At 69.7% G+C, this 114,056-nt stretch carries 100 protein-coding genes, 1 tRNA gene and 4 pseudogenes (1 of these 105 running past the window's edge); 57 read left to right on the top strand and 48 right to left on the bottom strand.

The window, feature by feature from the left end; translation table 11 throughout:
* The first annotated feature begins 67 nt into the window (after window positions 1–67).
* Complete coding sequence (gene speB / locus LK06_RS10680) at window positions 68–1,048, top strand: agmatinase (protein WP_039649234.1); 981 nt, start codon at window positions 68–70, stop codon at window positions 1,046–1,048.
* Window positions 1,045–2,733: a thiamine pyrophosphate-binding protein gene (locus LK06_RS10675; RefSeq protein ID WP_043434321.1), complete on the top strand. Its 1,689-nt coding sequence runs from the start codon at window positions 1,045–1,047 to the stop codon at window positions 2,731–2,733. Before speB ends, LK06_RS10675 begins: the two co-directional genes overlap by 4 nt.
* A 101-nt stretch (window positions 2,734–2,834) precedes the next feature.
* Here the strand turns inward: LK06_RS10675 and LK06_RS10670 are convergent, their stop codons facing one another.
* Window positions 2,835–3,836, bottom strand: coding sequence for a helix-turn-helix domain-containing protein (locus tag LK06_RS10670; RefSeq protein ID WP_039649230.1), 1,002 nt, complete (start codon window positions 3,834–3,836; stop codon window positions 2,835–2,837).
* A gap of 205 nt (window positions 3,837–4,041) precedes the next feature.
* Between LK06_RS10670 and LK06_RS33100 the strand changes: the two genes are divergently transcribed.
* The 5 genes from LK06_RS33100 (at window position 4,042) to LK06_RS10650 (ending at window position 11,559) form a co-directional block, all read left to right on the top strand.
* Window positions 4,042–4,677 carry a hypothetical protein gene (locus tag LK06_RS33100; RefSeq protein ID WP_159025291.1) on the top strand — a complete coding sequence of 212 codons (636 nt, stop codon included), beginning with the start codon at window positions 4,042–4,044 and terminating at the stop codon, window positions 4,675–4,677.
* 460 nt (window positions 4,678–5,137) lie between these two features.
* Window positions 5,138–6,082 carry a serine hydrolase gene (locus LK06_RS10665; protein WP_043434318.1) on the top strand — a complete coding sequence of 315 codons (945 nt, stop codon included), beginning with the start codon at window positions 5,138–5,140 and terminating at the stop codon, window positions 6,080–6,082.
* Window positions 6,083–6,144: 62 nt separating this feature from the next.
* Entirely contained in the window at window positions 6,145–7,188 is a 1,044-nt protein-coding gene (locus LK06_RS10660) for an esterase-like activity of phytase family protein (protein ID WP_039649406.1), read from the top strand.
* 147 nt (window positions 7,189–7,335) lie between these two features.
* On the top strand, window positions 7,336–11,022 hold the full coding sequence (locus LK06_RS10655; RefSeq protein ID WP_425319688.1) for an ABC transporter ATP-binding protein: 3,687 nt from the start codon (window positions 7,336–7,338) through the stop codon (window positions 11,020–11,022).
* Window positions 11,023–11,166: 144 nt separating this feature from the next.
* Window positions 11,167–11,559 carry a hypothetical protein gene (locus LK06_RS10650; RefSeq protein ID WP_039649225.1) on the top strand — a complete coding sequence of 131 codons (393 nt, stop codon included), beginning with the start codon at window positions 11,167–11,169 and terminating at the stop codon, window positions 11,557–11,559.
* An 85-nt stretch (window positions 11,560–11,644) separates the two neighbouring features.
* On the opposite strand, the gene LK06_RS10645 is transcribed toward LK06_RS10650, so the two are convergent.
* From LK06_RS10645 to LK06_RS10635, 3 genes are all read right to left on the bottom strand, one after another.
* Window positions 11,645–13,465 (bottom strand): glycoside hydrolase family 3 protein, encoded by a 1,821-nt coding sequence (locus LK06_RS10645; RefSeq protein ID WP_052269744.1) that lies wholly within the window; start codon window positions 13,463–13,465, stop codon window positions 11,645–11,647.
* Window positions 13,466–13,991: 526 nt separating this feature from the next.
* Window positions 13,992–15,038 (bottom strand): LacI family DNA-binding transcriptional regulator, encoded by a 1,047-nt coding sequence (locus LK06_RS10640; RefSeq protein ID WP_039649224.1) that lies wholly within the window; start codon window positions 15,036–15,038, stop codon window positions 13,992–13,994.
* Window positions 15,039–15,634: 596 nt separating this feature from the next.
* Window positions 15,635–16,336 (bottom strand): hypothetical protein, encoded by a 702-nt coding sequence (locus LK06_RS10635; protein WP_234367394.1) that lies wholly within the window; start codon window positions 16,334–16,336, stop codon window positions 15,635–15,637.
* 279 nt (window positions 16,337–16,615) lie between these two features.
* Here LK06_RS10635 and LK06_RS10630 point away from each other — a divergent pair, with 279 nt between their 5' ends.
* Together LK06_RS10630 and LK06_RS10625 are read left to right on the top strand one after the other, a co-directional pair.
* Window positions 16,616–17,452, top strand: coding sequence for a helix-turn-helix domain-containing protein (locus LK06_RS10630; protein WP_039649222.1), 837 nt, complete (start codon window positions 16,616–16,618; stop codon window positions 17,450–17,452).
* An 8-nt stretch (window positions 17,453–17,460) separates the two neighbouring features.
* Window positions 17,461–17,658 (top strand): DUF397 domain-containing protein, encoded by a 198-nt coding sequence (locus LK06_RS10625; RefSeq protein ID WP_039649219.1) that lies wholly within the window; start codon window positions 17,461–17,463, stop codon window positions 17,656–17,658.
* A gap of 202 nt (window positions 17,659–17,860) precedes the next feature.
* Here LK06_RS10625 and LK06_RS10620 read toward each other — a convergent pair whose 3' ends face one another.
* Complete coding sequence (locus LK06_RS10620) at window positions 17,861–18,226, bottom strand: hypothetical protein (RefSeq protein WP_039649217.1); 366 nt, start codon at window positions 18,224–18,226, stop codon at window positions 17,861–17,863.
* Between the two features lie 184 nt (window positions 18,227–18,410).
* On the opposite strand from LK06_RS10620, the gene recD2 reads away from it, so the two are divergent.
* Both recD2 and LK06_RS10610 read left to right on the top strand, forming a co-directional pair.
* Window positions 18,411–20,714: an SF1B family DNA helicase RecD2 gene (recD2, locus tag LK06_RS10615; RefSeq protein WP_052269741.1), complete on the top strand. Its 2,304-nt coding sequence runs from the start codon at window positions 18,411–18,413 to the stop codon at window positions 20,712–20,714.
* Window positions 20,715–20,931: 217 nt separating this feature from the next.
* The gene (locus LK06_RS10610) at window positions 20,932–22,221 is read left to right on the top strand and encodes a citrate synthase (protein ID WP_039649214.1); all 1,290 of its coding nucleotides are present in this window, start codon (window positions 20,932–20,934) and stop codon (window positions 22,219–22,221) included.
* Between the two features lie 804 nt (window positions 22,222–23,025).
* Here LK06_RS10610 and LK06_RS10605 read toward each other — a convergent pair.
* The gene (locus LK06_RS10605) at window positions 23,026–25,329 is read right to left on the bottom strand and encodes a heavy metal translocating P-type ATPase (RefSeq protein ID WP_374208113.1); all 2,304 of its coding nucleotides are present in this window, start codon (window positions 25,327–25,329) and stop codon (window positions 23,026–23,028) included.
* Between the two features lie 91 nt (window positions 25,330–25,420).
* Complete coding sequence (locus tag LK06_RS10600) at window positions 25,421–25,660, bottom strand: heavy-metal-associated domain-containing protein (protein ID WP_039649212.1); 240 nt, start codon at window positions 25,658–25,660, stop codon at window positions 25,421–25,423.
* A gap of 423 nt (window positions 25,661–26,083) precedes the next feature.
* On the opposite strand from LK06_RS10600, the gene LK06_RS10595 reads away from it, so the two are divergent.
* Window positions 26,084–33,001 (top strand): RHS repeat-associated core domain-containing protein, encoded by a 6,918-nt coding sequence (locus tag LK06_RS10595; protein ID WP_159025290.1) that lies wholly within the window; start codon window positions 26,084–26,086, stop codon window positions 32,999–33,001.
* Window positions 33,002–33,062: 61 nt separating this feature from the next.
* On the top strand, window positions 33,063–33,557 hold the full coding sequence (locus tag LK06_RS10590) for a hypothetical protein (protein ID WP_159025289.1): 495 nt from the start codon (window positions 33,063–33,065) through the stop codon (window positions 33,555–33,557).
* A 100-nt stretch (window positions 33,558–33,657) separates the two neighbouring features.
* Here LK06_RS10590 and LK06_RS10585 read toward each other — a convergent pair.
* The 7 genes and pseudogenes from LK06_RS10585 to LK06_RS10555 form a co-directional block, all read right to left on the bottom strand.
* Window positions 33,658–34,956, bottom strand: a pseudogene (locus LK06_RS10585) (tyrosine-type recombinase/integrase).
* Window positions 34,956–35,180, bottom strand: coding sequence for a helix-turn-helix domain-containing protein (locus tag LK06_RS10580; protein WP_043434604.1), 225 nt, complete (start codon window positions 35,178–35,180; stop codon window positions 34,956–34,958). The pseudogene LK06_RS10585 and the gene LK06_RS10580 overlap by 1 nt, the downstream one beginning before the upstream one ends.
* Window positions 35,180–36,625 (bottom strand): replication initiator, encoded by a 1,446-nt coding sequence (locus tag LK06_RS10575; protein WP_043434607.1) that lies wholly within the window; start codon window positions 36,623–36,625, stop codon window positions 35,180–35,182. Before LK06_RS10575 ends, LK06_RS10580 begins: the two co-directional genes overlap by 1 nt.
* A gap of 151 nt (window positions 36,626–36,776) precedes the next feature.
* A complete protein-coding gene (locus tag LK06_RS10570; protein ID WP_086083265.1) occupies window positions 36,777–37,496 on the bottom strand; it encodes a DUF2637 domain-containing protein in 720 nt (239 codons plus the stop codon).
* A gap of 36 nt (window positions 37,497–37,532) precedes the next feature.
* A complete protein-coding gene (locus LK06_RS10565) occupies window positions 37,533–38,924 on the bottom strand; it encodes a cell division protein FtsK (RefSeq protein ID WP_043434613.1) in 1,392 nt (463 codons plus the stop codon).
* A 1-nt stretch (window position 38,925) separates the two neighbouring features.
* Entirely contained in the window at window positions 38,926–39,114 is a 189-nt protein-coding gene (locus LK06_RS10560) for a hypothetical protein (RefSeq protein WP_043434615.1), read from the bottom strand.
* Window positions 39,111–39,464: an SCO3933 family regulatory protein gene (locus LK06_RS10555; protein ID WP_043434617.1), complete on the bottom strand. Its 354-nt coding sequence runs from the start codon at window positions 39,462–39,464 to the stop codon at window positions 39,111–39,113. The genes LK06_RS10560 and LK06_RS10555 overlap by 4 nt, the downstream gene beginning before the upstream one ends.
* Window positions 39,465–39,629: 165 nt before the next feature.
* On the opposite strand from LK06_RS10555, the gene LK06_RS10550 reads away from it, so the two are divergent.
* Window positions 39,630–40,523, top strand: a complete 894-nt coding sequence (locus LK06_RS10550; RefSeq protein ID WP_052318995.1) for a winged helix-turn-helix domain-containing protein — start codon at window positions 39,630–39,632, stop codon at window positions 40,521–40,523.
* Between the two features lie 505 nt (window positions 40,524–41,028).
* Here LK06_RS10550 and LK06_RS10545 read toward each other — a convergent pair.
* Window positions 41,029–42,231: an NsdA family TPR-like regulatory protein gene (locus LK06_RS10545; protein ID WP_043434619.1), complete on the bottom strand. Its 1,203-nt coding sequence runs from the start codon at window positions 42,229–42,231 to the stop codon at window positions 41,029–41,031.
* A 110-nt stretch (window positions 42,232–42,341) separates the two neighbouring features.
* Between LK06_RS10545 and LK06_RS10540 the strand changes: the two genes are divergently transcribed.
* The 5 genes from LK06_RS10540 (at window position 42,342) to LK06_RS10525 (ending at window position 45,402) form a co-directional block, all read left to right on the top strand.
* Window positions 42,342–42,686: a hypothetical protein gene (locus tag LK06_RS10540; RefSeq protein WP_052318996.1), complete on the top strand. Its 345-nt coding sequence runs from the start codon at window positions 42,342–42,344 to the stop codon at window positions 42,684–42,686.
* Entirely contained in the window at window positions 42,676–42,966 is a 291-nt protein-coding gene (locus LK06_RS10535) for a DUF7848 domain-containing protein (protein ID WP_089516725.1), read from the top strand. The genes LK06_RS10540 and LK06_RS10535 overlap by 11 nt, the downstream gene beginning before the upstream one ends.
* A 184-nt stretch (window positions 42,967–43,150) precedes the next feature.
* The gene (locus LK06_RS33095; RefSeq protein ID WP_159025288.1) at window positions 43,151–43,513 is read left to right on the top strand and encodes a hypothetical protein; all 363 of its coding nucleotides are present in this window, start codon (window positions 43,151–43,153) and stop codon (window positions 43,511–43,513) included.
* The gene (locus tag LK06_RS10530; RefSeq protein WP_052318998.1) at window positions 43,510–44,028 is read left to right on the top strand and encodes a hypothetical protein; all 519 of its coding nucleotides are present in this window, start codon (window positions 43,510–43,512) and stop codon (window positions 44,026–44,028) included. The genes LK06_RS33095 and LK06_RS10530 overlap by 4 nt, the downstream gene beginning before the upstream one ends.
* 222 nt (window positions 44,029–44,250) lie before the next feature.
* The gene (locus LK06_RS10525; protein WP_234367286.1) at window positions 44,251–45,402 is read left to right on the top strand and encodes an ISAs1 family transposase; all 1,152 of its coding nucleotides are present in this window, start codon (window positions 44,251–44,253) and stop codon (window positions 45,400–45,402) included.
* Between the two features lie 80 nt (window positions 45,403–45,482).
* Here LK06_RS10525 and LK06_RS10520 read toward each other — a convergent pair whose 3' ends face one another.
* The 4 genes from LK06_RS10520 to LK06_RS10505 all read right to left on the bottom strand — a co-directional run bounded on the left by LK06_RS10520 (window position 45,483) and on the right by LK06_RS10505 (window position 49,040).
* The gene (locus LK06_RS10520; protein ID WP_043432362.1) at window positions 45,483–46,790 is read right to left on the bottom strand and encodes a tyrosine-type recombinase/integrase; all 1,308 of its coding nucleotides are present in this window, start codon (window positions 46,788–46,790) and stop codon (window positions 45,483–45,485) included.
* Complete coding sequence (locus tag LK06_RS10515; RefSeq protein WP_043410111.1) at window positions 46,790–46,993, bottom strand: helix-turn-helix domain-containing protein; 204 nt, start codon at window positions 46,991–46,993, stop codon at window positions 46,790–46,792. The genes LK06_RS10520 and LK06_RS10515 overlap by 1 nt, the downstream gene beginning before the upstream one ends.
* On the bottom strand, window positions 46,990–47,172 hold the full coding sequence (locus LK06_RS10510) for a hypothetical protein (RefSeq protein WP_234367393.1): 183 nt from the start codon (window positions 47,170–47,172) through the stop codon (window positions 46,990–46,992). Before LK06_RS10510 ends, LK06_RS10515 begins: the two co-directional genes overlap by 4 nt.
* Window positions 47,173–47,699: 527 nt before the next feature.
* Window positions 47,700–49,040 (bottom strand): NsdA family TPR-like regulatory protein, encoded by a 1,341-nt coding sequence (locus tag LK06_RS10505; protein ID WP_174673847.1) that lies wholly within the window; start codon window positions 49,038–49,040, stop codon window positions 47,700–47,702.
* A 149-nt stretch (window positions 49,041–49,189) separates the two neighbouring features.
* Here LK06_RS10505 and LK06_RS10500 point away from each other — a divergent pair, with 149 nt between their 5' ends.
* From LK06_RS10500 to LK06_RS10475, 7 genes and pseudogenes are all read left to right on the top strand, one after another.
* The gene (locus LK06_RS10500) at window positions 49,190–49,417 is read left to right on the top strand and encodes a hypothetical protein (protein ID WP_234367392.1); all 228 of its coding nucleotides are present in this window, start codon (window positions 49,190–49,192) and stop codon (window positions 49,415–49,417) included.
* A 473-nt stretch (window positions 49,418–49,890) separates the two neighbouring features.
* Entirely contained in the window at window positions 49,891–51,363 is a 1,473-nt protein-coding gene (locus LK06_RS10495; RefSeq protein WP_174673846.1) for an asparagine synthase-related protein, read from the top strand.
* The gene (locus LK06_RS10490; RefSeq protein ID WP_174673845.1) at window positions 51,360–52,106 is read left to right on the top strand and encodes a class I SAM-dependent methyltransferase; all 747 of its coding nucleotides are present in this window, start codon (window positions 51,360–51,362) and stop codon (window positions 52,104–52,106) included. Before LK06_RS10495 ends, LK06_RS10490 begins: the two co-directional genes overlap by 4 nt.
* A 320-nt stretch (window positions 52,107–52,426) precedes the next feature.
* Entirely contained in the window at window positions 52,427–52,675 is a 249-nt protein-coding gene (locus LK06_RS35230; RefSeq protein ID WP_411572767.1) for a Fic family protein, read from the top strand.
* Window positions 52,676–52,688: 13 nt separating this feature from the next.
* Window positions 52,689–52,931 carry a hypothetical protein gene (locus tag LK06_RS10480; RefSeq protein ID WP_071659290.1) on the top strand — a complete coding sequence of 81 codons (243 nt, stop codon included), beginning with the start codon at window positions 52,689–52,691 and terminating at the stop codon, window positions 52,929–52,931.
* 187 nt (window positions 52,932–53,118) lie between these two features.
* A pseudogene (locus tag LK06_RS35040) lies at window positions 53,119–53,346 on the top strand (transposase family protein); the annotation flags it as partial.
* 88 nt (window positions 53,347–53,434) lie between these two features.
* Window positions 53,435–54,154 (top strand): annotated as a pseudogene (locus LK06_RS10475) (ISAs1 family transposase); the annotation flags it as partial.
* A gap of 283 nt (window positions 54,155–54,437) precedes the next feature.
* Here the strand turns inward: LK06_RS10475 and LK06_RS10470 are convergent.
* Together LK06_RS10470 and LK06_RS10465 are read right to left on the bottom strand one after the other, a co-directional pair.
* Window positions 54,438–54,801: pseudogene (locus tag LK06_RS10470) on the bottom strand (helix-turn-helix domain-containing protein); the annotation flags it as partial.
* A 215-nt stretch (window positions 54,802–55,016) separates the two neighbouring features.
* The gene (locus tag LK06_RS10465) at window positions 55,017–55,217 is read right to left on the bottom strand and encodes a helix-turn-helix transcriptional regulator (RefSeq protein WP_039649733.1); all 201 of its coding nucleotides are present in this window, start codon (window positions 55,215–55,217) and stop codon (window positions 55,017–55,019) included.
* A 594-nt stretch (window positions 55,218–55,811) separates the two neighbouring features.
* Between LK06_RS10465 and iolC the strand changes: the two genes are divergently transcribed.
* The 8 genes from iolC (at window position 55,812) to LK06_RS10420 (ending at window position 67,896) form a co-directional block, all read left to right on the top strand.
* Window positions 55,812–56,762, top strand: coding sequence for a 5-dehydro-2-deoxygluconokinase (iolC, locus tag LK06_RS10460; protein WP_039649731.1), 951 nt, complete (start codon window positions 55,812–55,814; stop codon window positions 56,760–56,762).
* A gap of 59 nt (window positions 56,763–56,821) precedes the next feature.
* A complete protein-coding gene (locus LK06_RS10455; RefSeq protein WP_039649785.1) occupies window positions 56,822–57,706 on the top strand; it encodes a Cgl0159 family (beta/alpha)8-fold protein in 885 nt (294 codons plus the stop codon).
* Between the two features lie 7 nt (window positions 57,707–57,713).
* Window positions 57,714–58,538 carry a 5-deoxy-glucuronate isomerase gene (iolB, locus tag LK06_RS10450; protein ID WP_043409217.1) on the top strand — a complete coding sequence of 275 codons (825 nt, stop codon included), beginning with the start codon at window positions 57,714–57,716 and terminating at the stop codon, window positions 58,536–58,538.
* Window positions 58,535–60,421: a 3D-(3,5/4)-trihydroxycyclohexane-1,2-dione acylhydrolase (decyclizing) gene (iolD, locus tag LK06_RS10445; protein ID WP_039649727.1), complete on the top strand. Its 1,887-nt coding sequence runs from the start codon at window positions 58,535–58,537 to the stop codon at window positions 60,419–60,421. Before iolB ends, iolD begins: the two co-directional genes overlap by 4 nt.
* Window positions 60,422–60,436: 15 nt before the next feature.
* A complete protein-coding gene (gene mmsA / locus LK06_RS10440; RefSeq protein WP_039649725.1) occupies window positions 60,437–61,939 on the top strand; it encodes a CoA-acylating methylmalonate-semialdehyde dehydrogenase in 1,503 nt (500 codons plus the stop codon).
* Between the two features lie 765 nt (window positions 61,940–62,704).
* Window positions 62,705–64,096: an APC family permease gene (locus LK06_RS10430; RefSeq protein WP_039649720.1), complete on the top strand. Its 1,392-nt coding sequence runs from the start codon at window positions 62,705–62,707 to the stop codon at window positions 64,094–64,096.
* 279 nt (window positions 64,097–64,375) lie between these two features.
* Window positions 64,376–67,036 (top strand): CocE/NonD family hydrolase, encoded by a 2,661-nt coding sequence (locus LK06_RS10425; RefSeq protein ID WP_039649717.1) that lies wholly within the window; start codon window positions 64,376–64,378, stop codon window positions 67,034–67,036.
* On the top strand, window positions 67,033–67,896 hold the full coding sequence (locus LK06_RS10420; RefSeq protein ID WP_039649715.1) for an ABC transporter permease: 864 nt from the start codon (window positions 67,033–67,035) through the stop codon (window positions 67,894–67,896). Before LK06_RS10425 ends, LK06_RS10420 begins: the two co-directional genes overlap by 4 nt.
* Before the next feature lie 267 nt (window positions 67,897–68,163).
* Here the strand turns inward: LK06_RS10420 and LK06_RS10415 are convergent, their stop codons facing one another.
* Complete coding sequence (locus tag LK06_RS10415) at window positions 68,164–68,571, bottom strand: rodlin (protein ID WP_039649709.1); 408 nt, start codon at window positions 68,569–68,571, stop codon at window positions 68,164–68,166.
* A 237-nt stretch (window positions 68,572–68,808) separates the two neighbouring features.
* Window positions 68,809–69,219, bottom strand: coding sequence for a rodlin (locus LK06_RS10410; protein WP_039649707.1), 411 nt, complete (start codon window positions 69,217–69,219; stop codon window positions 68,809–68,811).
* A 260-nt stretch (window positions 69,220–69,479) separates the two neighbouring features.
* Here LK06_RS10410 and LK06_RS10405 point away from each other — a divergent pair, with 260 nt between their 5' ends.
* From LK06_RS10405 to LK06_RS10395, 3 genes are all read left to right on the top strand, one after another.
* Window positions 69,480–69,890 (top strand): rodlin, encoded by a 411-nt coding sequence (locus tag LK06_RS10405; protein WP_039649705.1) that lies wholly within the window; start codon window positions 69,480–69,482, stop codon window positions 69,888–69,890.
* Between the two features lie 293 nt (window positions 69,891–70,183).
* The gene (chpD, locus tag LK06_RS10400) at window positions 70,184–70,411 is read left to right on the top strand and encodes a chaplin ChpD (RefSeq protein WP_039649703.1); all 228 of its coding nucleotides are present in this window, start codon (window positions 70,184–70,186) and stop codon (window positions 70,409–70,411) included.
* A 120-nt stretch (window positions 70,412–70,531) separates the two neighbouring features.
* Window positions 70,532–71,440, top strand: a complete 909-nt coding sequence (locus LK06_RS10395) for a chaplin (RefSeq protein ID WP_086083263.1) — start codon at window positions 70,532–70,534, stop codon at window positions 71,438–71,440.
* Between the two features lie 52 nt (window positions 71,441–71,492).
* On the opposite strand, the gene LK06_RS10390 is transcribed toward LK06_RS10395, so the two are convergent.
* Together LK06_RS10390 and LK06_RS10385 are read right to left on the bottom strand one after the other, a co-directional pair.
* On the bottom strand, window positions 71,493–72,749 hold the full coding sequence (locus LK06_RS10390) for an FAD-dependent oxidoreductase (protein ID WP_039649699.1): 1,257 nt from the start codon (window positions 72,747–72,749) through the stop codon (window positions 71,493–71,495).
* Window positions 72,749–74,089, bottom strand: coding sequence for a carboxylate--amine ligase (locus LK06_RS10385; protein WP_043433614.1), 1,341 nt, complete (start codon window positions 74,087–74,089; stop codon window positions 72,749–72,751). The genes LK06_RS10390 and LK06_RS10385 overlap by 1 nt, the downstream gene beginning before the upstream one ends.
* Before the next feature lie 152 nt (window positions 74,090–74,241).
* On the opposite strand from LK06_RS10385, the gene LK06_RS10380 reads away from it, so the two are divergent.
* Window positions 74,242–75,531, top strand: coding sequence for a glycoside hydrolase family 26 protein (locus LK06_RS10380; RefSeq protein WP_043433613.1), 1,290 nt, complete (start codon window positions 74,242–74,244; stop codon window positions 75,529–75,531).
* Window positions 75,532–75,587: 56 nt separating this feature from the next.
* Here the strand turns inward: LK06_RS10380 and LK06_RS10375 are convergent, their stop codons facing one another.
* The 8 genes from LK06_RS10375 to LK06_RS10340 all read right to left on the bottom strand — a co-directional run bounded on the left by LK06_RS10375 (window position 75,588) and on the right by LK06_RS10340 (window position 85,467).
* Window positions 75,588–76,736, bottom strand: coding sequence for a GNAT family N-acetyltransferase (locus LK06_RS10375; protein WP_039649693.1), 1,149 nt, complete (start codon window positions 76,734–76,736; stop codon window positions 75,588–75,590).
* Complete coding sequence (locus tag LK06_RS10370) at window positions 76,733–77,389, bottom strand: YveK family protein (RefSeq protein ID WP_039649691.1); 657 nt, start codon at window positions 77,387–77,389, stop codon at window positions 76,733–76,735. The genes LK06_RS10375 and LK06_RS10370 overlap by 4 nt, the downstream gene beginning before the upstream one ends.
* On the bottom strand, window positions 77,386–78,549 hold the full coding sequence (locus LK06_RS10365) for a glycosyltransferase (RefSeq protein ID WP_039649690.1): 1,164 nt from the start codon (window positions 78,547–78,549) through the stop codon (window positions 77,386–77,388). The genes LK06_RS10370 and LK06_RS10365 overlap by 4 nt, the downstream gene beginning before the upstream one ends.
* Window positions 78,546–79,238, bottom strand: a complete 693-nt coding sequence (locus tag LK06_RS10360) for a polysaccharide deacetylase family protein (protein ID WP_043408059.1) — start codon at window positions 79,236–79,238, stop codon at window positions 78,546–78,548. The genes LK06_RS10365 and LK06_RS10360 overlap by 4 nt, the downstream gene beginning before the upstream one ends.
* Before the next feature lie 88 nt (window positions 79,239–79,326).
* Entirely contained in the window at window positions 79,327–80,952 is a 1,626-nt protein-coding gene (murJ, locus tag LK06_RS10355; protein ID WP_052269760.1) for a murein biosynthesis integral membrane protein MurJ, read from the bottom strand.
* Window positions 80,953–81,481: 529 nt separating this feature from the next.
* Window positions 81,482–82,855, bottom strand: a complete 1,374-nt coding sequence (locus tag LK06_RS10350) for an O-antigen ligase family protein (protein WP_039649686.1) — start codon at window positions 82,853–82,855, stop codon at window positions 81,482–81,484.
* A gap of 3 nt (window positions 82,856–82,858) precedes the next feature.
* Window positions 82,859–84,280: a sugar transferase gene (locus tag LK06_RS10345; protein ID WP_039649684.1), complete on the bottom strand. Its 1,422-nt coding sequence runs from the start codon at window positions 84,278–84,280 to the stop codon at window positions 82,859–82,861.
* Window positions 84,277–85,467 carry a glycosyltransferase gene (locus LK06_RS10340; protein ID WP_052318926.1) on the bottom strand — a complete coding sequence of 397 codons (1,191 nt, stop codon included), beginning with the start codon at window positions 85,465–85,467 and terminating at the stop codon, window positions 84,277–84,279. Before LK06_RS10340 ends, LK06_RS10345 begins: the two co-directional genes overlap by 4 nt.
* Window positions 85,468–85,952: 485 nt before the next feature.
* On the opposite strand from LK06_RS10340, the gene LK06_RS10330 reads away from it, so the two are divergent.
* From LK06_RS10330 to LK06_RS10295, 8 genes are all read left to right on the top strand, one after another.
* A complete protein-coding gene (locus LK06_RS10330; protein WP_039649680.1) occupies window positions 85,953–86,192 on the top strand; it encodes a chaplin in 240 nt (79 codons plus the stop codon).
* A 170-nt stretch (window positions 86,193–86,362) separates the two neighbouring features.
* Window positions 86,363–87,232, top strand: coding sequence for a hypothetical protein (locus LK06_RS10325; protein WP_052318925.1), 870 nt, complete (start codon window positions 86,363–86,365; stop codon window positions 87,230–87,232).
* A 110-nt stretch (window positions 87,233–87,342) separates the two neighbouring features.
* Window positions 87,343–87,633, top strand: coding sequence for a hypothetical protein (locus tag LK06_RS10320; protein ID WP_039649678.1), 291 nt, complete (start codon window positions 87,343–87,345; stop codon window positions 87,631–87,633).
* 170 nt (window positions 87,634–87,803) lie between these two features.
* A complete protein-coding gene (locus LK06_RS10315) occupies window positions 87,804–88,295 on the top strand; it encodes a DUF5949 family protein (protein ID WP_039649676.1) in 492 nt (163 codons plus the stop codon).
* Window positions 88,295–88,879 (top strand): vitamin K epoxide reductase family protein, encoded by a 585-nt coding sequence (locus tag LK06_RS10310; protein ID WP_039649674.1) that lies wholly within the window; start codon window positions 88,295–88,297, stop codon window positions 88,877–88,879. Before LK06_RS10315 ends, LK06_RS10310 begins: the two co-directional genes overlap by 1 nt.
* A gap of 116 nt (window positions 88,880–88,995) precedes the next feature.
* Window positions 88,996–89,514: a hypothetical protein gene (locus tag LK06_RS10305; protein ID WP_039649672.1), complete on the top strand. Its 519-nt coding sequence runs from the start codon at window positions 88,996–88,998 to the stop codon at window positions 89,512–89,514.
* A 108-nt stretch (window positions 89,515–89,622) separates the two neighbouring features.
* Window positions 89,623–90,180, top strand: coding sequence for a tyrosinase family oxidase copper chaperone (locus tag LK06_RS10300; RefSeq protein WP_078858859.1), 558 nt, complete (start codon window positions 89,623–89,625; stop codon window positions 90,178–90,180).
* A complete protein-coding gene (locus LK06_RS10295; RefSeq protein ID WP_039649670.1) occupies window positions 90,164–91,030 on the top strand; it encodes a tyrosinase family protein in 867 nt (288 codons plus the stop codon). The genes LK06_RS10300 and LK06_RS10295 overlap by 17 nt, the downstream gene beginning before the upstream one ends.
* A 129-nt stretch (window positions 91,031–91,159) precedes the next feature.
* On the opposite strand, the gene LK06_RS10290 is transcribed toward LK06_RS10295, so the two are convergent.
* The 3 genes from LK06_RS10290 to LK06_RS10280 all read right to left on the bottom strand — a co-directional run bounded on the left by LK06_RS10290 (window position 91,160) and on the right by LK06_RS10280 (window position 93,095).
* Window positions 91,160–91,492 carry a chaplin gene (locus LK06_RS10290; RefSeq protein ID WP_039649668.1) on the bottom strand — a complete coding sequence of 111 codons (333 nt, stop codon included), beginning with the start codon at window positions 91,490–91,492 and terminating at the stop codon, window positions 91,160–91,162.
* Between the two features lie 262 nt (window positions 91,493–91,754).
* Window positions 91,755–92,693, bottom strand: coding sequence for a M56 family metallopeptidase (locus LK06_RS10285; RefSeq protein ID WP_039649666.1), 939 nt, complete (start codon window positions 92,691–92,693; stop codon window positions 91,755–91,757).
* A 12-nt stretch (window positions 92,694–92,705) separates the two neighbouring features.
* On the bottom strand, window positions 92,706–93,095 hold the full coding sequence (locus LK06_RS10280) for a BlaI/MecI/CopY family transcriptional regulator (protein WP_039649664.1): 390 nt from the start codon (window positions 93,093–93,095) through the stop codon (window positions 92,706–92,708).
* Window positions 93,096–93,321: 226 nt separating this feature from the next.
* Here LK06_RS10280 and LK06_RS10275 point away from each other — a divergent pair, with 226 nt between their 5' ends.
* Complete coding sequence (locus LK06_RS10275; RefSeq protein ID WP_052269758.1) at window positions 93,322–94,578, top strand: glycosyltransferase family 4 protein; 1,257 nt, start codon at window positions 93,322–93,324, stop codon at window positions 94,576–94,578.
* A gap of 612 nt (window positions 94,579–95,190) precedes the next feature.
* Here the strand turns inward: LK06_RS10275 and infA are convergent.
* Together infA and LK06_RS10265 are read right to left on the bottom strand one after the other, a co-directional pair.
* A complete protein-coding gene (infA, locus tag LK06_RS10270; protein WP_039649662.1) occupies window positions 95,191–95,415 on the bottom strand; it encodes a translation initiation factor IF-1 in 225 nt (74 codons plus the stop codon).
* A gap of 109 nt (window positions 95,416–95,524) precedes the next feature.
* Window positions 95,525–96,340 carry a GNAT family N-acetyltransferase gene (locus LK06_RS10265; RefSeq protein WP_039649660.1) on the bottom strand — a complete coding sequence of 272 codons (816 nt, stop codon included), beginning with the start codon at window positions 96,338–96,340 and terminating at the stop codon, window positions 95,525–95,527.
* A 504-nt stretch (window positions 96,341–96,844) separates the two neighbouring features.
* Between LK06_RS10265 and LK06_RS10260 the strand changes: the two genes are divergently transcribed.
* Window positions 96,845–97,009 (top strand): helix-turn-helix domain-containing protein, encoded by a 165-nt coding sequence (locus LK06_RS10260; protein WP_245081008.1) that lies wholly within the window; start codon window positions 96,845–96,847, stop codon window positions 97,007–97,009.
* 49 nt (window positions 97,010–97,058) lie between these two features.
* On the opposite strand, the gene LK06_RS34845 is transcribed toward LK06_RS10260, so the two are convergent.
* The 4 genes from LK06_RS34845 to LK06_RS10245 form a co-directional block, all read right to left on the bottom strand.
* Window positions 97,059–97,184: a hypothetical protein gene (locus LK06_RS34845; protein WP_267886071.1), complete on the bottom strand. Its 126-nt coding sequence runs from the start codon at window positions 97,182–97,184 to the stop codon at window positions 97,059–97,061.
* Between the two features lie 25 nt (window positions 97,185–97,209).
* Entirely contained in the window at window positions 97,210–97,734 is a 525-nt protein-coding gene (locus LK06_RS10255) for a glycine-rich domain-containing protein (RefSeq protein WP_234367390.1), read from the bottom strand.
* A gap of 146 nt (window positions 97,735–97,880) precedes the next feature.
* Window positions 97,881–98,186, bottom strand: coding sequence for a hypothetical protein (locus tag LK06_RS10250; RefSeq protein WP_039649658.1), 306 nt, complete (start codon window positions 98,184–98,186; stop codon window positions 97,881–97,883).
* Window positions 98,187–98,349: 163 nt separating this feature from the next.
* The gene (locus tag LK06_RS10245; protein WP_043433610.1) at window positions 98,350–99,555 is read right to left on the bottom strand and encodes a helix-turn-helix domain-containing protein; all 1,206 of its coding nucleotides are present in this window, start codon (window positions 99,553–99,555) and stop codon (window positions 98,350–98,352) included.
* A 78-nt stretch (window positions 99,556–99,633) separates the two neighbouring features.
* Between LK06_RS10245 and LK06_RS10240 the strand changes: the two genes are divergently transcribed.
* Window positions 99,634–99,813, top strand: a complete 180-nt coding sequence (locus tag LK06_RS10240; RefSeq protein WP_039649771.1) for a hypothetical protein — start codon at window positions 99,634–99,636, stop codon at window positions 99,811–99,813.
* A gap of 359 nt (window positions 99,814–100,172) precedes the next feature.
* On the opposite strand, the gene LK06_RS33090 is transcribed toward LK06_RS10240, so the two are convergent.
* Together LK06_RS33090 and LK06_RS10230 are read right to left on the bottom strand one after the other, a co-directional pair.
* Window positions 100,173–100,319 carry a hypothetical protein gene (locus tag LK06_RS33090; RefSeq protein ID WP_159025077.1) on the bottom strand — a complete coding sequence of 49 codons (147 nt, stop codon included), beginning with the start codon at window positions 100,317–100,319 and terminating at the stop codon, window positions 100,173–100,175.
* 725 nt (window positions 100,320–101,044) lie between these two features.
* Window positions 101,045–101,117 (bottom strand) — tRNA-Arg (locus tag LK06_RS10230).
* 272 nt (window positions 101,118–101,389) lie between these two features.
* Here LK06_RS10230 and LK06_RS10225 point away from each other — a divergent pair.
* The 4 genes from LK06_RS10225 to LK06_RS10210 all read left to right on the top strand — a co-directional run bounded on the left by LK06_RS10225 (window position 101,390) and on the right by LK06_RS10210 (window position 107,988).
* Window positions 101,390–102,997, top strand: coding sequence for a dynamin family protein (locus LK06_RS10225; protein WP_039649654.1), 1,608 nt, complete (start codon window positions 101,390–101,392; stop codon window positions 102,995–102,997).
* A gap of 3 nt (window positions 102,998–103,000) precedes the next feature.
* A complete protein-coding gene (locus LK06_RS10220) occupies window positions 103,001–105,448 on the top strand; it encodes a YfjP family GTPase (RefSeq protein ID WP_167747941.1) in 2,448 nt (815 codons plus the stop codon).
* Between the two features lie 307 nt (window positions 105,449–105,755).
* Entirely contained in the window at window positions 105,756–106,232 is a 477-nt protein-coding gene (locus tag LK06_RS10215) for a single-stranded DNA-binding protein (protein ID WP_039649650.1), read from the top strand.
* A 358-nt stretch (window positions 106,233–106,590) separates the two neighbouring features.
* Window positions 106,591–107,988: a Cys-Gln thioester bond-forming surface protein gene (locus LK06_RS10210; protein WP_411572766.1), complete on the top strand. Its 1,398-nt coding sequence runs from the start codon at window positions 106,591–106,593 to the stop codon at window positions 107,986–107,988.
* 479 nt (window positions 107,989–108,467) lie between these two features.
* On the opposite strand, the gene LK06_RS34270 is transcribed toward LK06_RS10210, so the two are convergent.
* From LK06_RS34270 to LK06_RS10200, 3 genes are read right to left on the bottom strand one after another with little or no spacing between them, the layout of a single operon-like run.
* On the bottom strand, window positions 108,468–108,734 hold the full coding sequence (locus LK06_RS34270) for a hypothetical protein (RefSeq protein WP_234367389.1): 267 nt from the start codon (window positions 108,732–108,734) through the stop codon (window positions 108,468–108,470).
* Window positions 108,731–108,994, bottom strand: coding sequence for a hypothetical protein (locus tag LK06_RS34265; RefSeq protein WP_234367388.1), 264 nt, complete (start codon window positions 108,992–108,994; stop codon window positions 108,731–108,733). Before LK06_RS34265 ends, LK06_RS34270 begins: the two co-directional genes overlap by 4 nt.
* 15 nt (window positions 108,995–109,009) lie before the next feature.
* Window positions 109,010–109,276: a hypothetical protein gene (locus tag LK06_RS10200; protein ID WP_039649646.1), complete on the bottom strand. Its 267-nt coding sequence runs from the start codon at window positions 109,274–109,276 to the stop codon at window positions 109,010–109,012.
* A 423-nt stretch (window positions 109,277–109,699) separates the two neighbouring features.
* Between LK06_RS10200 and ettA the strand changes: the two genes are divergently transcribed.
* Genes ettA through LK06_RS10185 form a run of 3 tightly spaced genes read left to right on the top strand, consistent with a single transcriptional unit; the run spans window position 109,700 to window position 112,473 of the window.
* Window positions 109,700–111,364, top strand: a complete 1,665-nt coding sequence (gene ettA / locus LK06_RS10195) for an energy-dependent translational throttle protein EttA (protein ID WP_039649644.1) — start codon at window positions 109,700–109,702, stop codon at window positions 111,362–111,364.
* 6 nt (window positions 111,365–111,370) lie between these two features.
* Entirely contained in the window at window positions 111,371–111,799 is a 429-nt protein-coding gene (locus LK06_RS10190; protein WP_039649642.1) for an acyl-CoA thioesterase, read from the top strand.
* Window positions 111,796–112,473: a DUF8185 domain-containing protein gene (locus LK06_RS10185; protein ID WP_039649640.1), complete on the top strand. Its 678-nt coding sequence runs from the start codon at window positions 111,796–111,798 to the stop codon at window positions 112,471–112,473. Before LK06_RS10190 ends, LK06_RS10185 begins: the two co-directional genes overlap by 4 nt.
* A 218-nt stretch (window positions 112,474–112,691) precedes the next feature.
* Here the strand turns inward: LK06_RS10185 and LK06_RS10180 are convergent, their stop codons facing one another.
* On the bottom strand, window positions 112,692–113,096 hold the full coding sequence (locus tag LK06_RS10180) for a globin (protein ID WP_039649638.1): 405 nt from the start codon (window positions 113,094–113,096) through the stop codon (window positions 112,692–112,694).
* Window positions 113,097–113,181: 85 nt separating this feature from the next.
* Here LK06_RS10180 and LK06_RS10175 point away from each other — a divergent pair, with 85 nt between their 5' ends.
* Window positions 113,182–114,056, top strand: partial view of a methyltransferase domain-containing protein gene (locus LK06_RS10175; protein ID WP_039649636.1) — the 5' portion only. Its footprint extends 130 nt past the window's final position; only the first 875 of its 1,005 coding nucleotides appear in the window; its start codon is at window positions 113,182–113,184; its stop codon lies beyond the right edge, outside the window.

Genomic DNA, 114,056 nt, shown 5'->3' with positions numbered 1-114,056 from the left:
TCCGCCGGTAAAGTCACATGAAAAGCGACATGCGTGCGATGAAGTAGAGGAAAGAAGGCATTTCACCGTGAGTAGCAACGAGACGCCCCGCGGCCCCGTCGACTCCTCCCGCATCCCGAGGTACGCCGGCCCCGCCACGTTCGCCCGGCTGCCCCGCCTGGACGAGGTGGGCACCGCCGACGTCGCCGTGGTGGGCGTGCCGTTCGACTCCGGTGTGTCGTACCGGCCCGGTGCCCGCTTCGGTGGCAACGCCATCCGCGAGGCGTCCCGGCTGCTGCGCCCCTACAACCCCGCGCAGGACGCCTCCCCCTTCGCCCTCGCCCAGGTCGCGGACGGCGGTGACATCGCGGTGAACCCGTTCAACATCAACGAGGCCGTCGAGACCGTCGAGGCCGCAGCGGACGAGCTGCTCGGCACGGGAGCCCGCCTGATGACCCTGGGCGGCGACCACACGATCGCGCTCCCCCTGCTGCGCTCGGTCGCGAAGAAGCACGGCCCGGTGGCCCTGCTCCACTTCGATGCCCACCTCGACACCTGGGACACCTACTTCGGCGCCGAGTACACCCACGGCACCCCCTTCCGCCGGGCCGTGGAGGAGGGCATCCTCGACACCGAGGCGCTCTCCCACGTGGGTACCCGTGGCCCGCTGTACGGCAAGCAGGACCTCACCGACGACGAGAAGATGGGCTTCGGCATCGTCACCTCGGCCGACATCTACCGCCGTGGTGCCGACGAGGTCGCCGACCAGCTGCGCCAGCGGATCGGTGACCGCCCGCTCTACATCTCCATCGACATCGACTGCCTCGACCCCGCCCACGCGCCTGGCACCGGCACGCCGGAGGCGGGCGGCATGACCTCCCGCGAGCTGCTGGAGATCCTGCGCGGTCTGGCGTCCTGCAACCTGGTGTCGGCGGACGTCGTGGAGGTGGCCCCGGCGTACGACCACGCCGAGATCACCTCGGTCGCGGCCTCCCACACGGCCTACGAACTCACCACCATCATGAGTCGCCAGATCGCGGCGGCCCGGAAGGGCGCGGAAGCGAAGTGACCCACGACCACGACCAGGTCCTCCGCCCGACACCGGCGCAGATCACCGCGGCACTGACCCCTCCGTCGGGGCGCAGCGGCGGAGACCTGGTCGTGGAAACGCTGGCCGGGCTCGGCGCGACCACGGTCTTCGGCCTGCCCGGCCAGCACGCCCTCGGCATGTTCGACGCCCTGCGGCGTTCCCCGCTGCGCTACGTCGGCCTGCGGGTGGAGAACAATGCCTGCTTCGCGGCGGACGCGTACGGCCGGATCACCGGTGAGGCGGCCCCACTGCTGCTCTCGACCGGCCCGGGCGCGCTGACGTCGCTCGCGGCGCTGCAGGAGGCGGCAGCCGCCTCCGCGCCGGTCCTGGCGATCAGCAGTCAGATCCCGACGGCGGGCCTGGGCGGTGGCCGCCGCGGCTACCTCCACGAACTCCCCGACCAGGCAGCCTCCTTCCGGGGCGTGGTGAAGTCCGTCCACACCGTCCGCGCCCAGTCCCAGATCCCTTCTGCCATCGCGGCGGCATGGAGGTCGGCGCTCACCGCCCCGCACGGTCCGGTGTGGGTGGAGATCCCGCAGGACGTGCTGCTCGCTCCGGCCGCGCTGCCGGTGGTGACGGCACCGGACGTGACACCGGAGGACCTGGTCCCGCGTCCCGAACTGACGGCGGTGGCGGCCCATCTGCTGTCGCATGCCGCCCGTCCGGCGATCATCGCCGGCGGGGGAGTCATACGCGCGGATGCGTCGGGAAAGCTGAAGGCGCTGGCCGAGAGGCTGGACGCACCCGTGGTGACCACGTTCGGCGGTAAGGGCGCGTTCCCCTGGCAACACCCGCTGTCGATGCGGTCCTGGCTTGAGGACCGGCACACCACTGACTTCCTTCAGGAAGCCGACGTCCTGCTGGTGGTGGGCTCGGGCCTGGGTGAACTCTCCTCGAACTACCACACGTTCAAGCCGCGCGGCAGAGTGATCCAGATCGAGGCCGACCTCGGCAAACTGGAGTCAAACCACCCGGCCCTCGGCATCCACGGGGACGCCCGGCTCGCCCTCCAGGCCCTGCTGGAGACCGTGCAGGAGCGGACGGACCCATCGGCCCCCGAGCGGGTGCGAGAACTCCTCGCGAAGGTGACGGCACGCATCGCGGCCCAGGAACTCGCCCTGGAACAAGAAGTACTGGCGTCGGTCCGCAGGGCGCTGCCCGCGGACTCCCCGTCCTTCTGGGACATGACGATCCTCGCCTACTGGGCGTGGTCGGCCTTCGATCCCCGAGGTGCCAACACCATGCACTCCGCCCAGGGCGCCGGTGGCCTCGGCTACGGTTTCCCGGCGGCGCTGGGCGCGGCGGTGGCGGACCCGGCCCGTCCCGTGTTGGCGGTGTCGGGCGATGGCGGGGCGCTCTACTCGATCGCCGAGCTGGCCACGGCCCGGCAGTACGACCTTCCGGTCACCTGGCTGATCGTCGACGACGGTGGCTACGGCATCCTTCGCGAGTACATGACGGACGCCTACGGCCAGGCGACGGGCACCGATCTGACCCGCCCGGACTACGTGGCCCTCGCCGAGTCCTTCGGGGTGCCCGGCGTCCGTACGACTCCACAGGCCCTGGAATCCGACCTGGCCGAGGCGCTGGCCTCGCCGGGTCCGTCGGTCGTCGTACTTCCGGCGGTGCTGCGGATGTTCGCGCCGACACATCTCACGGGGTGATCCCGCCCGGTGTCGCCCCGGGCCACACACCAGGGTCCGGCTGGAGCAGCGACTTCCTGCGCACGTGGTGAGCGCATAGGGCGGGCTCGTCGGCCATGTTCTCAAAGATCAGCATGCAGGTGTGTCCGCACGGTGAATTGCCGCCGGTATGCGGTGGGGGTGAGCCCGGTTTCGCGTCGCAGAAGCGTGCGGAGGTTGGCGGCGGTGCCGAGTCCGCTGCGTTGGGCGATGGTGTCGATGCGCATTTCGCCGTGTTCGAGGAGGCGGCGTGCGAGGGCGACCCGCTCGGTGGTGAGCCAGGCCAGGGGTGTGGTGTCGAGTTCGGTGCGGAAGCGGCGGTGGAGGGTGGCGGGGCTCATGGCTGCCCGGGCTGCGAGGTCGGCGACGGTCAGCGGTGTCTGGAGTCTTTGCCGCGCCCAGGTCAGGAGTGGGGTCAGGGATGTGCTGGGTGGGGGTTCGGGGCGTTCGATGAACTGCCTTTGTCCGCCGTCACGGTGGGCGGCGAAGACCAGGCGTCGACTCACCGCGTTGGCGATTTCGGCTCCGTGGTCGTGCCGGATGATGTGCAGGCCGAGGTCGAGTGCGGCGGCGCTGCCGGCGGAGGTGTAGATGTGGCCGTCGTTGACGAACAGTACGTCGGGTTCAAGACGTATGGACGGGTAGCGGATCCGCATGGTGTCCGCGCACTGCCAGTGTGTGGTGGCACGGCGCTGGTGGAGGACGCCGGCTTCGGCCAGGGCGAAGGAGCCGCTGCAGAAGGAGACCAGGCGTGCGCCGCGGGCGTGGGCTCTTCGGATGGCGTCGAGCACGGCCGGACGGCGGGGAACATCGAAGTCGGGGCGGCTGGGGATGATCAGGGTGTCCGCGGTGTCGGCCGCTTCCATGCCGGCGACCGAGGTGAGGGCGAAGAAGGCGTCCCGCATCGGGGTGTGGGCGTCGGGTGAGCAGAGCTTGAACTCGTAGAGTTCACAGCTGAGTTCGGGGCGGGGCAGACCGAAGAGCTCGGTGGCGCAGCCGAGTTCGAAGGGGTTGGTGTTCTCGTCCACGATCACCACCACCTTGTGCAAGGTTGGGTGGTCACCGTGCGAGGATCCTTGTGTCATCTGCAAGTTCTAGCACTCGTGGTGTTCTTGAGCGGAGTTCAGCATGGTCTCTGTGCCACGGACCCGCCTTGCCGGCGGAGTCACCGGGATGACCGGCAGATCTCCGCGAGGCGTGGGCGGACGTTCCCGGGGCTGAGGCGCATGGCTGTTCTGGGTAAAGAAAGGCCGGCGCCTTCCCGTCTGCGTTCTCTTTCAAGGAGGAAATGTGTCGATACGTCGGATGGCCATTGCCTGTTCAGGTGTTCTTGCCGGCATAATGCTGGCGACTGCCTCGCCGGCCATGGCGTCGACCGGATGGACCACTTACGCGGCTGACAGCGACAAAGGGAGAACCGTTCTTGAGGTTTGTGCGGGTTCTCAGGCGGTCTGCAGTATGACCTATGACGCTCAGAGCTATCAGACCTTTTCAGGGTCGGAGCACCCTGTCGGAGACAGTGTCTACAATTACACATCGCAGACTGAGACTCACAGCCTGACCTGGTCGGACACTGTGGAGACCTCCGACACGCTTGAGGTGAGCTCGTCCGCCAAGGCCACTATCTGGGGAGCGGCGGAAGTGGGCGTGAACACCACTTACAGCCGAACCTGGGGCAAGTCGAGCACCGTCTCGGAGACCGACAGCCTGCCGGTTCCGGGGTGCAGCGTGGCTTGGCTGGCCCGTGCCGCCGAGATGGGCACGGCCACGGGGAACATTCACGTGCATTTCGCCAAACATACTCACCTGAATGGTCACCGGGATTTCATCATCACCAATGCTGTTTTCACAGCACCCACCGGAGCCGGTTCCATTATCGCCCGCTCTCGATCCATGAATGCATCTGAAAGCGCTTCTTGCTCTTGACCGGGGAATCCGAAGTCCCAGCCATTCCACACCGGGTGTTGGGCGCCGAGTGGTAAGCGGACGGTGATTGCAGAGATCACGGCCTGCTTTGGGAACCAGTTGCACTCTGAAGCGTGCGGGGAGTGCGGCCCGTTTCCCTGGGGGCGTTTCGGGGCCGTGTACTACAGCCTCAGTCCTTGATGTTGTGATCGGTTACGGCCGGGTGGGTCGCCGACGCTCCTCCCGCAAGGCGGTCAGGCGAACCGGCGCGGCGACCCGCCATCCGTCCGTCTCCGCCCCTGAGTTCACCGTTCCGGGGCGCCCCGCCCTGGGAGCGGGTGTGGGTCGTGGGTGCCGGGAAGGCCCTCGTCGCTGCGGTCCGCTGGGGTGTGGCGGTGGTATCCATCGACGTGCCTCTCTCGAACATCTTCACTGCGAACGCATGTGCAACCCCCCATCGCCTCCGTGAGTCAACCGGGTTATGAATCCCGGGACTTCCAGACGCACCGGAGTGCTCGCCGCCGCCCTCGGGGCCGCACTGCTCATGCCGGTCACGGCCGCGGCCCCGGCCGCCGCGGCCGGCGAACCCGCCGTCAACTGCACGTCCGCCAAGGCGGGCCTGGCCGGCAAACTGAAGAAGGACATCACGGCCGCTCTGGCGCACCGCAGGGGCGAGGTCGCCGTCGGGCTGTACGAGCGTACGACCCGGACCACCTGCACCCTGCGTGCCACCGGCGCCTACGATTCGGCCAGCACCGTCAAGGTCACCGTGCTCGCCACGCTGCTGTGGGACGCGAAGAAGCACAACCGGTACCTGACCGGTACCGAGGTCTCGCTCACCAAGGCCATGATCACCAGGTCGGACAACAGCGCGACCAGCAGATTGTGGAAGCAACTGGGCCTGAAGAAGATCAAGGGTTTCTTGGCAGCCGCGGGCATGACGAAGACCATGCCGGGCGCCGGCGGCTACTGGGGCCTGACCCGCGAGAACGTCACCGACGAGCAGAGACTGCTCAAGCTCATCACCGCAAGGAACCACGTGCTGAGCGACAACTCACGTGCGTACATGCTCAAGTTGATGGGCCAGGTCGTCTCCTCCCAGCGCTGGGGGACGCCCGCCGGGGCGCCGTCCTTCGTCTCCGTGCACGTCAAGAACGGCTGGTTGCGCCGTGCCACGCACGGCTGGCGCGTGCACAGCCTGGGCACCTTCGAGGGCGCCGGCCACGACTACATGATCACCGTGCTGACGCAGGACAACAGCACCATGGACTACGGCGTCACCACCATCCAGAACGTCGCCGAGGCCATCCACAAGGACCTGGTGCCGAAGGCCTCGGCCACCGCCCGCTACACCCCGACGCGCCGGCCAACCGAGGCGTTCGTCGCCGCGCCCCCGAACGGCCCGCAGGAGCCGGGGCGGGGCTGACGGGGCTCATCCTTCACCAGGCGGTCTCCCGCCGGACACCGGACCGTCCTACGGTGATCGCCATGCGTCTGAGAACCGTACTCGCCACCCTCACCGCCGGCCTGGCGGCGGCAGCCTGCCTCACCGCCGCCGGGCCCGCCGCCGCGAGACCGGCCGCCGCCGTCGGCCACCGGGCCACCCACGCCTGTTCACCGAGCGTCTCCATCGACCGCTTCTCCGATGCGCTCGACAAGACGACCTACCGCGGCACCTTCGTCGGCAACTTCTCCGCCCTCGCGGTGGACCGGGACGGCTCGCTCGCGGCCCTGGAGGACCGCTCGTCCCTGTTCACCCTGGACGCCCGGACCCTCCGACCGAAAGCGGCCGTCCACCTCGCCGACGAGGAGGGAGCCGACCTCGACTCCGAGGGGCTCGCCATCGACCGCGACGGCACCCGGCTCATCAGCTCCGAGACCGAGCCGTCCGTACGCCGCTACTCCCGCGACGGCAGGATCCTCGACCGGCTCCCGGTGCCGTCCTCACTGCTGGTCGCCCCGGCCGGCCGGGCCACCGCCAACCAGACCTTCGAGGGCCTGACCCTGCTGCCCGGCGGTCACACCCTGCTGGCCTCGATGGAGTACGCGATCTCGGGGGACAGCACCGGCATCGTCCGCTTCCAGACCTGGCGGCGTCACCGGGGCCACTTCCGGCTCGCCGCCCAGTACGCCTACCGCACCGACCCCGGCCTCGGTGTCCCCGAGGTCCAGGCCACGCCCGACGGCCGCCTGCTGGTCCTGGAACGCGGTTACACCCCGGGTGTCGGCAACACCGTCCGCCTCTACCTGGCCGACCTGCACCATGCCACGGACACCCGCGGCGTGGAGAACCTGACCGGGCAGCCGGGCGTCCGCCTGATCCGCAAGACCCTGCTCGCGGACATCGGGGCCTGCCCCTCCCTGGGCGCCACCGCCAGACAGCCGCAGCCGAATCCGCTCCTCGACAACATCGAAGGCATGACGATCACGGGCCGTGATTGCACCGGTCGCCTGAAGGTGCTGCTGGTGAGCGATGACAACCAGAACCCGGTCCAGACGACCCGGTTCTACTACCTGCGAGTACGTGCCTGACGTCCACGTCCGTCCGCGCGTGGGGGATGAAATCCGCTGCGTTGCGCGTTGGTGCCTTCCGGTAGAACAGGACGAACGGGAGGCACCTGCGTGGGACCGCAACAGGGTGGAGCCGGACCGGGGAGACCCGGATGGGCGCGAAGGCTGGTGGGGTACGCCTGGCGGTATCCCCGGGACGTCGTCCTCGCTCTCGGCTCCTCCCTCGCCGGAATGGCCGTCATGGCGGTCGTCCCGCTGATCACCAAGGTGATCATCGACGACGTGATCGGCAACCACAGTCGCGCCATGGCGCCCTGGGCGGGCACCCTGATCGGCGCGGCCCTGCTGGTCTACGCCCTCACCTACATCCGCCGCTTCTACGGTGGACGGCTCGCCCTCGACGTGCAGCACGACCTGCGCACCGAGATGTACGGCGCGATCACCCGCCTCGACGGCCGTCGCCAGGACGAGTTGTCCACCGGGCAGGTGGTAGGACGGGCCACCAGCGACCTCCAGCTGATCCAGGGCTTGCTCTTCATGCTCCCGATGACCATCGGCAACGTCCTGCTCTTCCTGATCTCTCTGGTGATCATGGCGTGGCTGTCGCTCCCGCTGACCCTGGTCGCCCTCGCCGTCGCGCCGGCGCTCGGATACATAGCCAAGCGCAGCCGCAGCAGGCTCCACCCCGCCACCTGGTTCGCGCAGGCCCAGGCCGCCGCCGTCGCGGGCGTGGTCGACGGCGCCGTCAGCGGCGTACGCGTGGTGAAGGGCTTCGGCCAGGAGGCGCAGGAGACCGGAAAACTGCGGGAGGTCGGGCGCCGGCTCTTCGCCGGACGCCTGCGCACGGTACGACTGAACAGCAAGTACACCCCCGCCCTGCAGGCCGTCCCGGCGCTCGGTCAGGTCGCGATGCTGGCCCTCGGCGGCTGGCTGGCCGTCCGCGGGCACATCACCCTGGGCACCTTCGTCGCCTTCTCCACCTACCTCGCCCAGCTCGTCGGACCGGTCCGCATGCTCGCGGTGGTCCTCACGGTCGGCCAGCAGGCCCGAGCCGGCACCGAGCGGGTGCTGGAACTGATCGACACCGAACCGACACTGAGCGGCGGCACGAAGACCCTGCCCGCCGACGCCCCCGCGACCGTCGAGTTCGACGACGTCTCCTTCGGGTACGGCAGCGGACCCGGGGTCCTGGACGGGCTCAGCTTCGAGATCAGGCCGGGTGAGACCCTCGCCGTCGTCGGTTCCTCCGGCTCCGGCAAGTCCACCCTCTCCCTGCTTCTCCCGCGCTTCTACGACGTCACCCATGGCGCCGTCCTGATCGGCGGCCATGACGTGCGCGAGCTGACCTTGGACTCGCTGCGGTCCGCTATCGGCCTGGTCCCGGAGGACTCCTTCCTCTTCTCCGACACCGTGCGCGCCAACATCGCCTACGGCCGGCCGGACGCCACCCAGGAGGAGATCGAGGCCGCCGCCCGCGCCGCCCAGGCCGACCGCTTCATCAAAGTCCTCCCGAACGGCTACGACACCAAGGTCGGAGAGCATGGCCTCACCCTCTCCGGCGGCCAGCGCCAGCGCGTCGCGCTGGCCCGGGCCCTGCTCACCGACCCGCGCCTGCTGGTCCTGGACGACGCCACCTCGGCCGTGGACGCCCGGGTGGAACACGAGATCCACGAGGCCCTGAAGCAGGTCATGGAAGGCCGCACCACCCTGCTCATCGCCCACCGCCGCTCCACCCTCAACCTCGCCGACCGGATCGCCGTCCTGGACGGCGGCCGGCTCGCCGACCTCGGCACCCACGAGGAACTGCAGCAGAGGTCGGCCCTCTACCGCCGGCTGCTCACCGACCCGGACGAGCTGGGCGGTGTCTCCCCGGGCCATGCCCGCCCGGCCGAGCCGCAGGAGGACACCTCCGTCCGTGAGGAGCTGGACGCCGAGTTCGACGCCGAGCGCGGGGTGACGCCCAGGCTGTGGACCGGCGACCGCGAGCCCAAGGACCTGGCCCTGTCCGGTACCCCGGCCACCCCGGAACTCCTCGCCCAGGTGGAGGCGCTGCCCCCGGCCGCCGACGTCCCCGGCGTCGACGAAGCCCGGGCGGTCCGCCCGGAGGACTCCTACGGCCTGCGCCGCCTGCTGCGGGGCTTCGGCCTCCCCCTCCTTCTCTGCCTGCTGCTGGTTGCCCTGGACGCGGGCGCCGGACTGCTGTTGCCGGTGCTGATCCGACACGGCATCGACCAGGGCGTCAGCAGGACGGCCGTCGGCGCCGTGTGGGCCGCGTCCTTGCTGGGCCTGCTGACCGTGCTGGCGCAGTGGGCCGCGCAGACCGGCGCAACCCTGATGACCGGCCGCACCGGTGAACGCGTCCTCTACGCTCTGCGGCTGAAGATCTTCGCGCAGCTCCAACGGCTCGGCCTCGACTACTACGAGCGCGAGCTGACCGGCCGGATCATGACCCGGATGACGACGGACGTCGATGCGCTGTCGACGTTCCTGCAGACCGGTCTGGTCACGGCGTTCGTCTCGGTCGTCACCTTCTTGGGCATCATGGTCGCCCTGCTGGTGATCGACGTACAGCTCGCCCTGGTCGTCTTCGCGACCCTGCCCCTGCTCGTCGTCGGCACCTTCTTCTTCCGCCGGGCGAGCGTGAAGGCGTACGAGCTCGCCCGTGAACGCGTGTCGTCGGTCAACGCCGACCTCCAGGAGACGGTAGCCGGGCTGCGGATCGTGCAGGCCTTCCAGCGGGAGGGCGACGGCGGGCGGCGGTTCGCCGAGCGCAGTGACGGCTACCGGCGCGCCCGCGTCCGCGGCCAGTGGCTGATATCGGTCTACTTCCCCTTCGTCCAACTGCTGTCCTCGGTCGCCGCGGCATCCGTGCTGATCGCGGGCGCGGACCGGGTGGCGGCGGCCACCCTGACGACGGGTGCGCTCGTCGCCTATCTCCTCTACATCGACCTGTTCTTCGCCCCCGTCCAGCAGCTCTCCCAGGTCTTCGACGGCTACCAGCAGGCCACGGTTTCGCTGGGACGCATCCAGGAGCTGCTGCGCGAGCCGACCTCCACGAGGTCCGCCGAGGAGCCGCTCGACGTCCCCACCCTGCGCGGTGACATCGCCTTCGAGGACGTCCGCTTCGCGTACGGCGCCGACGAGGAGGCGCTGTCCGGCATCGACCTGGTGATCCCGGCCGGGCAGACGGTCGCGTTCGTCGGCGAGACGGGGGCCGGCAAGTCGACGCTGGTGAAACTGGTGGCCCGGTTCTACGACCCCACGGCCGGCCGGGTCACGGTGGACGGCACGGACCTGCGCGCCCTGGACCTCACTAAGTACCGGCACCGGCTCGGGGTCGTGCCGCAGGAGGCGTATCTCTTCCCCGGTACGATCCGCGACGCCATCGCCTACGGCCGCCCCGGGGCCACCGACTCCCAGGTGGAGGCGGCGGCGCGGTCGGTCGGCGCGCACGAGATGATCGCCACGCTGGAGGGCGGCTATCTGCACGAGGTGGCCGAGCGCGGGCGCAACCTCTCGGCGGGCCAGCGCCAGCTGATCGCCCTCGCCCGTGCCGCGCTCGTCGATCCCGACATCCTGCTCCTCGACGAGGCCACGGCTGCCCTTGACCTGGCCACGGAGGCCCAGGTCAACCAGGCCACCGATCGTCTGTCGGGCCGCCGTACGACGCTGGTGGTGGCGCACCGGCTGACCACCGCGGCCCGCGCCGACCGGGTGGTGGTCATGGACCACGGTCGGATCGTGGAGGACGGCACCCACACGGAACTGCTGGCCCGCGGCGGCCGGTACGCCGAGTTGTGGCGGACCTTCGTGGGGCGGTCCGAGCCCGAGGAGCCGGTCGGCGTGTCCCCGTGACCCGGGTCGGCGTGCCCGGGTGACCTCGACGCCCCTCGCTGAGGACACACCGGCGCGTGCCACTGACCGCCGTGCAACCATCCGGCACATCCCACGCGTCGTACATCAGTACGGACGCGCGGCGTGGTACGGGGGAGGACGACAGTGGGCAGTGGTGCGATACGCCGACGGTTGGCGCTCGCTGCGGCCGTGCTGACCGCGTCCGGGGCGCTCGCCTTCACCGCGGCGGGGACCGCGCAGGCCGTCACGGCCCACGGTTGCGCGGGACGCGAGGTGCGGACCCTGCCGTTCCGTACTGGCACCACGTACGTCTACCGGCACGGCGGTTACCTCTGCGTGGTCACGGTCACCAGACGCCCCGGCACCACCAGCACGATGTCCGTCAGCGTGCAGGCGCGCGGCAACCGGCCGGTCGTCGACAAGGGCCGCTACAAGTACTACGCCGGTCCGGTGGTCGTGCACGCCGGTCACCGCTGCGTGCGGATCAAGGGCGCGGTGGGCCGGTATGCCGTCAGTTCGGGCTGGATCCTGTGCTGAGTCCCTGACGGGGTGACCCGCGCCCGGCTTGCGTTCCCGGGTGGCTGACCGTGTACGGCCCCCTCGTCGCCGTCGGTCGAGTGGGTTACGTCCGGCGCGTCCTGCACGTCTCGTACGTCAACCCGTAGCCGATCGGATACAGCACCTGCGTGGAATCGTCCGCCCGCCGCACCGGGACCGGCAGCCTCCCGCGCGGGGACACACGCCCGGCGATCACCCGGGCGGCGGCACGCAGAGCGGTGTCGGTCCAGCAATAGGTCGCCAGGAACCCCTGGACCGCGGGGAAGCAGGCGACGTCGTACGGGTTGCGGACGGCTACCGCCACCACCGGCCTGCCGGTGGCCAGCAACTCCTCCACCAGGGTTTGCTGCGAGCCGTCCGCCATCACGTCGTACGTGGCCACGACCACGGTGTCGGCGTCCCGCGCCGCCGCGACCGCCTCGGCGACGATCGCGTCCGAGGGAGAGCTGCCGGTCGGCAGGGCCGTGGCGGTGAAACCCAGTTCGGCGAGGGCAGTGGCCAGGACGCGGGTGGGAGGTCCGGTGGTGCCGGACGGCGAGGCGGGATCGGCCCCGGCGACCAGCACCCGGTGTCCCGCACGGGGACGGAGGGGGAGCAGGCCGCCCTCGTTGACCAACAGGGTGGTGGTCCGCTCGGCGACTCGGTCGGCGGCAGCCAGGTGGGCCTCGGTTCCCACCACGCGGTCGATGTCCGACCGGCTGGCGTAGGGGTCGTCGAAGAGCCCGAGCCGGGTCTTGAGGCGCAGGATACGCAGGATCGATTCGTCGAGGCGCGCCTCGGTCAGTTCGCCGTTCTGCACGGACTGCAGCACCGCGTGCCAGGCCACGTCGATGGAGGGCGGGTCGAGGAGTTGGTCCGCACCGGCCTTCAGGGCGAGCACCGGCACCCGGTCGTCGCCGTACTTCGTGCGGACGCCCGCCATGCGCAGCGAGTCGGTGACGACGACCCCGTCGTAGCCGAGTTCGCCGCGCAAGATGCCGGTCAGGACCGGGTGGGAGAGGGTGGCCGGGTCGCCGGACGCATCGAGGGCCGGGAACTCGATGTGCGCGGTCATGATCGAGTCGACGCCCGCCGCGATCGCGGCCCGGAACGGCACCGCGTCGAGCGCTTCCCACCGCTTCCGGGTGTGGGTGATGACCGGGAAGCCGTGGTGGCTGTCGACGGAGGTGTCCCCATGGCCGGGGAAGTGCTTGGCGGTCGCCGCGACCCGGGCCCTCTGATAGCCCGTCACCTCGGCGGCCACCAGTGCGGCCACCGCGTCCGGGTCGGCGCCGAAGGACCGCACGCCGATGACCGGGTTGGCCGGGTTGACGTTGACGTCGGCATCGGGGGAGTAGTCCTGGTTGACGCCCATCGCGCGCAGTTCAGCGCCGGAGATCCGGCCGAGGGCGTGGGCGTCGCGGCAGCCGTCGTCCACCCCTCCCCCTCCGCCCCCTTCCTGGAGCAGTACCGTGCGGCCCTGCGCGCCCGCGCCGATCGCCATGGCGCCGGGGAAGAGGGTCGCGGGTCTGCCGATCCGGCAGACCGCCCCGTGCTCCTGGTCGGCCGCGATCAGCACCGGCAGTCCGCGCGGCTGGTCCAGGGAGGCTCGTTGGATGCCGTTGGACAGGTCCGCGATCTGGTGCGGGTTGCGGGTGTTGTGCGCCCAGGTGAAGTAGATGACCCCACCGACCCGGTACCTCGCGATCAGCTCGGCGGCGGTTCGGACCCCGGCCTCCGCCAGGTTGGCATCGACGTCGGACTGGTCGGGGGCGGTGGCGGAGTGGCCGTAGACCCGCATCACGAAGAGCTGGCCGACCTTCTCCGGGAGCGTCATCCGGGAGATCAGGGCGCGCAGCCGGCTGTCGTCGGGCGCGGTGGTGCTAGCCGCCGTCGGTACCGTCAGCGCGGCGGTGAGACCCGCGGTCGCGGCGAGGACGGCTCGTCTGGAGGGCCGTGCGGTTCCTTGGGGACTCCCCGCGCTGCCTACGACTCCTGAGCTCCCCCCGTGCCCCGTGCTCTCCGCACGTCCCGTGAACTCCGTGAGGTCCTCGTTTCCCGGGGTTCCCGTGGCTCCCGCGTTGCCCGCGTCCCCTGCGACGTGTGAGTTTCCCGGGGTTCCCGTCCTGGTGTCGTGCACGCGCACTCCTTCCGGAGGAGAACCACTGAAGGAAACTCCCGAGAAGCCTCCAGCGCCCGGGAAGTCCCTTTCCGTCACGGAAACGCACAGTACCCGCGGGAAGGATCACCCCGGCGCAGCGGAGGGGGCGTGCCGGCAAAAGGCCGCTCTCCGCGCCAGCGACACTCCCCGCGTGACGTGTCCCACCGCGTCCTGCGCCGCCTCGTCCAGCAGCCGCAGGAAGCGGGTGTGACCGGCGCGTGGCGGTGCCCCCGATCCCCGTCGACGGAGCGTTGCCGCACACGCCCGCCCGTCACCCCCGTGGCACCCCCGTGGATCCCCGCACCATCAACTCCCCCCGAACCGAGGCGATCCCCCCGGGCGGCGGCTCCTCGCGCCCCATCGCGACGCGTCCGGCCCGGGCACTTGTCTCCGACAGCGGCAACCGCACCGTCGTGAGGGAGGGCACCACGTCGATGCTGAAGGGGAGGTCGTCGAACCCGGCCACCGACACGTCGTCCGGGATGCGCAGTCCCGAATCCCGCAGTGCCGCGCACGCCCCCAGCGCCACGGAATCGTTCGCGGCCACGATCGCCGTCAGGGACGGGTCGCGGCGCAGCAGTTCCAGGGTGGCCTCGTAGCCCGACCGGCGGTCGTACCGGCCGTGTACGGTCCAGTTCGGCTCCTCCTCGACACCGGCCGCCGCCAGCGCCGCGCGATGGCCCTCCAGCCGGTGTTGGGTCGTCGTGCGTTCCGCGGGGCCGGCGATGTAGCCGAGGTGGCGGTGACCGAGGCCGATCAGGTGCTCGGTCAGCGCGCGGGCGCCCTCGCGGTTGTCGAAGGTCAGGGCTATGGCCTCGGTGCCGGGTACGGGCGGGCGACCACACAGCACCACCCGGGTCCCGGCGTCCCCCAGTTTCCGCATCTTCGCCGCGACCGCCGCCGCGTGCGGCGCGTCCTTGACGGCGCCGCCGGTCAGCACCACGGCCGCCGCCCGCTGCCGCTGGAGCAGGGTCAGGTACGTCAGCTCGCGCTCGGGACAGCCGCCGGTGCTGCAGACGACCGCGAGTCGTTCGCCGCCCGCCCGCCCGCCCGGTCCCGTGATCTCGGACTGGATCGCGCTCGCCATGATCCCGAAGAACGGGTCGGCGATGTCGTTGACGAGGATGCCGACCAGGTCGGAGGTGGCGGCGGCGAGCGAGCTGGCCGGGCCGTTGAGGACGTAGTCCAGTTCGTCCACCGCCCGCAGTACGCGTTCGCGGGTCGAAGCGGCGACCGGATAGTTGCCGTTCAGTACGCGCGACACCGTCGCGGGGGAGACCTGGGCGCGGGCCGCCACGTCCGCCAGGGTCACCGTCATCTCGTCGTCCTCCGGTCACGCATCACGTCGTACGCCCTCGTAGACAGCCAGGCCCCGACCCTGGTTCCGAGAGACGTTCGAGCAGACCTTAAGGCCACCGGCCCTGGTTGTTCGCCACCTCGAACGACTCGAAGAGGACACGGTCTTGTAGCGGCCTCTGTCCGGGAGCCGGCTTCTCCTCCCGACCGCGCCGACGCGGCCGACCGGATCGCGCTTCCAGCTCGTCGACTGGACGACCTCGTTACTGGAAGGCGCCCGTCGTTACGGGAAGGCGTCCGTCAGCGGTGGCGGCCAGGTCCTGGACGGCCTCATCGGCGTCCGGAAGCGGAGGGAGTGCGCGGAGGCCGCCGGGTGCACCGGCCCTATCGAGGCCGAGCTCTTCAACGAGCGGCTGTGGGCCCGACAGCGGCGGGAGATGCCGGTGGAGATGCCGGTGGAGACGGTGGTGGAGACGGTGGTGCGATGCGTCGAGTACGCGATGTGACGGTCGGCCGGCGCCGCGCTGGTCGGACACGCGCCGCCGGCCGGGCGAACCCGGCCCGGAAGCGCTGGAGGAGGAGCCGGCAGGCGGTACGAGGTCCGCCCACGGCCGCTTCTCATTCTCCGGCGAACAGTTCCCTCGCGTCCGCGGCGTGCACAGCCCGTTGAGCCCATGCTTCGAGCTGGGCGAGGTCCGTGCAGGCCTGTACTCGTTCGCGGACCGTGTCGGTCACGGGGATGCCGCGCCATTGCAGGATGCGCAGGGTCATCTCCTGGCGATCCTCGACCCGCCCTTCCTCCCGCCCTTCTTCTCGCCCTTCTTCTCGCACTTGTTCTGCCAGGGGGTGTCGCCAGAAGTACTGGATCGCCGTCATCAGATCCCTCCACATCTGCTTCGCCTGGGGGTCGGCCAGGCAGGAGTCGACGAACTGCACGAAGACTGCGGCGCTGTCGCGGTCGATGGTCCGCAGGGCGGCTGCCAGGGATTCCAGTATGGCCGCAGCCCGCGGTCCGCGTCCGTGCGTCATCGCCGAGAGCACCGCGAGGGGGACGTCCTGTTCGGCCTGCCGCTCGTCGGTGATCACGGGTACGTTGTCCGGGCCGAGCACCAGGGGCCGTACGGTCAGCGAATGCCAGTCCCGGAACCCGAACCGGATCGGGCGGGACGCCCAGCGCGCCGTGGCACTGCTCTGGGTGATCACGATGAGCACCGGTTCGCACCGGTACTTTTCGTAGAGGTAGGAGAGGTAGTACGGCCAGCTGCCCCGCTTGCGCTCGTCCGCCTTCCCTTGGGACTCCACCACCAGCAGATAGGGCACGGCGGCACACCGTGACCGCTCGCGGGTCATTGGGGATGTAGAGGGGTGTAGTCCAGGGGGTCGTTTTCAGGCATGCGCGATCAACTCCATTGGTTGAGTGGGGATTTCGCATGCGGTGGCAGTGCCGCAGCCGTCATGGCAGGGCGGAGCGGTGCACTTCCGCTGCGTGCGCGATGCGTCACTGACGGTAGGTCTTGCCTGTAATCCCAAGCAAGCTGATCGCGTAATCTGCCCTCGAACGAGTCGTGTTGTTGGCTGTATTGATGCAAGGAGCGGCGGATGGTCCTCAGACGCGAACCAACCGCGCGCCAGTCGCGTCTGGGAGTCGAGTTGCGCAAGCTCCGCGAGGCGGCGGGACTTACCGCCGTCGAGGCGGCAGCGCTGCTCGGCGTGAACAGGGTCCAGATCAGCCAGATCGAATCAGGGTTCGCTGGTGTGAGCGAACAGCGACTGCGTCGCCTCGCATCCCACTACGCCTGCACGGACCAGGTGTTCGTCGACGCCCTCATCGCTGTGGCGACCGATCGGACTCGGGGATGGTGGGAGAGGTATCGGGATCTGCTGCCGACGTCCTTCCTGGACCTCGCCGAACTGGAACATCACGCCTTGTTCCTGAACGAGGTGGCGATCCTCTATGTGCCGGGCCTGCTTCAGACAGAGGACTACGCCCGCGCCGTCTTCTCTGCTCGTGTGCCTGAACTTGCGCAGGACGAGATGGAACTGCGCGTGCAGCATCGGCTGAGGCGTCAGTCGATCACCGTGCCGTACGAGTTGCTGGTCCACGAGGCGGCACTGCGCATCAGAGTCAGCGACCGTACAGCCTCCCGTGCCCAACTCGGCAAGGTGCTCGAAGTGTCACAGTCGGACAACATCACCGTGCGTGTCATCCCCTTCGACCTGGACGGCTTCGCCAGGGCCGCCAGTTCGATGACGTACGTGGGCGGCGCTGTTCCCAAGCTGGACACGGTGGTGCGAGACGTTCCCCATGGCTCGGCGTTCATCGATTCCGAAGCGCAACTCGGCGCCTTTCGAACGCGTTTCCGTAAAGTGGAGGCTGTGTCGCTCGATCCCGACCGGTCGCGCGACTTCATCCACAGGCTGGCGAAAGAGCTGTGAGGCACTCCATGGATATGCCCGGCAACTGGCGGAAGTCGTCCTACTCGGGGCCTGACGACGGCAACGCCTGCGTGGAGATCGCCACCACCTCCACCCGCACGGCCGTCCGCGACTCCAAGGCCCCAGCCCGAGCCACCCTCACCTTCCCCGCCGCCGTCTTCACCGCCTTCCTCGAAGCCCTGAAAGAGCCTCGGGCCAGGAGGTAGGCGGCTCGCAGGCGGCGGGAGTGTGTGGCGCCGGGACGTGGAACTGCCCCGTGGTCTCCGGATGCGCGGTCTCGGGGAACACCGTCCCTGCCCGTGCGGCCACACCGCAGGGAACGACGAGAACCGCCGGAAACCCCCCCATCGCACTGGCGATCTACCGTCCCCAGCGTCGCCTGTTCGGAGAGAGGCCTCGCCGTCCTGGTCAGGCGAGATCCGTCAAGTCCTCCGCGAACACCTGTGACAGAGGCTGCGGTCCCACATAGCGCTGGCAGTTGCACTGACCAGCCTCGTAACGCAGCGGCTTCTTGTTCTCGTCCCAGGCCACCGGCACCTCGACGCGCTCGTGGCACCGGCCCTGCTTGTCATGTTTGGCGAGATGGTGCGTGCATCCGCACACCGGCTCCGGAGACTTGTTCGCTGCTTCGACGGCCAAGCGTTCCTGTCTCGCCGCCTCCAGCAACTGCACCTTGCGCTCATGCCGATTGCGCAGTGCGGTGCGGATGTTGTCAGCTGCCCACGCGAAGCCACCCGTCCAGAAGACGATGAGAACCCACCAGAGCCAGTCCATCCGCTATCCCCTCCCCCTGTGCCACTGCGAACCAGCATAGATGGCTCATCGGAAATCGCGTTCGCGTTGACATGCAGGCCTCGGACACAGCCCCTGAGGGCCGACATACGCCCCGGCCTCACCGCAGCTGACGCGAGGGCTGGGCGGGTCGGCTCGTGTCACACCGCACCGGTACCGTCGGGTCATGGATCGACAGGCGGGGACCCAGTCCGGCGAACGCCGGCTTGCTGTGCTCGACGGTGTGCTGGAGCGGATCACCTACGCCAACGAGGAGAACGGCTACACGGTGGCCCGGGTCGACACGGGCAGAGGCGCCGGAGATCTCCTTACGGTCGTGGGCGCGCTGCTCGGTGCCCAGGTGGGGGAGTCCCTGCGCATGGAGGGCCGCTGGGGATCGCACCCCCAGTACGGCAAGCAGTTCCACGTGGAGAACTACACGACCGTCCTGCCCGCCACGGTCCAGGGCATCCGGCGCTATCTCGGCTCGGGACTGGTCAAGGGCATCGGCCCGGTCTTCGCCGACCGGATCACGCAGCACTTCGGCCTGGACACCCTGCAGATCATCGAGGAGGAGCCGAAGCGGCTCATCGAGGTTCCCGGCCTCGGTCCCAAACGCACCAAGAAGATCGCCGACGCCTGGGAGGAGCAGAAGGCGATCAAGGAGGTCATGCTCTTCCTGCAGACCGTCGAGGTGTCCACGTCGATCGCCGTGCGGATCTACAAGAAGTACGGGGACGCGTCGATCTCCGTCGTCAAGAACCACCCTTACCGGCTCGCCGCCGACGTCTGGGGCATCGGCTTCCTCACCGCCGACAAGATCGCCCAGTCCGTCGGCATCCCGCACGACAGCCCGGAGCGGGTCAAGGCCGGTCTGCAGTACGCGCTGTCCCAGTCTGCTGACCAGGGAAACTGCTACCTGCCCGAGGAACGGCTGATCGCCGACGCAGTCAAGCTGCTCCAGGTCGACACGGGGCTGGTCATCGAGTGCCTCGCCGAGCTGGCCCAGCCGGGGGAGGACGGCACCGAACCGGGCGTCGTGCGGGAGAAGGTCCCCGGACCGGGCGGCGACGACTCCGAACCCGTCACCGCCGTCTACCTCGTCCCCTTCCACCGCGCCGAGCTCTCCCTCTCCGCCCAGTTGCTGCGCCTGCTGCGTACGGACGAGGACCGGATGCCGGCCTTCCGGGACGTGGAGTGGACGCAGGCGCTCGGCTGGCTGAAGTCCCGGACCGGTGCGGACCTCGCTGCGGAGCAGGAGGCCGCCGTGAAGCTGGCGCTGACCGAGAAGGTCGCCGTACTGACCGGTGGACCCGGCTGTGGCAAGTCCTTCACCGTCCGCTCGATCGTGGAGCTGGCCCGCGCCAAGCGTGCCAAGGTGCTCCTCGCCGCGCCGACCGGCCGCGCGGCCAAGCGCCTGGCGGAGCTGACCGGTGCCGAGGCCTCCACCGTGCACCGTCTGCTGGAGCTGAAGCCCGGTGGTGACGCGGCCTACGACAAGGACCGCCCGCTGGAGGCCGACCTGGTGGTCGTGGACGAGGCCTCCATGTTGGACCTGCTGCTCGCCAACAAGCTGGTCAAGGCCGTGCCCCCGGGTGCCCACCTGCTCTTCGTCGGGGACGTGGACCAGTTGCCCAGCGTCGGCGCCGGTGAAGTCCTCCGCGACCTGCTCGCCGATGGCAGCCCCGTCCCCGCAGTCCGGCTCACCCGTGTCTTCCGGCAGGCCCAGCAGTCGGGCGTGGTCACCAACGCGCACCGGATCAACGCCGGCCGGCATCCGCTCACCGACGGTCTGAAGGACTTCTTCCTCTTCGTCGAGGACGACACGGAGGAAGCCGGCCGGCTCACCGTGGACGTGGCCGCGCGGCGGGTTCCCGGCAAGTTCGGGCTCGACCCGCGCCGGGATGTGCAGGTGCTGGCGCCGATGCACCGGGGGCCGGCCGGTGCGGGCACGCTCAACGGCCTTCTCCAGCAGGCCATCACACCCGGCCGGCCGGACCTGCCGGAGAAGCGCTTCGGCGGCCGGGTCTTCCGTGTCGGCGACAAGGTCACCCAGATCCGCAACAATTATGAGAAAGGGGAGAATGGTGTCTTCAACGGCACCGTGGGCGTCGTCACCTCGCTCGATCCGGTCGACCAGCGTCTGACGGTGCTGACGGACGAGGACGAGGAGGTTCCGTACGAGTTCGACGAACTGGACGAGCTTGCGCACGCGTACGCGGTGACCATCCATCGGTCACAGGGGAGTGAATATCCCGCCGTGGTGATCCCGGTCACCACCGGTGCGTGGATGATGCTCCAGCGGAACCTGCTCTACACGGCGGTCACCCGGGCGAAGCAGCTGGTCGTGCTCGTCGGCTCGCGCAGGGCGATCGGGCAGGCGGTGCGCACGGTGTCGGCGGGGCGGCGCTGTACGGCCCTCGACTTCAGGTTGGCGTCACCCGGGGGCAGGCTGGATGTCACTGGTCGGGCGGTTAGCGGACGGACTTGAGGCGGCATCACAAAAAATGATCGATCAAACGAGTCGTGAAGGTCACAGAACACTTCCAGATGCCATGCGGAGCGGGCAGGATGAGCAGGTTGGCGGCACTGAGTGCCGTCAATAGGCCCAATGGTCGACCCCGAGTGCACTCTCCTGAGCCAAATGGGGGATGGTAGAGACAGTCAGGGCACCTCGAAGATGAGGCACTACGTCGGTGAGGGAAGACGTGAGCGACAACTCTGTAGTACTGCGGTACGGCGACGGCGAGTACACCTACCCGGTGGTCGACAGCACTGTCGGCGACAAGGGCTTCGACATCGGGAAGCTCCGCGCCCAGACCGGTCTGGTGACTCTGGACAGCGGCTACGGCAACACGGCCGCCTATAAATCCGCCGTCACCTACCTCGATGGTGAGGCTGGCGTCCTGCGCTACCGCGGCTACCCGATCGAGCAGCTGGCCGAGCGCTCCACCTTCCTGGAGGTGGCGTACCTGCTGATCAACGGTGAGCTGCCCACCGTCGACGAGCTGACGACGTTCAAGAACGACATCACGCGGCACACCCTGCTGCACGAGGACGTCAAGAACTTCTACAAGGGCTTCCCGCGCGACGCCCACCCGATGGCCATGCTGTCCTCGGTCGTCTCGGCGCTGTCCACGTTCTACCAGGACAGCCACAACCCGTTCGACGACAGGCAGCGCAGCCTCTCCACGATCCGGCTGCTCGCCAAGCTCCCCACCATCGCCGCGTACGCGTACAAGAAGTCGATCGGCCACCCGTTCGTCTACCCGCGCAACGACCTCGGCTACGTCGAGAACTTCCTCCGCATGACCTTCTCGGTGCCGGCCGACGAGTTCGAGCCGGACCCGGTCGTGGTGGCCGCGCTGGACAAACTGCTGATCCTGCACGCCGACCACGAGCAGAACTGCTCGACCTCCACGGTCCGCCTGGTCGGCTCCTCGCAGGCCAACATGTTCGCGTCGATCTCCGCCGGCATCAGCGCCCTGTGGGGTCCTCTGCACGGCGGCGCCAACCAGTCCGTGCTGGAGATGCTGGAGGGCATCCGCGACTCCGGCTCCGGCGTCGACACCTTCATCCGCAAGGTGAAGAACAAGGAGGACGGCGTCCGGCTGATGGGCTTCGGCCACCGGGTCTACAAGAACTTCGACCCGCGTGCCCGCATCATCAAGGCCGCCGCGCACGACGTGCTGTCCGCGCTGGGCAAGGAGGACGAGCTCCTCGACATCGCCCTGAAGCTGGAGGAGCACGCGCTGTCCGACGACTACTTCGTCGAGCGCAAGCTGTACCCGAACGTCGACTTCTACACGGGCCTGATCTACCGGGCCATGGGCTTCCCGACCGAGATGTTCACGGTTCTGTTCGCCCTCGGACGCCTGCCGGGCTGGATCGCCCAGTGGACCGAGATGATCAAGGAGCCGGGCTCCCGCATCGGCCGCCCGCGCCAGATCTACACGGGTGTCGTCGAGCGCGACTTCGTGCCGGTCGAGGAGCGCTGAGCGCGCCGACGGCGCAGCGCTGAACCACATTGACGGTGGTGGAACCACCTTGACGGTGAGGGCCTGTCCGCTCGGCAGGCTCTGAGCCGTGTCTCTCCGGCTGGCGCCAGCCTCCGACGACGTGCGGTGAGCGCGTCCGGGGAACGGGTGCGGCAGCCGGATCCGCAGCCGGATCGAGCGGCACAGCCGGGATCGAGCCGCGCGAGTGGAAGCGCTCAGCTGTACAAGAACATAGGTGGAAGGCGCCCTGAGACGCCGGTCCCCCCACGGGCCGACGACCAGGGCGCCTTCCCATGTCCCGGTGCGGATTCCCCCCACGGGATCCGGCCGGGCGCTCGGAGAGGACAGCGCCTGAATCGCTGTCTGAGCGCAACGAGCAAAACTCGCCGCACTTCCCTCGTGCTCCAGTGACGCGGTGCGACCTGCCGGGACAGCGCACGCTGGGAGGGCCGCTCAAAGCTTCCCGGTGTACGTGCCCCGGCAACGCATCTCTGAGGTAGTCCCCCAAGACAACCCCAGATGCCGGTGGGCGCCCCCCAAGACGCCGAACCGACACCGCCAACTTAGACCTTCGAACCCCTTCGATGGTTACGTTCGCATCACTGTGATCTGCGTCTCTTGCATATGTCCCTTAAGTGCGCAAGAGCTCCCGATACGGCGTTCGGGATCCCAGCGTAAGGATGATGCGCGAGCCTTGTGAAGAGCTTATGTGAGGCTCTCACCGGACTCTAGGGGGGCCTCCCCCTTCGGTCCCGCCGGATCCCCGGCGGGACCGAAGGGCTCACTGGAGGGACGTGGGCCCGTTCACCGGAAACTCCGCAGGCGCAGGCTGTTGGTCACCACGAACACCGAGGAGAAGGCCATCGCGGCCCCGGCGATCATGGGGTTGAGTAGCCCCGCGGCGGCCAGTGGCAATGCGGCGACGTTGTATCCGAAGGCCCACACCAGATTGCCCTTGATGGTGGCGAGGGTGCGCCGGGCGAGCCGGATGGCGTCCGCGGCCACCCGCAGGTCCCCGCGCACCAGCGTCAGGTCGCTCGCCTCGATCGCCGCGTCCGTGCCCGTGCCCATGGCGAGGCCCAGGTCCGCGGTGGCGAGCGCGGCCGCGTCGTTGACCCCGTCGCCGACCATGGCCACGGTCCGTCCCTCGTGCTGCAGCCGCCGGACGACGTCCACCTTGTCCTCGGGAAGCACCTCGGCGATCACCTCGTCGATGCCGACGGTCTTCGCGACCGCCTCGGCGACCGTCCGGTTGTCCCCGGTGAGCAGGACAGGGGTGAGTCCGAGGGCACGCAGTTCGCGCACCGCCTCGGTGCTGGTCTCCTTGACCGCGTCGGCGACCGCGAGGACCCCGCGGACCCGGCCGTCCCAGCCGGCCACGACCGCCGTGCGGCCCTCCTGCTCGGCCCGGCGCGCCGCGCGGGCCAGCTCCTCCGGCAGATCGGTGGTGTTCTCCGCGAGTCGCCCCACGGCCACCTCACGGCCGTCCACCCGCCCACGTACGCCCCGTCCGGGCACGTTCTGGAAGTCCTCCGCCTCCGGCAGCTGCCCGGTGCGCTCCGCGGCACCCGCGGCGATCGCCTGGGCGATGGGGTGTTCGGAGGCCTGCTCCAGCGCGCCGGCGAGACGCAGCACCTCCGTGTCGTCCTCGCCGTCCGCGGCGTACACCGACTGGAGGGTCATCCGGCCGGTGGTGACGGTGCCGGTCTTGTCGAGGACGACGGTGTCCACCCGACGCGTGGACTCCAGCACCTCGGGTCCCTTGATCAGGATGCCGAGCTGCGCGCCGCGCCCGGTGCCGACCATCAGCGCGGTCGGCGTGGCGAGGCCCAGCGCGCAGGGGCAGGCGATGATCAGCACGGCGACCGCAGCCGTGAACGCGGCCACGGTGTCCCCGGTCACGCCCAGCCAGACGCCGAAGGTGCCGAGCGCGATGAGGATCACCACGGGGACGAAGACGGCGGAGACGCGGTCGGCGAGCCGCTGCACCTCCGCCTTGCCGTTCTGGGCGTCCTCCACCAGCTTCGCCATCCGGGCGAGCTGGGTGTTGGCGCCGACCCGGGTGGCCTCGACCACCAGCCGCCCGCCCGCGTTGACCGTGGCGCCGGTGACCTGGTCGCCGGGGCCGACGTCCACCGGCACGGACTCGCCGGTCAGCATGGACGCGTCCACCGCGGAGACGCCCTCCACCACGGTCCCGTCGGTGGCGATCTTCTCGCCGGGACGCACGACGAACCGGTCGCCGACCGCGAGGGAGGCCACCGGGACGCGCACCTCGCGTCCGTCCCGCAGCACGGCCACGTCCTTGGCGCCCAGCTCCATCAGGGCCTTCAGAGCCGCGCCGGCGCGCCGCTTGGACCGGGCCTCCAGGTAGCGCCCGAGCAGGATCAGTGCGACGACCCCGGCGGCGGCCTCCAGATAGATGGTGGAGGCGCCGTCGGCGCGCGAGACGGTGAAGCGGAACTCGTCGTGCAGACCGGGCACGCCGGCGTCGCCGAAGAACAGCGCCCACAGCGACCAGCCGAACGCGGCGAGCGTGCCGACCGAGACGAGGGTGTCCATGGTGGCGGCGCCGTGCCGGGCGTTGGCCCAGGCGGCCCGGTGGAAGGGTGCGCCGCCCCAGACGACGACGGGTGCGGCGAGCGTGAGCGCGAGCCACTGCCAGTTGTCGAACTGGAGCGCGGGGACCATCGAGAGCAGGACGACGGGCGCGGCGAGCAGCGCGGAGACGAGCAGGCGGTGCCGCAGAGCGCCGAGTTCCGGGTCCTGCTCGGGGGTTTCCGGGGCGGCCTCGGGCACGGGCTCCGGCGGCGGGGGCTCCTCGGCGGTGTAGCCGGTCTTTTCCACGGTGGCGATCAGATCGGCGATCTGCACGCCGTGGGCGTAGGTGACCTTCGCCTTCTCGGTGGCGAAGTTGACGGTGGCGCTTACCCCGTCCATCCGGTTGAGTTTCTTCTCCACCCGCGCGGCACAGGAGGCGCAGGTCATCCCGCCGATCAACAGTTCGGTCTCGGACGTCGCGTCCGTGGTTCCCGTCGTGCCCGCGGTACCGGCGGTACCCGTGGCTCCCGTGGTCATGGCCGTCTCTGCGGCCCTGGTGCTGGTCATGCCCGGACTCCAGACATCGGACCGGGCCGTACGGAACCAGTATCAGCTGGTCGGCGCAGCCCGGTCGGGGAATGGGTGGTACAGCTGCTGGTCAGGCCCTGCCGGCCAGCTCGAAACCGGCTTCGTCCACGGCGGCGCGTACGGCCTCGTCGTCCAGCGCGGCGGTTGAGGCGACGGTCACCTCGCCGGTCGACGCGACGGCCTTCACCGAGGTGACCCCGGGAATCTGGGAGATCTCGCCGGAGACGGAGCCCTCGCAGTGGCCACAGCTCATGCCGGTCACCTTGTAGACGGTGGTGACGGAGCCCGGGGTGTCGGTCTGGGCGGTCATGTTGTTACTCCTCGTCGGGACGTGTGGGGCCAGTGGGGTCCGAGGGGGATCCCACGCTGCTCAGAGTATACCCCTAGGGGGTACCGGTCCCGGAGGGCGGCGCTCACCCCGGGGCCGGGGCGCGCCGGCGCTGGACTGTCGATAAGGGCCGCGGCCCCTGGTTGCGGCTGCATGGCAAAGAGTTGCTCAAACCTTCGTCGAGTTGTCTGGATTGTGGGTAAGCGGCCGTCGCGGCCCGGTTTGTTGATCTCGACACGACAATTAATCGATCTTTAAGGTCTTTGCGCTTGTACCGTTTGCCGCGGTCGCGTGGGGGGTGCGCTTCCTCGCGCCTTGTGGCCGTGCCGGGGTGCGGGCTGCGTCCGTAGTCGAGTAGGGGTGGGGAGCGTCGTGAGACGCCTGCGTTCACGTGGTGTGGCGGCCTTGGCGAGCAAGAGCCTGTTGGCCGGATTGTTGTCGGTGGTGGCGTTCGCGCCGCCGGCGGCGGTGGCAGCTCCGCAGGACGGCACGCCGAGTGTGCCGTCGCGGAAGCTGGACGACCCGGTACCGCAGGCCACGGAGCAGGGCATGTCCAAGGCCCCAGCCGTGGTGTGGCCGGCCGCCGGGGAGCAGACGGTCGACCTGGCCACGGACACCACGTCCACGGTGCCGGAGGACAGTCCGCCGGCAGGCAGTGTGTCGGTGGTCTCAGTGCGCGCGGCGGAGCCGAAAAGCCCGGCTCTCACCCGGAGCGAGCTGGGGGCCGCCTCGGGGGAGGTGGACCTGCCGCCGTCGAAGGTGGACGTGCAGGTCCTGGACCACCACAAGGCCGAGGCAGCGGGCGGTCTCGGGCTCGCGGTGCGGGTCTACCGGGCGGACGGCGGGACGCTGAGCGGCCCGGCGGAGATCTCCATCGACTACTCCAAGTTCGCGAACGCGTACGGCGGCGGCTTCGCCGGTCGACTGCGGCTACTGAAGCTGCCCGCGTGCGCCGCCACGACGCCGGAGGTGCGGGCCTGCCGCAAGGGCGAGTACGTCGACGCGGTCAACGACACCCGTGCGCAGCGGCTGACGGCGACGGTGGAGGCCGCTCCGCAGCAGGACACCGACTCCGGCCTGTCGACGATGTCGTACGCCACGACCGCCTCGACGACCACGGACAGCTCGGTCTACACACTGACGACGGGTTCGTCCTCGGACGAGGGCGACTACCGGGCCAGCCCCATGTCACCGTCGGGGAAGTGGGACGTGTCCCGCGGTTCCGGCGCCTTCACCTATTCCGTTCCGATCCAGGTTCCCGCCCCGCCGGTGGGCAACGCGCCGGGCATCTCCTTCACCTACAACTCGCAGTCGATCGACGGGCGTACGTCGGCCTCGAACAACCAGGCCTCAGCCGTGGGCATGGGTTGGGAGATGAACGCGGGAGGCTTCATCGAGCGCAGGTACAAGAACTGCTCCCAGGACGGTCTTCCGACCATCGGTGACCTCTGCTGGGCCTCCCCGAACCCGTCCGCGGAGCCGTCCGGCGCCGTCTACGTCATCCATCTGGGCGGCGTCAGCAGCGAACTGGTCCAGGACAACAACGGCACCGGTTCCTACCACCTGAAGGACGACCCGGGCTGGCGGGTGCAGCGGCTGACGCACGACTCCAACGACTGGTCGCAGGACTACTGGGTCATCTCCCACCAGGACGGCACCCGCTACTACTTCGGCTGGGGCAAGTCCCAGCGTTCGGGCGAAGCCACCAATTCCACCCTGCGCGTCCCGGTCGTCGGCAACGACAGCGGCGAGCCGTGCCACGGGCAGTTCCCCGAGCCGTGTGACCAGACCTGGCGGTGGAACCTGGACCGGGTGGTCACCCCCAACGAGGTGGAGACCGCCTACTTCTACGACAAGGACACCAACTACTACCGGTCGGTGGCCGCCTCCGACAAGGCGCGCGAGTACGACTCCGCGGGCTATCTGACCCGGATCGAGTACGGCTGGTCCTCGCAGATCAGCAACGCGCAACTGCCGGCCAAGGTGGACTTCACGTACTACAACCGCTGCGTGGAGCGGATGGACGAGAAGGATCCGCTGGACAACACCACGCCGTCGTGCCCGACGATCGACTCCAGCCCGTCGTCGTACCCGGACGTCCCGGTCGACCTGATCTGCGACGGTTCCTCGGACGACTACGCCTGCGCGGGCAAGACGTACTACCCCACCTTCTTCGAGCGCAAGATGCTGTGGGACATCAAGACCTACGTCCGCGACAACGACGCCGCCTCCTGGGACCTGGTCATGCGGTACCAGCTGCGGCACGCACTGATGAACCCCTCCGGTTCCGTCGACGGCCAGCTGTGGCTGGACTACATCCAGCGGCGCGGCTACTCGGGCACGGACATCACGCTGCCCACCCTGAACTTCAACGGCGAGTGGCAGGACAACCTGGTCGGCAGCGGTGAACTCAACTTCCGCCGTATCAACAAGGTCTACACCGACACCGGCTCCACCATCTCGGTCACCTACGGGCACGCCACCGACGCCGGCGGGACGATATCCCGCCAGTGCGACGCGAACAACCTGCCCTCCCAATCGGACAACCACTACGAGTGCTTCTGGCAGAAGTGGACGCCCGAGGGCGAGACGACGGCGAAGACGGGCTGGTTCAAGAAGTTCGTGGTGACCCGGGTGGACGTCGACCCGGGCGACCTCGCCGACGGCGACCCGCAGATGACGACGACGTACGAGTACGACGGCGCTCCGGGCTGGCGGTTCACCGCTGATCCGCTGGTGGACGACGAGGACGAGACCTGGTCGGACTGGCGTGGCTACGGCAAGGTGCTCGTCACCACCGGCGCCGGCAGCAACAAGCACTCCACCTACACCTGGCTCTACCGGGGCCTGGACGGCGACCGGACCTCCAAGACCGACTCCTCGCAGACCCGTTCGGTCGACGTCACCGACTCCGAGGGCGCGACCTGGACCGACTCACCATGGCTTGCGGGCAGGACGCTGGAGACCTCCGTCCGCGACGACAACGGCACCTCCCAGCAGAGGGTCTGGCACAAGTACTGGGTCCATGACACCGCCCAGTACACCGGCCTGCCCGACGCCCGGTTCGTCCGCGAGTCCGAGACCCGCGCCTACGACAAGCTCCACACCTCCACCTCGGACCTGTCCACGTGGCGCGAGCACGTGGTGCAGCACGAGTACGACGACAACGAGGCGGCCTCCACCACGTTCGGCCTGCCGATGCGGATCGACGACTGGGGCGAGAGCGGCGTCTCCGACAACCAGTGCACCGAGTTCGGCCGCGCCTACAACACCAGCACCCTCGACTCCACCGGCACCCAGCGCTGGATGGTCTACCAGGACGACGTGCGCCACTACACGGTCGGCTGCACCACGCAGGCCCAGGACCAGGCGAACGGCCAGGACACCCTGCACCAGGACCAGCGCACCGTCACCTACTACGACGGCGCCACCTCCTTCACCGACAACAACACCGCACTGGTCGACGGCAACCCGACCGAAGTACGCGCCTACACCGACGCCACCCACTACCGCAAGATCACGCACGCCTACGACGCCGCGGGCCGCGTGACCAAGACCTGGGACGGCAAGCAGAACCTGACCACCACCACCTACGCACCGGCCACCTCCTGGCCCGTCAACGGCGTCACCACCACCACACCCGACCCGGACGGCACCGGACCCGCGGCGGCCATGACGTCCACCACCTACCTGTCGCGGTACTTCGCCAAGCCGTGGAAGATCGTGAACGCCAACGGCAACACCACCCACGTCGTCTACGACGCGGTCGGACGCGTCTCGAAGGTGTTCAAGCCGACCGAAACCGCGAACTACCCCGACGGCAACCCCTCAATGAAGTTCGCCTACAGCATCCCCGTCGCCGACACCTCCTCGGGCGTGCCCGACGAGGCCACCGGCGAACCGCTGAAGGCGACCTCCCAGGTACTCCAGTCCGGCTCCACCTACACCGAGGCGGTGGCCTACACCGACGGCCTCGGCCGCGCCCGCGAGACGCAGGTGCCCGCACCGTCGGGAACCGGGCGCACGGTCACGACCACCCGTTACGACTCCTCCGGCAACGTCGCCGGCGCCTCCTCCCCCTTCTACAACTCCGGCAGCGCGGGATCGGGGCTGGTCAACCCGGCCGTCTCCGACATCCCGTCCTACGGCGACGTGCAGGTCGACTGGGCCGGCCGCACCACGCTCTCCCAGATCCAGGTCAACGGTGTCGTCCAGGCGACCGGCAAGACGACCACCGCCTACGACGGCGCCGACAAGACCACCGTCACCCCGCCCGAAGGCGGAGCGACCGACACTTACACCGATGTCTACGGCCACACCACGCAGGTCGTCGAACACAACGGCTCCTCGGCCTACACCACCCACTACGCCTACACGCGCAGCGGGAAGCTGAAGCAGGTCACGGACACCAAGGGCAACGTCACTACCTACGGTTACGACTGGGCCGGTGACCGTACCTCGACCAACGACCCGGACACCGGCGCGAGCTCGACCACGTACGACGAGAACGGCAACGTCGGTACGGCGACGGACAACGGCACGACGCTGACGTACCAGTACGACAACCTCGGCCGTCAGACCGCGGTTTCTCAGGGGTCGACGCTGTTGTCGCAGACGGCCTACGACACTGCTCCCGGCGGTCTGGGCCGGCTCGCTTCGTCCACCAGTTACGCGAACGGCAAGGCCTACACCCAGTCCGTCACCGGCTACGACGACCGTGGCCGTGCGACCGGTAAGAAGGTCACTGTCCCCGACGACGGCTCCGGCTTCACCGGCAGCTACACCTTCGGTTACGGCTACGACCTCGCCGACCACATGACGTCGGTCTCCTACCCCGCGGTCGGCGGCCTGCCCGCGGAGACGGTCACCACCACCTACACCGCCCAAGGACGGCCGTCCAAGGTCTCCTCACCCCTGGCCACCTACCAGTCGTCCATCGACTTCGACCACCTCGGACGCCTGAACGGCCGCGCCTACGGCACCAGCGGCGGCTCGGACGCCACCGTCAACCGCGCCTACGCCTACAACGACACCAACGGCACCGGCGCACTGGCGGGCATCCAGACCACCGTCACCGCCGCCAGCACCACCACGACCGCCCAGGACGACACCTACAGCCGCGACCTCGGCGGCCAGATCACCGGCATCACCGACGGCGTGACCCAGCAGAGCGAGTGCTACAAGTACGACGACCTCGACCGGCTGACCCAGGCCTGGACCACCCAGGCCACTGACAACTGCACCGGCTCCGCAGCACCTGACCTGAGCAGCAGCCTCGACCCCTACGACCAGACCTACACCTACGACGCACTCGGCAACCTGATGTCCATCAAGGACACCACCGCCAGCGGTACCACGACCAAGACCTACCACTACCCCGGCTACAGCACCGACAACTCCACCTACACACCCGGACAGGCCCACCCGCACGCGGTCACCCAGGCCGGTTCCGACACCTTCACCTACAACACCTCCGGCCAGATGACCTCCCGCACGGTGGGCGGCGTCACCTCCACCCTCGACTGGAACCCACAAAACCGCGTCAACCAGATCACCCAGCACAAAACCACCGGCGACGAAACCTCCACCTACGTCTACGACGCCGGCGGCACCGTCCTGCTGCGCACCTCACCGCAGGAGAACGTCCTCTACCTCGACGGCCACGAACTGCACAAGGCCGCGGGCGGCAGTGTCAAGGCCACCCGCATGTACTCCGCGGCCGGTACCACGGTCGCGATGCGCCAGGACGACGGCACCAGCGACGGCAAGCTGACCTGGCTGCTCAGCGACACCCAGGCCTCCACCTCCCTGTTGATCGCCGCGGACGGCACGGTCACCCGCCGCAGGTACACACCCTTCGGCAAGCAGCGCGGCAGCACCGACCTGCCCTCCACCACCGACCGGGGCTTCCTCGGCAAACCGGAGGACGACTCCACCGGCCTGTCCATCCTCGGCGCACGCATGTACGACCCGACCCTCGGCCGATTCATCAGCCCCGACGAACTCACCTCGCCGTACGACCCCCAGGGCCTTTCCGGCTACTCCTACTCCGGGAACAACCCGATCGCTTTCAGTGATCCCAGCGGCCTGCATCCGGTGACGCAATGTGATGGCGGTTGCAGCAGCCCGGGTGACCAGGTTTATCGGGACTGGATGACGCCGAACGGTGACGGCACATGGGGTTACCACTACGAGAACACCGTCTACAACTACAGCAATACGGGTGCTGTTGAGAGCGCTGCGAAGGCTGGCAGCGACCTGCCGTACGGCAAGAAGGTCGTGTACAAGCCCCAGGGCACAGGGGTGGGCAAGTTCCTCAAGGTCATCGCCAAGGCCATCTACCACGCATCTGGCCTTTCCGATGGCGTCGGATGCGTCACCGATCCGACTTGGGGGCAATGCCTTCAAGCGGGAGCCCTCATCACCGCCACCATTCTCTCCGGCGGCGAAGATGACCTCGCCATCATGGGTGCCCGCGGACTCGAAGAGGGTGTTGAAGGCGAGGTCGCCGGTGATGCCGCCCGCCTGCTCAAGAACTGCAGCTTCTCCCCCGACACCAAAGTCGTGATGGGCAGCGGCAAGGCAAAGCCCATCGGCAAGATCAAGGTCGGCGACAAGGTCCAGGCAGCCGACCCCGAGAACGGCAAACACCAGGGCGCCCGCACCGTCCAGCACGTCTGGATCAACCACGACCACGACCTCCTCGACCTCACCATCCGCACCAAGGACGGCCACACCGCCACCCTCCACACCACCGCCAACCACCCCTTCTGGGACGACACCACCCACACCTGGGTCCCCGCCGGCGCACTCCACCACGGCGACGCCCTCAACACCCCCACCAACCACCACGCCTACGTCATCACCACGCACGTCACCCCCGGCGCCGCCAACCGCTGGAACCTCACCGTCCAGCAACTCCACACGTACTATGTACTCGCTGGTCAGACGCCGGTTCTGGTGCACAACACTTGCTCCAGCAACGCCAAGATTCTCGGCGAGAACATGGAAGCGGCGGGAACTGTCCGACCTCCCGAGACAGCGGCGCACCATATAGTGGCGAGCACATCTCCGAAAGCGGCGGCAGCTCGACAGCAGCTCGCGAAGTTCGGAATTGACATCAATGATGCAGACAATGGCGTCTTCTTGCCTCGTGGATCGGCATCGGTAAATCCATCAGGTGCGTCCGTGCACTCGCGGATTCATACGAACGACTACTACACCTACGTCAACGACATGATCGGCGGAGCTCGCAACGCTGGCGAAGCGAGAGACGTGCTCGGGTACCTGAGAAGTCAATTGCAGGGTGGGTACTGGCCGTAGTTGAACGTGTAGTCTCATGAGTGGTGCGGTCGGGGTAGCTCGGCCGCACCACTGTCGAGTGGTGGCGTTCAGGATAATCGAAGTGGAGCTAGTAATGCGGCGGTCAATCAACTCTGCACTTGGCGTGGTGCAGGACATCCTTGATCAAGCGAGGTCTGGTCAAGTAGTTCCGACTGTCGAGGAATTGTTTACCGCTATTCGTGATTTCGAACTGATTGAGTTCGACGTCCCGGATCGCACCGATTCCGACGGGTTCCTGTTCCAGTACGGCCAGGTGAATTGGTTTCCTGATCCAACTTTCGTCGTTAGCTTTGTGCGTCAGCTGGAACTCGTTGATGCTGACGGGGAACATGAAGCGTACTCGCAGGTTCAGCTCGAATATCGCTACCGAGTGGATTCTGACCTGGACTCAATTCAGAGTCACAGCTCTTGGTGGTTCGCTGAAGGCCAAGGTCCGTTCGGCGGGTGGCTCGAATCGGTGAAGCAAGATCCTGTCTGGAGGGTCGTCCGCGGAAAGGTGCCCATGGCGTTTGATGTGTCTCAGGAGATGGCCTGACCGAAGGCCAGCGCGATGGTTCCAGTAGCAAATATGAAGCCCCGCCAGGTGTTCCTGGCGGGGCTTCTGGGTGCCGTGACGGCAGTAGTTGACGGCAACGTCAGCGGACGGGAGCCGCGCAGAGCGGTGGTTCGTCGCCGTCGTCGGGGCGCGTGGCGGGCTCGGCTGGGCCACGGAGGGCGTGGCCGAGGAGGTCGATGGCGTCGCGTTGGAGGCGGAGCCGGACGTGGGCGTACACGGTGGCGGTGACGCCGATGTGAGCGTGCCCCAACAGCTCCTTGATCACGACGAGTTCGACGCCCTACTCCAGGAGGAGGGTCGCCGCCGAGTGTCGGAGATCATGGAAGCGAATGCGGCGCAGTTGGGCGCGGCGGAGCAGGGTGTTGAAGTGCCTGGTGAGGGTGGCGCCCTCGATCGGGGAGCCGTCGGGCCGGGTGAAGACGTAGCCGCTCGCTTTCCAGTTGGTTCCCGCCGCTTCGCGTTCCTGAAGCTGCCGTTCGCGGTGTTGTTCGAGGGAGCTCAGGCACTCGGTGGGCAGTGCGATCCGCCGCTCCGAGCTCTGGGTCTTGGTCGGGAGGGCGGTCAGGCCGCTGGAGTTGGTGCGCTGGAGGGTGCGTCGGATGCTGGCGGTTCCGCCGGCCATGTCGAGGTCTTCCCAGCGCAGGCCGAGGAGTTCGCCCTTGCGGAGCCCGGTGTGCAGAGCGAGTTCGATCAGGGCGTGCAGCCGGTGCCCCCGTGCGGCGGCAAGGAACTGGCGGGCTTCTTCAGCGGTGAGGGGTTCGAAGCGGCGGGGTCTGGGTGTGCCGGTGCGGACGTTGCGGGCGACGTTGCGGGGGATTTCCTCCTCGCGTACCGCGTGCTCCAGGGCGGACTTGAGGACGGAGTGCACGTAGGCCAGCGTCAGCGGTGAGAGTCGCTTGGAGCAGCACTTTGCGACGGCGCAGCAGTGGGGCTGATCGCGGGCGGTGTCGAGGCCGCGTACGCAGCACTGGCAGGCGGTGCGGAGCTGGTTGAGCCAGGTGCGGACGTCCTTCGCGGTGAGCTTGGCGAGCTTCTTCTTGCCCAGGCCGGGGATGAGGTACAGCCGGGCGACGGCGGCGTAGCGGGTGTGAGTGTTCTCGCGGAGCTGATGGACGGCGACGTTCTGAAGCCAGTACGTCAGGTATGCGGCCAGGCTGCCCTGCGCGGAGGGGGCGGGGAGGCCGCGGTTGCTGGCGGCGATCTTCTCGGTGAGCTTGGCCAGGGCCTCCTTCCTGGTGGTGCCGTAGACGCGGATGCGCTTGCGGGTATTGCCGGGTGCGAGGACGTATCCGGCGGCCTCCCAGCGGCTGTCCTTGCGCTGGTAGACGGTTCCGTCGCCGTTGGCGCGGACGCGGCGGGAGGCGGGGGGTGTGGTCATCAGGCGGCTTCCTGTTCGAGGCGGGTGTGGATGAAGTCGGTGAGGGAGTGGGTGGGTATGCGGCGGGCGCGGCCGAGGGTGATCGAGGCGAGCTGGCCGGTGCGGAGCAGGTCGTAGACGGCGGAGCGGCCGAGCTGGAGGCGGGCCATCACCTGGGGCACCGTCAGCAGCTCCAGCGCCGGTGCCGCCTCCACGTGGAGGGCGGTAGGCGGGGGCGAGGCCATCAACAGCCCCCTTCGGCCGTGAACTGCCGTTCCAGTTCCTTGCGGTGCCAGACGTCGGCCGCGAGGAGTGCGGCGCCGGGGCTGTAGCCCGAGCCGAGGTAGTCCCAGTGACCGACGACGAGCGTGGTCGTCGGGTCGGACTCGGGCAGGCCTTCGTGGGGGCGGGCCTGTTCGGTGCGCCAGGTGCGGCGGGCGTCGCGCAGCGCGCCGAGAGTGGTGGAGTAGCTGCGGGATTTGGTGGAGAAGTGGCCCCGAAAGCCGAGCATGTGCGCCCACTTCCGCAGCTTGAGGTGGGCGAACTCGGGCAGCCTGCCGAGCTCCCAGCAGGTGCGGATCATCTGCCGGACGTGGCGGGCGACGGGGAGCCTGGTCAGAGGGCGGGCCTGCCCGGTGCCGCCGCAGGCGGTGCACGGGAGCGGGGTTCCGTGGGGCAGGAGGGTGGCGCCGCGTCCCTGGCAGGGGCGGCAGACGAGGGTGTGGTCGAGGGCGCCAGAGGCGTCGGCGGACTTGGTGGCGTACTTGGCGACGTAGGCGGCCACGGCCTGGTCGGTGAATTCGGCGTCGGTGCCGAAGGAGGCGATCTCGCGCGCGTCGAACTGTTCGCCCCAGCCGAGTTCGCGATCCCCGATCGCATCTGAGGCGACGGTGACGCGGACCCGCTTGGCGGCGGCGCGGGCGGCCTTGGTGAGTACGGCGACGGTGGCGTACGGCGGCGGGGGCTGGCTGCTGCCGTCCGGGCCATCGAGTCGGATGACGGCGTGGAAGTGGACCAGGCCGCGCTGCTGGTACTCGGCGACCTTGGCGAAGGAGACCCGCAGGACCGCGTGGGCATCCTTCTGGGTCATGCCGAGCGCGGCGGCGATCTCGCGGCGCAGGTAGGTGGTGAAGCGGGCCCACAGGGTCGAGGCGTGGGCGTTGAACAGGACCGCGCCTGTGTAGTCGTACGTCGCCGGTTTCAGTGGCGTGCCGAGCAGGGCGTCCGTGGGCTCGTGGAGTTTGCGGCAGCGGCAGGGCCGGATGTCGCCGCCGGGGGTGGTGAGGCGGTTGTGGACGGGGCCGAAAGACGGCGGGGTGAGGGTGACGAAGACACGGGGATGGGTGCGGACGGTGTCGGGGACGGTCTTGCCGCCGGAGAGGCCGGCGCGGATGAGGTGGTAGATATCGGCGGCGTAGAGGCGGGAGCAGGCCGGGCAGCGGGAGGCGCGGCGGTTGCCGCACGCGGTGAGCAGGCTTCCCGTGGGCTCCTCGGAGGAGGTGTAGGAGCGCAGTACCTCGCCGGTCGTGGTGTCGACGGTGGTGGTGTGGCCGGTCAGGCGGACGGGGTCGGTGCAGCCGCCGAGGTGTTCGATCTGCTGCTGTGCGCGGTCGAAGTCGGGGTGGTTGACGAGGTGGAGCAGGTCCCGTACGGCGGGGCTTGCCACGTGGCGCAGGTCCAGGGTGACCATTCGGGGCGTGTCCCTTCTGTTCGGGCGGGGGTCCCCGAGCAGCAACCAGCCGGATCTGTGGGCGTGTTGGTGCTGTTCGGGGCATGGCGAACCAGGCCCGGGGGTGGGCGTGGGTTCAGCGAGGGGGATGCGGCCGGTGGGGGGCCGGGGCTCAGAGTTGAGCGAGTGCGGTGGTCGCCACCGGCAGGGCGATGCCCATGCGCGTGCCCAGATGGGCGGCGGTGATCGGTGTTCCGTGCTCGGCGTGATGGCTGTCCGCGATGCGCCGGGCCGCGTCCAGCAGCGCGGCAGGCAGCGCCGGGCTTGAGGCGGGCCGAGTTGCCTTCGCGACGGCGGCGGGCGGAGCCGGAGCCGGAGTGGGCTCCAGTTCCTCGATCGGGGTGGGTGTCGGGGGCTCGGGTGCGGGTGCTTCATCGGGCACCAGCTCGGAGACAGAAGCGGTGGCGGCCTCCGGGGGCGGGGTGGGGTGGGTGAGGGTGTGGAACTGGGCGAGGAAGGCGGGGCCGACGTGGCCCCAGCCGAGGAGCAGGAGTGGGGCGACGGTGTCCAGGCAGGCCCGTCCGTAGCGTCCGGTCAGCAGCGGTTCGGCGGTGTTCAGGGCGAGGGTGAGCAGGCCGCACAGGTGCAGCAGCCGGGTACCGGCCCGCAATTCCGCCTTCGGTACGCCGCGCAGGGCGAGGAAGCGCAGGGCGACCAGGAGTCCGACGACGGACAGGTCCACCATGGGCGCGATCAGCGGCGCGATCGGGTGGGGAACGCCGAGGCGCAGTGCGAGGGCCCAGACGTTGCCGAATGAGAAGACGAAGGCCAGGGCCGCGATGACCGCCATGACCACGGTCACGGTGCGCCGGGTGAACCGTTCCTCCGTCATGATCTCAACCTCCCTTCTGGTGTGTGCTTTTCGGGATCACTTGGTGAGCGAGGGTGTGGACGTTGCCGTCCGGCCGGGCGAGGCGAGGAGGGCGTCCAGGCAGAGGTCCGGGTCGGCGGTCAGGTGCGAGGTGGCTTCGGCGACGCGGGCGGCGTCGGCGTCGGAGACGTAGGGGGTGCGGATGCGGGTGTAGCCGGGGCGGCCCTGCATGGCCATCACCGCGACGCCGACGTAGGCGGGGTCCTGCAAGGTGACCGGGCTGGCGTCGGGCCAGTTGCGGATGTCGTCGCCGAGGGCGGCCACCGCGGCTTCCACGGTCTTCTGCGCGAAGGACAGCCCGATGGGGCACACGTCGCGGATGAAGGTGGGGATGGCGTCGCCGGTGGTCTTCTGGCTGATCAGGATCACCAGGATGCCGACGCTGCGGCCCTTCTTGACCAGGTCCTCCACCAGCCGGGCGTTCTCCGCCGTCAGCGCGGCCAGCCGTTTGGTGGTGGCGTCGCTGCCCTTGTACTCGCGGAAGTACGTGTGCGCCTCATCGATGATCAGGACGGTGAGCGGCCACTGCGGTGAGGGGCCGACGTGCCACATGTTCTTCACGCCCAGCACGTCACGGATCACCGAGGACCGCCGTTTGCGCAGCTCCACCAAGCGCTTGAACAGGGCGTTCGCCTCGTCGAGGTCGTCCCCGCAGAACGCGAACATCCGCTTGACCAGGTCGGCGTAATCCCCTTCCGAGGCGCGCGACACCTTCCCGTCCGCCGTCACGATCTGCACCGCTGCCGAGGGCGCGAAGTCACAGACGAACCTGTTGACCCCCGAGGTCTTGCCCGCGCCAGGAACGCCGGCCACCGTCACCCCGGGCACATTCGCCAGGGACACGCACACCTGGGCGGCGTACTCATCCACACCCAGTTCCCAGCGGGTCAGATCCGCGAGGGGCAGACCGGTGGGCCGGTGGGTGGTCGGCGTGGTCAACGGGTCGGAACGCACGCCCCGGATCACCACCCTGCCGGGGCCGTCCGGCAGGACGGAGACCCGCGTGCACCGCCAGGCGTCCGCGAGGAACCGGGCCGACTTCTGGTACTCCTCCAGTCCCACCTGCGGCAGTGTCCGGGCCCGTACGATCACCCCGTACGGGTCGGGCTTGACCTTGATCTTCGGAGTCAGCACCCGAGGCGCGGGTGGGGGACTGTCCTTCTGCGCGGTGATCTGCGCGAGCAGGCTCGGGGTCTTGTCGGTGACCGTCAGCCCGGCCATCCGGGCGAGGCGTACCCAGCCCCAGCGGACCCGGACGGCCTGCCGCATGCTGACCCGCGTGCCCCGGTCGGCCCGCACGTAGCGCACCGCCGTTGTCAGCAGCCACGCACTGACCAGTACGGTCGCGATCGGCAGCGCGTACGGCGCGTAGTCCGTCACGGCTTGCATGTCAGACCCCTTCTTCGCGTATCAGGCGGAGCGCGTCGCCGAGGTCCAGGCGTGCCGCCTGCTCCGGGCTCAGGCCGAGCAGTTCGAGAACTGCGGCCGAGACGGCGAACGTGGCCTTTCCCTCAGTCCCCGGCAGGGGGCGGAGCGGGGTCAACGCCCGCTCCGGCGTGCGGTGTTCGCGGCGGATCACTGGGTCGCCTCCGCCGTCACCAGTTCCAGGCGGGCGGCGCGGTAGGCGACGCCGTCGGAGAGCTGCCCGTTGAAGATCCGCGCCCACGGGGTCGCGAACAGCTCCACGGGCCGCACCATCGCCCCCGGTTTCAGCCCGGCCGCCAGCCCGGTTTCCGGGACGGTGATCTTCAGGACCTCGGCCCGGCCGTCCTCCATGAGCATCACGATCACCGTATGCAGCGACGCTCCGGTCTCGCGGTCGGTGGCGACCTCTCCGGTCTGCTGGTCCTTGATCTTCAGCACCGGCTCGGTGCCCGCGATGCACACCGCCGACGGCAGCAGAGCAACACGGATACGAGTCATGGCCATGCCATCACACCCCTTGTTCGGTGGAGTCGCTTGATCGACTCGCGATGACCATAGCGGCACGCTCGCTACACACGCAACACTCGATTCGTATCGATACGCCGATACGGCTGGAACGCCGAGGACGCCCGGGTGTGCCGCGAGTGCCGACGCCGCTACCCTCGTGCCATGAAGCTGCCCCTGGGAGAGGACCCCCGGCCGCCGTACGTCCAGGCCGCCGACGTCCTGCGCGCCGCCATCCACGACGGCGAGCTGCGCCCCGGCGAGCGGCTCCCCGCCGCACGCGAGCTGCAACGACGCTTCGGCATCGCCAGCTCCACCGTCCAAAACGCCCTCCGGCTCCTCAAGGAGGAGGGGCTGATCTACTCCGTCCTGGGCCGAGGCAGCTACGTCCGCGCCCCGAAGCCGATCGCGGCCGCCGACGCCGAGGTCGTCACAGCAGAGGAAGACGAGGTTGATCCCGGCGAGTCCGATCCCGAGTACACCGGTCTCGCCACCCTCCGGCGCGGTTGGCAGACTGCCGACAGTCCCCCTGACGATCCCCGCCCCCCGTACGTGAGGACCGCGGACGAACTCCGCAAGCAGATCAAGGACGGTCGGCTCGCACCGGGCGCCAAGCTCCCGTCCGCCCGCGACCTGCAAGCCCAGTACGGCATCGCCAACTCCACCGCGCAGAACGCCCTGCGGGTCCTCAAGGAAGAAGGGCTGGTCTACTCCGTGCAGGGCCGGGGCGTCTTCGTCCGCCAGCCCAGCCCGCGCGATCAGTTCCTCAAGCGCTACAACGAGGGGCTGGAGGAGATGGTGGCCCAGCACCGGGCGGACGAGGAAGCGGTACGACTCAGCGGCAAGAGCGACGACGAGGTAGCCGCCGAACTCGAAGCCGCCGAGGAGCGCTTTGCGAAGGCCAGCACCGAGTTCGAAGCCGCCGCCGCCCACCGTGACGCCATGCGCGCCGTCATGGAGCAACGCAAGCGACTCAGCGGCAACTACACGCCCGAGGAGACCGCCGCCAGGGCTCAGCGCCTGCGTGACCGACTCAACGAAGGCAGACGCCGACGCTGAACCACCCGCACCGGCGGGGCAGCGGGGCACCCAGCTCGGGGGAGCTGTTCAGAGTTTCTTTACTTGATCAAGGCGGCCCGCTGTCGCGGGCCGCGCGCGCTCCGGCCCTGCGGGGCCGCCGCCCGCTCCTGTCTCCGCCCCGCTTGCCGTCGGCCCCGCCGGTCCGGGCGCGCAACAACCCACACAGCGAACCCTTTCCGGGGCTCCGCCCCAGACCCCGGCCCTCCCTCCGAGGGGCAGGGGGCACCGCGTGCGGGTGCGGCTTCGTCGTGGTGTGAGGTTCGTGGTCGCGGGAGGGGGTCCCTCGCCGCCCGGTCACCGGAGGCGTACCAGGAACCCCCGGGGGCCGCCAAGGCCGAGCGCACGCGTCACGAAGTGAGCCTTGGCGGCCCCCGGGGAACCCTGGCACGGCGAAGCTGCCCGACCGACGAGGGATCCCCTCCCACTCAGGCCCGGACTCTGCCGGAGGCCGACTCCGGTCGGCGGACGGCCGACTCTGGGGCGCTCAGGACGCCAGCAGTTCGGCGACTTCGGGCACGTTGCGATAGGCCCGCAGCCGATCGAGCACGATCCTCGTGCGTTCCGCCGTGCGTTCGCTGCCGCTCTGGCCCAGGGCGAGCATCCGGGCAGCCGTCCCGGCTGCGGCCTCGGGCTCGTTGGCGTCGGCGTAGGCCACCGCCAGCCAGGACAGGTACAGCGCCAACTCCCGGGCGTGGCTGGCGTCGTAGCGTCCGAGCACGTCCGTCAGCAGCGGCACGGCCCGCAGCGGACGGTGCAGCTCGGTGTAGACGCGGGCCTCCATGACCTGCAACTCCCCGGCGTCCATCCAGTACAGGTACGACGGAGATACGGTGCCGGCCGAGTCCTCGGACAGGGCCTCGGCGGCTTCCCCGAGGGCGGTCATCGCCGGGCGGTCCTGCCCGGCCCGGGTATGCGCCCAGGCGACACGGTCCAGGTACAGGGCGCGAGCCTTCGCCGGGGCGTGCGGACCCGCGTCCTTGAGCGCGGCCTGGGCCAGTCCCACTGCGTCGGCTGTCCGGCCGGTGTTGCTCCACTGGTAGGCCAGCGAGCCCGCCACGTTCCCGGACAGCACGCCGTCCCCGGCGGCCTGCGCGGCGCTCATGCCCAGCCGGTAGATGCGCTCCGCCTCGGCATGCTCCCCCGCATCGGAGGCCACCCACCCGGCGATCTGCGCCAACTCTCCAATCGCCCGCAGCAGTTCGCGCCCCACTCCTTCGGTGTGGGTGCCTTCGCGGTAGAGCTTCACCGCCGCCCGTAGCTCGCGCAGCGCGGGCCCGATCAGGTCCTTGCCGTAGACCACGTCATCGGCTAGCCGCAGGCCATGGACCCGCTGGGCCAGGTCGGCCACCTGCCCGGCCCCGATCCGACGGCCCGTACGAGTACGCAGCGGGGCCAGCGGGTCGCCCTCGGGCAGGAAGTCGGCGACGGACCGGACACGCGGCGCTGGCTCGACCGGCTGCACGGCCTTCGCCATCTCCAGCATCTCGCGCGGCACCTGAAGCACCCGCGCCAGGAAGGGCAGCCACTCCCGCGGAGACCGCGTCCCGATCTCCCAACGGGACACGTCGTTACGTGTCGGCGGAACACGCCCAGGAGCAGCCTCAGCCAGCGCCTCGGCGAGCCGCCGCTGGCTCCAACCGCGCGCCAGACGCAGCCGCCTGACCAGTTCCCCGATGGTCTCCCGCACCAGTCCAGCTTGGCAGACAGCAAGGCAGACACGCTGGCTCCTCCGCAAGGTCCACGCCAGCGGGACGCTGATCAGCAACCCCCGGGTCGAGTCGAGGAGAGGGCAACACGATGGCTGAGCATGCGACACCGTGGCCAGAGGGTCCCGCGATGCAGGGGCCGCGCCTGCTGCCGTGGGCCACCGCCGACGGGAAGCCCTGCTACCTCAGCACCGACGGCCAGGGCTACGTCGCCACCCTCGCCGACAGCATCGAGTCGATTCAGCTCGGCATGGGTACGGAGCTGCTGGCATACGCCCGAGACACCACGGCCCCCGGCGCGAAGATCCTGTCGGCCACCGAATACCGCTGGCTGGCCCGCCGGTTGACCGAAGCCCTCGCCGACGCACTCCGGGTCGCCGACTCACGCGGACAACGCCTCCCGGACCCCAGCGAGGAGGCGGACGATGATGCCTGACGCCGCGAACGCCGACGCACCGGTTCGCAGTGCTGCCCGGGGGCGCTACCGCTTCCGCGAGTACCACGTGACCGCCGTCCCCGACTCCCTGGCCGTGCCGACCGTCGCGGCGGTCTGTGTCACCGGCGAGGAAAGCAACTGCGGTGCCACCTCGGGCACCCTGCACACCCCGGACGAGCTGACCCGCTGGATCGCCGGACACTGCGCCGCCACCGGCCACGAGCTGTACGAACAGACCACCCGCACCCTCCTCCGCGCCGACCCCGGCGCATGGCAGTAAAGTCCCCTGCACCGACGACACCACGTCACCGTCAGCACGACCGCGCGGCCCGCACCGCCTGACGGCAGTAGCGACGGCAACACCCACGGATTCCCCCGCACAACCACGGACACCAGCGGAACCCGAAACCACCGCTGATCTGCGAATACGCAGATGGAGAGGGGCCGCGTAGCACACGTACTATGTGCTGGCGGGCGAGACGCCCGTTCTCGTTCACAACAGCAACTGTATTCACGCTTCGGTTGCCTATCAGGACTGGGCAACGAAGGGTGCTCACATTCATATCGGAAAGAGTGAAGTCCGAATCTTCCCGGACGACAAGGGTGGAATTGGCGCGGAAGCAATTCGCCTGAGAAGTGGAACTGCAAGTCCGAAGGAGGTTCAAAAGGTGCTGGATGAGATCCATTCCAATCCGGACCTCAGGGCCGACATCATCCAGAAGGCCACCTCTGCACGCAACAGCATGAACGCCGGCGAATTTGGAATGCAGTCCAACCGTGCTGCGGAGATGCATTTCCTGATCAAGAATCTGGAGAAACTTGGATGAGCGCCCTCCGGTTCTGTGTCGAGGTCCTGAGGTCTGGGACCGTCCAAGGTCTCGGATTGAACGGGCAGCCTGACGCCTGGGAAGCGAAACTTGGTCAGGGCTATGTTGACGACGTGCGCAAGGGGAGAATGCGTCGCGACTTCGGACTGGTGGAGCTCTCTTTTCTTAGGGGGAGTGAGGGGTGGCAATGCATCGAATTGAGCCTTCAAATCCATAGGCTGGCGATGGGGGAAGTTGATGTTGTGCCGAACTTCCTGATCGGAAAATTCGGGAAGTTTGAGTCGCGGATCAAATTCGACGACCTTGAGGGGATGCTAGCCACTGAAGGAATCCATTTGGATCGGATCGGAGACCGCATCCAGGAGCCTCATGCCAGGTTCTCGATAGCGGAGTCAGGCGCAATCGTGCACGTATTGACGGTTGAGGCTGGAGGAGTGGGGCGACCGGGAATAGGGGACGTTTGGTCGATTTCCGTGGCGCGTGATTTTCCCAGGCGGGCAGTCCCGATCTCGTGAGCGGCGTGCGCGGATCCCGGTAGCAAAATTGAAGCCCCGTCAGGTGCATCCTGGCGGGGCTTCTGGGTGGGGTGACGGCCAGGGCGGTTTCAAAGTCCCGGTGATCACGTGAGTGCGCAGGTCGCGACGGTATGACGATGCGCGGTCGGCCCGGTCCGTACGCAACGAAGCTCCGGTTGATGCCGGTGACCGATCAAGTCGCCCGCACCGCCCGGAGCTTCGATGTGCCGTCAGTCTGCCACCGTCTGTCTGATCAAGTCGCCCACCCGTCAGCACCGGTTGATCGGACCGCTGGCCCTGCGGCTGCGGACCTTGGCCGACCCCCGGCATCGGCGCGGGAAGCGTCACTCGTTCGTGAGCGTGCTGCTGGTGGCCTGCTCGGCGGTGCTGACCGGAGCCCGTTCCTTCGCCGCGATCGGCCAGTGGGCAGCGAGCGCCCCGCAGGACACGCTCGCCCGGCTCGGCGCCCGCGCCACGACGGTCTTGAACGTGCGCATCGCGCCGAGTGCGGCGACCATCCGCCGCGTCCTGAACGCCGCCTGCCCCGGCGGGCTCGCCGACCTGCTCGGATCCGATCCGGCCGGGGCGGACACCCTCGCGGTGGATGGCAAGAGCGCCCGCGGCTCGCGCCACGGCGAGATCCCGGCCGCCCATCTGCTGGCCGCGATCACCGGCGCCGGCCTGACCGTCACCCAACTGCGGGTCCCCGGCAAGACGAACGAAATCACCTGCTTTGATGCCTTGCTGGCGCCCTACGACCTGACCGGCGTCACGGTCTCCGCGGATGCCCTGCACTGCCAGCGCGATCACGCCCGGTTCCTCGTCGAGGAGAAGAAGGCGCACTACGCCTTCACCGTGAAGCGCAACCAGAAGAACCTGCACCGCCAACTCGCCACCCTGCCCTGGGAGAAGGCGAGTGCGAAGTTCTACGACCGCACCGATGCCCACGGACGCCTGGAGACCCGCGTCGTGCAGGCCCTGACCATCACCGACCTCGGCGTCGACTTCCCCCACGCGGTCCAGGTCGCGAAGATCGTCCGGCACCGCACTCAGCGCAAGACCGGCAAACGCAGCCGCGAGACGGTCTACGTCATCACGGACCTGGCCAGCCGCGAAGCCTCCCCCGAGCGCATCGCGAAGATCGTCCGTTCGCAGTGGATCATCGAGAACCGTCTCCACTTCGTCCGAGACACCGCCTTCGCCGAGGACGCCTCCACGGTCCGAACCGGACACGGCCCGGACAACATGGCCACCCTCCGCAGCTTCGCGATCAACACACTGCGAGCCTCCGGCCACGCGAACATCGCGGCCGGACTCCGCGAGATGTCCTACGACGGCTTCCGCCGACCACTGGACCTCCTCGGCCTTGCCTGACCAGCGCTCCCACGCAAGATCAAAAGACTTTGCAACAGCCCTGCCCTCTGGGTGTCTGACGGCAGTAGTTGACGGCAACGTCAGCGGACGGGTGCTGCACAAAGCGGTGGCTCGTCGCCGTCGCGGGGCTCCGGACTACCGTCGGCTGGGTGGCAGAGCGCGTTGCTGAGGGTGTCGATGGCCTGCCTCTGGAGGCGGAGCCGGACGTGGGCATACACCGTCGCGGTCACGCCGATGTGGGCATGGCCCAGCAGTTCCTTGATCACGACGAGTTCGACACCCTGCTCCAGGAGCAGGGTCGCCGCCGAGTGCCGGAGATCATGGAAGCGGATGCGCCGCAAGGCGGCCCGGCGGAGCAGGGCGTTGAAGTGCCGGGTGAGCGTGGCACCCTCGATCGGCGAGCCGTCGGGCCGGGTGAAGACGTAACCAGTCCCCTTCCAGCCCGCCCCCGCAGCCTCGCGTTCCTGGGCCTGCCGGTCGCGGTGCTGTTCGAGGGAGCGCAGGCACTCGGTGGGCAGTGCGATGCGCCGTTCCGAGCTCTGGGTCTTGGTCGGCAGGGCGGTCAGGCCGGCGCTGTTGGTGCGTTGGAGGGTACGGCGGATGCTGGCGGTGCCGCCGGCCAGGTCGAGGTCCTCCCAGCGCAGGCCGAGGAGTTCGCCCTTGCGTAGTCCGGTGCGCAGGGCGAGTTCGAACAGTGCGCTGAGCCGGTGGCCGTCGGTGGCGGTGAGGAAGGCGCGGGCTTCTTCGGTGGTGAGGGGTTCGAAGCGGCGGGGGCGGGGTGTGCCCATGCGGACGTTGCGGGCGACGTTGCGCGGGATCTCCTCTTCGCGGACGGCGTGCTCCAGGGCGGACTTGAGGACGGAGTGCACGTAGGCCAGCGTCAGCGGTGACAGCCGCCTGTGGCAGCACTGCCCGATCGCGCAGCACTGCGGCTGGTCGCGGGCGGTGTCGAGGCCGCGTGTGCAGCACTGGCAGGTGGTGCGGAGTTGGTCGAGCCAGGTGCGGACGTCCTTGGCGGTGAGCTTGGCGAGCTTCTTCTTGCCCAGGCCCGGGATGAGGTAGCGGTGGACGCAGGCGGTGTAGCGGGTGTGGGTGGTTTCGCGGAGGTGGTGGACGGCGACGTTCTCCAGCCAGTAGGTCAGGTATGCGCCGACGGTGCCCTGTGCGGAGGGGACGGGGAGGCCGCGGTTGCTGTTGGCGATCTTCTCGGTGGGCTTGGCCAGGGCCTCCTTCCGGGTGGTGCCGTAGACGCGAACACGGCGGCGGGTGTTGCCGGGGGCGAGGACGTATCCGGCGGCTTCCCAGCGGCTGTCCTTGCGCTGGTAGACGGTTCCGTCACCGTTGGCGCGGGTACGGCGGGAGCCGGGAATGTCTCGGGGCGTGGCCATCAGGCAGCTTCCTGTTCGAGTCGGGTGCGGATGAAGTCGGTGAGGGAGTGGGAGGGGATGCGGCGGGCGCGGCCGAGGGTGATCGAGGCGAGCTGTCGGGTGCGGAGCAGGTCGTAGACGGCGGAGCGGCCGAGCTGGAGGCGGTCCATGACCTGCGGCACCGTCAGCAGTTCCTCCGGCGCCCGTTCGGAGGCCGTGGTCATCCGCAGCCCCCTTCGGCCGCGAACTGCCGTGTGAGTTCTCTGCGGTGCCAGACGGCGGCGGCGAGGAGTGCGCCGCCGGGGCTGTAGCCGGTGCCGAGGTAGGTCCAGTGGCCGACGACGAGGGTGGTGTCCGGGTCGTGCTTGAAGCCGCACTGGCCGAGTCGAAGAAGCGCCGACAACAGCGCCCCTGACGGTCAGCCTGACACCTTGACCAGATGGGGCGACAGGGTGAGCTGTTCAGAGTTTCTTTACTTGATCAAGAAGGGCGTCCCGCTTGCGCGGGCCGCCGCGCGCCGGCGGCCGGTGACCGCCGCCCGCTCCTGTCTGCCGCCCCGCTGGCGACGCCCACCGGCCACTCGGCGCGCAGTGGCAGGCAAGCGAGCCGAACCCGATCCCGGAAGCAGCCGCATCGGCCTGCAGCGGCGCCGCCAGGCCGACTCCGCCGAACGCCGCACAGCACCACGTCAGGTCGCGGCAGCCGAAAGCCGCGATCGTCGAGGGGTGCGGTCACAGGCGAGGCCACAGATCGAGCAGCCCAGCCCGCTGCCAAACGGCCACGCAGGAGAAGGGCGGATGCCGTGACGGGAGGAAGCGGCGTGGTTGAGGCCGGTGCGGGGTTGCTGGAAGCACACGTGGCGGGTGATCTCTTGGCGCACCCGCCGTCGTGGCTGACTTTCTGTGGCCGAGCTTGAAGGTGCGACGGAGATCAGGCGACCAGCGACGGTGGCGCGAGCGTCCGCGCTCGGTCGTACAAGTCGAGCGCCGTCGCGTTCTTCAGATGAGGGCGCAAGAGACCGAACATCGCCTTCACGCGTTCGTCGGCACGGCCGGACTGCACCTTGGGGTAGTCGTGGAGGGCCTGGTGCCAGGTGGCACACGCCGCTTCCAGATGGCCGAGCTCCAACTGCCGCTCTGCCAACAGGCCACGACGGTGTACTCGTGTGCGCTGGTACACGCTGGGGCGGAGCCGGTCCGCTTGCTGCATGGCTTCGACGGCTCCGGCCTTGTCACCGAGTTCGTAACGCACCTGACTGACGTGGTAGTTGAGCGAAGAGGGGTCATACGAGCCGAACGCCTTGCCGCGTGACTCAGCACGGTTCATGGCAGCCTCGGCCTCCCGGATGTAGCGCAGCGCACCCGTACGGTCGCCGGTCTGCGCGGCGGCGTGCGCCTGCTGGCCGACGAGGAAGGCCAGCATCCGAGGACCGGCCTTCGGGGAGGCGGCGGCAGCGGCGTCGGCCAGCTCCATGGCCTTCGCCCCGTGGCGGAGGTCAACTGCCTGGACGCTCATGCCCCGCAGGGTGGTGCAGTACGTCAGGTGGTCCTCGGCCGCGCCCGCCAGCTCCAGAGCCTTGACGTAGTAGCGCTGCGCGAGACCGTGCAGACCTTCGTCCACGGCCATGTAGCCGGTCAGGTACAGCAGGTCCGAGGCGGCGGACAGCATCGCCTTTCGTACGTCCTCGGGTGCGTCGGCGCGCAGGTAGGAGGCCACGGTGTTGACCATGAACGAGGCCGCCATGGGGCGTGCGTGACGGCCACCGAACTCGTCGTCCAGCTCCGAAACACGCTCGGTCATGGCGATGACCATGTCCACTTCGTTCATGCCGATGCGACTCGTGCGGCCGGACTGAATGGCATCGGCACGCCCGACTACATCAGGCCAGCCAGGAATGGTGACGGCCACGGAGAACAGGCCGGCACCCAGGACGCTGCGGCGGGACGGGTCCATATCCAGCCTCCCCAGGTCGATCACCCCTTCCACGGTATCCGCAGCCGCGGGGGAGCGATCGCGTGGAACGGGCAGCCCGGCCTCGGCATGGGTGACGGGGCGGCCGAGGCGGCGGGAGAGAGCTTCGAGGATGCATCCGCGCACCGCACCCCGAGGGACGGTGCCGCCCAGCCAGTGGCTCACCGCCGACTCGTCGTAGCGCAGAGGGACTCCGGTCTCCGTACCGACGCGGTTCACCGCCCGCGCGAACTGGCGGTGAGTCCAACGGCTCTCGGAGAGCATGCGCCCGAGCGCCGCGTTCGGTTCACGCTTAGCCATGCCCTCAACTCCCCCTGCCCTTGCGAACTTTCAAGGCTTTCAAGTCCTGACGCTGCGGCAACGGTACCGCTGAGCGTGGTCGTGCGGTTGCGTAGAGGCAGCAGGGAACGGCGAGTCCTCGCCGCAGCCGTCGTCTGAAGGGCTGAGGGATGAGAAGCGAAGCACGGGCCCGTCTGGCCCGGATGACCGAGGAGCGAGGCATGGACGGGGTGTTGAGGATCAACACCTACGAGGGCGCAGACCTGCCGCCGGGTTCGAACCGGTTCTCGCCGTGTCTCTGCCCGCAGCACCGCAGTGCCACGCCCGAGTACGGCGCGGAGAAGCTGAGCGTCGCAGTACGCGAAGCCAACCAGCGCAGCCGCGGAGAGCGGCTGTGAACCGGTTAGCCGCAGCCGCCGGCCGCTACGCCGGACCAGTCCTGATCATCACCATCTCGGGATCGGTCGGCTTCGTCCTGGGCGTCGCCGCCGCATCCACACCCACCTGACTCCTCCCCGTCACGCATCCAGGCTCCCCACCTGTGACGAGGGAGGGCCCGCCGCCGGAAGCGGTGGGCACCCCGCCCGGCTGCCTTCTTCGCAAGGGTCCGGCAGCCGGACGGGTCCAACTCCGCAGCATCCGCCGCGGAGTCCACTGAAAACCGTAAGGGAGAAAACGATGAACGTGGACGAGCTGTTCACCGGCGACCTGATCACCGGCGTCCCGGCCGTCGAAGCCGCGCTGCTCGACAAGATGCCGGGCGGCGGCGACAACAACGGCGACCACTGCAGCAAGTGATCCAGGGCTGACGCCAGGCGGGGCGGGGCCGTGCGCGGCCCCGCCCCGCCGCACGACATCGGAAGGGGACTACATGTTGTCGATGCGTCTGCGCCTGGCCGATCTCCAGGAACCCAAGTGGAGATCACAGGGCGGCCGTTGGACCAACGGCGAGAGCTGGATCGAGCCCGCGAACGTGTCCGCTCTGGTCATGGAGGTCAACGACGACCAAGCGCCGCGCGTACGGGTCCGCGTGAAGGAGTGCAAGCGGGACGAGGCCGACTTCGTCGAACTCACCATGGAGCCCGGACAAGCCCGCCTGGCGGCGGGCGTCTTCGGCACAGCCCCGCTCTACCTGGCAGAGAAGGCTGGCGAGCTCCACGCCTCTTGGGACCTGACGCTGCTGCGACCGCATCTGCGAGCCGACCGCCTGGTGCCCCGCGTTGTCGCCCGCACGCTGACGAGGCAGCACCGCTACACGTCCGAGACGCTCTTCCAAGGCGTCTACCGCCTCACCGAACGGGCAGCGGCCACGTTCACCCCTTCGGGACTCAGCATCCACTACCCCGACCCCGCCGAACACGTACTTGAACCACGTACGCTCCGGCCCGGCGTTGATCCACTCATGGCTCTGGACGACTTGCTGACCGACGTAATCCGCCAGGCGCCGACAGCAACCGGATGCGTGGGCGTCGAACTGTCCGGCGGCGCGGACTCCGCGAACGTCGCCCTGGCCGTGAAAGCAGCCCGCTTCCCCGAGGTGCACAGCTTCGGCCTGCTGGTGGGAGGAAGCACCGGCAGGCAACAGGGCGAGCGGCGTCGGGCCCTTGTGGAGCACTGTGCCTTCCGAGACACGGCCACTCTCGGCATGCAGCACCCACCCTTCTGCCCCGGCGGCGTGCGCGCTCTGCGCAGGCCGCACGATCCGGCGGGAGCCTTCTACCAGGAGGCGTTCAATGTCGTGCGCGAGCAGGCAGCCGCCCGGCGGTGCGAGGTCATGTTCACGGGCAGCGGCGGGGACGAGATCAACGCCCACCACTCCAGGACACGGGCCGAACTGCCGACGCCGGAACCCGTGCTGTGGCTCGGCGATAAAGCAATCCGAGCGCTCGCCGAAGTCAACGAGCACCTGGCCCCCATTCCGGTGCTGCCCGTCCCGACCCTGATGGCGTTCGGGATGCACAACCCCGGATTCCTCCGGGCCGGAATCTGGCCGGTGAGTCCGCTCGCGCACCCGCGGATCGTGCGGTTCATGGAGCAACTACCGCACGAGCACAAGCGAGGCAAGGCGTTGTTCCGCGAGCGGATCCGGCGGGCCGGGCTGCCCGAGTGGGTGGCCGCGCCGGCCGAACCGGAGAACTTCCTGGCCGTCCTGGAGAAGGGTTTGCGTTCCTACGGCTTGCCGGTCTTGGACGACATGCTGAAGGAGTCCATCCTGGTGGACCTTGGCTACGTTGACGGCAAGGCTCTCGCCAAGGCGGGGAGGAACGCCGACTCCGCGCCGGTCGTCCCCGATCTGCTGTGCGATGTGCTCGCCCTGGAGGTCGGGCTGCGAAGCCTCATGTGACCAGCCCCGACACGGAAGCCGAGCAAGTGGAAGCCACCAACCTCCTGTACCGCGATCCGGCACTTTACGACGTGGTCCAGTCCGACAGCGCGAGCGCTGAGATGTGCCAGACCCTGATCGAGTTGCACAGGCCGGACGCCCGGACCCTGGTCGACTTCGGATGCGGTACCGGCCGGGACCTGGAGATCCTGGCCGAGCGCTTCGAGTGCATCGGCGTGGACCTCCAGCCCGGCCTGGTCGACTACGCCCACCAGGCCCGGCCCGGGCTGGACATCCGCACCGGCGACATGCGCACCGTGCGACTCGGCAAGCGCATGGACGTGGTGACCTGTATGGGCAACAGCCTCGCCTACGTGCACGACAACGAGGCGATCAGCCAGGTGTTCGCCACCTTTGCGGCACATACCCAGCCAGGAGCGCTGCTCGTGCTGTGTTCCCCCGTCGCCCCGATCACCCGGACCGAGCCGACCACTGCCACGGTGGACACCCCGAGAGGCCCCGCCACCGTCACCATCCGCCACACGTGGGACCTGCGGACCCAGATCAACACCATTCATCGGCACTGGGCGCTCCCCGCGGGCGACGAGGCGCGAGACGAGATCCGCAGGCGCGTCCTGTTCCCCCGTGAGTTGGAACGCTACGCGGAGGGTGCCGGCTTCGAGGTCTTGGACATGCTCGACGGCACAGGGACAGGGCTTACCGGCCCCACCGCGTACACGGTGGCCCGACCAACTCCGCGGTGACCGGCGGGGCGAGAAATGGCACCAGTGCCAGCCGCCCGCTCCTGACGGCAGTAGTGACGGCAACACCCACGGATTCCCCCGCACAACGACGGACACCAGCGGAACGCAAAACCCACCCTGACCAGCGAAAAAGCAGGTAGAGGGGTACCGCGTAGCACACGTACTATGTACTGGCCGGTACCACGCCGGTACTCGTTCACAACACCGGGCCTGCGTGCGGTCTGGGCGGTTTCAAGGCAGGCGTAACCCCGGATGAAATCACCGGGATCAACCGCGGATTTGGCGGAGAAACGCTTTTGAGTGGTTCTCCCGAGAATACGATGATCAACGCAAGTAGGTATAACAGCTTCTGGGATAAGTCTGCGGTTGTCATTCGGGACATTGCAGGAAGCCATATGTTCAACAATGGAAATAAGCGAACTGCGCAGGCGGTCGTGGAGCAGCTGATGGAGCGCAATGGTGTCACGAGTGGGCCGACATCGCAGGACTTGCGCAGTGTCATCGACAGGGTCGGCAAGGGTCAGCTGCACAGCATTGATGACATCTCGTCAGCCTTGAGGGGCTACTAACAGGAGTTGGGTAATGGATATCGAGCAGCTTATGGAAAGGCTTGGCCGCTCGGGTGTCACCGTAATCATCAAGGTGGATGACGAGAGGATGGCAGAGGGCGGCGAGCCATGGACTGTAGTTATGTCAGGGCCAGCCATGGGAGAGCAAGGATTCATTCGGGCTGAATCTTCAAATCTCGATTCCTGTCTCGAACAAGCACTCGATCGACTGCGCGAGCGTCGAAATGACTGGGAATGGCTGGTTGATATTTCCTGACGAATGCTGCGAGGCCCCGCCGGAGCGATTCCAGCGGGGCCTCGCGGGGCTTGACGGTAGGGCTTCGGCGTAGTCGGACGGGGTCCGGTTCGTGACGAAAAGTCAGATACAGCGAGGTGGTAGGCGAAGCAGGCACGGCTTCCAAGATCATGGAGTTCTCGACGCCCCGTGATCCCGATGGAAGACCGTGCCTGCCGACGCATCATCCCCGATCCCTGCCGCTCTTGACCAACTCCGCGCCCACCGCGCGCCCGCCTCGGCAGAAGTGCCGGGGCTACTGGAGCGCCTGACCGACGTCCCTGACCCCCGTGATCCACGCGGAGTGCGCCACGCTCTGGCCGTCGTGCTCACACTGACGGCCTGTGCGGTCCTGGCCGGAGCGACCTCGCTGCTGGCGGTCGGCGAGTGGATCGCCGACGCCCCCGATGCTGTGCTTGAGCAGCTCGGCATCCGCCCTGACCCGGTGATGCCGCAGCGCAGCCGGCCGGCCGGCCGAAACCACCGTGCGCCGCCTGCTCGCCCGGATCGATGCCGACGCGCTGGACGTCGCGGTCGGGCGCTGGCTCGCCGACCGGCGAACCCACCCGAGCAAGCCCACCGCTCTGCAGGGACTGGCCGTGGACGGCAAGAGCCTGCGTGGCGCGGCCCGCGCCGACGGCCGCAAGATCCACCTGCTGGCCGCGCTCGACCACACCTCCGGCCTGGTCCTGGCCCAGCTGGACGTCGGCGAGAAGACGAACGAAATCACCTGCTTCCAGCCGCTGTTGGAGACGGTGGCCGACCTCGCCGGAGCCGTCGTGACCACCGACGCGCTCCACACCCAACGTGACCACGCCACCTATCTGCTCGGACGCGGCGCCCACTACATCGTCATCGTCAAGGGCAACGCGAAGAAGCTCCGTGCGCAGCTCAAGGCCCTGCCCTGGAAGGACATCCCGCTCCAGGGAAGAGTCAAGGGCGTCGGCCACGGCCGCAGCGAGATCCGCAGGATCAAGGTCGCCACCGTGAACAATCTGCTCTTCCCCGGCGCCCGCCAGGCCATCCAGCTCAAGCGGCGGCGCACCGACCGCAGGACCGGCAAGACCACCATCAAGACCGTGTACGCCGTCACCAGCTTGAGCGCCGAGCAGGCCGCCCCGACTCAGCTCGCCGCCTTGATCAAGGACCACTGGAAGATCGAAGCCCTGCACCACACGCGAGACGTGACCTTCGCTGAGGACGCCTCCCAACTGCGGACCGGCAACGCACCCCGGGCGATGGCGACCTGGCGCAACCTCGCCATCGGCGCCCACAAACTCAACGGCGCCACCAACATCGCCGCCGGACTGCGGCGGACCGCCCGCGACCCGCACCGCCCCCTCACCCTCCTCGGACTCGCATGATCACAAAACAGACGCCGTCCGACTACGCCGAAGCCCTGAGCCTCTGGGGCATCGATGCCGCGTGTGCAGCCAGCATTGGCGCCGGACGCCCAGAGGGAGTGCTTGAAGAGCCCGTAGGCTTTGTTTGCCGAATTGTCGCCTGCGCGGGCGCACTCGGCGAGGGCCCCGTCCAGCAGGACGAACTCCGGATCATGTTCGCGCAGTGTCTTGAGCAGGCCAGGGGCCCGGTCGGCGAGCAGGCCCATCACCGGAGTGACGTACGCGTGGGCGGTGCCGACGGGCCGGGTGTTCCGAAGCCGGACGCGATCCGGGTGAGGGTGTCGTGGCGACGCAGGTGCACCAGGGCGACAAGCGCCCGCTGTGCGGCGGGAGCTTGCACCGCCGGTCACCCCCGTGGGTCACGATGAGCATCGTGACCCACTCGACACCCACTCGACCAAGGCATGGGGCAGGTCGAGTGCGGCAGGATGCGGAGGATGCGGAGCCAACAGAGCTCCTGTGCTGCTGAGTTGAGACGTCGAACACCTCCCTCAACGGCACGGGAGCCCTGTCCGTTACGCACCCCGACCTCACACCGCCCCGTCACCCGATCCGTGGCCACGCTGAAAACGCTCACTGACCAGCCGGTTCCAGTCCCGGCCCCGATCGCAGTCCTGGTGCTGGCCCCAGTTCGGGCAAGGGGTGCCCAGGCGCTGTCGGACTCTCAGTCGAGCCGGCGACCGCGATTGCCGGGCCGGGAGGCGACCCAGGCTCGGATGGTGTCGGCGTACCAGTAGGGCTTGCCGCCCTCCACGTGGTCGGGCGCTGGGAGCAGTCCGTGCTTGCGATAGGACCGTACGGTGTCCGGCTGCACCCGGATGTGTGCCGCGATCTCCTTGTAGGTCCAGAGCCTTCGGTCGGTCATGAGTTGCACCTCCCTGCGCGCGCCGCGGCGGCGACCGGGGGATGGTCGTCGGGGGAGCCGGGCGCTGCGCTGGCGATCACCAAGCCTGTGCCCGGTGAACGACGCAGAGTGACCAGGAGCCAGTGCCTGTTGACCGGGTGTGACCCAGAACCCGCGTATCCATGACATGTGTGACATGACGGGGGTATTTGTGACACAGCTGACGCACAACTGGTGGGTGTCCGGCGCCCGTGTCAGCCGTCGCATCCCCGCTGGTCGCTGCCCCGGTAGCCGCGCACCCCACCAGTGGTCCACCCGGAGTTCGGGGTGCGGAACTGGGGTGCGCGGAGCCGGGCGCCACGCGCCCCCACGGGGGCCGGACGACGATCCGGGTCGGATGCGGGAAGGTGTGGGTAAGGGCGGAGGAAGGTGGGTGAAGCTGGGTGAAGCTGGGTGAGGGGAGAGTGGCGAAGGCGTCACGGCCGCACGCGCGGGGTGTGGTGTGGGTGTGGCGACGGCAGGCGTTCTCACTAGTCCGAATGTCCGGACAAAATATTGACAGGGTTCGGCGCACGGGACTAGAAAGCCGGGGAGAGCCGTGACGAAGGGAAGCCGATGGCCTACGACCTGATCACCATGGGGCGGATCGGGGTGGACCTCTACCCGCTGCAGACCGGTGTCCCACTCGCCCAGGTGTCGTCCTTCGGCAAGTTCCTCGGCGGGTCGGCGACGAACGTCGCGGTCGCCGCGGCCCGGCTGGGCCGGGACACCGCTGTGATCACCCGCACCGGAGACGACCCGTTCGGCACCTACCTGCACGAGGCGCTGCGCGGCTTCGGCGTCGACGACCGCTGGGTCACCGCGGTCCCCGGGCTCCCCACCCCGGTCACCTTCTGCGAGGTCTTCCCGCCGGACGACTTCCCGCTCTACTTCTACCGCCAGCCCAAGGCTCCGGACCTGGAGATCGACGCCCGTGACCTGGACCTGGAAGCCGTTCGCCGGGCCCGGATCTTCTGGATGACGGGCACCGGCCTGAGCGAGGAGCCCAGCCGTACGGCGACCCTCGCGGCCCTCGCCCACCGCGCGAAGTCCGGCATCACCGTCTTCGACCTCGACTGGCGGCCGATGTTCTGGCAGGACCCGGAATCCGCCCGCCCCTGCTACGCCGAGGCCCTGCGCCACGTCACCGTTGCGGTGGGCAACCTGGACGAGGTGGAGGTCGCGACGGGGGTGCGCGAGCCGCATGCCGCCGCGCGCGCCCTGCTGGACGCCGGGGTGGAGACCGCCGTGGTGAAGCAGGGACCCAGGGGCGTACTCGCCGTCAACCGGAACGGCGAGTCCGCCGAGGTCCCGCCCCTGCCCGTCGAGGTCCTCAACGGGCTCGGCGCTGGGGACGCCTTCGGCGGTTCCCTCTGCCACGGCCTGCTCGAAGGCTGGGACCTGGAGACGGTCATGCGGCACGCCAACGCGGCCGGTGCCATCGTCGCCTCCCGTCTGGAGTGCTCCTCCGCGATGCCCACCCCGGACGAGGTGGCCGCCGCGCTCGACGCCGGAGCGGTGCGGTGAGGGCGGGTCGCGTCGTGGGCGCGCACACCCACGGGGGTGACGGCGTACGGCACCCCCGGGTGGACGTCGCCGAACTGGTCCGCGTCCGTACCCGGCACCCCGAGGCGATCGCCGAGGCCGCCACCCGCCGCGCCCGCAGGCCCCTGCTGAACGAGAACGGCCGGCTGATGATCGTGGCCGCCGACCACCCGGCCCGCGGCGCCCTCGGTGTCGGTGACCGCAAGCTCGCCATGGCCAACCGTGTCGACCTGCTCGAACGCCTCTGTCTCGCGCTCTCCCGGCCGGGTGTCGACGGTGTCCTCGCCACCGCCGACGTCCTGGACGACCTGCTCCTGCTCGGCGCCCTCGACGGCAAGGTCGTCATGGGTTCCATGAACCGCGGCGGTCTGCAGGGCGCGCGCTTCGAACTGGACGACCGCTTCACCGGCCACCGCCCCGAGGACATCCAGCGCCTCGGCTTCGACGCGGGCAAACTGCTGCTGCGCGTCGACTACGACGACCCGGGCTCCCTGACCACCCTGGAGTCCACCGCCCGCGCCATCGACGCGATGGCCGCCCGCCGGCTGCCCGTCTTCGTGGAGCCGTTCATCAGCCGGCGCACCCCGCAGGGGAGACTGCGCAACGACCTGTCCGCCGAGGCGGTCACCAGGTCCATCGCCATCGCCTCGGGCCTGGGCGGCAGTTCGGCCTACACCTGGCTGAAGGTGCCGGTCACCGAGAACCCCGACGACATGGCGCGGGTCATGGAGACCTCCACCCTGCCGGCCGTGCTGCTCGGCGGCGACATCGGCGACTCGCCCGGGGATCAGGTCGCCGCCTACGAGAAGTGGCGCGGCGCGCTGCAACTGCCCACCGTGCGCGGCCTGGTGGTCGGCCGCTCGCTGCTGTATCCGGCGGACGGCGACGTGGCCGCCGCCGTGGACACCGCCGTAGGACTGCTGTGAGGGCCGCATGACCAGCAATGACCTGCACCTGCCCAGGGGCGCCACCGCGAACGCCCGGTACGTCGTCGACATCGGCCCCGAGCGCGCCGGGTGGACCCACAGCAGCCTGCGGGTGGTCGCGTTGACACCTGGTGGTACGCATACGTTCACCACCGGGGACAGCGAATGGATCGTGCTTCCACTGGAAGGCGGATGTACCGTACAAATTGAGGACGACGAGTTCCAACTCCTGGGCCGGGAGAGTGTGTTCGCGGACGTCTCCGACTTCGCGTACGCCCCCCGGGGCGCCCGGGTCCAGATCGCCTCCGGCGCGGGAGGCCGCTTCGCCCTGGCAGGAGCGAAGTGCGAGCGACGACTCCCCGCCCGCTACGGCCCCGCGCCGGAGGTCCCCGTCGAAGAGCGCGGCAGCGGCACCTGCGCCCGCCGCGTACGCAACTTCGCCTCCGCCGACGCCTTCGACTGCGACCGGCTGATCGCCGTCGAGGTGATCACTCCCGGCGGCAACTGGTCCTCCTACCCGCCGCACAAGCACGACGAGTACCGGCCGGGCGAGGAGTCCGCACTGGAGGAGATCTACTACTTCGAGATCGACGGCCCGAACGGTCTCGGCTACCAGCGCGTATTCCCCTCGCGTGAGGGCGGCTGCGACGTCCTCGCCGAGGTCCGCTCCGGTGACGCCGTCCTCGTCCCCGACGGCTGGCACGGGCCGTCCATCGCCCAGCCCGGACACGACATGTACTACCTCAACGTGATGGCCGGGCCGGGCGAGACACGGGAATGGCGGATCCGCTTCCACCCCGACCACACAGAAAGCACAGGGGGGTACCGATGACCACCTCGACGACGAGGCTCACGGTCGCGCAGGCACTCGTACGCTTCCTCGCCGCCCAGTACACCGAACGGGACGGCGACCGGCACCGGCTGATCGGCGCCACCTGGGGCATCTTCGGGCACGGCAACGTCGCCGGCCTCGGCCAGGCGCTGCTCGAGTACGCCGACGCCATGCCGTACCACCAGGGCCGCAACGAGCAGGCCATGGTGCACGCGGCGGTCGGCTACGCCCGCCAGTCGGGCCGCCTGTCCGCGCACGCGGTGACGACGTCGATCGGCCCGGGCGCGACCAACCTGGTCACCGGTGCCGCCCTCGCGACCGTCAACCACCTGCCGGTGCTGCTCCTGCCCGGGGACGCCTTCGCCACCCGCCCTGCCGACCCGGTCCTGCAGCAGCTGGAGGTGCCGTACGCGGGCGACGTCTCGGTCAACGACACCCTTCGCCCGGTGTCGAAGTACTTCGACCGGATCACCCGCCCCGAGCAACTGGTCCCGAGTGCGTTGCAGGCCGTGCGGGTCCTCACCGACCCCGTGGAAACCGGTGCCGTCACGCTCGCCCTGCCCCAGGACGTGCAGGCGGAGGCGTACGACTGGCCGGCGGAGTTCTTCGCCGAGCGCGTGTGGACCGTACGTCGGCCCGGCGCCGACCCCGCCGAGCTGGCCGGCGCGGTCCGGGCGATCCGTACGGCGCGCCGTCCGCTGGTCATCGCCGGCGGCGGGGTGCACCACAGTCGCGCGGAAGAGGCACTCGCCGAGTTCGCCGAGGCCACCGGGATTCCGGTCGCCTCCACCCAGGCCGGCAAGGGCTCCTTGCGCCACGACCATCCGCAGGACGTCGGCGGGATCGGCCACACCGGCACGGCGACCGCCGACGAACTGGCCCGCACCACCGATCTGGTGATCGGTGTGGGCACCCGGTACACCGATTTCACCACCGCCTCCGGCACCCTCTTCGAGAATCCGGACGTCCGCTTCGTCAACCTCAACATCGCCCCCTTCGACGGCCACAAGATGGCCGGGCTGCCGCTGGTCGCCGACGCCCGCGGCGGCCTGGAACAGTTGGCCGGGGCGCTGCGGGCGGACGGCCACCGGGTGGCGCGGTCGTACGTCGCCGAGTACACCGAGGACAAGGAGCGCTGGGAGCAGCGCGTCGACGCCTGCTACGAGGCCGACGAGATCGACGTACGGCCGACCCAGCCGCAGGTCCTCGGCGCCCTGGACGCACTGGTGGACGAGTCGGACATCATCATCAACGCGGCCGGATCGCTCCCCGGCGACCTGCACAAACTGTGGCGGGCGCGGTCCCGTGACCAGTACCACCTGGAGTACGGCTATTCCTGCATGGGCTACGAGATCCCCGCCGCGATCGGCGTGCAGCTCGCCGCGCCCGAGCGGAACGTGTGGGCGTTGGTGGGCGACGGCACGTACCTGATGATGCCGACGGAGATCGTGACCGCCGTGCAGGAGGGCATCGCGATCAAGATCCTTCTGGTGCAGAACCACGGATACGCCTCCATCGGCGGGCTGTCGGAGTCGGTGGGCGGTGAGCGGTTCGGCACCGCTTACCGCTACCCCCGCGCCGACGGCACCTTCACCGGTGCTCCGCTCCCCGTGGACCTCGCTGCCAACGCGGCCAGCCTCGGCATGCGGGTGCTGCGCGCGAAGACCGTACGGGATCTGCGTGCGGCGCTCGCCGAGGCGCGGACCGCCGACACTCCCACATGTGTCTACGTGGAGACCGAAACGTCCGACACTGTGTCGGGCGCGCCTCCGGCGCAGGCCTGGTGGGATGTCCCTGTGGCCGAGACCGCGACCCGACCGTCGGCGGTCACGGCACGTGAGCTGTACGAACGGCACGTCTCGACCCGGCGCCGTCATCTGTAGAAGGAGTCTCAGGGCATGACGAAGATCGTCAACCACTGGATCGGCGGCAAGACCGTCGAAGGCGCGTCGGGTGCGTACGGGCCGGTCACCGACCCCGCGACCGGCGCGGTCACCACGAAGGTCGCGTTCGCGTCGGCCGAGGAGGTGGACGCGGCCGTCGCGGCGGCCAAGGACGCCTTCGTGGCCTGGGGCCAGTCCTCGTTGGCCCAGCGGACCTCGATCCTGTTCACGTTCCGGGCACTGCTGGACGCCAACCGGGACGCCATCGCCGAGCTGATCACCGCCGAGCACGGCAAGGTGCACTCCGACGCGCTCGGCGAGGTCGCCCGCGGCCTGGAGATCGTGGACCTGGCCTGCGGCATCAACGTGCAGCTCAAGGGCGAGCTGTCCACGCAGGTCGCCAGCCGGGTCGACGTGGCCGCGATCCGTCAGCCGCTCGGCGTCGTGGCGGGCATCACGCCGTTCAACTTCCCGGCGATGGTCCCGATGTGGATGTTCCCGATCGCCATCGCGTGCGGCAACACCTTCGTGCTGAAGCCGAGCGAGAAGGACCCGTCGGCCGCCCTCAAGATCGCCGAGCTGCTCGCCGAGGCCGGTCTGCCGGACGGTGTCTTCAACGTCGTGCACGGTGACAAGGTGGCCGTGGACCGGCTGCTGGAGCACCCGGACGTCAAGGCGGTCTCCTTCGTCGGCTCGACGCCGATCGCCCGCTACATCCACACCACCGCCTCGGCCAACGGCAAGCGGGTGCAGGCCCTGGGCGGCGCCAAGAACCACATGCTGGTGCTGCCGGACGCGGACCTGGACGCGGCCGCGGACGCGGCGGTCTCGGCCGCCTACGGTTCCGCGGGCGAGCGCTGCATGGCGATCTCGGCCGTCGTCGCGGTCGGCGCGATCGGCGACACGTTGGTGGAGAAGATCCGTGAGCGCGCCGAGAAGATCAAGATCGGTCCCGGCAACGACCCGGCGTCCGAGATGGGTCCGCTGATCACCAGGGCACACCGCGACAAGGTCGCGTCGTACGTCTCCGGTGCCGCCGGCGAGGGCGCCGAGGTGGTCCTGGACGGCACCGGTCACACCGTCGAGGGCTTCGAGGACGGCCACTGGATCGGTATCTCACTGCTGGACAAGGTGCCGACCAGCGCCAAGGCCTACCAGGACGAGATCTTCGGCCCGGTGCTGTGTGTGCTGCGCGTCGACACCTACGAGGAGGGCGTGGCGCTCATCAACGCCTCGCCGTTCGGCAACGGCACCGCCATCTTCACCCGGGACGGTGGCGCCGCCCGCCGCTTCCAGCTGGAGATCGAGGCCGGCATGGTCGGCGTGAACGTGCCGATCCCGGTGCCGGTGGGATACCACTCCTTCGGCGGCTGGAAGGACTCGCTCTTCGGCGACCACCACATCTACGGCAACGACGGCACGCACTTCTACACCCGCGGCAAGGTCGTCACCACCCGCTGGCCCGACCCGGCCGACGCCCCGGCCGGCGTCGACCTCGGGTTCCCGCGCAACAACTGACCCCGGAGACCACGGTGCTCCGGCCCGACGCGTCCATCCGAACGCCGTGTTGCGGTTCACTCCGACCGCCCGAGCCGCAGCAGTGACGCTGCCGTCCTCCTTGTCCAGCGCCTCGAAGAACCTCGCCTTCAGCACCTCGAAATCCATGATCCCCGCAACTCCCTGAACTCCAGGGTGTTGCGGGGATCAATAGAACCCGCCCCGCCGGAGGGTGGGGCACCGGTGTGCTCGGCCCCGCTGGTGCTTCTCGACCGGTTCGGAGCTGCGAGCGGGGGCCGTGGCGGTGGGTGGCTTCACCGTGGCCGTCTCGTCGGACTCGTCGAGGTCCACGATCACGGTCTTCGCGCCGAACGTCCGACGTCCGACCCGCCACATTGCTGGCATGTACGCGCCGGATTGGCGTCCGGATAGCGGACGGTAGTGACTTTTTTCGACGCCCCAACTGCGATTCCCGTGCAGGCGGCATGAAAGGGATGGTGAAGGGGTTATGGCGCTTTTGCCTTCGAAAGCAAGGTCAGATTCGCTAAAGGTTGCGTGAATAGATCTGTGCGGCGCATCAACCTGGGAAAGTGGGGCAGCGCAGGTGACTTCCGAGGTGCGGATTCCGAAGGTAAACGGCCATTGACGGGGTGGTTTTCGTCGGGGTTCGCTATGCAGCGCCGGGAGCCGGACGACCTGCACGTATGACGATCCGCCGGAGGCGATAGCGCTCCCGACCACACCCTCCTTCGCGCGACATTCGCATGAATCGATCGGAAGCGCCGTATGACCGATACGCTCCAGAAGTCCGTGGTTGACGCCGCGACGGCCCCCGCACCGGGGCTGAAGCGTTCCATCGGCGTCGTCGGCGGCACCTTGCTGACGCTGTCCTGCGTCACGCCCGCCTCCACGCTCTTCGTGATCGTGCCCGATCTGTTCTCCAGCCTCGGCACGGCGACGGCGCTCTGCATCGCCATCGGTTCACTGCTCTGCATTCCCGTGGCCTTCTGCTACTCGGAGCTGGGCACCCTCATCCCCAGCGCGGGCGGTGAGTACGCCATCGTCTCCACGCTGGCCGGGCGGCTCGCCGGCTGGCTGGCCTTCGTGATGTCGCTTCTGGTCGTGCTGATCGTCCCCCCGGTCATCGCGATGGGAACCGCCGACTACCTGGCTCCGGTCATCCACCTGGACCCGGCCTGGACCGGCGCCGGAGTGATGATCGCGGCCACCCTCGCAGGCCTGCTGGACCTGCGCGCCAACGCCTGGATCACCGGCATCTTCCTGGTCCTGGAGGTCGTCGCGGCCGGCATCGTCGCCGTCCTGGGCTTCACCCACACCCACCGCGGCGCGAGCAGCCTCGGTTCCCTGCAGGTGGGCGGTACCCATGCCCACCCGGACATCGTCACGGCCATGATGGTCGTCTCCGGGCTCGCCATCGCGCTCTTCGTCACCCAGGGCTTCTCCACCGCCGTCTACCTCTCCGAGGAACTGGAGAACCCGCGCCGCAACGTCGCCCGCACGGTCCTCGCGACACTGGCCATCTCCAGCGTGGTCATCCTGGTCCCGGTCGCCGCGATCACCATGGGCGCCGACGACCTGCAGGCCCTGACCGGCGGCGACATCAGCACCATGGTCATCGCCTGGAGCAACTCGGCCGTCGGCACCTTCGTCAGCCTCTGTGTCGCCCTCGCGATCATCAACGCCGGTATCGTCATGGTGATCCAGAACTCCCGCGTGCTGTTCGCCTCGGCCCGGGACAAAGCCTGGCCATCACCGGTCAACAACTCCCTGGCCAAGCTCGGCCGGTTCGGCTCCCCCTGGGTCGCCACGCTCGTCGTCGGCGTCCCCGGCGCATTCCTCTGCTTCGTCAACCTGGACACCCTCTACGGCGTCACCGGCGTCGCCGTCACCGGCCTCTACCTGCTGGTCGCGATCGCCGCGCTGCTGTCCCGGCGCGGGTCGCACGGCGCCCGGAAGGCATGGCGGATGCCGCTCTGGCCCGCGGTACCCGTTCTGCTCATCATCGTCCTCGTCTACATCCTCGTGGAGCAGGACACGGCCTACCTGCTGTGGACCGGCGGCATCACCGCCGCCGCCACCCTCTACTGGGCCTTCTACCTCCGCCCGCGCCGCGACACCCGCTGGCTGGTGACGGTTCCCGAGGACACCCGGGCCTGACGGCCGGTCGCCGGAGTCCCGGGACCGCTCGGCACCCTTCGCCTCCGGGGCCCGAGGCTGCAATGCCTCCTACCTCCTACCTCCTACCTCCTACCTCCTACCTCTCACCTCCCGACTCCAGGCCCGGCCCTGGCCCCCGGCCGCGGTTCCGGCCCCGTTCGCCACGGCTGCGTCCACCACGCCCGAAGTTCACCGGGCCGTCTCGTACGTCCCCGGAAGGGGCCGCGGTCCAGGCCGATAGCCGCACCGGTTGCCGGTGGCGGCCCGTACCGTTGAGGCATGGATCTTCGACTGCCCGCGCTGCGGGCGTTGCTGCGCCGGCCGCGCAGGCCGCGCCGGCTCGTCGCCGCCGCGGCGGCCGCCGCGGCGCTCGCCGGCGCGGGGACGTGGACGGCGGCCGTCGCCTCCGACGACACCCGGCAGGTGCACCGCACCGACCGGATCATGGCGGTCGACGGTGTGCACTTGGACACCTCGTTCTTCACCCCGGCCACCGCCGGCCGCCACCCCGCCGTCCTGCTGGCGCACGGCTTCGGCGGCAGCAAGGATGACATGCGGCAGCAGGCCGAGGACCTCGCCCGGGACGGGTACGCCGTCCTGACCTGGTCCGCGCGCGGCTTCGGCAGGTCCACCGGGAAGATCGGGCTCAACGATCCGAAGGGTGAGGTCGCCGATGTGTCCCGGCTCATCGACTGGCTGGCGAAGCAGCCCCAGGTCCGGCTCGACAAACCCGGCGACCCGCGAGTGGGCGTGGCCGGCGGCTCCTACGGCGGCGCGATCTCACTCCTCGCCGCCGGATACGACCACCGGGTCGACGCCATCGCCCCGTCCGTCACCTACTGGGATCTGGCGGACGCCCTGTTCCCGAACGGCGTGTTCAAGAAGCTGTGGGCCGGCATCTTCGTCAACACCGGCGGTGGCTGCTCCCACTTCGAGCCCGCACTGTGCCGGATGTACGACCGGGTCGCCGAATCCGGCACCCCCGACGCCGGCGCCCGCAGACTCCTGGAGGAACGCTCACCGTCCGCCGTCGGTGACCGCATCAAGGTGCCCACCCTGCTGGTGCAGGGCCAGACGGACTCCCTGTTCACCCTCGCCCAGTCCGATGCCGCCCAGAAGGCCATCCGTGCCAACGGCGCCCCCGTGGACGTCGACTGGATCGCGGGCGGACACGATGGCGGCGACCTGGAGACCGGCCGGATCCAGGCACGCATACACGCGTGGTTCGACCGGTACCTGAAGGGCGACAGGAGTACCGGCACCGGCCCGGTGTTCCGGATCACCCGCACCGGAGGCGTCGACTCCACCAACGGCGCCGCCCAGTTGCGCGGTGCGAGCGCCGGCTCCTACCCCGGCCTGCACGGCCACCGGCGCGACCTCCCTTTGACCGGCGGCGAGCAGCGGGTCAGCAACCCGGCCGGCGCCAGCCCACCCGGCGTCTCCGCCCTGCCCGGCCTCGGCGGCTCCGGCGGCCTCGCCCAGCTGTCCGCGCTCGGCGTCGGCGTCGCCCTCGACTTCCCCGGCCAGTACGCGCGGTTCGACTCGGCGCCGCTCACCCGCGATCTGCGGATCACCGGCGCACCGACCGCCACCGTCCACGTCACCTCCACCAGCGCCGACGCCGTCCTCTTCGGCAAGGTCTACGACGTCGGCCCCGACGGCACTCGGCAGGTCCTGCCGTCCCAGCTCGTCACCCCGGTCCGGGTGACCGGTGCCAGGGCGGGCCGGGACGTCACCGTCACCCTCCCGGCGATCGACCACGAGGTGCAGAAGGGCCACCGGCTCCGCCTGGTCCTCTCCTCGACCGACCTCGGCTACGCCTCACCGGCTGCCCCGGCGACCTACACCGTCTCCCTCAAGGGGGACCTGAGCGTGCCGACGGCTCCCGCGGTCACCACCGCCGCGGCCCCCCTGCCCCCCTGGGTCTGGTGGCTGCCCCTTGCCGGCGCCGCGGGTGCACTCGCCCTGCTGCTGACTGGCCGTCGCCGGGGGGCCGTCCCCGCGCCCGACCCGGAGCTGACCGAAGTCCCCCTGGTGATCGATGGTTTGAGCAAGCGTTACGCCAGGTCGGCCGACCGGTATGCGGTGCGCGAGTTGTCCTTCCGGGTGGAGAGGGGCCAGGTACTCGGCCTGCTCGGACCGAACGGCGCGGGCAAGACCACCACCCTGCGCATGCTGATGGGCCTGATCACGCCCGACGACGGCGAGATCCGCGTCTTCGGCCACGCGATCCGGCCCGGCGCGCCGGTGCTCTCCCGGGTCGGCGCATTCGTAGAGGGCGCGGGCTTCCTCCCGCACCTGTCCGGCCAGGAGAACCTGGAACTGTACTGGCGGGCCACCGGCCGCCCACCTGAGGACGCCCACCTGGACGAGGCCCTGGAGATCGCCGGACTCGGTGACGCCCTCGCCCGCGCGGTGCGCACCTATTCCCAGGGCATGCGGCAGCGCCTCGCCCTTGCCCAGGCCATGCTCGGCCTGCCCGACCTGCTCATTCTCGACGAGCCCACCAACGGCCTCGACCCGCCCCAGATCCGCGAGATGCGCGAGGTGATGATCCGCTACGCGGCCAGCGGCCGTACGGTGATCGTCTCCAGCCATCTCCTCGCCGAGGTCGAGCAGTCCTGTACCCACCTGGTGGTGATGGACCGCGGCCGATTGGTCCAGGCGGGCCCGGTACGGGAGATCGTGGGAGCCGGCGACACCCTGCTGGTCGGCACCGCCACCCCGGTGGCGGACCCGGTCGCGGAGAAGGTGGCCGCCCTGCCCGGCGTCGCCTCCGCGGTGCGCACCGACGGCGGGGTGCTGATCCGGCTCGAACCCACGGGCACCGCCGAGCGGCTGGTCGTGGACCTGGTGCGGCTGGAGGTGCCCGTCACCTCGGTCGGCCCGCACCGCCGCCTGGAAGACGCCTTCCTCACGCTGATCGGAGGTTCCGCATGAGCACGTTCGCCGAACGCACCGGGGCGGTGTCCGGCTACCGCGCGGGCCGCACCCTGCCCCTGCGCGTGGAGCTGGTGCGCCAGCTCAAGCGGCGCCGCACCCTGGTCATGGGGGCGATCCTCGCCGCCCTGCCGTTCGTGCTGCTGATCGCCTTCGCCGTGGGCGGCGACCCCGGCGGCCGGAACAACCGGATCACCCTGATGGACACGGCCACCGCGTCCGGCGCCAACTTCGCCGCGGTGAACCTGTTCGTCTCGGCCGGTTTCCTGCTCGTCATCCCGGTCGCCCTGTTCTGCGGGGACACGGTCGCCTCGGAGGCCGGCTGGTCCTCCCTGCGCTACCTGCTCGCCGCACCTGTGCCCCGCGCCCGGCTGCTGCTGTCCAAGCTCGCCGTGGCACTCGGGCTGAGCCTGGCCGCGATGTTGCTGCTGCCGGTGGTGGCCCTCGCCGTCGGCACGGCCGCCTACGGCTGGGGCCCGTTGCAGATCCCCACCGGGGGCGCACTGGACACCGCTACGGCGGCACAGCGGCTCGCGCTGACGGTGGCGTACATCTTCGTCTCCCAACTGGTCACCGCAGGGCTGGCGTTCTGGCTGTCGACCAAGACGGACGCGCCGTTGGGAGCGGTCGGCGGCGCGGTAGGCCTGACCATCGTCGGCAACGTGCTGGACGCCGTCACCGCCCTCGGACACTGGCGGAACTTCCTGCCCGCCCATTGGCAGTTCGCCTGGGCCGACGCCGTCCAGCCACACCCCGAGTGGTCCGGCATGATCCAGGGCACCGCACTGTCCCTCACGTACGCCCTCGTGTTGTTCGCGCTGGCCTTCCGGGGATTCGCGCGCAAGGACATCGTCTCCTAGTGCCGCGGCAGGCGACGTTTGCCCGTCAAGGAGTGGTGTTCGGTGGGTGTTTTCGGCGTGCTGGCCGGACGTCCTCGTACGGGATGTACGTGGGCTTTCGGTCGGTGCGGCGAGCGTGCCGGGCGTCGCGACGGGGCGAACGTCGCCTGGTGCGGCACTAGGCCACCGTGGGATCCACCACTGGTCACGGAGGGCCGCCGATACCGTCGAAAGCAGCGGCGGCGGGTCACCGGAGGAACCGGTGACCCGCCGCCGAGGAGGGCTTGCTCAGCCGTTGCCGGCGCCGTTGCCGGACAGGGCGGAGATGTCGTCCAGGATGTGCGAGAGCGGCTCGTCGCCCTTGGCCTGGGTCGAGTTCTCCGTGCACTGCTGGTTCTGCGGCGAGGACAGGATCGGGATGTCCTGCACGCCGACGTTGACCAGAGCAAGGATCGACTGGGCGTTGACCTTCGCCGGCAGACCGATGCAGGGCTTGTTCAGCGAACCCTGGACCAGCGAGAGCTGCGGGCTCATGTCGCCGAAGGTGGCCGAGTTGCCGAACGCCTGCGAGGCGCCATTGCCGCTGAACGACGTGGTGCCGTGGTCGTCACCGATGGCGAGGGCCTGGGGGGCCGCCGCTCCGGCGAGACCGGCGACAGAGGCGGCAACAGCCGCGGTTGCCCACAGCTTCTTCATGTTTCTGTCCCTTTCGAAAGGCGGACTCCGGGGAGGAGTTGCATGATCGTCAACGGTGGGAACCCCTCCGGGGTTGCGCTCTTTGCCCCGTTCGGACCAGCGCAGTGTGATGAGTGCACAAGCGCCGTCTGTTGCCCGGGATGAAAGGGCGGCACCGTGGGCCCGGGTCCGGAAACGGCGGACGGGCCGCCGAAGGGTTCGGCGGCCCGTCGTAGGCCCGTCAGGGGCCAGCGGTGCTCAGCTGTTGCCGGCGCCGTTGCCGGACAGGGCGGAGATGTCGTCCAGGATGTGCGAGAGCGGCTCGTCGCCCTTGGCCTGGGTCGAGTTCTCCGTGCACTGCTGGTTCTGCGGCGAGGACAGGATCGGGATGTCCTGCACGCCGACGTTGACCAGGCCGACCAGCGACTGGGCGTTGAGCTTCGCCGGCAGGCCGATGCAGGGCTTGTTCAGCGAGCCCTGGATGAGGGCCATCTGCGGGCTCATGTTGCCGTAGGTGGCCGAGTTGCCGAACGCCTGCGAGGCACCGTTGCCGCTGAAGGAGGTGGTGCCCGTGTCGTTGCCGATGGCCAGGGCCGGCGACGCGGCGGCGGCGGAAGCACCGACGACAGAGGCGGCGACCGCGGCGGAAGCCAGAACCTTCTTGATCACTTACTCATTCCCTTCTGAAGAAACCCCGTCCACCGGAGCGTCCTGGTTCAACTGCCCATCGCATCGACGAGTTGCTCCGATTCACTCTGATGGCCCATCGGGGGGCGCGCGGCGGGCTCGGGCGCCGGTGCTTGAATTCCACCGATTCCGTCGCGTCGAACGATCCGATCGGGTGATGCCCCGCAACCAATCCGCGCTGTTCCGGTTGATGCGAGGGCAGGAACGTGCGTCTTGGCGAGGAGCCAGGAAAGGAAAGCGAAATGCTGAAGAAGGCAATGGCCGCGGCGGCGGTCGCCGCGTCCTTCGTCGGTGTGTCGGCGGCGGCAGCCCCCCAGGCGCTTGCCATCGGCAACGACACGGGCACCACGTCGTTCAGCGGCAACGGTGCCTCTCAGGCGTTCGGCAACAGCGTGACGAGCGGCGACATGAGCCCGCAGGCCACGCTGGTGCAGAGCTCCGTGAACAAGCTCTGTGTCGGCCTGCCGGCGAAGGCGGACGTCCAGTCGGTTCTCGCGGTCGTCAACGTCGGCGTCCAGGACATCCCGGTCCTGTCCTCGCCGCAGAACCAGCAGTGCGCCGAGAACTCGACCCAGGCCAAGGATGACGAGGCGCTCTCGCACATCCTGGACGACATCTCCGTCCTGGCGGGCAACGGCGTGGCCAACCACTGAGGCAGGCCGGTTCAGGACCGCTCGGGCGGCGTGCCGATATTCGGTGCCGCCGTCCGGGCGGCTTTGGTTGTCACTTCTCGAAGAAGCGTTTCTGTGTTGTATGCCGAGCGTATCCGCCAACGTGTCAATTCTCTGAAGGCGTTCGAGTGAATTCAGGGGCGACGCGCGTTCCGTAGTTTCTTCGGCTGTCTATCCCTCGTTCTACAGCCTGCCGGTCATGGTGCGAGCCGTTCAAGCTGTGCTCGCTCGGTTTCGGCCGTCATAGGGGCATGACCGCAGAGAAGGGAAAGTCTATGAAGAAGAGCGCTGCTGTCGTCGCTGGCGCGATCCTGGCGCTGGGCGGGGCGGCCCCCGCCTTCGCCGACGCCGGGGCCGAGGGCGCCGCCGTCGGTTCCCCGGGCGTCCTCTCCGGCAACGTGGTCCAGGTTCCGGTCCACATCCCGGTCAACGTCTGCGGCAACAGCATCGACGTCATCGGTCTGCTGAACCCGGCGTTCGGCAACACCTGCGTGAACGACTGACGTTCGTCGAACAACGCACCAGCTCACAGGCTGCGTTCTGGCCGGCCTCGGACCATCGATCCGTCGATCCTGCGTTCCGGGGCCGGCCTTCCCGCATCTTCGAGTAGGAAGACAACGAGATTGCGACAGACCCTCAGTAAGGGCATGGTCGTGGCCGCTGCCGCGACCGGCGTGCTGTCGTTGTATAGCGCCAGCGCCGCACTCGCCGACTCCCACGCGCACGGCGCCGCCCAGGGCTCGCCCGGCGTGCTGTCCGGCAACAACATCCAGGCCCCGGTGAACATTCCGGTCAACATCTGCGGCAACTCCGTCGATGCGGCGGCCGCGTTGAACCCGGCCTTCGGCAACTCCTGTGCCAACCAATACGTTCCGAGTGGACACTGGGGTAACCCCTACCGTGGCCAGCACCGTGACTCGGACGACTCCGACGACTCCGGTTACGGAGACTCCGGCGGTTACGGAGACCATCCGGGCTCCGGTGGCCATCACCCCACCCCTCCTCCTTACGGTGGTGGTGGGACGACTCCGCCTGGTGGTGGTCAGAGCACGCCTCCTGGTGGTGGTGGGACGACTCCGCCTGGTGGTGGTCAGAGCACGCCTCCTGGTGGTGGTGGGACGACTCCGCCTGGTGGTGGTCAGAGCACGCCTCCTGGTGGTGGTGGGACGACTCCGCCTGGTGGTGGTCAGAGCACGCCTCCTGGTGGTGGTGGGACGACTCCGCCTGGTGGTGGTCAGAGCACGCCTCCTGGTGGTGGTGGGACGACTCCGCCTGGTGGTGGTCAGAGCACGCCTCCTGGTGGTGGTGGGACGACTCCGCCTGGTGGTGGTCAGAGCACGCCTCCCGGTGGTGGCGAGACCGCTCCGCCTGGTGGCGGGGGCGGCGGGCACCACCACCCGGGCTCCCCGCCCAGCCTTCCGCACACGGGTGGTGAGTCCCAGGCGATGCTCGCGACCTCGGCCGCCAGTGCCGTGCTGATCGCGGCCGGGGCGATCCTGTACCGTCGCGGCCGTACCGCCGCCCGTAGGTAGTGCGCCGGGTGCCGGACCGAGCGCCCGGCACCCCGCCGCCCCACGGCATTTTTTAACGGCGTACCGCTACCGCAGCCTCGCCACGCCGGCCAGCCGGGATACGCCAGTCGGCCGGCCCTGTGCGCAGCCGCCGCCGTACGCCGCGGACCAGCGTGCCCGCGGTGAAGGTCGCGCCGTGCACGAACCGCATCGCCGGACCGAAGCTCGCGGCCGTGGCCAGACCGGCCAGGAACAGGCCGGGGTACGACGACTCGAACTCCACCCCCACCTCGGGTGCCCCGTCGGTGCCCGTTGCCAGTAGCGCTCGCAGCTCGGGGCAGAGCAGAGACAGCCGGTCGCCGGAGGCACGGAAGCCGGTGGCCGCGATGACGTGCTCGGTCTCCCACACCCGGGTTCCACCTCGGCGCCCCGCAGCCTCCAGGCGCAGCCCGTTCGGCACTTCACACGCCGTCACGACTTCCCGGTCGAGCAGCACCTCCACCTGCCGCTCCACCCGCTCGCGCACCCACCAGGCGCCCGCCGGACCGAGTGCTTCGGCTGCGATCCTGGTCCGGGTCCGCTCCGGCAGCCGTCGGTACAGGTCGGGACGCTCGGAGTAGAACCAGTTCCGCCAACCGGGGCCCAAGCCGCTGTGCGGGCTGCGGGCCGCGCGCCACCAGGGGCGATGGCAAGGCGGTGGCACGTCGTTCCAGCGGAGTCGGTCTTCGCGGACGAGCACCCGTGTTCGGGTGCCCTGTTCCCGAAGGAGCGCGGCCGTCTCCAGGGCCGCCTGGCCGCCGCCGATCACAGTGACGTCCTGGTCACGGAACTGGTCCAGGTCAGCGTGGTGGCTGCTGTGTGAGACCAGGGTCGGGGGCAGGTGGCGTAGTGAGGCCGGGACCACGGCGAACGGCAGCGCGCCCACGGCCAGCACGACCGTCTTCGCGGACAGCGTCTCCCCGTCCTCGGTGACGGCCTCGAAACCGCCGGTGCGGGGTGCCACCCGGACCACCGTCCGCTCGTCGACCGTGGGCACGGCGTTGTGGGCGAACCACAGGCCGTACTCGGTGAACACCTCCAGCGGAATCGGTTCAGCGTGCCGGGCCGTCATGCCGCGAAAGGCGCAGAAGACGTCGAGCCGCCAACGGCCCTCGGGATCGGAGAGGTTGGAGGCCCACGGTTCCGACTTGAGGAACATGCCGCGGGGCATGTGGTCGCGCCAGGAATCCATGGGCCGCCCGAGGACGTGGACGTTCAGCCCGGCCGTCGCGGCGTGTGACGCGATGGACAGGCCGTACGGGCCCGCGCCCACCACCAGGAGGTCGTACATCAGCAACTGCTCGCTTTCTGGTCGTCGTGCAAGTCGTCGGGGAAGTCCTCCGGCAGGGTTGTCGGCAGGGCTGCCGACAAGGCTGTCGGCCGGTCGTGGGAGAGGTCGTCCTGGGCACCCCCCTGGTGCACCAGGCGGGTCGGTGCCGCAGGTGTGGCGGCCGCCCGGTGGCGCAGCCGCGCGGCGAGCCGGCCCGCAGCGTGCCGGCCCCACAGGGCCCACATCGCCCGACCCGGCGCCCGGTCGTCCGTCGCGTGCCAGGCCAGTTCCCGTCCCTGGGGCGCGGGGCGCAGCGCGGCCAGCGGAGCGTAGTTCTCCACCACGAACTCCCGACCGGGCAGCGGAACCCCGTCCGGCAGTGGACGGAGCGTCAGGTCCAGGTGCTGCGCTCGCACCACGTCCAGGCCCGCGCTGTCGGTGAACAGCCGGAATTGGGCGCCGGGACGCGGGTTGAAGTCGAGCAGGTGGTAGCGGCCGGTACTGCCGCAGCGGCGGAAGTCCAGGTCGAAGATGCCCCGGTAGCCCAACTCGTCGGTGAGTCGCTCGGCCAGCGCCTGCACGTGCGGGTTGGGCGTCCACTGGCCGACCGCCGTCAGACCTGCCCCGCGCGGCCAGGCCTGGTGTTTGCGTCCGGGGCCGCCGGCCCGGACGGCACCGGTGCGGTCGGCATATCCGTGGAAGAACCAGTCGCGGTCCGGTCCGGGCGGCAGGAAGGCCTGGAGCAGCAGTCTGCTGCCCGCCTCCCCGGCGCGCCGGTACAGCTGCCGTGCTTCCCCGGCCGAGCGCACCACCATCGTCGAACGCAGTCCGCAGCCGCCCGGCACCAGCCAGGGCCGGCTCCACTTGGCCACCACCGGAGGCCCCAACCGCCAGGTGGCAGCCGCGGCCTCCTCGGCGCTGTCCGGGACCAGGGTCACTGGATGCGGAACACCGGCGGCGGCGCAGATCCGGGCCAGTTCTGCCTTGTCCGCCACGCGTTCCGGTAGCGCCTCGGGCTGCTGTGGCAGCAGATAGGCGGGGGCCAGCACCGCACGCAGTCGGCTGACGGTGACGGCGCTCGCGTCGTCCATCGGGAGCAGCACCGCAGGGCGCGGGAAGCGGGCCGCCACGTGAAGCAACGTTGCCGCGATCTCATCAGGGGAGGCGCCGGGGCGCGGTGGCGGATGCAACTGGCGCACGAAACGGGACCTGTGCAGGGGGCTTCCCGCGGAGTCGGCGACGACGTGCACCTCCACCCCCGCTCTGCCAAGCGAGCGCACGGCGCCCAGGGTGCCGTGGTGGAATGGATTCCGATCGATGCGTAGCAGAACTGCGGGGACACGATTGTCCAGCAGCGACACGACGATTTCTTCCTTCTCATCCGTTCGCTCGTGCGAGGGTGAAGGCCACCTGAAAGCCGTAACCGCACTGGCGAAATTCATATTGATATGACTGAGTGTCAGTAGCCAGGTATTTCCTGGACTCCGATGGGCGAGTGGAGAGAGGAGCGGGCATGGCTCCACAGCAGCGCAGGGCTCGGTCCCGACGGCTGGCTGTCATCGCGGTGGCGGTCGCCGCGACGGTCATCCTGGCGGTCGGACCTGGCTTCGCCGCCGGCCCGGGAGTGGTGCGGGTCTCCGATCCCCCCACTCCCACGCCGACGACCCAGAAACCGGTCGGCGTGGTACCTCCGGTGACTTCGGCCGCTCCGGTGGCCCCGGTCCCGAGCGGCCAGGCACTGTCCCCGGTGTCCCCGGTGGGAGCCAAGACGGTTCCGCCGTTCGGGGCCTTCCTCGACTCCGGGCCGCGCGGGGTCGCGCGCATGGCCGAGCTGAGCCACTGGCTCGGCGGGACCGAGCTGAAGGTCGCCCACACCTACCTGCCCGGTGGCCGCTGGCGTGACATCGAGGGCCCACCCGGCTTCCTGGACGTATGGGCTCACTGGCGGCGCGAGCAGGTGGACCGGATGCTGGTCCTCAACGTGCCGATGCAGGAACGCAACGAGGAGAACGTTCCCGACGGTCAGGTGCGGTCGTTGCTGCGGCAGGGTGCGGCCGGCGCGTTCGACCCTCACTTCAAGGCTCTGGCCGAGCGGCTGGTGGAGTTGAAGGTCCCGGACACGGTGATCGTGCTCGGCTGGGAGATGAACGGCACCACGTACACCCATCGCTGCGGTCCGGATCCGGAGAACTGGAAGAAGTATTGGAGGAGGATCGTCACCACCATGCGTTCGGTGCCGGGCCAGAAGTTTCGGTTCGATTTCGCACCGAGCCGCGGCCGGGACGCCGTGCCCTGGACCGAGTGCTATCCGGGTGACGACACGGTCGACATCATCGGCATGGACTCCTACGACCAGCCGACGGGAGAGTCGTTCGATGAGCAGGTGAAAGAGCCTTACGGCCTCCAGCAGCACGTAGATTTCGCGAAAGCCCACGGCAAACCCATTTCCTATCCGGAATGGGGGCTCTTTCGCAATGGTGACGACGCGGAATACATGAAACACATGCTCGCCTGGTTCGACGAACACAAACCGCTGTACAACACGCTGACCGACTACTGCCCACACGGCGTATGGCAGTGCACCGACAACCCCAGGTCGTCGAGGGTCTACCGGGCAGCCCTGTACGGCCTGACCGATCAGCCGGCTCCGGCAACCACGCCGCCCGTCACACCCACCCCGAACCCGAAGCCGCCCCAGGAGCCTCCGGCCCACTGCTCGCCGCTGGACCTCGGCGACTGGGTCGAGTACTGGCTCGGTGGCAAGCTCTGCATCCGATTCGACTGGTGGTCGCGGAGCCGCTAGGGGGCGTTTCGAAAGTCCTGCGCCGTGGGTGCTGTGCGGGACTTTCGCAACACCCTCTAGTCCCGGCCCCGTTCCCGCCACCGTTGGAGCACCTCCTTGCTCCGCTGCCGGGCGGCCGTGTCGCACAGCACGGCCGTCAGCAGCGGAGCAGTACGCCGACGGGCCAGCAGCAGTCGCTGGTTGACGACCGGTTCGGGGCGCCAGTGGTGCTTGTACGGCTCGTTGCCGCGCAACAGGCTCAGGGTGCCCGGGCCACCCGCCCCCGTGTGCTCGGCGCACGCCTCCAGCAGCATCACGGCCACGTCCGCCTTCCGCTCCCGCAGGCCCGGGTGCGCGCCGTACAGGTAGCCGCCGGTCAGGCTGCGGGAGAGGAGGGTCAGATCGACGGCCACCACCTCGCCATCGATCCGGAACTCGGTGACCACCGCGTTTCCGGAACGCACCATCGGGCCGACCGCGCGTACCAGGTGGTCACGGAACCGTGGCTGCAGATGTTCGCTCGTCACCTTCCGCCCCCGCCACTGCAGTCGGTGCAGTTCCAACAGCCGGCCGAGCGCTGCGTCCACTTCCTCGGGCCGCACCGTCCGCCGCTGCACGCCGAGCACGTCCAGCTTGCGCAGCTTGGCCCGCACCCGCTGTTGGGCCTTGTTCGACGGTAGTCGGGCCACCAGCTCGTCCATCGGTACGGCGGGCAGTTCCAGGCAGAGCGAGTCGTGGACCGCGTGGCGCGGTCCGCGCCAGCGGTCGTAGACCTGCTCCACCGCACCACCCGGCCGTACCTCGCGGAAGTCGATCAGCGCCGTACGGGCTGCGTCCGCCAGCGCATCGGTGAGCGCGCCGGCCGCGCGCCCGTCGTCGGCGTCGTCCAGCAGCACGTCCGCGTAGTCGGAGATCGCCCCGCCGAGGGGCACCAGCGTGGGCAGCGGCCGGCGGATCAGCATCAGCGGTGCGGCGGCGACAAGTTGGCCACCGGAGCGCACCGCGATCACTCTGAGTCGGCCGTACGTGCCGTACGACCACCACCACGAGTGCAGCCAGGCATGGCTCTGGAACGGGGTCGCGGTGGTGCACCGCTCGTGCAGCCGCCCCCAGGCGGGGGCGAGCCGGGCGAAGGAGTCCTCGTCGGTGACGACTTCGCTGACGAGTCCGGCGGCGCGTGTGGAACGGGTGGAACGGGTGGAACGCGCCGGGTACGTTGCCGTCATAGCTGGCCGTGCGCGTCGACGGCGACGGCTGGGCCGGGCACCGCGGTCGGCCGCGCGGTCTCTTCCTCGGGCCGGCGTCCCGGCCGCACCAGCAGGAGGAGACCGCCGAGCAGTCCGCCCGCACCGGCCCCGACCAGTCCGGTCAGTCCCGGTGAAGCCGAGGCCGGCGTCGTCGGCTTCGCCGCGCGGGAGAACTGCAGGAGCTCGACGTGCGTGTCGGCCTTGGTGTGGTCGGCGTGTTGGGTGAGCGCGCGCGCGACCGCGTTGGCCATGTCCGCGGCCCGGGCCGGTCGGGTCGAGGTGGCGGAGACAGCGACCATCGGGGCGTCCGGCGAGGTCGCGGTGCGCACGCTGTCGCGCAGGGTGCGCACCGGCACCCCGGCCCACACCTGTGCGTCGCCCAGCACCGCCAGCTGGGTGGCGACCCGGCCGTAGGCCTGTGCGAAACCGAGTGCCGACGCGGTGTCGGACTTCTCGGTGGGAACGGCGATGACGTAGCTGGTGGCTGTGTACGCCGGCGGCTTGAGCGCGCCGTACGCGCCGCCGAGCAGTCCGCCCGCGAGGACGCCGGCCGCCACCAGCGACCAGGGCGGCAGAGCGCGGGCACGGGAGAGACGGGAGGTGCGGTGGTTCCGGATGTGGTTCTCGGTCATGACGGGCTTGCTCCCTGCTGGGTCGGAACTTGGGGGGACGTGACAACGGGACCCAGCGCCGCCGTGTAGACATCCATGAGCCGGGCGGCGCTGCGGGTGATGCAGTAGTGGCGGGCCGCCTCGGGGGCGACGCGCGGGCCGGGTGGTGTGGTGCGGACCGTGGCCAGCGCGCGGGCGTAGGTGTCGGCGTCGCAGGGGACGCGCATCGCGTCCGGGGCGGTCTCGGGCGGCAGGTCCTCCAGGGCCGGACAGGAGGAATAGCGCACCGGCAGCCCGGCCGCGAGCCCCTCCACCACCGCGAGACCGAAGGCCTCCTCGGGGGACGGCGAGGCGAGCACGTCCATCGCCGAGGTCAACGCGGGCAAGTCCGGTCCGGGCGAACCGTCGAGCACGTATGGTCGTTCACCGGCGAACAGCACCCGGTCGGCGATCCCCGCCTCCCGCGCGGCATGTCGCAGGGTGCCCTCCTCCGCGCCGCCGCCCACCAGCAGCAGCCAGCAGTCACCGGGAAGCCGGGCCACGGCTTGGAGGAGGACGTCGAACCGTTTGCCGGGGGCGAGCCGGCCGATGCCGCCGATGACGAACGCGTCGGCGGGCAACCCCAGCCGGGCGCGGGTGCGCAGCCGGGCCATCGGGTCAAAGGCGAACCGGGGCAGGTCGATGCCGTTGGGCACGACCGCGACGCGTTGCCCGCGCACGCCCCAGCGGGTGAGTCGGGCGGCGACCGTGGGGGAGACGGCGACGGTCGACCGGCCCAGCCGTTCGCCCAGCAGGTAGAGTCCACGCACCCCGGCGGTGAGGGGCCGGCCCTCCATCTGCGAGTCGCCGAGGGAGTGTTCGGTGGCGACCACTGCGCGGACCCCGGCCAGCCGGGCGGCGATCCGCCCGTACAGACAGGCCCGGTACAGATGGGTGTGCACGAGGTCGTAACGACCGCGCCGGATGATCCGGGCCAGCCGGGGCAGCGCGGCCAGATCGCGGTTGCCGGTCATGCCGAGGTGCATCACGCGCACCCCGTCGGCCACCAGCCCGTCGGCGACCGGGCCGGGGTTGGTCAGCGTCACCACATCGCAGTCCACCGGCAGGTGCCGCAGCAGCAGCCGCAGTTGCTGCTCGGCACCGCCGACCCCGAGTCCCGTGATGATGTGCAGGGCCCTCATCGCAGCCCCGCGACGGGTCGCCGGCGCAACCGGTGCAGCCGGTACTTCAGGAACAGCCGTACGGCGGTGTCGTTCTGCCCGATGTGCAGCCGGGGAAGGACATGCGGACCGTTCAGCACGCCGGGGTCGATGGCGCAGGCGTAGTCGTATCCGGCCTCCCGGACGGTGTCCACGGCACGCTGGTCCACCGTGCCGTAGGGATAGCAGAATCCGGTGACCGGGGCACCGGTCAGCTCCTCCAGCACCGCGCGGCTCTCCTCGACCTCGGCGTACAGCAGGGTGTCATCGGCCTGGGTCAGATCGACGTGGGTGAGCCCGTGCGAGCCGATCTCCACGCCCGCCTCGGCGGCGTCGCGGATGCCGTCGGCGGTGAGGAGCGGCTTGCGCGGGCCCAGTGGGTCCCAGACGTTGCTGCTGCCCAGCCGGCCGGGCAGCACGAACAGGGTGGCCGTGCACTGCCAACGGGCCAGTACGGGGAGGGCGTTCGTGAGGAAGTCGGCGTAGCCGTCGTCGAAGGTGAGCCCCACCAGATCCCGTCCCTCGCCCTTCGTCCGGGCGGCGAGCAGTTCGGCCACCGACACCCCGCGTAGCCCCCGGCGGCGCAGCCAGCGCAGCTGACGGTCCAGCCGGCCGGGCGTGACGGTGATGCGGTACGGGTCGTCAGAGCAGTCGCCGACCGAGTGGTACATCGCGATCCACGGGACGGGCCCGGGTCTGCGGACGGACGCGTGCCCGGTGCCGGACGTGGGAGTGGAGGAAGGGACGGGGGCGGGGGACTCAACGGAGGACGGCATGGGCGAGCCTTCCGATGCGGTTGCGTACGGTACGGAGTGCCGGTGCGAATCCCTGGACACCCAGGGTCCGGCCCAGCAGGACGAACACGACGGTCACGGTGGTGCCCCCGGCGACCAGGCCGGCGAGCGGTGCCGTGGGCAGCGCGGCGACGAACCCGCCGGCCAAGGCGGCGACGGCCGCCGCCCTGAGTGGCCGACTCAGCTCGTGCAGCACCTGCCGGGTCCGGATGGGAACGTTCCGGTGCCCCATGCCGGCGAGCAACAGGACGGCGGTGAGGGTGATGCCGGTGGCGTTGGCGGCGGCGATCCCGACGACGCCCCAGGAGCCGACGGCCCAGGCACCGATCCAGGAGGTCGCGACGATTCCCACCGTTATGGCGGCGACCGGGTACCAGGTGGCGCGGCCCGCCGAGAAGTAGGAGCGGACCAGGACGCCCGTCAGGGTCTGGCCGAGCAGCCCGAGCGCGTAGACCCGCATCACCCCGGCAGTGGCCGTGGTGTCCCCGGCCGTGAACGCGCCCCGTTGGAACAGCAGGCAGATCAACTGCGGTGCACAGGCCACGACCGCGGCCGTACCGAGCAGCACCAGACAGCCGGCCACCGTCAGATCCCGCTCCACCCGGCCGCGGGCCTGCTCGGTGTCGCCCTCGGCCAGTGCCCGGGCCACCACCGGGAAGGTGACCGTGCACAGCATCGTGGACAGGGTCATCGGGATCTGCGCGACCTTCTGCGCGTAGTTCAGGTGGGAGATGGCCCCGGCGGGCAGGCTGGAGGCGAGGAACCGCTCGATCAGTACCTGCGACTGCCGGCACAGCGCGAAGAGCAGCACGGTGGCCAGCAACGGCACGGCCATCGGCCGTGCCCCGGCGACGGTTTCGGGCGCGTCGGCAGTGCTCCCGGGACACCGGTGGCGTAACCGGCGCAGCAGTGACGGAAGCTGGACCAGCACCATCAGGCAGCCGCCCGCGGCGACCCCGAACGCAGCCGACCGCACGCCCCAGCGGCCGCCGAGCGTGTACATCGCCGTGACGATGCCGACGTTGTAAGCGATGTAGATCGAGGCCGGAGCGAGGAACCGGCGATGGGCCCTGAGGAACGCACTGCAGTAACCGGCGAGGCCGAAGCTGAGCACGCAGGTGGCGGTGAGCCGGGTGCAGTCCACGGCGAGGCCCGGGTCGGGCAGGCCCGGCGCGAGGGCCCCCACGAACTGCGGTGCGGCCAGGGCGAGCAGCGCACCCACTGCCGCGAACGCAAGCGTCAGCCGGGGCAGCGTGCCGGCGACCAGCGAACGGACCGGGTCCCCGGCGGCGCCCTGAGCGCGACGGGCCAGGGCCGCGCTGAAGGCCGGGACCAGGGCGAAGGCCAGTCCGTCCTCGATGAGCAGCGTGGCCGCGAACTCCGGCACGGTCCATGCGACCAGGAAGGCGTCGGTGTCCCGCCCGGCCCCGAACAGACGGGCCAGCGACTGGTCCCGCACCAGCCCGAGCAGCGCCGCCGCGATCGAGAGGGAGGCGGTGATCAGCGTGGCCTTGGCCAGGAAGCGGCCGGTGGGCGGGGCGTGCTCGGGCGCGGAGTCCGCGGGAACGTCCCGCAGGACCGACCGGGCCACCGGCCGTACGGCTGCACCCCTCCCGGCAGGCGGCGGCGGTGCGATTGCGGGGTCCGCCCTTGGTGCCGGCTCTGCCGCGGGTTCGTACGGGGTCTCGGCTTGCGGTCTCGGTTCCGGTGCCGGCCCTTGCCCGGCCGAAGATTCCGGTCGTGCTTCTGCCGCCGGCCCTTGTGCGGCCGAAGCCCTCGGCCCCGGTTCCGGTGCTGGCCCGCGCGGGCTGGCGACCTCCTGTCCTTGCTCCGGCACGGGTCCGTGCGAGGACCCGGCTTTCGGCCTCGGCACCGGCTTGTCCGCCGCTCGTCGTGCGGTACCGGCCTTCGGCCGGGGCAGCGGTTCCGCAGCCGGCGCATGCGCGGTGCCGGATTCCGGCCCAGGGGCTGCGCCGGTGCTGGAGTTCGTCATCGCACTGGCCTTCGCTTCCGGCAGCTCACCGGGCCCCGTCTCCCGCACCGCGCCGGTCGCAGGCTCCGTCGGCCCGCCTGCCCGTGACGGCGCACCGGCTGCTGGGACTCGCGATGAACCGGGGCCGTCACCGGACGACCGCCTTTCCCGTCACCGGTCCCCGCCCGGCCGGTACGGACGCCCGGGCGGCGCCGGTGACCTCCTCGCTCCCCACCAGGGCCCACCAGGCGACCAGCCCGAAACACACCGCCGTCAGCACGGTCGAGGGCCCGCCGATGTCGGCGTACACGAAGTCCACGAGCTGCCAGACCAGCAGCCCGCAGGCGACCAGTGCGCAGTCCAGGCCCCGACCGCCGACCGCGCGGGCCCGCCACAGCCCGCGCAGGGAACACACCAGCAGGGCCAGCCATCCGCCCACGAGGCAGAGCAATCCGATCAGGCCCTGTTCACCGAGCACCAGCAGGTACATGTTGTGCGGAGAGAGCAGTGGCTGTCGGTGGAACGCGGCGCCCGCGCCCTCGATGTCGCCGCCGGAGGACAGAGCGAGCGAGGCGTACCCATCACGGTACTCGGGGAAGCCCTTCATCCCCACGCCGGTCAGCGGGCGCGCGCGCCACATGTCGGCCGCCGCGGCCCACATGGTGTACCGGTCGGTGACCGACTGGTCGGGCGCGTCGGTGACCTGGGTGATGCTGTCGATCCGCTCCTGCAGCATCGCCGTACCCACCCCGAGGCCGCCCACCAGGACCACACACGCGGCCACCACGGCCGCGCCGACTTTCAACGCCCGGCGCAGCCCGGCCAGCGCCAGTTGGAGGGTGAGCGTGGTGGCGGTGGCGATCCAGGCGCCCCGGCTGAAGGACAGGGCGAGCGGGAGGAACAGAGCGAGCGCACAGCAGGCGGCGACCACGCGCTCCCGCCGCGTCCCGGACCGGCCCAGGGCGATACCCGTCGCGCACACCAGTCCGAAGGACACCGCGGTGGCCATGCCCATGACGTCCGTCGCCCCGAACGTGCCGACCGCGCGGATGTCCTCGCCCTGGTAGGAGGCACCGGTCCCGGTGACGTACTGGTGTACGCCGACGGCGCCCTGCCAGCCCGCCAGGGCCACCAACGACCAGGCCAGCAGTCGGAAGCCGGACCGGTCGCGGACCAGGAGCACGACGGTGGCGGGGACCAGGACGAAGACCTGGAGGTAGCGGCCGAGGCCGCTGATACCGGCGGACGGTGAGACCGCGTTCATCGCGGCGAGCGAGATGCCGACCACCGGCAGGCCAAGGAGCAGCGCGGCGGTACGGGTCAGCGGGCGGCGGCGCTCACGCAGCAGGTGTACGACGCAGTGGCCGACGACCAGTGCGGACACCGCGTCGGCGGGGCCCGCCCCGCCCGAGCTGCCGGGCGGGACCGGCAGGGCGAGCAGTACGACCACGGCCACCAGCGGCAGCACGGGCAGCATCCGGGAGAGCCGCGGGTGCCGGCGGAGCGGCAGGGCGAGGGCCATCGGTCAGCTCCCCGTCGAGCGTACGAGCGCGGCCGCGGTACGCAACAGGATGCAGACGTCCTGCCACAGCGACCAGTTGTCGATGTAGGCGTTGTCGAACCGGGCCCGGTCCTCGATGGAGGTGTCGCCGCGCAGTCCGTTGATCTGGGCGAGCCCGGTGATGCCGGTCCGCATGCGGTGGCGGGCCGCGTAGCCCGGATGGGTCTGGCTGAACTGGGCCACGAAGTAAGGCCGTTCAGGGCGCGGTCCGACCAGGCTCATGTCCCCCCAGAAGACGTTCCACAGCTGGAGCAGTTCATCCAGTGAGGTCCGGCGCAGGAAGCGGCAGAAGGGGCTCATCTTCCGCTCGCCGGCCACGCTCCACCGGGTGGCCGCCTCGTGCTCGTCGACCGGGCGATGGGTGCGGAACTTCAGCAGCGTGAAGGGGCGACCGTCCTTACCGATCCGTTCCTGCTGGAAGACCACCCCGGGCCCGTCGGTGAGCCGCAACACCACCGCGCACACCAGCAGCACCGGGCTGACCAGCACCATCAGCATCCCGGAGACCACGATGTCCAGCAGCCGCTTGCCGAGACTGCCGCGCCGCCCGGAGCCCAGATCCAGCCGCCGTACGGCGAACCCGGCCAGCTCGTCCCGCATCTCGTACGCCGGACAGTCCGCTGCCACCTCCCACAGCGCGCAGCCCGACTCCGCGAGTGCCCGCAGTAGCGGTTCCTCACCGGTGCGCACGGCAGGGTCGACGGTGAGCACCACTCGCACCCCGTTCTGGATCAGCGCCCGTTCCACCTCCTCGCCGCTGGTGAGCACGGGCAACCCGCCGCTGCCGTCGGGGTGTTCCGCCACGACGCCCACCGGCCGCACCCCGCAGCGCGGGTGTCGCAGCAGTGCGGCGGCCACTCGCTGTGCGGTCGCGGCGGGCCCGATCACCAGGGCGGTGCGCGGATGGCGCACCAGTGCGGTCCGGCGCCGCCAGTGCACCACGGCCCGACCCGTGCAGGCCGCTGCTGCGTGCAGTGCCCAGCCGAGCAGCAGGGTCCGGGCGGGCAGCGCGCGCTCGGGCGCGTGGGCAGCGAGCAGCGAGGCCAGGCCCAGCCAGGCCACCGCGATCCGCCCGCACACCAGGGGCAGTTCGTCGAGCACACCGGGCACCCGTCGCGCGGAATGCGGGCGCAGCAGCAGAGCCCCGGACACCAACGCGGCGACCAGCAGTGGCCGATGGGCGGTCGGGCCGAGCGCGACCGCACCCAACAGCGCGGCGAGAAGGTCGGCGGTGAGCAGCGGCAGCGGTGAGGACGGCCGCGCGGGCGGGCGTCGCAATGGGAACCGGAATCCGCCGGCGGCACGGGCCGGCAGAACGGAGACGGGCGAGAGTCCGTGGTCCCATGGCTGCGCGCCGGGGGAGGGGACGGTACTTTCCGCAGTCACGAGTGGATGGACTCCCTGCACTCGGAGGGCACGCGCGGTCGGTCGCCGAGGAGTTCGCGGTAGAGGGCCGCGACCCGTTCGGCGGTGTGCCGCACATCGTGGGTGGACAGGACGTGCCGACGCCCCTGGTCGCCGAGGGCTGCGCGCAGCGACCGGTCGGACAGCAGTCCGGCGACCGCCCCGGCCAGCGCCGCGGGGTCCTCCGGTGGAACCAGGCAGCGTGCGGCGAAGGCGGGGGGCAGGCTCTCGCGGGCGCCGTCGACATCGGTGAGCACCACGGGGCGCCCGCAGCCGAGCGCCTCCAGCGGGGCGAGTGCCATGCCCTCCCACCGGGAGGGCAGCACCACCAGATCGGCGGCCCGGTACCAGGGCACGGAGTCGGCGACGGCGCCGGTGAACTGCACGGAGGGGTGGGCGAGCCGACGCAGGGCCGCACGGTCGGGACCGTCACCGACCAGTATCAGCCGGGCCCGTGGCACCGCGGCCACAACGTCCTCCCAGGCCCGCAGCAGCACGTCCTGCCCCTTCTGCCGGCACAACCGGCCGACGCAGACCACGAGCGGGGCCGGCGTGCCGGTGTTCGGACCGGCTCCTGGGCCGGCTCCTGAACCGGGGCGGGGCGGGAGCGCGGGCCGGGGACCGGGAGAGAAACGTTCCGTGTCAATGCCGTTGGGGATGACGACGTAGGACGCGTGTACGCCAGCGCGTTCGCCTGTCGCGCGCTCCGCCTCGCTGACGCACACCACCCGATCGGCCCAGCGCGCCCCCCAGCGTTCCCAGCGCTGTGCCAGGGCCCCGGTGAGTCCGCCGACCGCCGCGAACGACCAGGCGTGTGGCTGGAACACCGTCGGCACGCGTCCGCGCACAGCGAGCCGGCCGGCCAGGCCCGCCTTCGCGCTGTGCGCGTGCACCAGTGCGGGTCGCAGCTCGTCGATCAGATGTGCGAGCCGCCGTACCTCGCCGGCAAGACCGGGCCCCGGGGACCGGCCGGCCCTCCAGTCGCGTACGTCGGCACCCAGCTTCCGCAGAGCTGCGGCCAGTTCGCCGCCAGGGCAGGCCACCGTGACGCGCAGGCCCGCCGCGAGCTGGGCCCGCGTCAGGTCCAGTACGACCCGGGCGACCCCGCCGTCGACGGGTTGTGCGAGGTGGAGGACGCACGGCCGAGAGGCGGGTGACGGATGGTGCATTCGCGGGATACCTCGCTCATGGGGGGGCGCTCGGGACTGCGGTCGGGGACGCGCCTCATCCCTGCGCGTCCACGGCGACGAGGAGCGCACCGGCCCACGCCGCGTCCCGGTGGGCAACGAGCCGGAAGCCCAGCTGGTCACCACTGCGCCGCAGAGCCGCCCCGAGATCGAACACGTCGGAGTCGTAGCCATGCGTGTTGGCGTAGGCCGGGATCCGCCGCGTGGGTACACCACCCGGGACGCTGATCGTGGAAGTCAGTACGTCGTCGGGGGCTGGCGGAGTCGCCCGCCGTGACCGGCGTGCGCCGGGGACCCATGGTGAGCGTGAGGGCGTCGCTCGGGCCGCCCCGGTCGCCGTCGAATCGGGAAGGGGCCCCTTCCCCGCATCACCCCATTGGGGGCACAACCCTTGGGGACGCCGCGCGTTGACACAGCGCCGGGCATCCCGCCCGGATGTTTGTGTCGATCCCAAGGAGTACCTCCCCATGTCGCGTATCGCGAAGGGTCTGGTCCTGACCTCCGCCGCCGTCGCGGCCGTCGCCGGCGGTGCCGGTGTGGCCTCCGCCGACTCCGGCGCGCAGGGCGTCGCCGCCCACTCCCCGGGCGTGCTGTCGGGCAATGTCGTCCAGGTCCCGATCCACGTGCCTGTCAACGTCTGCGGCAACACCGTTGACGTCATCGGTCTGCTGAACCCGGCGTTCGGCAACACCTGCGTCAACGACTGACGTCGGGGCGCAGCCCTTCGGCCGGTCCCCGCCCCGTGCATCTGCCGCGGGGTGGGCGGCCGGTTTTCTGCTCCCCCGTACGGATCACAAATGGTGTTCGAGCGGTTGCGGTGCGCAGCGGGTGAACTGACGGTTGGGTCAGGTCCCGATGTTCACCGAAAGGAACACCCATGCGTGGTCTGCCGCCGCGGCGTCTCGCGTCAACCGCTCTCTGTGCCGCCGTGCTGGTCGGCATCACCGGCCCCGCGGCCATCGCCGCCGACTCGGCGCAGGAGCGTGCCCACGCCGCCTCGCGAGCGCCTGCCCCCAGAGCCGAGAAGCTGCTCACCCAGGTCAGAGCCCTGGGCAGCACCAGCTCGGTCCTCGACCCGGTCGTCGAACTGCTCGACCAGTCCCTGCAGAAGGGCAAGCTGCCCGCGGGGCAGGCGGCAAAGCTGGGGGCGGCGGCGAAGCAGGCCATCGCCGAGGCCGCTGCCGACCCGGCGTCGCCGACCACTCCGACAGTACCGGTGGTCACCGCTCCGACGGTGTCGGAAGCGGCCACGTCGCCCCTCCCCGCGGCGCCCACCGTGCCCACAGCATCCTCGGCGTCCTCGGCGCCGGTCGCCCCCAGCGTGCCCGCGACACCGAACCTGCCTGCCGCCCCGGTCCTTCCCCCCACGTCGGACCTTTCCACGGCCGCGCAGAGCGCCGACGACGGGAAGCCGCCCTCGGCCCGCGACCTCACCAGCGACGCGCTCACCGCCCTGGAGACGGCGATCGACAATCTGGTGGAGGCGGTCACCTCCGACGTCGACCAAGTGGTCTCGGCGGCCAGCGGCGTGGTGTCCGACCTGGTCAACCTGCTGACGACCACCCTCCTCGGCAGCGACCTGCCCGCCCCCAGCCTGCCGTCCCTGCCGTCCCTGCCGTCGCTGCCTCCGGTGCCGTCCGTGCCTCCGGTGCCGTCGCTGCCTCCGGTGCCGTCCGTGCCTCCGGTGCCGTCGCTGCCTCCGGTGCCGTCCGTGCCTCCGGTGCCGAGCCTCCCGGCGGCCGGTTGACGGGGATCTCATATGTCTTCTCCGCGCGGGGTTTCCGGCCCGGCAGGAACTCGTTAGGCACGGCGCCAGAATTCCCTGGGGTGACGTGAGTTGCCGAAGAAAGGAACACGATGAAGTCCCTGAAGGCTGCCGCAGTCCTTGCCGGTTCCGTGGCCCTCGCCGGCGCAGCCGCGCCCGCGTTCGCCTACAACGCCGCCGATGTGACGCCCACCAGCCTCAATGGCGCCGTCAACCAGCTCACCAAGGGTCCCCTCACCCTGCACGACGTGATGCCGCTGCAGCACCAGTCGGACGCGCTCGACACCGAGAACAAGGACTCCCTGCTGAACACGGTCAAGGGTGCCACCGGCGCGCTGAACCAGCACAACCCGCTGCTCGGCGGCCTGCCCCTGCAGAGCTGACACCCCGCTGCCGCGACGGAACGCGGAAGAGGGCCGGTACCGCACCCGCGGTGCCGGCCCCTGGTGTGTTCGAAGGCGCTTCCCTCATTCGTGTGGAGCATCCCTGGGCACTGCTCCGGAAGGGTGAGAAGCCGCACGGCGGCACCAAAGCGCGTCGATAGGGTCGCGCGGTGACCTCAACCACAAGCGAAATCCGTCCCGCCGACCTCGGCACGCTCGTCGTCCTGGCCTGGAGCGGTGAGGCCCCCGACGGTTCCGACATGCCCTACCTGCTGGCCTACTCCCTCGGGGACGCCGAGGGCGGTCCGGACGCCACCGCGGCAGCGGTGGAGCAGTTGCTGGCGAGCAACGGACTGCCGGTCGGCGGCGAACTGGTCGACGGCAACGCCAAGCCCAGCCTTCCCGTCAGACTGCTGGTCGAGGCCGGCCAGGCAGTCGTCCAGATGCCGCAACTGGTCGCCCAGGCGGACGCGCCCGAGGAGTGGCTGGCCGCCGTCGCCGACCGCGGCTACGCCTACCTCGTCTTCACCACCCGCGCTTGGCCCGAGGGCGAGCCCGGCAAGGTCGTCGAGCCGGCCACGCTGGCCGCGTTCGCCGGAGCCGAGGAGACCCTGAACGCCGCCGCACATATCGTCCTGCCGGCCACCAGCCTGCGCGGCTGATGTCCAGGACCCGGGCCGGTGGCACGGGCTTCGGCCTGCTGCTGGTGCTCACCGGGGCGGCCGGGCTGCTCGCCTCCTGGGTCATCACCCTCGACAAGGTCAAGCTGCTGGAGAACCCGGAGTTCGTCCCCGGGTGCAGCCTGAACCCGGTGGTGTCCTGCGGCAGTGTGATGAAGAGCGACCAGGCTTCGGTCTTCGGGTTCCCCAACCCGATGCTGGGCCTGGTGGCCTACGGCATCGTCATCTGCGTCGGGGTGAGCTTGCTGGCCGGAGCCCGTTTCCCCGGGTGGTACTGGCTGCTCTTCGAGGTCGGATGCCTGTTCGGGGTCGGCTTCGTCTCCTGGCTGCAGTTCGAGTCGCTGTACCGGATCAACGCACTGTGCCTGTGGTGCTGTCTCGCCTGGATCGCCACCATCGTGATGTTCTGGTACGCCACCTCGCTGATCGTCACCAACGGATTCGTACCGGCGCCCTTGCGGCTCAAGCGTTTCTTCGCCGAGTTCACCTGGGTGCTGCCGCTCGTGCACATCGGCGTGGTCGGCATGCTCGTGCTGACCCGATGGTGGGACTTCTGGACCGGCTGAAAAGTGACGAGCAGACTATTACGGCAGTCAGGCGAATTGTGAACTGGTGCCGATTTCCGGCTCGTTACGTGGTGCGGACGTCGAATCCCCGCATCCTGAAAGGGACCGTGCCTGACATGAAGTCGACCACCCGAGGAACCCTTGCCGCCGTCATCACGGGCGTCGCGGCTGCCGTGGGAGCCGCAGCCACCCCCGCCGCCGCCGCGGTCGGTACGGTCCCGGTTCCGGTGCCCCTGGACGGGGTGTCCCAGTCCCTCGGCATGGAGGTGCCCACGGCCGGCCTGGAGGTGCCCCTGCTGACCCCGGGCGCGCCCGACGGGCCACGCTACGTGACCGGACACCTGCTGCCCGACCGGACCCTGCCCCAACTCCCGGTCACGAGCACCCTGCCCGGCGCCGACCTGCGCGCACCGGTGCCGCACCTCCTCGGCGACCGCTTCGACCACGTCGGCGTCGATGCCCCGGCCTCCGACCTGCGCACCCTCGCCCCGGGTCTGAACGTGGACGCCCCCCTGACGCCGCCCAACCCCGAGAACTTCGGCCTGCCTGACCTCAAGCTTCCCGAAGCCGGGCTCCTCGCCCCGGTACTGCAGACCGCCGCCGGCGCGAACCTGGGCACGGGCCCGGGGCTGTAGTCCGCGTGGCTCAGTCCCGCGCCCACCGGATGGCCCTGGATCGGTGACCCTCTCCGCCCTCAGCCGGTTAGCCGGTACGGACAGCTGAACCCGGAAGAGGAGCGAGCGATGGCAGTCGGCGTCGGCGGAGTGGCGGTGGGTGCGGAGCAGCAGGCGAGAGCGGTGGCGGCCAGACCGGCGCGCAGGGAGGTGGCTCGGGGACTGCTGACCACCGTCGCCGCCCTCGCGTTGGCTCCGGTCGTCGCCGCCTCCCGGCCTGCGCCCCCGGCGGCGGATCCCGACGGCGGCTCCGGCAGCTCTTTCGACGAGACCTACCGGGGCCGCCGGATCCGGGGCGTCCTGGTGCCGGCCGCGGATCGGAAGACGGCCGAGGGCAATTGGCGGATCACCATCGATGGTCGTCCACTGCATCTGATGCGCCGGGCCGACGGCACCTGGCTGAGCATGGTCGACCACTACACCTCGCACCGGACGCCGCTGGAGGCGACGCGTGCGGCCGTGGACGAGATCGGCCCCGACCGGCAACTGCGTGACCTGGCCCCGGGCCCGGTCGGCGGAGAACACACCGGGGTACGCGGTGGGGCGATCACCGGGAACCGCCGCCGGGGACATCGGTACCTGGAGGGACCTGGACAACAAGGGGGACAGCATGGCGTACGTGCGTAAGGACGTCAGCACGCTCACCCGCACCGAGCGTCGAAGGTTCGTCAATGCGCTGTTGGAGGTGAAACGGCGCGGTGAGTACGACGAGTTCGTGCGCATGCACATCGACTACTACACCGCCGACGGCGAGGACGGCCTGCGCGCCGCGCACATGACGCCGTCCTTCCTGCCCTGGCACCGCCGGTTCGTGCTGGAGTTGGAGCGGGCCCTGCGCCGTGTCGACTCCGCGGTGACGGTGCCGTACTGGGACTGGACCCGGGACCGTACCACGACTTCCGTGCCCTGGACGATGGACCTGCTCGGCGGCAACGGCCGGCGCTCCGACCGGCAGGTGATGACCGGTCCGTTCGCCTACGTGGCAGGCCACTGGACCATCAAGGAGAACGTCACGGACGGCAAGTTCCTCACCCGGGACCTGGGCCGCTCCGCCGCCCCATTCCCGCTGCCCACCCAGAGCGACGTGCAGTGGGCGTCGGACGATCCGGTCTACGACACCTGGCCCTGGGACTCGACGGCCGCCAGGGGGTTCCGCAACAAGATGGAGGGCTGGGGGACCGGCAGCGGCAGCGCGTCCTGGCACAACCACAACCGGGTGCACCGGTGGGTTGGCGGTGCGATGCTCGGCGGCGCATCCGTCAATGACCCGGTGTTCTGGCTGCACCACGCCTTCGTCGACCTGCTGTGGTACCGGTGGCAGCAGGCCCACAGCAGCCACCGGTACCTGCCGGCCGAGCCGCCCGGACCTGGTGACGAGCAGTACCGGCGGGTCGTCGCCCGGCACGAGCAGTTGCCGCCCTGGGACGAGACCCCGGACCAGCTGGAGGACATGAGTCGGATCTACCGGTACGCGTGAGGGGCGCACGTGCGTCCGGCCCTCACGCATGGCTCGGACGCACGGGGCGCAGACGACGCACGGGCCGCAGACAGGGAAGGAGCCCCGGCGCTCGGAGTGCCGGGGCTCTGGGCCGGTCAGTCGACCGGATCAGCTGCCGTAGCCGCCGTTGCCGTAGCCGCCGTCGTCGGTGCCGGGGCCCTGGGCGCCGATGGGATCGGCCTGGCCGGGCATGTCCATCTCGCCCTGGTTCACGCAGGTGTTACCGAAGGCGGGGTTCAGCAGGCCGATCACATCGACGGTGTTCCCGCACACGTTGATCGGAACGTTGACCGGAACCTGAATCAAGTTGCCGGACAGCACGCCGGGCGAGCCGGCGGCCGCACCCTGGGCGCCAGCGTCAGCCAGAGCCAGCCCGGCCCCGCTGATCACCACGGCACCGGTGCCGAGAGCGACAGCGGCAGCCTTCGCGATGCGAGACATCACGTTCTCCTCTTGTTACTCGGAAAGTGCAGCGGCAGGCCAGCCGCCACACTCCCCTTCAACGGCACCGCACGGGGCTGGTCACGGTGATCGACGGGGGATCACCCTTTTAACCAGCAGCCGCTTCGGCCAGCAGCGGTGCAGCGGAGCCCAGCACGGGGCGCTCGCCCCACGCGGGACGCACCGCCCGCGGCCGTGGTGCCCGCGGCCGTGGTGCCCGTGGCCATGATGCCCGCGCCCCGATCCGGTGCCGCAGCAGCAGTTACGCGCCCACGGCCCTCAGCAGGTGGTGGAAGTCGGAGGCGGCGTCGGCCGTGGCCAGGGCGGCGGTGACGATGACGGCGGCGGTGGCGGCGGCGAGTCCGGAGTGGCGTCGTAGCGGCGGCGCGAGGAGGGCGGCGACCCGGCGGGGGATGGGGCCTGCGGCACTGAGCGGGTTGCGCCGGCCGAGGAATCCGAGGGCGGCACCTGGCAAGGGGGCGCGGACGGGCCCGTGGTGGGCGGCCAGGGCCGCTTTCCCGACCACGCGGGCGACCCGGGCGCGGTCGCCCGTGGCGGTGGCGGCGTTCTCGTCCGCCCAGCGTTCGATGGTGTAGGTGACTGCGGTGGCCAGGGGGCGCAGCAGGGGGTTGGCGGAGGCACCGAGCTGGGCGAAGGCGACGAAGAGGTAGTGGTGCCCGGAGAGGTGGGTGCGCTCGTGCCTGAGCAGGATGTCGTGCTCGGTGTCGTCCAGGGTGTGGAGCATGCCGGTGGAGACGACGATGCGACCGGGCAGGCCGGGCACCGCGTAGGCGTCCGGAACCTCGTCCTCGACCACGACCAGGCCGTCGTGTGTCGGCATGCAGGCGGCCGCCAGTGCGGCGGCGGCCAGTGACCGGGCGCGCTGCCAGAGCATGTGCGCGGAGGCGAGCACGGCGGTGCCGAGGAGTACGCCGGCGAACAGGGCGATGGAGAACTCGGTGGGATCGTCGCGCTGCGCGGTGTGGGCCGACCAGTGGCCGAGGCTGGCGAGCAGGGGTATGCGCAGGAGTCCGGTGACCGCCAGCAGGGTCAGCGAGACGGTGCTGGCCGCGGCGAGCACCAGCGAGGCGGTGGTGAGCAGCCAGGTGGCCAGACGGGGTTCGCAGCGCTCGGACAGCGGTCGCGCGCCGAGCGGGGCCAGGAACGACAGCAACAGTGGTAGGTACACGGCGATGCGCATGCGTAGGTGCCCTTACTGGCGAGGATCCTGCTCGGGGCCGAGTAGCTGACGCAGCAGCTCCGCGTCCGTGGTGGACAGTCCGTCGGCGAAGCGGGCGAGGACCGCCTCGCGGTCGGGGCGCTCCTCCAGGACGGTGCGCATACGACGGGCGGCGTAGCCGGGGTCGTCGGTGACGGGCGCGTAGGCGTAGGCCCGGCCACGCGGGGTGCGGGTCAGCAATTGCTTGACGTGCATGCGGGTGAGGATCGTCACCACGGTGCTGTAGGACAGCGCGCCGCCGAGGCGCTCCGCGACCTCACCCGGGGTCAGCGCACCGTCGGCTTGCTGGAGCAGGCCGAGGATCTCGGCCTCTCTCGCACCGTTGGCCGCCTTGGGGCCTCTTCCCTGCGTGCTGCCGGCCATGGGTTTGTCAGTCCCTCACTTGTCTTCTACAGTCGTGTAGAACTTCTACGGCGGTGTAAATTCCGCTGTCCCTGAGTGTGCCATGCCGCCGCACCCGAAGCACAGTGCGGACCAGGAAAGGAATCCGAGTGCCTCAGGTCTTCGATTCACCGGATCGCACCCCGGTTGTTGAGTCGGCCCGCCTTCACTCCCGTACCACCGGGGAAACGACCCGGGAGCCGGCCGCATGAAGATTGCCTTCCTGATCCACAATGTCTATGGGATCGGCGGCACCATCCGCACCACACTCAATCTTGCCGCCGCTCTCGCCGACCGTCACGAGGTGACGATCGTCTCCATGTTGCGACACCGCGCACATCCGCGGTTCGCGATCGACCCGAGGGTCACCGTGGTCCCGCTGGTCGACCTGCGCGCGGACGCGGCCGACGCGAGTGACCCCCTGCTGCGCGAACCCGCCCGGGTCTTCCCCGCCGCGGAGAAGCGGTACAAGCAGTACAGCCGGCTCACCGACCTGCGCGCCGAGGGGTATCTGCGCCGTTGCGACGCGGACGTGATCATCGGAACCCGGCCCGGCGTCAACGTCTACCTGGCCCGGTTCGCCCCGCGCCGCGCACTGCGCATCGCCCAGGAACACCTCACCCATGACACCCACAGCAACGGGCTGCGCACCCAGCTCGCCCGCAGCTACCGCGATCTCGACGCGGTGATCACCACCACGAGGGCGGACGCGGGGGTCTACCGGGCGAAGATGCCGTTGCCGGGAGTGCGCGTTCTGGGCATACCCAACAGCGCACCCGACCCGGGTCCGGCACCCGTGGACGGCCGCGACAAGGTCGTGGCCGCAGCCGGACGGCTGGTGCCCGCCAAGCGGTTCGACCTCCTCATCGAGGCCTTCACCGACGTCGCGGCCAAACATTCAGACTGGTCCCTGCGTATCTACGGAGCCGGAGCCGACAAGGAACGGCTGCAGCGGTTGATCGACGAGCGGGGCTTGGGCGACCAGGCACGTCTGATGGGTGTCGTCTCACCCATCGAGACCGAGTTCGCCAAGGCGTCGCTCGTCGCCTCCGCCTCCGACGCCGAGTCCTTCGGCATGACCCTGGTCGAGGCGATGCGGTGCGGTGCTCCAGTGGTCGCCACCGACTGCCCGCTCGGTCCGGCCGAGATCGTCCAGGACGGGGTCGACGGCCGTCTGGTCCCCGTGGGCGACCGGCACGCGCTCACTGTCGCGCTGCTCGATCTGATCGCCGATGAGTCCGGTCGGCGCCGCATGGGCGAAGCGGCGCGGACCGCTGCCCGCCGCTTCGACCCGGCCCGGGTAGCGCAGACGTACGAGGACCTCTTCGCCGAGTTGGACACCACCCGCCGTTCCCGTGCCCGGCAGCGGCTCAAGGGGCGCTTGCGCGGACTCCCCGGCCGGGGCCTGCGTCGTCTGCGGAGTGGCCGGCGCCTCCTGCGGAACCTGGCACGGCTGCGGGGCTGAGTCCGAACGCCCGGGCGGCGCTGCTCGTGGGCAGGCGGGTGGACGTGGCGACGTCCGTGGCAGCCCTGAGGCGTCCGCAGGTAAGCCAGGGAAGAGCGCGCAGCCGAACCCATCGGGCGCCCGGACCGACCGGTTGACCTGACGCTTGCTCAGCCCCTCCAGGAAGGGGCTCGGCGAGGGCGGTGAAGTCGAGCGTGCCGTTGAAGGCGAGCGCGCGACGGAAGGAGGGGCGTGCCGTCGATGAGCACGAACACGCTGGGCCGGGCGAACCCTTTGACCGGTCGAACCCTTTGACCGGGCGAATTTCTTGAGCGTGCGCGTCCAGGACCGTTCCGCGCCGCCACACGTCGCCCAGGCACGGGCCGAATGCGCAGTATCAGGACCGTCGTCGCGTGGTTTCCGTACCTGGCCGGCACTTTCCCGACGGTGGTATCGGCGGCTGGGCGGAGGCCCGGTCACCGATACCACCTCGCATCAGGCCGGTATCGTGCCTATCCATCTGGGATGCCGGACGCAGAAGGAGCGAGTCATCGACTCTGATTCCTCCATCAGGCGCATTTCCGGTCCAGACTGAGAGACTGCTTTCCTCTCAGGGGCGTGTCCCGCCTGTGGTCAGGTGCGGTATCGGAAGATGATCCGGCCGCGGGTGAGGTCATAGGGGCTGATCTCCACGAGCACCCGGTCAAACGGAAGGATCTTGATGTAATTCTTCCGGATCTTTCCGCTGATATGTGCGAGGACCTTGTGCCCATTCTCCAGTTCCACCTGGAAGGTGGCGTTACGTAGGCACTCGACGACGGTGCCCTCGACTTCGATGCCGCGTGTTGTTTTTGCCATGCTCTCGCACTTCTGTGGTAGGTGATTGTATGGTCGGAGAAAAACTGCTCGCCCATCAGGTTGGCCTGTGCCACGCATGCTTCGGGCTCGCGTGGCGGGCGGTCGGGTGTCAGCGGAGCACCAACTCCAGGTTGCTGTTCACGCGCTGAGCGCCGATGCCGTCGAAGAGCGCCAAGGCTGCTTCATTGGATTCGCTGACTTCGGCCGATACCGTCTGGATCCCGGACTGGTGCAGCGAACCCAGCACCTGGGCCAGCATGGCGTGGGCGATACCGCGGCGATGCTGGTCGGCCCGGACCGCGACCAGGCCGAGCCGCGGTTGCCGGGGCACCGGCGCCACCCGGATCAGCCCCACGTAGTGGTCGGCCAGGGCCGCCACCGCGTACTTCGACGGGTCCACCAGCTTCGACGGGTCCACCGGGGCAGCGTCGTCCGGGCGGCGCAACACCTCGGCCGGCATCTCCTGCCAGCCGACGGAGGCCTCGACCTCGTCGCGGATCGTGCGGTCCAACTGCCGCAATGGGCCCTCCTCCGCTTCGCCGAGGGGCACAATCGTCACACCCGACGGCGGTTGCGCTGAGTCGAGTCCCGTGGCCCGCGGATCGGTGGGCACGAGGCACACCCACTCGCGGTGCCTGGCCGTGAAGCCGACCCGCTCCCAATGGGACGTCAGATCGACGTCGGCCTCGTCGGCCATCGTGTACAGCGGGCGTGGCAGGCCCGCCAGCATCACATCCGCGAGTTGGTCGAACACCGCGCCGTGCCAGGAGTCGATGCTGGCGAAGAGTCGTCCGTCGAGCCTGCGCCAGGCCTCACCGCGGCCGACCACCCGGTCATCCTCCAGCGCGTGCCATTGCCTCTCCGCGACTCGTGTGATCACTACCGTGTGCTCACCCGTGCCGGAATGGGAGGGTACAGAATTCATAGGTCTGTGCCTTTCGGGATTGCCTGGTGGAGGCGCTCCCGGCGACCTACGTCACTCGCCTGACCGCGATGAAGAGGAGAGCACCCACAGCGATACCACGTACATGGGTCTCACCTCCTCGCAGCTGATTCACGGTCCGCGGTAGGTTATCAGTCCGAATGTTGTCCCGTCCAACCAATGGCCCGGGACCAGCTCGGTGGGGAACGGTCGTTGGGCATCGACGGTGTTGCCGTGAAGTGCGTGGTCGGGGCCCCGGCGGTGGTGCTGAAGCGCTCGGACGCAGGGTGCGCGGGTTGATCGCGTCGGGCGGGGGAGAGGTGGCTGGCGCTCCTGTCCGAGTCGCGCATCTGAACTCTGAACAACGGGACCCGGAGGCCGGGTGGGGGGCGAGACGCGGGCTGCTCCCGGCCGTCCGGCCCTGGTGTGCATCCTGTGGCAGCACGCCGAGGACGAACAGCTCCAGGCGGGTGATCCGCTGTGTCGGGTGATCCGCAGATCCGGCGCGTGCGCGAGCACCACAACCTGAGCCAGCAGGACGTCTGTGGCCGGTCAGGCATCGACGTCGCCACGTACAGCCGCATCGAGCAAGGCCACTCTTCGCCCAAGCTGGACACCTTGATCCGAATCGCCGACGCTCTCGGTGTGCCCCTCGCCGACCTCGTTCGGTGACACGACGAGGCCCGGCCGGCACGTTCACCAACCGGGCCTCAACGAGCTGTCAGCCCTTCTGCGGGATGATGAACCCCCGCACAGGCACCGGCTCCGGGTCACGCGACGTCGGCTGCTGCGCGCGCTTCCACGCCGCCACCAGCTCCGCGTACCGCGGGTCGATCCACTCGGGCATGTGGCCTCCCTTCAACGAGGGGAGGCTAGACCACGCCGTCGGGCTTGGGCTTGGGAATGGTCACGATCGGTCCGCTGTCGTCCGAGTGCTGGCACTTCGCCGCGACGGACACGAGCGTCTCATCGGACGGCGCCACCCACAGCCCTGGATCCGTCTCCCAGCCGAGTTCCGCGATCGCCTCGCGGGCCCGGTCCAGGATCGACGGGGTCCAGTTCGCCGGGTCGTAGCCCGGAGCGTGGTGCACGAACCGGCCGCCGAGCCGCTCGCATAGGTCGGCGTACATGGCGGTGTGCAGGACGAGGGCGTGCCAGCCATCATCGACGATCCTCGACGGCGCGAGGCCGGCACCCGGATTCGCCGCGCAGGCCGCCACGAACTTGAGGCCCTCCTCGACGATCCGGCCGGCCATCTCCTTCGCCATATCGGGGTTGGCGTCCATCACTGTGCTGCGGCAGGAGGCGAACTGGTCGTCGGTGATGAGTATCCGGGCGAGCGCGGGCAGTGCGTCGGCCGGGTCGATGGGTCCGGGCCCGGGCAGGGGTACGCTCACAGCGATCTCCTTCGCTGGTTGCGGATGGGGATACGCGTCCTGGGCCGGTCGTCTTTGCGGGATGCTGGCCCAGGCGCACCTGCCGGCCTTTCAGCCGGCAGGGAGCCGAGTGGCGCGGTCAGTACGCTCGTCGCAGCGCGCGCAGATCACCAGCGGGCCTCCCGGACTGCGCGGACCAGGCCCAGCCCAGTCGGGCACTGCGTGTGGTCGTCCACGCACTGCTCACACGATCCGTTGTGCGCGAGGAGTGCGTCCATCGCCTTCCGCATGGCGCACGGCCGGCAGGCCCGCGGGAAACATCTCCTGCCCTCGGTAGCTGTCCGCTCGCCGAGGTCGATCGCGGTGGTGGCCGTGAGCGGGGTTTCGTCCCAGACGCAGGTGGCGCCCCGAGCCTGCTGGTCGGTGAGCCCGTCCAGTTTGGGCACGGGTAGCAGGTCTGCGGCGGTGTGCACGGCGGGCTCCTCGGGCTGCGGTGTTGCGGTGCCGCCCCGGTTCCGGGCGGGGGGTGGGGCGGCACCGCCCTGTGCTTTCACGTTACGTGCGCGTGTGATCACAGCCCAGCGACAGAGTGCACCAGTCGCTCCGTCAATTCTGCCCCGGCTAGGACGTGTTGTCCTACAGAGCAGGATCGACCCCCAGCCGCGCCGCCAGCCCCCGCAGCGGAGTGTTACGGCGTCGCTCAGCCTCCAGCATCTCCCGGACCGTCGCCGACGCCAGCACCTGCAGTTTGATCCACTCCGGCTGGTCTGCCTCCACCTCCAACAGCGTGGTCAGCGCACCCTCACTGTCCCCGGTCTGATACTGCGCCTGAGCCACATCGACCCGATAGGCGGCCGAATGAACCGGCCGGGAGATCTCACTCACGCGCACGTCACCCGAAAACTCCAGCGCCTGCTCGGGACGGTTCTCCGACCCGGCCAGCGCGACGTTTACCTTCTGCGTGCGCACATCGGCCACGCTGAACGCCGTGCCATACGCCCGGACAGGCCCGCTGCGGACGGCAGCAGCCTCCGCGCCGGACAGCAGCTCTATCGCCCGGTCGTGGTCGTCACGGCGTGCCGCCGGGGTAGCCGCGGCCACCAGCAGGTTCCCGTACACCGCGAACTGGGCGGGCGTTCCCCGCATGAAACTCGGTTCCAGCGCCTCCGCCTTCCGTACAGCAATCTCGTGGGCCTGCTCCCACCGGCCCTGCCGCAGCAGCACCCACGACAGCGTGGACACGCCCATGCCCTCCATCAGTGGGTCCGATGCTCGCGCGGCGGCGGTGAGCTGCTGCTCGACCGCCGTGTACGCCCAGTCCGGGTGGCCGGCCTGCGTCGCCAGGCACGCAGCAAGCTGGTAGGCGAGCGATAGCTGCTGCCATACCCGCTCCGTCGGGGTCTGCCGGGCGACCGCGCGGCCGTCACGCAGCAGGAGCGGCAGGGTGCTGGACAGCAGTGAGTACTCGCCGCGCCAGTACTGGGACATCGCGGACTTCACGCTGGCGACCCACACCTGTTCGTCGGGTGGGTCTTCCAGATTGCTGTCGCTGAGGACGCCAGGCAGTGTGCCGATGTCTTGGATGGCGTCCCGGAGCGCGATGAGTCCGCCGTCGTCTTGGAGTTGCTGGGTCACAGTGGGCTGTCCTACCAGCCGCTCCAGTTGGACATCGAGTGCCCTTGCGAGTGCGCGGAGGGTGCTGATACGAGCGGACTGTCGCAGGTTTTGTTCCAGCTTGCGGATGGTGTCGACGCTGACGCCTGCGCGTTGGGCGAGTTCTTCTTGGGTGAGGTCGCGGAATTCGCGGAGACTGCGGATGCGGTCGCCGATGGTGGTTTCCATGTGTACCCCCGCCAGAAGGTGTTGTGGGTCCACGGTACTGCTGGCGGGTTGGGCGTGTTGTGCGTCTACGCTTGGCGCATGTCCCCCGATCTTGCGTCTCATGGTTCGACGCGGTCTGCTGCGGAGTTGAACGCGGCGATCCGCGCACTGTGGTCGCATCCCGCGGTGCCGCTGTCGGCCGAGCAGCGTGCGGAGTATCGGCGGCTGCTCGCCGAGCTCCAGCAGGCCGAACGCGGAGGCGTCACTACGGCGGCGTGAGCCGGTCCCCAGCGGGCGGCCCATGGCGCACCGACCCCGGACACGACAAAGGCGCCCCCGCCCCTGCCGAAGCAGGAACGGGGGCGCTGCCGCGTCAACTCGCGCTCGCCATCCCCCCAAGCACCCCATCACCGCCCGACAATCATCAGCCGCGCGATGCCCAGCACCGGGAAGCCGCTGCCACCGATAGTCGCCCTGCCGGTACAACGGCTCGTCATCCCGCGCCTCGTAGTCCCACGTCCAGTCGCCGTACCACTCCGCGTAGGCCTGCATCGCACAGTCCTCCCACGACAGTGCAGCCAGCCAAGCGCGGGCGGCAGGATGGATGCGCCAGCGACCGCTCCGGGGCTTCTCCAGATTCACGTACGGGCGTTGTAGTGCCGGTGGAGCTCGACCGCGAGACGGCGCTTGTCGAACTCCCGGTTGTAGACGACGATCTTGCGGTTGATGAGCGCCCCGGTCAGCGGCACCAGGAGATCGCTGAAGCTCGGGGCAGTGCTGACCATGGCGGTGGTGCTGAAGCGCTCGGACGCAGGGTGCGCGGGTCGATCGCGTCGGGCGGGGGAGAGGTGGCTGGCGCTCCTGTCCGAGTCGCGCATCTGAACTCTGAACAACGGGACCCGGAGGCCGGGTGGGGGGCGAGACGCGGGCTGCTCCCGGCCGTCCGGCCCTGGTGTGCATCCTGTGGCAGCACGCCGAGGACGAACAGCTCCAGGTGGGTGATCCGCTGTGTCGGGTGATCCGCTGTTCTGGGGGAGCCCGGTGGCATCGTCGCCGGTTCCGTCATCCTTGGGGCGTGATGCAGCACCCGTAAGGCCGTACTGTCCGCAGGTCTTCGCGCCGCCCACCCCGCGGCAACCGCTCGAAACCGGAACGCGCGCCTGGCGAAGTGGCCCAACGACGGCACCCCGTCCGCTCGTGGGGCGGAGCGGGCCGGGGCAGCGTCGCCGTGCTGTTGGCCGTGTGCGCTCCCCGCATCGACGGACAGCTGTCGAATCCGAAGAAGAGGCTTGAAGCTGCCGGAGACTCCCCGAGCAGCCGTCCGCCGGCTGACCCCTCGGCCCGGTGCTTCGATGCGCATGCGGCGGGGCCTCCCCCCGTGGAAACCCGATGACTGCCGGACACCCCGAACGCATCCCTTGATCATCAAGAGGGTGCCCGAGGCTGCCCCGTGTCGACCGTCACCCGCTCTGACCAGCAAAAAGCCCTCCGGAGGGAGGGCTCTCAGCGGCGCCCCCGGCAGGACTCGAACCTGCGGCCAAGCGCTTAGAAGGCGCCTGCTCTATCCACTGAGCTACGGGGGCCTGGTGGCGGGACAAGGATAAAGCTCCCCGTTCCTTGACCCTGTCGCTTCGCCTCCGTGGCTTGATGTGGAGGTTCGGTGAAGCGGTCCCGATAATCGCAGGCGGGTACGAATCGTGCAGCGCTTTTACAGTCCGACGCACCGGGTGTTGTGCACTCGTTATGCCTGGACAGCGCCTGCGCCCCAGTCATCCCTTCTGTCCGTTCCGTTCCGTCGGCGCGCAGACATGTCTATATGCTTCAGAATTCCCCTGAAATTGGGCATTCTTCGCATGTGGTGACCTTGGACGTACGGCCTCAGCTGCTCGACACACTCTCCGCTCTGCGCGACCGTGTCGCCGCCGCACGCTTTCCGCTGCCCCTGGCCGGGGCCCCACGCGCGCGTGCCAACCGCGACGAACTCCTTGCGCAGCTCGACGACTATCTCGTACCGCGCCTGCGGGACCCCGGTGCACCGCTGCTGGCTGTCGTCGGCGGTTCCACCGGTGCGGGCAAGTCGACGCTCGTCAACTCCCTGGTCGGGCGTCGGGTGAGTGAGGCCGGTGTGCTGCGGCCGACCACCCGGACGCCGGTGCTGGTCTGCCATCCGGAGGATCAACACTGGTTCAGTGGCATGCGCGTGCTGCCCGACCTCACCCGTGTGTGGGTGCCCCACCAGGACACCGACGACGACCTCCTGCTGCCCGGCGAGAACCCCGCGCGTGTGCTGCGCATCGAGACCGTCGACAGCCTCCCGCGCGGGCTCGCCCTCCTGGACGCCCCCGACATCGACTCCCTGGTCGCCGACAACCGTGTGCTCGCCGCCGAACTGATCTGCGCCGCGGACATCTGGATCATGGTGACCACGGCGGCCCGGTACGCCGACGCCGTCCCCTGGCACCTGCTGCGCACCGCCAAGGAGTACGCCGTCACCCTCGTCGCGGTCCTGGACCGGGTACCCCACCAGGTCGTCTCCGAGGTCTCCCGGCAGTACGGCGCCCTGCTCACCAAGGCCGGCCTCGGTTACGTACCCCGTTTCACGGTGCCCGAGCTGCCCGAGTCCACCTGGGGGGCCGGTCTGCTGCCCACCACCGCCGTCGCGTCCCTGCGGAACTGGCTCATCCACCACGTCCAGGACCCCTCTGCCCGGCAGCAGGTCATGGCTCGTACGGCCTATGGCGTCCTCGACTCGCTCAAGTCCCGCATGCCCGAGCTGGCCAGCGCCGCCGCCGCTCAGTACGCGGCCGCGCTCCGGCTCACCTCCGCCGTCGAAACCGCCTATGACAGCGAGCGTGCGCGGGTGCGGGGCCGCCTTCAGTCCGGCGCGGTCCTCGCCGGGGACGCCCTCAAACGCTGGCGGGCCTTCCCACTGGACTGCACCGCAGGGGAACTCCTCGATGCGCTTGTGGAGAGCCTGGCCGCACTGTTGCTCTGCTCGGTCACCGCGGCCGACGAACGCGTGGACGACACCTGGCGGCGCGAGCCCGCCGCACAGGCTCCGGAGCTGACCGACCGCGACTCCTCACCGGGGAGCGCCGAGCACCGCATCGGCCTCGCCGTCCGGCGCTGGCGGCGTGAGGTGGAGGAGTACGCCGAGGAGGAGGTGAGGGAACTGGAACGTGCGACCGCGCCCGACCCCGAGACCGTCGCTGCCCTGGTCGCCGCCGCCGTGTTGGGCGGGCGCCGGGCGCGCGCAGCGGGCGAGGGGCTCGCCGAGCGGCTCGGCGCCCACGGCGCGCTGCGGTTGCGTGACCGGGTCGGGCGGCTGCTCACCGAGCACGTGGACCGCGTCGTGCACGCGGAACGGGAGCGGCGCCTCGCCCCGCTCGACGCCCTCGATGTTCATCCCGAGCACCAGGCCGAACTCATCGCTGCGTTGTCCGTACTGCAGAAGGAGAGGTGACCGGTGACCGCCGTCGCTGACCAGGACCACACGGATCACACCGACCACATGGGGCGTTGTGATGCGGAGGACGGCAAGGGGGGCGCCCGCCCGGTGTGTCCGTTGGACGACGGTTCCGGTGACGGACCGGTCAGTGTCACCGGCACGGTCGTGCAGACAGAGGCGGAAACCGAGGCAGAACCTGAGGCGGAAACCGAGGTCGTGGACGGGATCGGGGGCGATGGCCGGGCCGAGGACGGGGGCGGCGGGGGCACGGGTGGGGACACGGATCGGGAACGGCCCGCTTCGGTGACTGGTGAGTCCGAGGACACCGAGAGGGAGGACAGGGAGGACAGGGGCAAGAGTGCCCAGGCGGGCCAGCGTGTGCAGAGGGGGCAAAGTACCCAAGGGGTCGACGGCGCCCAAGGCGCCGCCGATGGTCTACTGACACGGTCGGCGGACCTGTGCGGGGCGGCGGAGGGGCCGGCCCGCGAGCGGCAGGCGTGGGTGAGGGCCGGCTACGCGGACCGGGACCGGGCCGCGTACGGCGAGCCCCCGGACGTGGGCGCCAACGCGTACCCTGCCGAGAACTCCGGCAGGGACACCGGTTCGCGGCTCCAGCCGCCGCACGCCCGCCTCGCAGAGGAGGCGCCGCACCAGTGCCCGCCGCGGGAGACGCCGGCCTCCCACCCCGCAGCGGACGCGACGCCCGACGCCGATCACGACTCCTCCGAAGCCTGGGACGACGGTCTCATCGCCCGACGGGTCACGGAGGCCACCGTCGCCGCCCTCGCCGTCGAACGCGCCTCCGCCTTCGAGGCCCCGGGCCGCGACCCGGGAAGCCCCCCCGCTCCACTTGCCTACGACGGCCCGCTGCGCTCCCGGCTGGACGCGCTGCGCGAACTCGTCGGGCTCTCCCGTACCCGCCTGGACAGCCGCACCCTAGCCGGGGCGGGCCGCGTCCTCGACGAGGCAGCCGCTCGGCGCAGACTCTCCGGCCGGCACACCGTGGTCGCGATCGCGGGTGCCACCGGCAGTGGAAAGTCGCAGCTGTTCAACACCCTGGCCGGAGTCGCCATTTCGGAGACCGGTGTACGCCGCCCGACCACGGCAGCCCCCATCGCCTGCAGTTGGAGTGACGGTGCGGCGGGCCTCATCGACCGACTGGGCATCCCGGGCCGGCAGCGCCGTCGCCCGCTGCAGAGCCCGGAGGCAGAGGCGCAGTTGCGCGGGCTGGTGCTGGTCGATCTCCCCGACCATGACTCCGCGGCCGTACAGCACCGCGAACAGGTCGACCGGATTCTGAAACTGGTCGATGCGGTGATCTGGGTGGTCGACCCCGAGAAGTACGCGGACGCCGTTCTGCACGAGCGCTATCTGCGCCCCATGGCCGGCCATGCGGAGGTCATGTTCGTCGTGCTCAACCAGGTCGATCGGTTGCCGGGGGAGGCGGCCGACCAGGTCCTGGACGATCTGCGGCGGCTGCTGGACGAGGACGGCATCGCGCTCGGCGAGTACGGCGAACCGGGTGCCACCGTGCTCGCCCTGTCGGCGCTCACTGGTCAGGGCATCGGTGAACTACGCGAAGCGCTGGGCCAGTTCGTGGCGGAGCGTGGTGCACCGGCCCGCCGGGTCGCGGCCGACATGGACGCCGCCGCGGCCGAGCTGAGGCCCGTCTACGCCAACGGACGGCGGACTGGCCTGAGCGAACAGGCACGCGAGGAGTTCGCCACACGGCTCGCGGAGTCGGTGGGTGCCACCGCGGCGGGCGAGGCGGCCGAGCGAGCCTGGCTGCGCAACGCCAACCGCGCCTGTGGCACACCGTGGCTGCGGCTGTGGCGCTGGTACCAGGACCGTGGCGAACCCCATACGGGTCGCTTGCCGGTGCGAGCCCAGGCCGATGAGGAGGCCACTGCCCGTCAGCGCGTGGAACAGGCGGTCCGCACGGTGTCCGAACGGGCCTCGGCCGGGCTGCCCGCGCCGTGGGCGCAGGCGGTGCGCGAGGCCGCCGCACGTGGCTCACAGGGGCTGTCGGAGGCGCTGGACGCGCTGGCGGAGCGGTCCGGACTGCCATCGGGGCGCCTGCCCCGGCCCGGCTGGTGGCCGGCGGCAGTGCTCGTCCAGGCGTCGATGACCCTGTTGCAGGTCGTGGGCGGCTTGTGGCTGGTGGGCCAGATCGTCGGTGTGATGGCCCCCAACCTGGGTGTTCCCGTGCTGCTGATGCTGTGTGGCATCGTCGGCGGGCCGCTGGTGGAGTGGGGCTGCCGGATGGCGGCCCGGGGACCCGCGCGGCGCTACGGCCAGGATGCGGAACGGCAGTTGCGGGAGGCAGCCGCGAACTGCGGCCGGGCCCGGGTGCTCGATCCAGTGGCGGCGGAATTGCTGCGGTACCAGGAGGTGCGGGAGCAGTACGGGAGGGTCGTGCGCACCGGCGCCGGTGCGGGTGCCGGAGTGGGTGCCGGAGTGGGGTGAGCCCGCGGACCTTCCCGGGGGTGGGTGAGGGGGGCGAGGAGAGAGGTCACTCGTACGAGTGGCGGGGTGTGCCACAGGTGAGTGGTTCTCCACAGCGTTCAGCGGGCTCGGTCCGGCGGAGGCAGTCTGAGGCCACGGCGATCACACGGCAGGTCCGGCCGGAGGCCCAGAGGTCGGTGCGGGTGGTCGGCGTGCGTGTGGGCGCCCATGGGGCGCGGGCGCCCACACCGTAGGCGCAGCCGTACGGGACGGGCCCGTAGGCGTGTCCGCCCGGCCAGGACGGGCCGGCGGGGAGGAGAGCGAGGACGTGAACGAGACCCATATCTGTGTGGTGGGCAATGTGGCGACGCAGCCGGTGTACCGGGAGTCGGCGGTGGGGACGTCGGCCCGGTTCCGGCTGGCCGTGACCGCGCGCTACTGGGACCGGGACAAGCGGGCCTGGACGGACGGACACACCAACTTCTTCACGGTGTGGGTCAACCGCCAGCTCGCTGTGAACGTCGCCGCGTGTGTGGAAGTGGGCCAGCCGGTCATCGTCCAGGGGCGACTCAAGGTGCGCACGGACGTGCGCGAGGGCCAGCAGCAACGGCCGTCCGCTGATATCGACGCCGTGGCGATCGGCCACGACCTGTCACGCGGCACTGCGGCCTTCCAACGCCCGACCAAGTCGGAGGCAGCACCGATGGCGACCAGGCCGGAGCCGGACTGGGAGGTTCCGCGACCTACGGAGACCCCGGATGGAAATCCGGCAGAACGGCCAGCTTCACATGTGGAAGTGACCTGACGTCACTTCCACAGAAAGCGGCGACAGGTCGTCACCCATGCACAAGTGGGGTGATGTGACGTCTCTGGCCTCACTATTGCCAACCAAGCATCGGATTGCGGACCTTCCGTGCCGAAGCACGGCTTGTTCGGAGCACCTGCTGCGCATGCCGCGTGGAACCAGGTGGATTTATCGATAAGCGCAGCTCATGACTGGTCCCGGCGATAACGATTACGGATCGGATCGGCAATCGGATGATCTGACCGGCAGGTGTGGCTCTGCCCGATCCATAAGATGCCAGGCATGCCCCTCGGGGCCGCCGATTCTGCTGGTGGGACCGTCCCCCACGTCCAACGGGTCCTGCTCGAAGGGGAATTCTGTGCTTGTTGCGCTTGCTGCGTTCCGTCGGTCCACCGGGGTGGCTCGCCTTGCCGTTGCTGCCACGGTGTCCGGGCTCGTGCTGGCCGGCGCCGGCACGGCCCTGGCCGCAGGAACGCCGCAGACCCAGGGCGGGGCGACGGCCACCATCAACGGTCTCAAGACCTACGGCGATGCCGTGATCCACGCGGACGGCGGCGATCAGCACGTGGCTGCGGGACTGTTCGAGATGTCGGTGGACGGCGGCGGCACCCTGCAGACGTACTGCGTCGACCTCCACAACCCCACCCAGCGTGACACCAGATACCAGGAGACACCCTGGAGCGGCACGTCGTTGGGCACGAACAAGGACGCCGGCAAGATCCGCTGGATTTTGCAGAACTCCTACCCCCAGGTCAACGACCTCGCCGCACTCGCCCGGCGGGCGGGTACGGGAGCTCTCACCGAACAGGACGCGGCGGCGGGCACCCAGGTGGCCATCTGGCGCTATTCGGACGGTGCGAAGGTCGACGCCGTCGATCCACGGGCCGAGAAGCTCGCCGACTATCTGGAGAAGAGCGCCCGGAACACCGGCGAGCCGCAGGCCTCGCTCACCCTGGACCCGCCCGCGGTCTCCGGCCGACCGGGAGACCTGCTGGGGCCGGTGACCGTACACACCAACGCAGGCGTAGTCACCGTGACCCCGCCGACGGACGCGGTCGGCAGCGGTCTGCGGATCATCGACAAGACCGGCAAGGTCATCACTTCGGCGAAGGACGGCAGCCGCCTCTACGTCGACATCCCCGAGGACGCCCCCAACGGCACGGCCCAGTTGACCGTGCAGGCGTCGACCACTGTGCCGGTGGGCCGCGCCTTCGCCTCCGAAAGCCGCAGCCAGACCCAGATCCTGGCAGGTTCCAGCGAGTCCACCGTCTCCGCTACCGCGACGGCCACCTGGGCAGCCAAGGGGGCGGTACCGGCGGTGTCGGCGCGGAAGAACTGCGCCAAGAGCGGTGTGGACATCACCGTGGCCAACAAGGAGGGTGATGAGCCCTTCACCTTCGAGCTGATGGACGTCGACCACACCATCCCCGCGGGCGCCTCCCGTACGGTGACCGTTCCGTTGCAGGAGGACCAGGCCTACGACTTCACGATCACTGGCCCGAACGGCTTCCGGCATCGCTTTACGGGCGTACTGGACTGCAAGACCCAGGGCAGCGCGATCAGCACCCAGACCACTCAGATCCTGAGCGAGCCCAGTCCCGTCACGGATGGCGGCACCTTGGACTCCACCGACCTCGCCGCCACCGGCGGTTCCGCGATCACCCCACTGATCGCGGGTGCGGCCATCGGCCTGGTGGTGATCGGCGGAGCGGTCCTGGTGTTGCTCCGCAAGAGGGACACCGGGGCGACCGACTGACGGCGGGCCACTGACCGGACAGTGATCACGCTGTGACAGGGCGGCCGACTGCCACGGCCTCCGGCGACCGCGCGGGTCGCTGTCCAGGCGGCACCGCCCGGACTGGCCTCCTCCCCCCGGTGGACGGCGGAATGGTGCGGTAGGTCACCGGGCAGGGCCGAGCCGTGGTCGCCGGACTCGACCGAGGTCAGACCAAGCCCAGGGGCGGTCAAGGGCACGCGGCGGCGCCTGGCAGTGACAGGTGCGTCCGTGACCGGTGCATCCGCTCCACCCAGTACGGCCGACAGCTCACCGTCCGGCCTCAAGGACAAGACGCCCTGCTCGAACGCCGCGCCGGGCACACCGTCCATCTCACAGAGGACCGCCTCACCTCCCTCGAAGATTTCTACAAACCCGAAGCAGCGGCAGGGAGCCTCCGCCCACCTCAGACCAAGACGGCCAGTTAGTGATCTGCAAGTCCTCACTGAACGGCGCTGCCGCTAGAAGTGCTCGACTTCCTGGCCGTCCGGGACCTGGTAGCAACCGGAGATGACATCCACGCTAAGCATCGGAGGATTGTCCTTCGCCATCTGAATGATGTGCACACTGGCCTTCTTCGCGTCGTTGTCAGCCGTGAGCCTCAGGTTCTTGTTCTTGCTGGTGTCCGGCCCGTACTCGACGATCTTGCAGCCGCGCTTCGGCAGCGCCGCCCTGAGCCGTTGCATGGCTACCTCGAGGTCACTGGAGGACGTCGGGGTGAAGCTCATGGGTGGAGGACCCGGAAGTACTTGTCCGGGTCCTTGCCGGAACACTCCGTCACGGTCGTGCGGCTGTCGGACGTCTTGCCTTTGACACCGATCATTTCGTAGATACTGCTGGAAACACCTTCCACCTCGTCAGCGGCGTCATTCGACGTGCTTGTGCCGGCGGAGGGGACGTCGGAACCGTTGTCAGCCATGTTGCATCCGATGAGGGTAGTGAGCGCAAGGGGTATGGCGACCGCGAGGACGCCCAGCTTGATCTTCACGTCGGGGAGTCCCTCCTACTTCACATGATCCCAGGAACCGTGCGGCCCGAACGTGCCGTACGAGGGCTTCAGCTCCACGTCGTCGCTCTTCCCGACAACGACCAGCCCCTGGTTCAGCAGGCTCTTGGAGCGGGGGTCCCAGTACCCGCCGTGCCCATGGGTGTTCGTCGCCATCTGGTTGGCGCCGAAGTCCGGGTCACTGGGGATGATGGTGCCGTCCTCGCCGAGGAAGAGGCGGCCGAGCTCCGGAACCGGGTCCGAGCCGCCCTCCTCGTTCCACACGTGCCCCCCGCGGACCTGCCGCTCGCAGTGGCAATGCACCGATCGGCACACCTGGTGGAGGCGGGCAGGGCATCCGGAAGAGCCGCTACAGGTCTGCCTGGTCCCGGAGCTGTTTCGGTGACATCCGAAGCCGACACAGCGTGGCCGGACCGCGGCGTGCAGCGGCGTCCCTGGGGAACGTCAGGCTGGCCAACGGCGACCAAGACCCGGTCGTCTGAGTGATCCTCCCGGGCCGTCTCTGGGGCGCGCGGGGGTACCCAAGGCCACTCAATGACCCGACAGCGACAGAGGCGCCACAGCCACCATCAGCGAAAGTCCAGGTCACAGCCCCCCGACCTAACGGGTTTCCGCCCAGGGGTGGCCGTACGGCAAGATGGGGTGTATCTGCCCACTGCCAGATTTCAAGCTGCCGGACGGTTTCTCTTGGCTGAGTTCATTTACACCATGCGCAAAGCGCGCAAAGCGCACGGCGACAAGGTGATCCTCGACGATGTCACCCTGAACTTCCTGCCGGGGGCGAAGATCGGCGTCGTCGGCCCGAACGGTGCCGGTAAGTCGACCGTGCTGAAGATCATGGCGGGCATCGAGCAGCCGTCGAACGGTGACGCCTTCCTGTCGCCGGGCTACAGCGTGGGCATCCTCCTCCAGGAGCCCCCGCTGAACGACGAGAAGACCGTCCTGGAGAACGTCCAGGAGGGTGTCGCCGAGATCAAGGGCAAGCTCGACCGGTTCAACGAGATCGCCGAGCTGATGGCGACCGACTACTCCGACGCGCTGCTCGACGAGATGGGCAAGCTGCAGGAGGATCTGGACCACGCGAACGCCTGGGACCTGGACGCCCAGCTGGAGCAGGCCATGGACGCGCTGGGCTGCCCGCCCGGCGACTGGCCCGTCACCAACCTCTCCGGTGGCGAGAAGCGCCGCGTCGCGCTCTGCAAGCTGCTGCTGGAGCAGCCGGACCTGCTGCTCCTCGACGAGCCCACCAACCACCTCGACGCCGAGTCGGTCAACTGGCTGGAGCAGCACCTGGCCAAGTACCCGGGGACCGTCGTCGCGATCACTCACGACCGGTACTTCCTGGACAACGTCGCCGAGTGGATCCTCGAACTCGACCGTGGGCGGGCCTACCCCTACCAGGGCAACTACTCCACCTATCTGGAGACCAAGGCCACCCGTCTGAAGGTCGAGGGCCAGAAGGACGCCAAGCGCCAGAAGCGGCTCAAGGAAGAGCTGGATTGGGTGCGGTCGAACGCCAAGGGGCGGCAGGCCAAGTCCAAGGCCCGTCTCGCGCGGTACGAGGAGATGGCCGCCGAGGCCGAGAAGATGCGGAAGCTGGACTTCGAGGAGATCCAGATCCCGCCGGGGCCGCGGCTCGGCAATGTCGTCGTCGAGATCAACGACCTGCACAAGGCCTTCGGGGAGAAGATCCTCGTGGACGGGCTGTCCTTCACGCTGCCGCGCAACGGCATCGTCGGGGTCATCGGCCCGAACGGTGCGGGCAAGACCACCCTGTTCAAGATGATCCAGGGCCTGGAGACCCCGGACTCCGGCGACATCAAGGTCGGCGAGACCGTCAAGATCTCGTACGTCGACCAGGGGCGCGCCAACATCGACCCGAAGAAGACGTTGTGGGAGGTCGTGTCCGACGGCCTTGACTACATCAACGTCGGCCAGGTCGAGATGCCCTCGCGGGCGTATGTCTCGGCCTTCGGGTTCAAGGGCCCGGACCAGCAGAAGCCGGCCGGCATTCTCTCCGGTGGTGAGCGCAACCGCCTCAACCTGGCGCTGACCCTCAAGCAGGGCGGCAACCTGCTGCTCCTCGACGAGCCCACCAACGACCTGGACGTCGAGACCCTGTCCAGCCTGGAGAACGCCCTGCTGGACTTCCCCGGCTGCGCCGTGGTCGTCTCCCACGACCGGTGGTTCCTCGACCGTGTCGCCACGCATATCCTCGCCTACGAGGGCGAGTCCAGCTGGTTCTGGTTCGAGGGCAACTTCGAGTCGTACGAGAAGAACAAGATCGAGCGGCTCGGGCCGGACGCCGCGCGTCCGCACCGCGCCACCTACAAGAAGCTGACCCGGGGCTGATCGGTCTTGCGGCACATCTACCGCTGCCCGCTGCGCTGGGCGGACATGGACGCGTACGGCCACGTCAACAACGTGGTCTTCCTCCGCTATCTGGAGGAGGCCCGTATCGACTTCCTGTTCCGCCCGGACAAGGAGTTCAAGCAGGGGTCCGTGGTGGCACGCCATGAGATCGACTACAAGCGGCAGCTCGTCCACCGGCACGAGCCCGTGGACATCGAGCTGTGGGTCACCGAGGTCCGGGCCGCCTCCTTCACCCTCGCCTACGAGGTGAAGGACGGCGACCTGGTCTATGTCCGGGCCTCGACCGTGATCGTCCCCTTCGACTTCGAAGCCCAGGCGCCGCGCCGGATCACCGCGGAGGAACGCGAGTTCCTCCGGGAGTACCGGGACCCGGCCGAAGACTCCGAGACCGGAGGGAAGGCCGTCGCCGCATGACGGTGCTGCACCTCGCCGACGAGCCGGAGGCGGCGGACCTCGCTGCCTTCCTCTCCCGGCTGCTGCACTACGACCGTGGAGCAGCGGTGCGTCTGCAGGCGGCAGGCACGGCCCTCGCCGTCTTCGGCCGGCCACCGTCCTTCGAGGTGCTGGCCATCCGCGCGGTGCGGCTGGCGAAGCCGTACGAGGACGGGCTCGACGTCACCCTCGACACCACCGTCTCGGCAGGCGAGTTCCTGGAGGCCGTGGACGAGCGTGCGGCCACTGTTGCCGTTCCCGGCGCGGTCACCGGGCCGCCGTGGGCCGGTGTGCTGCCGCCGCGCGTCGGCTGGCAGCCCGAGCCGGGGCTGCCGGCGCCGGACGCGCTGCGGGCGACCGTCGCCGCCGCGGTCACCGAATTCCGGTCACGCACGCAGGAGCTGGCGCCCCAACGGCGTCACCGCGCGGAGCTGGACCGGATCGGACGGGACATCTGGTCCCGGGAGATAGGGCGCACCCGGCTTCCGGTACGGGCCGTGCACGCGGCACAGTCCCTGGGTTTCCTGCGGCCGGGAACCGAGCCGGCCGACACCGGGCTGCTCTCGTCGGGGGCGTGGCTCCGGCTGCGCACCCCGTACGGATCCGTCGCCGTTCGGCGGACGGGCCTCGGCTCCCTGGGGCTCAGCGTGCACTGAGCGGTCTCGTTCCGGCCGTACGCGGGCCCGGCGTTGCCGGTCGTCCTCGCGCCCGTGCACCCGCGTCCCCGGTGTCCGGATTCTTGGACCGCGGGGGACGCCTGCCCGGGGAAACCATGCCGACCCCCTTTCGGGACGGTCTGCGCCGGACGGTGATCGGATTCCGGGGCACGGCACCGGAATCCGGCCTTGAGCGAGGCTGTATCAGCGGGACGTGATCAGTCCGGGGTGTTCACCATCGACGCGGCGGCGTAGGTCAGGTAGTTCCACAGCGTCCGCTCGTGTTCCTCGGGCAGATCCAGTTCGTCGACGGCCACCCGCATGTGCCGCAGCCATGCGTCGTGTGCCGCGCGGTCCACGGTGAAGGGGGCGTGCCGCATGCGCAGCCGGGGGTGGCCGCGGTTCTCGCTGTACGTCGTGGGACCGCCCCAGTACTGGATCAGGAACAGGGTCAGCCGCTCCTCGGCCGGGCCCAGGTCCTCCTCCGGGTACATCGGCCGTAGAACCGGGTCCTCGGCGACTCCCTCGTAGAAACGGTGGACGAGCCGGCGGAAGGTCTCCTCCCCGCCGACCTGCTCGTAGAAGGTCTGCTCCTGAAGCGTGCCGCGCCGAATCTCTCTCACCCGTCCATGGTCTCAGACCAGGGGACCCACTACCCAGGGCTCAGGACCGCACCTGTTGGCGGCGAAACGCCCCTAAGGTTGACATATGGGTGCCTATGATGCGGAGATCGAAAGCCTTGCCGCAGCCGGACGGGCGGCTTTGGTGCGGGAGATCGACGCCGAAGGCACCTGGGCGGCGGATCCGGTGTGGCGGAAGGCGTTCGCCGAGGTACCCCGGCATCTGTTCGTGCCGTACTACTACGTCGCCGGGCGGCGCGGCTACGAACGCCGCTGGGGCGAGAGCGCCGACCCGGAGGACCGGGAACGCTGGGTGCGCGGTGTCTACGCCGATGTGCCGCTGGCCACCCGGCTGCGCGACGGGGAACTGCTCTCCTCCAGCAGCCAGCCCTCCCTGATGGCGCGGATGCTGGTCGCGCTGTGCGTGACGGACGGCGACCGGGTCCTGGAAGTGGGTGCCGGTACCGGCTACAACGCGGCCCTGCTCACCCACCGGCTCGGCGACGGTGACCTCGTCACGACCGTCGACCTGGACCCGGAGATCGCCGAATCGGCCCGTGGGCACCTGGCTGCCGCCGGATACCGCCCGGTCGTCGTCACCGGCGACGGAGCGCGCGGGGTGCCCGAACGGGCCCCCTTCGACCGCGTCATCGCCACCTGCGAGCTGGCGACCGTCCCGCGCGCGTGGCTCGCCCAGTGCCGTCCCGGCGCCCGGATCCTGACTCCGCTGGCCACCGGTCTGGCGGCCCTCACGCTGCGGGACCCGGAGCGCGCCGAGGGCCACTTCCTGCCCACACCCGCCTATTTCGTGCCACTGCGTGGCGAGGGACGGGTGAAGCCGGAGGAAGTCTCCCTGGCCGGACTGCCGGGACGGGCCCGCGAGCAGGAACTGTTCCGCTTCTTGCTCGCGCTCACCCGGGGGACGCTCACCGCGCAGGAGGCCTACGTACTGTGGGAGCGTGA

Source organism: Streptomyces pluripotens (assembly GCF_000802245.2).
Lineage (GTDB): Bacteria > Actinomycetota > Actinomycetes > Streptomycetales > Streptomycetaceae > Streptomyces > Streptomyces pluripotens.
This window is presented reverse-complemented; position numbering and strand designations above follow the sequence as displayed.

What these genes read in the sequence shown, in the direction of transcription:
- LK06_RS10520 (WP_043432362.1), bottom strand. Translation starts at nt 46,790, where the DNA reads ATGGCCACGCCCCGAGACATTCCCGGCTCCCGCCGTACCCGCGCCAAC.
- LK06_RS10240 (WP_039649771.1), top strand. Translation starts at nt 99,634, where the DNA reads ATGTCCCCCGATCTTGCGTCTCATGGTTCGACGCGGTCTGCTGCGGAG.
- LK06_RS10290 (WP_039649668.1), bottom strand. Translation starts at nt 91,492, where the DNA reads ATGTCTCGCATCGCGAAGGCTGCCGCTGTCGCTCTCGGCACCGGTGCC.
- LK06_RS10555 (WP_043434617.1), bottom strand. Translation starts at nt 39,464, where the DNA reads ATGGCCATGACTCGTATCCGTGTTGCTCTGCTGCCGTCGGCGGTGTGC.
- LK06_RS10505 (WP_174673847.1), bottom strand. Translation starts at nt 49,040, where the DNA reads ATGGCTAAGCGTGAACCGAACGCGGCGCTCGGGCGCATGCTCTCCGAG.
- LK06_RS10265 (WP_039649660.1), bottom strand. Translation starts at nt 96,340, where the DNA reads ATGAATTCTGTACCCTCCCATTCCGGCACGGGTGAGCACACGGTAGTG.
- LK06_RS10630 (WP_039649222.1), top strand. Translation starts at nt 16,616, where the DNA reads ATGGTCCTCAGACGCGAACCAACCGCGCGCCAGTCGCGTCTGGGAGTC.
- LK06_RS10550 (WP_052318995.1), top strand. Translation starts at nt 39,630, where the DNA reads ATGAAGCTGCCCCTGGGAGAGGACCCCCGGCCGCCGTACGTCCAGGCC.
- LK06_RS10570 (WP_086083265.1), bottom strand. Translation starts at nt 37,496, where the DNA reads ATGACGGAGGAACGGTTCACCCGGCGCACCGTGACCGTGGTCATGGCG.
- LK06_RS35230 (WP_411572767.1), top strand. Translation starts at nt 52,427, where the DNA reads ATGATCAACGCAAGTAGGTATAACAGCTTCTGGGATAAGTCTGCGGTT.
- LK06_RS10580 (WP_043434604.1), bottom strand. Translation starts at nt 35,180, where the DNA reads ATGGCCTCGCCCCCGCCTACCGCCCTCCACGTGGAGGCGGCACCGGCG.
- LK06_RS10295 (WP_039649670.1), top strand. Translation starts at nt 90,164, where the DNA reads ATGGCGTACGTGCGTAAGGACGTCAGCACGCTCACCCGCACCGAGCGT.
- LK06_RS10640 (WP_039649224.1), bottom strand. Translation starts at nt 15,038, where the DNA reads ATGACGGTGACCCTGGCGGACGTGGCGGCCCGCGCCCAGGTCTCCCCC.
- LK06_RS10480 (WP_071659290.1), top strand. Translation starts at nt 52,689, where the DNA reads ATGGATATCGAGCAGCTTATGGAAAGGCTTGGCCGCTCGGGTGTCACC.
- LK06_RS10540 (WP_052318996.1), top strand. Translation starts at nt 42,342, where the DNA reads ATGGCTGAGCATGCGACACCGTGGCCAGAGGGTCCCGCGATGCAGGGG.
- recD2 (WP_052269741.1), top strand. Translation starts at nt 18,411, where the DNA reads ATGGATCGACAGGCGGGGACCCAGTCCGGCGAACGCCGGCTTGCTGTG.
- LK06_RS10415 (WP_039649709.1), bottom strand. Translation starts at nt 68,571, where the DNA reads ATGAAGAAGCTGTGGGCAACCGCGGCTGTTGCCGCCTCTGTCGCCGGT.
- LK06_RS10245 (WP_043433610.1), bottom strand. Translation starts at nt 99,555, where the DNA reads ATGGAAACCACCATCGGCGACCGCATCCGCAGTCTCCGCGAATTCCGC.
- LK06_RS10285 (WP_039649666.1), bottom strand. Translation starts at nt 92,693, where the DNA reads ATGCGCATCGCCGTGTACCTACCACTGTTGCTGTCGTTCCTGGCCCCG.
- chpD (WP_039649703.1), top strand. Translation starts at nt 70,184, where the DNA reads ATGAAGAAGAGCGCTGCTGTCGTCGCTGGCGCGATCCTGGCGCTGGGC.
- LK06_RS10390 (WP_039649699.1), bottom strand. Translation starts at nt 72,749, where the DNA reads ATGTACGACCTCCTGGTGGTGGGCGCGGGCCCGTACGGCCTGTCCATC.
- LK06_RS10275 (WP_052269758.1), top strand. Translation starts at nt 93,322, where the DNA reads ATGAAGATTGCCTTCCTGATCCACAATGTCTATGGGATCGGCGGCACC.
- LK06_RS10370 (WP_039649691.1), bottom strand. Translation starts at nt 77,389, where the DNA reads ATGACCGAGAACCACATCCGGAACCACCGCACCTCCCGTCTCTCCCGT.
- LK06_RS34845 (WP_267886071.1), bottom strand. Translation starts at nt 97,184, where the DNA reads ATGCCCGAGTGGATCGACCCGCGGTACGCGGAGCTGGTGGCGGCGTGG.
- LK06_RS10665 (WP_043434318.1), top strand. Translation starts at nt 5,138, where the DNA reads ATGAATCCCGGGACTTCCAGACGCACCGGAGTGCTCGCCGCCGCCCTC.
- LK06_RS10325 (WP_052318925.1), top strand. Translation starts at nt 86,363, where the DNA reads ATGCGTGGTCTGCCGCCGCGGCGTCTCGCGTCAACCGCTCTCTGTGCC.
- LK06_RS10310 (WP_039649674.1), top strand. Translation starts at nt 88,295, where the DNA reads ATGTCCAGGACCCGGGCCGGTGGCACGGGCTTCGGCCTGCTGCTGGTG.
- LK06_RS10535 (WP_089516725.1), top strand. Translation starts at nt 42,676, where the DNA reads ATGATGCCTGACGCCGCGAACGCCGACGCACCGGTTCGCAGTGCTGCC.
- mmsA (WP_039649725.1), top strand. Translation starts at nt 60,437, where the DNA reads ATGACGAAGATCGTCAACCACTGGATCGGCGGCAAGACCGTCGAAGGC.
- LK06_RS10430 (WP_039649720.1), top strand. Translation starts at nt 62,705, where the DNA reads ATGACCGATACGCTCCAGAAGTCCGTGGTTGACGCCGCGACGGCCCCC.
- LK06_RS10280 (WP_039649664.1), bottom strand. Translation starts at nt 93,095, where the DNA reads ATGGCCGGCAGCACGCAGGGAAGAGGCCCCAAGGCGGCCAACGGTGCG.
- LK06_RS10425 (WP_039649717.1), top strand. Translation starts at nt 64,376, where the DNA reads ATGGATCTTCGACTGCCCGCGCTGCGGGCGTTGCTGCGCCGGCCGCGC.
- iolB (WP_043409217.1), top strand. Translation starts at nt 57,714, where the DNA reads ATGACCAGCAATGACCTGCACCTGCCCAGGGGCGCCACCGCGAACGCC.
- iolD (WP_039649727.1), top strand. Translation starts at nt 58,535, where the DNA reads ATGACCACCTCGACGACGAGGCTCACGGTCGCGCAGGCACTCGTACGC.
- LK06_RS10625 (WP_039649219.1), top strand. Translation starts at nt 17,461, where the DNA reads ATGGATATGCCCGGCAACTGGCGGAAGTCGTCCTACTCGGGGCCTGAC.
- LK06_RS10660 (WP_039649406.1), top strand. Translation starts at nt 6,145, where the DNA reads ATGCGTCTGAGAACCGTACTCGCCACCCTCACCGCCGGCCTGGCGGCG.
- LK06_RS10500 (WP_234367392.1), top strand. Translation starts at nt 49,190, where the DNA reads ATGAGAAGCGAAGCACGGGCCCGTCTGGCCCGGATGACCGAGGAGCGA.
- LK06_RS10515 (WP_043410111.1), bottom strand. Translation starts at nt 46,993, where the DNA reads ATGACCACGGCCTCCGAACGGGCGCCGGAGGAACTGCTGACGGTGCCG.
- LK06_RS10605 (WP_374208113.1), bottom strand. Translation starts at nt 25,329, where the DNA reads ATGACCAGCACCAGGGCCGCAGAGACGGCCATGACCACGGGAGCCACG.
- LK06_RS10185 (WP_039649640.1), top strand. Translation starts at nt 111,796, where the DNA reads ATGACGGTGCTGCACCTCGCCGACGAGCCGGAGGCGGCGGACCTCGCT.
- LK06_RS34270 (WP_234367389.1), bottom strand. Translation starts at nt 108,734, where the DNA reads ATGAGCTTCACCCCGACGTCCTCCAGTGACCTCGAGGTAGCCATGCAA.
- LK06_RS10365 (WP_039649690.1), bottom strand. Translation starts at nt 78,549, where the DNA reads ATGAGGGCCCTGCACATCATCACGGGACTCGGGGTCGGCGGTGCCGAG.
- LK06_RS10305 (WP_039649672.1), top strand. Translation starts at nt 88,996, where the DNA reads ATGAAGTCGACCACCCGAGGAACCCTTGCCGCCGTCATCACGGGCGTC.
- LK06_RS10575 (WP_043434607.1), bottom strand. Translation starts at nt 36,625, where the DNA reads ATGGTCACCCTGGACCTGCGCCACGTGGCAAGCCCCGCCGTACGGGAC.
- LK06_RS10495 (WP_174673846.1), top strand. Translation starts at nt 49,891, where the DNA reads ATGTTGTCGATGCGTCTGCGCCTGGCCGATCTCCAGGAACCCAAGTGG.
- LK06_RS10380 (WP_043433613.1), top strand. Translation starts at nt 74,242, where the DNA reads ATGGCTCCACAGCAGCGCAGGGCTCGGTCCCGACGGCTGGCTGTCATC.
- infA (WP_039649662.1), bottom strand. Translation starts at nt 95,415, where the DNA reads ATGGCAAAAACAACACGCGGCATCGAAGTCGAGGGCACCGTCGTCGAG.
- LK06_RS10620 (WP_039649217.1), bottom strand. Translation starts at nt 18,226, where the DNA reads ATGGACTGGCTCTGGTGGGTTCTCATCGTCTTCTGGACGGGTGGCTTC.
- LK06_RS10565 (WP_043434613.1), bottom strand. Translation starts at nt 38,924, where the DNA reads ATGCAAGCCGTGACGGACTACGCGCCGTACGCGCTGCCGATCGCGACC.
- LK06_RS10670 (WP_039649230.1), bottom strand. Translation starts at nt 3,836, where the DNA reads ATGACACAAGGATCCTCGCACGGTGACCACCCAACCTTGCACAAGGTG.
- LK06_RS10320 (WP_039649678.1), top strand. Translation starts at nt 87,343, where the DNA reads ATGAAGTCCCTGAAGGCTGCCGCAGTCCTTGCCGGTTCCGTGGCCCTC.
- LK06_RS33090 (WP_159025077.1), bottom strand. Translation starts at nt 100,319, where the DNA reads ATGGTCAGCACTGCCCCGAGCTTCAGCGATCTCCTGGTGCCGCTGACC.
- LK06_RS10600 (WP_039649212.1), bottom strand. Translation starts at nt 25,660, where the DNA reads ATGACCGCCCAGACCGACACCCCGGGCTCCGTCACCACCGTCTACAAG.
- LK06_RS10300 (WP_078858859.1), top strand. Translation starts at nt 89,623, where the DNA reads ATGGCAGTCGGCGTCGGCGGAGTGGCGGTGGGTGCGGAGCAGCAGGCG.
- LK06_RS10360 (WP_043408059.1), bottom strand. Translation starts at nt 79,238, where the DNA reads ATGTACCACTCGGTCGGCGACTGCTCTGACGACCCGTACCGCATCACC.
- LK06_RS10330 (WP_039649680.1), top strand. Translation starts at nt 85,953, where the DNA reads ATGTCGCGTATCGCGAAGGGTCTGGTCCTGACCTCCGCCGCCGTCGCG.
- LK06_RS10465 (WP_039649733.1), bottom strand. Translation starts at nt 55,217, where the DNA reads ATGACCGACCGAAGGCTCTGGACCTACAAGGAGATCGCGGCACACATC.
- LK06_RS10375 (WP_039649693.1), bottom strand. Translation starts at nt 76,736, where the DNA reads ATGACGGCAACGTACCCGGCGCGTTCCACCCGTTCCACCCGTTCCACA.
- LK06_RS10420 (WP_039649715.1), top strand. Translation starts at nt 67,033, where the DNA reads ATGAGCACGTTCGCCGAACGCACCGGGGCGGTGTCCGGCTACCGCGCG.
- LK06_RS10525 (WP_234367286.1), top strand. Translation starts at nt 44,251, where the DNA reads ATGTGCCGTCAGTCTGCCACCGTCTGTCTGATCAAGTCGCCCACCCGT.
- LK06_RS10530 (WP_052318998.1), top strand. Translation starts at nt 43,510, where the DNA reads ATGAGCGCCCTCCGGTTCTGTGTCGAGGTCCTGAGGTCTGGGACCGTC.
- LK06_RS10340 (WP_052318926.1), bottom strand. Translation starts at nt 85,467, where the DNA reads ATGCACCATCCGTCACCCGCCTCTCGGCCGTGCGTCCTCCACCTCGCA.
- LK06_RS10350 (WP_039649686.1), bottom strand. Translation starts at nt 82,855, where the DNA reads ATGGCCCTCGCCCTGCCGCTCCGCCGGCACCCGCGGCTCTCCCGGATG.
- iolC (WP_039649731.1), top strand. Translation starts at nt 55,812, where the DNA reads ATGGCCTACGACCTGATCACCATGGGGCGGATCGGGGTGGACCTCTAC.
- LK06_RS10405 (WP_039649705.1), top strand. Translation starts at nt 69,480, where the DNA reads ATGCTGAAGAAGGCAATGGCCGCGGCGGCGGTCGCCGCGTCCTTCGTC.